Here is a 115,343-nt window from a genome sequence, read left to right on the forward strand (position 1 = left end):
TGAAATACCGGGGTGTGGGTGGCGTCTAGTTCATCGGCGCGGAATACTTTCCCGGGGCAAGCGATATAGACCGGGACTCCTCGCGAAAGCATCACTCGCGCTTGGACGGGCGAAGTGTGCGTGCGCAGCACCAGGTTGCCGTCCCCCGAAGTTTCTCCTCCCAAGGAACGTCCATCTATATAGAGGGTGTCCTGTTCTTGACGCGCGGGATGATCCGGGTCAATGTTGAGGGAATCAAAGTTGAACCATTCGTGCTCGACCTGCGGGCCTTCCGCGATTTCCCAACCCATAGACACAAAAAAGTCGGAAATATCTTCCATCAAGGTTTCCAGGGGATGGCGCGCTCCCTGCGGATACCGGCTTGCCACCTGGGTTACGTCTAGCGCCTCCGCCGCCAAAGTTTGGGCTTCTTGTTCCTTTTCGAGGGCGCAGCGCCGCTGGTCATAAGCGGCGTGCAACTGTTTCTTGGCGTCGCCCAGATTCTTTCCCGCCTGGGCTTTGTCTTTCTTTTCGAGGTTGCGGATTTCCCGGTTAGCCAGGATGATCGGGGCGTTATCCCCCAGGTGCGCTCCCCGCGCCCTCTTTAATTCGTCTAGTGAGCCCGCCGCAGAAAAATCCGCTTTCGCGGCCTCAACTGCCCGAGCTATCCCCTCTTGATCTAACGGAGAAATAGGTGTGGTCGCCTCAGACACAGGTTCACCTTTCTTAAATAATTCTTTCCCTTTTGTCTTACACTCTAGTTGCCGAGCAAATTCAGGGCTAATTTCCGCCCACTAAGCGAACCCCCTAGAGATTTCACGCCTTTGGGGACATTAAAAACCCAAGATTATCGGTATGAACGCCATTAATATGTAGAATGGAATCACACTTGTAATTGAGGAGGCATTTTGGCGACCCTGGCTGGAAAAACGAAAGTTGATCTCGTTGTGCCCTGCGTTGATATCGGCGCCATTAACTCTGCTTTGCTGCGCGACATGACGGTGCTGCTAGCCCAGGCCGGGGTTAGTGTAGTTTGCACCGTTCACCTCGAAGATCATCCGGAAAATCTGATTTCCACGATTAAGGAAACCGACGCGGCAGTTTTACCGCTCCTGCCTTTAGATCAGAACACTCTAAAGCAGCTAGAACAGTGTGGGGCTACGGTTCTTGACTCCTTAACGCAGGGCAAGGATCGGCAAAATCCAACCAATTTAATGACCTTCCAAATGGTGAAAATCCAGGTAGATGCCCTGGCATCCCGTAATCGGCGTAACTTGGCTTTCGTGCATTGGCGCGGAAAATATCCGGAAGAGGGCGCAACCGTTTACTACTTCTTTGCACAAATGGCTTGCCAGGCGGCGGGACTTTCTGCCCCCACCCAACTGGTGCTTCCTCAAGATCCCGAGAACATTCCTTCCTATCTTTTGGGGGCGCTGCAAAAGCATCCTGGTTTAGATGGGTTCTGCGCGATTGATGATATGACCGCCATGGCGGTTGTTCATGGCCTGCGCGAATGCGGCAAGATGGTTCCCCAGGACGCTTCGGTAGTTGGGGGCTTCGATTCGCCCTCGGGGCAGGTTTCCCGTCCACCCCTTTCGTCGGTGGTGGTAGACACCCCGGCTTTGGCCTATCAAGAGTTAATACATATCGCACAGCGCGAGGGCGGCGATCTAGATTTAGGCAAAGCCCCCAGCGGTCAGATTTTGCAATACGTGGCTCGCGAGTCTGTCTAGGGTTTTCACTGCCGTTATTTTTGTTTGCTACGGATGCAGTTTCACTAGCTTGGTCTGCATTTTCTGCGCGCCCTCTGCTATGCCTGCCTGCGCCCTCACCCGATATCCTCGTAACTGTGCGATAGAATCCTGGAAATCCGAAACATGTACCTGAACGCGTAGAATGGCGGTATGAATGAATATCCAGGACTTAGCCTTAAAGAACTTGCCGAACGTGCCCCGCTGGGAAATCAGGAAGCCGGAAATATCAGCCCCGAGCTTGCGGTACCTAAAAATATTGAACGCCCAGAATACCTTTTCCATGACGGCCCCGAAAAGGTAACTGCTTCCGATACCAAATCCGCCGAAACGGTCGAAAAGATTCGCGCTGCCGGACAGGTCGCTGCCGATGCCCTCGCCGCGGTAGGAAAAGCAATTAGACCCGGGATAACTACCGATGAACTCGATAAAATCGGTCACGAGTATATTGTTTCTCAAGGGGCATACCCTTCTTGCCTAAACTATATGGGTTTCCCGAAATCCCTGTGCACCTCGGTAAACGAAGTTATTTGTCACGAGATCCCGGACGATAAGCCGCTGCAGGAAGGCGATATTGTCAACGTGGATATCACCGCCTATAAAGACGGGGTACACGGGGATACCTGCGCCATGTTTAGCGTGGGTCAGGTCGATAAAGAATCTGAGCTGCTGATAGAACGCACCTATAACGCCATGATGCGTGGGATTAAAGCCGTGAAGCCGGGGCGGGAAATCAACATTATTGGCCGGGTAATCAGCGCCTACGCGAAGCGTTTCCGTTACGGAGTGGTACGCGATTTTACTGGGCACGGCGTGGGAGAGGCCTTCCATTCCGGTCTGATTGTCCCTCATTATGATTGCGCACCCTCCTATGACACCGTAATGGAGCCGGGAATGGTGTTCACTATCGAACCGATGCTCACTTTAGGTACAATCGAGTGGGAACAATGGAACAATGGCTGGACAGTAGTAACTAAGGATCGTTCCCGAACTGCCCAGTTTGAACACACCGTTGTGGTAACTGAATACGGCGCAGAAATACTGACTCTGCCTAGCAAGGAGTAACAAATGGCTATCGCATTTGGCATCGATATCGGCGGATCTGGAGTTAAAGGAGCGCCGGTCGATTTAGAGACCGGCGAGCTAACCCAGGAGCGTTTCCGGATAGAAACCCCCTACCCGGCAACCCCGCAAGCGGTATCAAAAACCTCGGCGGATGTCCTAGCCCATTTCGACCTTCCCGAGGACGTGCCAGTTGGGGTTTGTTTCCCGGCTCCCCTCCCGGGAGGGCTGGTTCCTTTCATCGCTAACCTGGATCAAGAATGGGTAGGTTGTGACGCAGCGGAAGTGTTCTCTAATGCGTTCGGGCGCCCAGTTACAGTTCTAAACGATGCTGATTCTGCCGGGGTGGCAGAGCAAGCATACGGCGTTTTCAAAGATCAACCTGGGGTTACTATTTTTACTACCTTAGGAACCGGGATTGGAACTGCTCTGTTTATTGACGGGGTGCTGGTGCCTAATACTGAACTCGGTCACATAGAAATTAATGGTCATGACGCAGAAACTCGAGCAGCTGCTTCGGTGCGTAAACGTGATGATTTGGGTTGGAAGAAATGGGCGAAGCGCCTGACCCGCTACTACCAGGAACTCGAGAAACTATTTAGTCCGGATTTGTTTGTAGTAGGTGGGGGCGTTTCTCGTAAACACGAGAAGTTCTTGCCGCTATTGGATATTAAAACTCCGATTGTTCCGGCGGAACTGCGTAACACCGCCGGGATTGTAGGGGCAGCGGTTAGCGCCAGTAAAGCCGCTAAGTAAAACCGTCGCACCTTAGGGCGCGCCGGCCTTACCAATTACTTTTAACTACTTGGGTAAGGCGGGCGCGTCCTCTCGCTTTTATTGGGAGTTGCTCTCACTGGGGGCGGGCCGCTCGCTAGGCTGCTCGCTGGGCTGCTGACTTCCGGTGGGTTGTTCGGCTGGTGGGGTTGGATTTTCCGCAGTAGGCCGGGTGGTGCCAGTAGTCTTCGTAGGCGCTGGCTCTCGGCTGGTAGTTTGAGTTTGTGAAGGCTCGCTGGAGGTTTGCTCTGGCGTCTGGGGCTGGCTACGGGTAGTTTCCGGAGTTGAAGAACTGGTAGTAGCCCTTTGGGAAGTGGTGGTTTCTTGCTCTGCCGGTGGTAAGACTTGTCGAGAGGAAATCATTAGCGCCACTACGACTACCGCTCCCGTTAGGAGCGCCACAATTGCAGTCACGATTCCCACTACTTTCAACAGGCGGCGTTTATCGGCGCGTTCTTCCTCGTATTCTTGCTCTTCACGTAGTTTTTCTGCGTCTACTTTAGGATCGTAGGCGGGAGGAACCCCTTGCGGATAAGAATCTACTTCCGGGGTGGCAGCAGCGGGATCAATCGGAGGCAGCTGGGTAGTAGCTGCTCCCGAATCCGGATAGGGATTCCCTGATCCGTCAAGTACCCGGGTACCCGCCGCATGGGCAGGAACATAACCGGTGCTACCTGGCGCGCTAACGTTTGCTGCCGGGATCCCTTCCGTTTGGGCATTTGCGGACAGGGCGGCGGCATCTCCAACTGCCGAGGGCGCGCCTGCCGGCGGATTCGGTACCGAGATTTTCCTTTGCGCGCCGCTGTCAACATCAGGCTGAGCTACCTGCCGAGTGATCCGTCGATTAGTTTGCCGTCCCCGAGGAACGTAGGCGTTTGCCATCGCTCCCCCCGGTAGGTACTCGGTAGGTTTATCGTCTGAGGCATCTTTGCTCATGGTGCTCCCACTTTCTGTCGTTACTTCCAGTCTAAGGGGCTACCACCTCTAAAATCACACCTGCAGCAAATTTCAAGACTTTTCCCCGGATTTTTAGGACGTTCTTCGTACCTAACCCAGGTAGGCTAGTAGCTAAGTAACCGTTTATCACTAACATCAAAGGAGCTACACGTGAGCGAAGAATATCGGATTGAACATGACACCATGGGGGAAGTTCGGGTACCTAAGGACGCCCTCTACGCAGCCCAAACTCAAAGGGCGGTAGAAAATTTCCCGATTTCAGGTCGCACTCTTTCCAGCCACCATATTGCTGCTTTAGGGCAAATCAAACGGGCCGCGGCAATCGCTAACGCCGAACTAGAGGTAATCGATACCGAAACCCGTGACGCCATTGTTAAAGGCGCAGAAGAGGTTATCGCTGGTAAACATGACGACCAGTTCCCGATCGATATTTTCCAAACCGGATCCGGTACCTCCTCGAATATGAACACCAACGAGGTCGTCGCTACCCTGGCAACCGGATTTAAGGGCAGCAAAGTTCACCCCAATGACCATGTGAACGCTTCCCAGTCTTCTAATGACGTGTTCCCCTCCTCCATTCATATCGCCGCTTATGAGGCCGTAGAGCACGCCCTCCTGCCGAAACTGGATCAGCTGGCTACCAGCCTAGAAAAGAAAGCTGACGAGTTTGCAAACATCGTCAAGGCGGGGCGCACCCACTTGATGGATGCCACCCCGATTATGCTGGGGCAAGAGTTCTCCGGTTATGCCGCGCAGGTTCGCAAGGGCATTGACCGGGTAAAGGACGCAGAGAAGAACCTGGCAGAGCTACCTTTAGGTGGTACTGCCGTCGGTACCGGGATTAACACTCCCGAAGGTTTCTCCGAGCGGGTGATTGCCCTGATCGCCGCGAATATGGATCTACCGTTCCGTCAGGCAGATAACCATTTCGAAGCCCAAGCCGCGCAGGATTCCTTGGTAGAAATGTCGGGGGCGCTGCGGGTAGTAGCAGTTTCCTTTGTGAAGATCGCCAACGATCTGCGTTGGGCTTCCTCGGGGCCGCGTTGCGGACTCGGCGAAATCACCCTGCCAGATTTGCAGCCCGGTTCTTCGATTATGCCTGGGAAAATTAACCCGGTATTACCAGAGGCCACCGTGCAGGTAGCGGCCCAAGTAATCGGTAACGATCAGACGATTGCTTTCGCGGGTGCACAAGGCAACTTTGACCTCTTGGTGATGCTGCCGGTAATGGCAGTCGACCTGCTAGAGTCGATTAACTGCCTGGGAGCAGTTGCCGGTTTGCTAGCGGAGCGTTGCGTGGATGGCATCGTGGCTAATCCGGAGCGCTGCCTAGAATTGGCAGAATCTTCGGCTTCGATTGTTACTCCGCTGAACCGCTACATCGGATATGAAAATGCCGCTAAAATCGCGAAGCACGCGGTGAAAGAGAAGATAACGGTCAAGGAATCTGCTCTGGATCTGGGATTTGTTGAGCGCGGGGAAATCAGTGAGGAAGATTTAGATAAAGCTCTAAATGTTGCCGATATGACTCACCCGAAAGCCAGCAAGTAATTAACTACTAACCAGGTCGCGCTTGCCAGTTGTTATCACTGGCAAGCGCGACTTTATATTTCGTAAGTAACTACCACCGGGGCATGGTCGGAAAACCGCTGGTCATAGGCCGCGGCGCGATCTACTTGCTGGCTGCGCGCCGCCTCCGCCAGTCGCGGAGTGGCTAAGTGATAGTCGATACGCCACCCGGCATCATTATCGAAGGCTTTTCCCCGCCACGACCACCAGGAATAAGGGCCTTGCACCTGACCAGCTAGGGTACGCACCACATCGACCCATCCCTGCTCGCGCCAACGATCCAAGAAAGCGATTTCTTCGTCTAAGACTCCGGCGCGTTTATTGTGGTTCGGTTTCCAGTTTTTTATATCGAGCTCGGTATGCACCACATTGAAATCTCCGGCTACCAGCACTAGGGGTTCGGTATTTTCCGAGGACGCGGCTGGGGACATAAGCTGCTCTAGACGTTCCTCGATTCGCTCTAAGTGCGCCATTTTATGGTCTTGTTTTTCAGATCCCACTTCCCCGGAATGAAAATAAGCAGAGATTACTCGCAACCGCGCGTCCTCACCACCCCCGGTTTCATTTTCTTTTACCAATAAGGCTTCTAACCAGCGACCGCCATCTTGGGGAACCTCGACCGGTACCGTGTCGGCTTTAGAATCTTCTAAGTGCCAGGGCGAGGATTTACGCACCGCGACCGCTACTCCCGCGCGCCCTTTGAGCTGCGAGGCATTTACTGCCACCTGCCATTCATCCCCAAAAAGTTCCTGCGTGATTTCTTCGCTAGCCCGTACTTCTTGCGCCAACACTACATCGGGATTTGCCTGTTCCAGCCAGGTATCCATTCCTTTTCGGAACGCTGCCCGGATCCCGTTTACATTAACTGTGGCTATCTTGAGCATATTTCTCCCTTACCTGGTGCCCGCTACTATCCTTGGTGAGCTGCAAGTTTGGTGATATCAATTTTTTTGCTGTCGATTTGGCTGCGAATCCCTGCCAATTCCGCGGTAAGACTATCAGAAAACCTAGGAGCATATTCACCCCAACCAGCGAGTTTAACTCCGGAATTCTTGAGAGTTCCCCGGTAATCGTTCCCGGCAATCGAACCGGTTTGCAATTGCTTAAGCAGCTTTTTTACACACCCGGAAGGATCAACCACTGTCGAAGTGAGCACGTCGCTCTGTAACTTTGGGGAGGCGGCGGCCAAATCCTGCCCGTTCCAGATGGCGGTGGCCTCTTTCGCCGCGAGTCCCTCTACCACTCCAGATTCACCCGGGGGTGCCATTACAAAAATAATGTCCACCTTTTTATCCGCTAGTTTGAGTAGCTGGTCGCGCAGCTGCACACTTGTCACCTGAACTGGCTCTCTAGAGTTTTGATCCCAAGCGGCAAGTTTTACTCCCGAACCTTTAAACTGGTTATAGTACTCCACCCCCAGACGAAAGCTATTTGCCCAGGAAGATGGGGTATAGATACCGGGAGAACCGCCTGCTTCTTTAGCGGTTTTATCTACCTCAAGGTCACTTACGGCTCCCACTAATCCACTTTTCGTGACGCCGGCAGCGGCATACCCAGCAAGGAAAGCTGGTTCCCGCAAATCAAAATCGATCCCACTGGCATTAGTTAATGCTTCCGTTTTCCCGACCGCTCCCATGACCGCAAAATTCATATCTGCGTTATCTCTAGCGATCTGCAACAGAGCCCACGCAAATCCGGGTTCTAAAGAAAGCACATTTTTGCATTTCTTTTCCTGGAGTTTTCCCGCGATTTCTTCCGCGGTTTTCACACTGAGATTAACGACCTTGGCTATCTGCTTATTCTCCGGCTTTGCCAGTGCCTCCTCCATTTCTTTCCCTAACGCCACGGCTCTTATATCTTGCGAATTCTGTTTTTCTACCACACAAAACGCTTTATTTACCTGAGTGTTTACCGGTGACGAGGTACTAGGAGTGGCCTGAGGCTTGGCAGTACAAGCACCCAGAGTTAGCACCAAAGTTGCCGCCCAGGTTATGGCAGTCGAAACTTTCCAGATCCGCATAGAGAATTCTCCATCTAGTTGGCGTGTCTCATCGCGGTTTCTACCACGTTGAGCAGCAGATTAGCCCGGGTCATGGGACCGATTCCTCCCGGGTTCGGCGAGAGCCAGCCCGCTACCTGGTCGACGCCTTCTGCCACGTCGCCCTCTAGCCGGGCTTTCCCGGTTTTAGGATTGATGGCGCCGCGGGAAACCCCCACATCCAGTACTGCTGCGCCCTCTTTAACCATCTCGGGTTTAATAATTCCCGCGGATCCCGCGCAGGCAACAATCACGTCCGCCTGGCGGGTATGGGCAGCTAAATCCCGGGTTCCGGTATGGCAGCAGGTGACGGTGGCATTAATGTCTTTGCGGGTCAGCATGAGTGGCAGGGAACGTCCCACTGTGGTCCCTCGTCCCACTACGCACACTTGCGCGCCCTCTAGTGGCACTTGGTATTGCTGCAGCAAATCGATACAGGCGCGCGGGGTACAAGGCAGCGGCGAGGTTACCGGCTCTTTGACTCGCAGCACTAAGCGTCCCAGGTTCATAGGGTGCAAGCCATCAGCATCTTTATCGGGATCAATCGCCTCTAGCACCTGGTTAACGTCGACTTGGCGAGGCAGCGGCAGCTGCACAATATAGCCGGTACAGGCCGGATTCTCGTTGAGCATTTTGATCTCGGCTAATACCTGGGCAGTCGAAACGGTATCTGGCAGTTCTACCCGAATTGACTCGATTCCTACCTCGGCACAGTCGCGGTGTTTACCTGCCACATAGGAAACCGATCCCGGGTCGCTACCCACCAAAATAGTGCCGAGCCCCGGCTTAATTCCCTGGTCATGCAGGCGTTCCACCTGCTGACGCATTTCTTCCTTCAACTGTCGAGCCCGCGCCGCCCCATCCAGCAGCACCGCGTCCCCGCTCCAACCTTTACGCATTTATTCTCCTTAGTTTGCGGAGCGGGCAGACCCTACCAGTCTGCCCGCTCCCCCATCGACTTTTATTGCGTTTTACGCTACCTGATTGAGTCCCACATACAACGGAAAACGTTTAATCAAAGCATTTACGCGCTCGCGATAGCTGGAAGTGTCGATCTTCCCTCGGCAAGCATCTACCAGCACTCCGGCGATAATCTCTGCTACCTCGGTGAATTCTTTGCGCCCGAAACCGCGAGTAGCGAGCGCCGGGGTGCCGATACGGAGTCCAGAACCTACCCGGGGAGGACGCGGATCGAATGGCACGGTGTTGCGGTTAATGGTAATTCCGGCTTCATGCAGCAGATCTTCTCCTTGCTGCCCATCTAGCTGGGAGTTACGCAGATCGACCATCACCAGGTGCACATCGGTTCCTCCAGTCAGTAAGGAAATCCCGCATTCGGCAACATCTGGTTGGGTTAGCCGTTTGGCCAGGATCTTCGCGCCCTCTAGGGTGCGTTTTTGCCGGTCTTTAAACTCATCGCTGCCGGCAATCTTCATGGCGACTGCTTTCGCTGCCACTACGTGCATCAACGGGCCGCCCTGTTGGCCGGGGAAAACCGCGGAATTAATTTTCTTTCCGAGTTCCTTATCGCGCGACAGAATCATCCCGGAACGCGGCCCGCCTAAAGTCTTATGGACGGTCGTAGAAACCACATCGGAATACGGCACCGGGTTCGGGTGTAATCCCGCAGCTACCAGTCCCGCAAAGTGCGCCATATCTGTCCACAGGTAGGCTCCGACCTCGTCCGCGATCTCCCGGAAGGCTTTGAAGTTTTCCTGGCGGGGGTAGGCCGACCAGCCCGCGATAATAACTTTGGGACGATACTTTAAGGCCGCATCGCGCACCTGATCCATATCCACCCAGTTGCTCTCTTTATCTACCTGGTAGGCGGTGGCGTTATAGAGTTGGCCGGAGAAATTGATTTTCATGCCATGGGTAAGGTGACCGCCGTGATCTAGCGCCAGCCCCATAATGGTGTCCCCTGGCTTAGCCAGTGCCGATAGTACTGCCGCGTTGGCTTGCGCACCCGAATGGGGCTGCACATTGGCAAACTCAGCGGAAAAAACTTCCTTAGCGCGATCCCGGGCCAAGTTCTCGGCTACATCGACCGCCTCGCAGCCACCGTAGTAACGTCGGCTTGGGTAGCCTTCCGCATATTTATTGGTGAGGACGGATCCTTGCGCCTGCAGCACGGCGCGTGGCACGAAGTTTTCGGAAGCGATCATTTCCAAAGTGCCGCGTTGCCGCTCTAGCTCTTGGTTTAGCACCGCTGCAATCTCGGGATCTACTTGTGAAATGGATTGAATAAGAAGCTTGTCTCCCATTGAGTTTTCCTTATTTTCGTAGCGCCAAATCAGCCCAGGCGAGCGACTGATTGACCACTTGTTCCCCGGTGGTATCCCACCTACGCCAGTCACGGTTACGCCCTAAGTCTACCGTGACCGAGGGGACTTTTACCTAAATATTTCCTGATATAAATATCTGATTCCACATGCTGACTACCTAAAATGTCTGTCACTGCCCTAACTTATACTCCCTATGTGCTCTGATATCGAGCATCAAAGGTAAAACTTAGGAGAAATCTAATGAGCGAAACTCAAAAACCGATTAGCGGTACCCCGCATCGTGATAAATCCGATGAGGGCTACCGCAAAGGGTTAAAGTCTCGCCACATGCGCATGATTGCGCTGGGCGGGGCCATCGGGTCCGGCCTGTTTTATGGCGCATCTGGACGTATCGCTGACGGGGGACCGTCAGTTGCTATTGTTTACGCAATCTGTGGGGGGATAGCTTATTTAATGCTTCGCGCCCTCGGAGAACTTAGCCTGTATCGCCCCTCTTCTGGAGGATTTATTTCTCATGCTCGCGAGTTTATGGGCGAGCGCGGCGCCTATTTCACCGGATGGTTTGCCTTTATTACTTATTCTTCTGCTTTGATGGCGGATATCACCGCAATCGCTAACTATATGCATTATTGGAAGCCCTTCCAGATTGTCCCGTTGTGGGCGTGGGCGTTTATCGCCTTGGCCTTAATGGTGATTGTCAATCTGGCCAGCGTAAAGTTTTTCGGCGAATTCGAGTTTTGGTTCGCGATGATTAAAGTCGCTGCGATCGTAATCTTCATGATTTTGGCGGTAGTGGCGATTGTTTTCGGGATTTCCTTAACGGTCAATGGCAACAGTTACACTCCCGGCGTGCACGCAATCACCGAGCATGGAGGACTATTCCCTAAGGGTGCATTCACTATGGTGACCCTTTCTTTAGGGATTTTGTTCGCCTACGGGGGCTCTGAATATTTGGGGGCTGCCGCTGGTGAGGCCGAGGATCCCCAAAAGGAAATGCCACGGGCAGTTAACTCGATGATGTGGCGTATTTTGTTGTTCTACGTAGGGTGTATTGTCCTGTTTACTTTGCTGTTGCCCTATAACGTATATAACCGTAACGAGTCGCCGTTTGTGACTTTCTTTAGCGGTCTGGGTATTCCTGCTGCTGGTCACATCATGAACCTGGTGGTATTGCTGGCTGCCGCTAGCGCTATTAACGCAGAGCTTTACACTTGTGGACGGGGTCTGCGTTCCCTGGCGGTGTCCGGGTCTGCTCCTCGTTTCTTGTCCGGTATGAACCGGAACGCGGTTCCCCATGCGGCTATTATCGCTGCTGGCACTATCGGTTTAGTAGGCGTGATGGTGAATCTGTTCTACCCCAATGAAGCCTTTGACGTGATTGCCAATATGGCGGGGATTGGAATTTGTGCCATGTGGGGATCGATCATGATTTCAAATATTTTGTTTGTGCGTCACTGCCGTAAGAATGGTATTGAACGCCCCAAGTTCCATGTGCCTCTCGCTCCCTACTCTAACTACCTGGTATTAGCAGTTTTGGGAGCAATGATTGTGCTTATGTGGTTCGAGGGCGGGCTGGGGCCAACCGCGATTATCGCTTTCGCGTGCGTAACCGTAGCCCTGGCTCTGGCTTGGCTGATAGTGCGTAACCACGTTGACCACGACATGTTTACTGCTAGTTAAGCAGCAGCGTGAATAGCGCAAGATACCCCTAAAACTATGCGTGAGGGAGAGTTTTATCCGAGCAGGCTAGGCGGGCGCAAAATTTGGAAAACGTTTCTACGTTTTCCAAATTTTTGGGCAGGAGGAAAAACTCTCCCTCGCGCAGTTAGCGTGCACGTAAATCATTGCCCACGCTATTAACGCGTAATTAGCACAGAGAGATTCCTGAACGGGGCGTGGGGGAAAGTTTTATCCGAGTAGGCGCGGTGGGCATAAGAAATCGGAGAGAGACTGGGTCTCTCTCCGATTTCTTGGGCAGGAGGAAAAACTTTCCCCCGCGTCCTCCTAAAACCTGTACATTTACGGATTCGCGCGTTTAGCGGGCGCGGGCTTTCCAGCCTTTGACCCCGCGTTGGTGCAGGGATTTATCTACGAAACATTCCGGATTTAAGGGCTCTCCGGCCTCCATTTCGGCTATTAGGAAGGCTACTACTGCCTCGTAAGAATTGGTGCGGTCAAAAATGATGCGTTGCCGCTGATAGCCGACACCGATTTTCACCATTTCCATGATTGACCAGAGTTCTTCTGCGCAATCTAAATCTTCGGCGGCAGGCGTCAGTTCCTCTAACCACGCGGGTAGGGAATCTGTTAACAGTTCTTCTTCCCCGTGTGCGTCCTCGATCAAGATGGCATCCATCCCGTAGCGGGCTGCGCGCCACCGGTTCTCCCGCACGAACCAATCCGGTAAAACAGGCAACTCTTTACCGGCATCAAGCTGACGGGAAGCCGTTTCTACCAGGGATTGGGTGAGTGCGGCTGCGGCGGCGACCTCTTTAATAGTGGAGGAGGCATCGGCTACCCGCGCTTCAATGGTGCCAAACTTGGGCGAGGGGCGAATATCCCAACGCACCTCATCAAAGGAATCAATCACCCCGGTTTTGAGCATCCCCGCGGTGAAATCTTCCAGTTGCTCCCAGGTTTCAAACTGATAGGGCTTGCCCGCGGTGGGTAGCTGCTGGAATACCATTGCCCGATTGTCGCAATATCCAGTGTCGACTCCCGCCCAATAGGGCGAGGACGCAAATAGCGCCTGCATATGGCCAAGTTTACTGGTCAAATAGTTTTGGATCGGTAAGACTTTGTCACGGTCTTCTACCCCCACATGCACGTGGGTGCCAAAAAGTAGCATCTGGCGTCCCCAATACTGGGTGCGATTGACCAGTTCTTCATAACGTTTAGAATCGGTGACCTGTTGATAGCTGGGGTTAGCGAAGGGGTGGGATCCGGCAGCTGCTAGCTCTACTCGCAGCGCCGAAGTAACCGGACGCACCAGATTGATACCCTCTTTCAGATCCATGATGCAGTCACGAACGCTGTGACGAGGACGGGATATTACTTCTACCGTATTCAGCAGCATCTCCCTATGCACCAGGGGGTTTTGGGGGTGGAGCCGCTCCACTTCCTCCATCACCGCACTAGCACATTGTCGCAGGTCGAAAGAGTCTTTATCAATTAGTTGTAGTTCCCATTCGATCCCAATGGTGGATCGTTCAGAACGAGAAAAATTGATGGTCATAGCAGGCCTCCTAACGGCGGTAATGCTCAGTAAATGCGGACAACAACCGGTGCGAGCTGGTCACATCTTGACTCATGCAGCGGGCAATGACTGCTTCGCGTTCGGCGGCCGCATAGTAGGCGTCCCCATATTGGTCGATGCGGATCTGCATTCCCGCAGTAGTGATTTCCGGATGAAACTGGGTGCCATACAGATTATTTTGTAATCGAAGTAGCTGGTAGTGGCAGTGTTTCCCGCTGCCCAGCGAAGTTGCTCCCTCTGGTAGTTCCGCCAGGGAATCCCCATGCCCGGTGTAACCGCGGATTACCGGATCTAGCTGCCCGGTTACCGGGTCTTGCTGTCCCTTCGCGGTTAAAGTAACTTCCACCGCCTGCAGGTCTTCCCCGGTGCGGTCAGTCAAAGTGGCGCCAGCCGCTTGCCCCAACATTTGCAGCCCGTAGCACAGCCCCAAGGTGGGAAAATCCTGGTCTAGTAGGTAATGCATGAGTGGCATTAGCTGGTTATATAGCTGCCCTTGCATGGGAGCTTCGGAGCCATTTGGCTTCTGCGCCCGAAAGGGAGATCCGGAAATAATAACTGCGCTATACCGGTTCTTAAGGTCAAGGTCGCGCACCAGGTCAAGGTCAGTTTCTTCTGGCAGCAGGTAAGAATGTAGTTCCTGGCCAATCTTTAGTCCGGTGACCTCGGCAATGGTTTGCAGCTCATCACGCGCTATTTTTCCGGCGGGACGGCACTGAATAAATAAAAACGGCAGCCTTTCTCGCATGACTCATAGCTTACGGGTTAGCGCGCCATCCGTCATGCCAGACTCTTCAGGTTACGTAACAGTTCCGGAATATCATCGCGCACGGTCTCATAGACAACCGAGAGATCAACATTGCCATATTCATGCACGATACGGTTACGAAGACCTTTCATAGCGCGCCAGGGGATGGATGGATGCTGCTGCTTAAAAACTGCGGAAAGTTTGTTCGAATTTTCAGAGACCTGGATTAACCGAAATAGGGTCGAGTCCACAAGTAACTCATTATGCTCAAACTCTGTTTGCGAGTAACCTTCGGTGTGCGCGATGACGAACTCTAGGTCGAGAATAATCCTGTTTAGGTAGTACTGGTTTGTTTTGGAGTTATCCATAGATTCTAATGCCGTCTCTTAGTATTTCGTTCACCAACTCAGGATTATCTTTCAGCTGCTCAAGTTTTAACAGATCCACTTTTTTATTGAGCGCTTCCCGCAAGGATTCTGCCAAATCATAAAATTTAATGCCGGAAATATCTGTGGATATCAACAAATCCACATCACTTTCCGGTTTAGCTTTCCGCTTGGCATAGGACCCAAAGAGATAGCAGTACTCCACATCATAGGAGGCGAATACTTTTCGACAGATCTCCTCGATTTTTGCGATGGTGAGGAGCCCGTGTCCTTCATCGATGTATCCGTATCGCTCCAGTTTTTCCATCATGTACTGGTACTTTAAAGATTTTCTCTTCTTTTCTTCGTTCTCGTAATTTTGGTACGTGCGAATCGGAATATCTAAGTAGGAGGCGCATTCGACCTGAGTTAGTTTCTTTTGTTTGCGGAGTTCCTTCAGGGTCACGCTCATCACCTCGCTTGGACTATCTCGCCAAAATTGAAACTACGCAACTATTTTACGCAGTTCTTGCGTGTTTTATCAATAGTTAATACGCAATTCTTACGTATTTTTCTTGCGTGTTTACCGGGAAGCTCGGTGTATACCTATCTACCGCAGTAATTCAGAAGTCAGCTTAAGGCGCCTTTTGCCCAGGTGGGGGCGGGGGCGGTAACGGTTATTAGGTTAGCGGGATTTTCTGGGTCGGGAAACTGCAGTTCTTGGGCATGTAGGCACAGCTGCGGCTTAACATTTTCTGGCGCTTTCGCGGGCAAAACTTCCGGATAGAGGGGGTCGCCCACGAGGGGATACCCGAAATGAGCCAAGGTGGCGCGCAGCTGATGAGTGAAGCCAGTTTCCGGCTCTAACTGCCACAGCAGTTCTTTTTCTGGTGCGTTTCCCGGGTTGCCCGGGCTTGCGTTTTCCTCTCCCTCCGGCTTTTCTATCTCTTCGGGGAGGGGGATTTTTCCGAGGACGAGGCCGTGGGTTCGGCTTTGGCAGCTGGCCACTTTTGAACCTATCGGGGGCGTCCCTATCGACACTGCCAGCGAGCCAGTTTCTTTAAACATAGGGAGCTGGAAATCGAAACTCTCTCCCACCTGGGGAGACGACCCTTCTGTCCTGCCACCGCCGCGGCTGCGCGCCAGGTAGATTTTCTTTACTTGTCGGCGGTCAAATAGTTGCTGATAACGCGCCCGATACTTCGAACCTAGAGTCAGCAATAAGCATCCGGTAGTCAGGCGATCTAGACGGTGCGCAGCGGTTATTTCATCATTTCCAAATTGACGGCGGGCAGCCACCACTACCGAGCGGGTAATCCAGGAACCGCGGGGAATAGTTGCGAGACTAGCGGGTTTATTTACTACGATTGCGCCCTCGCCCTCCCAAAGCACCTGCAACTTCGGTAAGGCAACGCCCTCATCGGGAGCTACTCGATGCAAGTAGTAGCGTTGCCCCGTCAATAGTTTGGCGTCCGGGGATAAAGCGACCCCCAGGGACGAAACCACATCCCCCGCCGCGAATGCTGTAGCGACAAAATCGGCAATCTCGGCGGCCGACAACGAGAGTTTGCGTTCCAGCTGAGTTTGCAACTGCCTTTCTAAAGTATCTTCGCCGATAGAGGTAAATGCCACCGGATCGATTCCGCCCCGTGCCGGTGGACGCGTCCCCGCCCTCCGCTTGTTACGTCTTCCCACCACACCCCGCCTATTCGCCGTCTTGACCGCAGCCGCTACTGCCTTTTCCACCCTAACGCATCCGACTGCAAGTAAATCCTTATGCGGAGGCTAGCTGACTGCTTGTTCTGTTAGCTTTTCTGCCAGGTAAGTGTTTATTACTGCATTCCTAGAAATCGCGAGGTCAGTCGCTTGCTTATCCAGCCTCTGAATCATCCACTCCGGCATGGTGAGAGTCACCCTCTTCTGCTCAATCGAACGCAGCGGGGCATTTACTTGCGGATTTTCTAGGTCAAAATATTCGAGGACGTCCTCACCGTCGTCGAATTTTTTATCGATCTGCTCGGCGGTCAAGGTATCAAATGCTTTTCTCATAAATATCTATCTCCCTCTGCCGGGCGCGCCGCACCGAAATTATCCGCGTGCGCCCTGCTCTCTGAGTAGTAATAGCGCTATAGTATTTACCTTCTATTATTCCGATAGTTATTTGTCTCGATTCGTCATTACCAGCATTATTCGAGTTAAAAGTTACCGTTTTACCTTCTGTCCAAAGCTTCTGGCTTTGAGCAAAACTAATGCCATGCTTAAACAGATTAGCCTCGCTCTTGCGCGGGTCATACTCAAATTCCACCTCAAATACTCCTACTTTCAACATCTATTATACATCAAATCGATGTTCGAAATCCAGGTTTCTGGGTTATTACTTGAATTGTGTGTATGAATTCGTTATTTTTTGGGGTTTGATCAGGGGTTATGATGGTTTGAATATGCTTTGAGAGCATATTGTGTGAAGAGTGCTTGTAATCGACCAGTTTGTGGTGTATGCGGACAAAAGCTTGTAAAGAACGGTAAGACTAGCTCCAGGCGAACCCGGTGGCGTTGTCTGGTCTGCGGGACTTCGACAGTTAAATCACGTCCTGATATTAGCGCTAGAGCCCAAGCGGACTTGTTTATCAAATGACTATTAAAAGGCTATTCGGTTAACCAATTGGGCTTGTCAAGAAGCCTAATCCCAACAAGGATTACAAGCCACCTGACTCTGATAAGAAGGCCATGGAAGATGCCTTCAGCAAGTGCTTGAGCATCAAGTAGTCTACACCAAGTAATTATTAACGATTCTTCATCGTTATATGCGTGTGGGGTTGGTTCGGACCCGAACCAACCCCACACGCATATTTATGTATATCGAAGGCTGAACGCCGTTTTGGGAAGAGGTGTTACTATATAGCGTAAATTAGACAGATTAGTCTGTCAGAAGCCTTCTTGGATTATCCACCAACAAGGCGTGAGTTTGTTCTTTGGCGATGCCTTCTTGATGAAGAAGATCGACAAACACAGCAGGAACAAAGGCGAAGCCATTTCCACCATTTTGTGTCCACATTTGCTTAAGGAAGAGATCGTGGCTCAACACAATCTGGTTTCCATAACCGGCTTTAATGAGGTTTGCAACAGCAGTTACTGTTTCATTAACCGAAGGCGATACTCCTTCCTTCGGGAAGGTGATATCCAGGCCGATCATGTCGAATTCTAGCCAGACTCCCCTATCAAGCATCCTGTGCTGATACTCCACATCAGATCCAGATGGATCCGAATGAGCGAGGGAAACCTTGTGTGGGTTAACTCCATATTGTCCTAGAACGATATCGAGCACTTCGTCACCGCGGCGTTGCCATCCGGGCATATGAATATTTAATACAACCGATGGGTTGTTGGTTTGCGCCAGAGCGCCCGCTTGCAAAGACTTGTGCTCCGCTTGGGTGAAGCTTGGAGAAATGCCGATCTCACCAATCATTCCGGCACGGATTCCGGTATCTCGAACACCGTCGTTAATATCAGAATCAATGCGCGAAGCGATTTCTTCTACCGAGTGATCAACAATCTGTGGGCCTTCAAACTTTTCGAGATAGGGCCCGGTGGACATCACGATGTTCAGTCCAGTTTTTTGTGCGACGGTGAGAAGCCGTTCCGGATTTCTTCCGATCGATTCAGTTCCCGTTGCGTCAACAACCGTTTTCCCGCCAAGTTCTGCGAATTGTTGTACTTCAACAATCACATCTTCGGTGGGTTTATCTGCCATGTTATCTGCGCAGCAGTACGGATCCTGGCGCAGCCCCCACATGAGATGCGGTGACACTTTTTTACCGACAAGGCGTGAGGAAAAATCGTAGAACGGTTCATCCACCACGGACGAAAGATCATTGAACAGGTGCTCATGAGGTAAGGTCATACCCATGTCAGAAGCTGGTATAATACCTGTTACTGTCTGTAAATATCCGCTTTTGAGCTCAGAATTAGGCACTTTCGGTCCCCTTCCCGATCTTTCTTGACGGGATCATGGCAATTGCTGAAGCCACAAGTGCAACAATGGTACCCACGATCGTCATGGTGTAAACGGTGTGACCGAGCTGCGGGAAGGAAAGATCGATAGCAACGGAGCCGATCAGCTGGCCTGCGGTTGAGGCAAGAGCAAGAAGAAGCAATCCGAGCTTGCGAACGAGCAGAGCCATTAACGCGATGGAAAGCAAACCGAGCGGACCACCGAGGAACATCCACCACTTAGTAGGCAAAGCAAAGGTTGCATGCCCCAGGCCGAGGCGGACGAGGAAACCGATGGTTAGTGCCGAGAAACCGATAATGAAGTTCCAGGTAATGGACACGAGCATTGAATCTGCGATGTGCCCAATTTGCGAGTTACCAGCTGGCTGCCAACCTGCGAGCAAACCACCAGTGAATGGAAGGATTGCAAGAACGATCACGTGAGGTGCGGTGAAGACGGGGTATACCACCAAAATTGTGGAGACGATTGCCAAGATAGCACCGAGAACACGTGGGATATTAAGAGCTTGCTTGAATTCAACACCGATTCCCAGACGATCACAGACAATACCCGAGATCACCATGCCGCAGATAAGTGAGGTTTGGAAAGTAGCAACACCTAGAGATCCAACAGAAATACCTTCAGAAAGAACAATCACCGCCCCGCAGCATCCTGCGAAGAAGTAGGGCCAGGGAAGAGTTTTGTTCTTTAGTTGGGAAGGAAGGCGGAAGAGAGCGGTGCGCAGCTTCTTCTGAGGAAGAACGATGGCGAACATGACAACCAGTCCCGAGAAGAAGGAAATACATGCTGCTAAATGGCCATCTCCAATAACGCTTCCGAGCTGCCCGTTCACTGTTGATTGAACGGGGCCGAGCATTCCGGCAAGAACTGTGAGGATAACGAAAAGGCCTACAACGGTTGTTGTTGCAGCTGATGGCTTAGTGGAAGGTTCCTTAGCGATGTTTGGCTCTGCAACTGGTGCTGATTGACCGTGCGCAGAAGTACGCATTGTGTTGTCTAGCGAGTTATTCATTTACGCCACTTCCTTTGCCAACCAACGAACAATGTTGTCAAAGAGAGTCTGGTATCCGGCCCAGCCCATGAATTCTTGTGGTGCCCAGTGTGGGGAAATATCTGACGCGAAGGCAACGGAACGACCGCGGCCGTACTCTCCAACTACAAGGAGAGGATCGCCATTTACTTCCGCCAACACTTGTGTATCAGCATCAGCTACGAGCTTCTGGTATCCCAGGAGATGGGGCCAATTTTCATCGAGATCCTTGGTAATAGGATGTACAACCTGAGTGAGCTTGCCTTCTACACCTTGTGGTGCTTCAACTCGATCATCCCAGCGTGAAATACGCACTGGTAAAACATCTTCAATTGGTGTTCCAGCGTAGTTAGCCATCGCTTGGAAACCTTGGAAACTTAAGTATCCGCCGGCCATCATGAGTGCACCGCCCGCGCGGACCCAATCACGGAGAACCATTAAACGATTAGGCATGCGCTTACCTTCTTCAAAAACTTCAGGCGGGAGAAGAAGGGTGTTTACCCCGACGTCAGAAAGAATGACGACGTCGTATTCATCTAATTCTTCAGCAGTAAACGGGAAATCTACCGCTACATCATGTGACCGCATATGCGTCACTTCGTGTCCAGCGTTGCGCAACGCTTCGAGAAGCTCTTTGCACCCGATATGGACTTGCGTATGTGGGAAATGATCAAAGCCTTTGTGGTCAACGACGTCGCTAACCCAGGATTCCCCAGCTAACAGTACTTTTGACATAGACACTCCTTTGTCTCTGTAGTGCGCAACATTGCGCAACGATTACGTTTATTACTGTAATATACTCAGCATTAAGACGCAAGCAGGAAAAGGAGGAGTCACTTGCAGTCGTCCCTCACAGAAGTTGCCCGCGTAGCTGGTGTTTCAGCTTCTACAGTTTCGCGTTATGTGCGTGGACAATTAAGGGTCACTCCTGAAACGGAAGATAAAATTCTTCACGCCATGGATAAAGTTGGTTGGGAACGCCCATGTGATTCATATACGTCTATCACTTCGGTTTCACTGATAATTCCCGAGCTCACGAATCCTTTTTTACATTGCTTGCGGATCAAGTCGTTCGTACCGGTCGCGAACGTGGAATCGATGTGTTCCTGCATGTCAGTAATGGTGTCGCGTCCCGTGAAGTCGAGCTGATTCGCAATTTAAACGAGGATCAGCATGTTCACGGGATTCTTTTTGTAGGATCGAATTCACTTGATGGATTGATGGATCCCCGGTTGATTACTAAGCCGTTCATCATGGTGGATGAAGAAGTGTTCGATTCTGCACATAATGATTTGTGTTTAATTAGTTGCGATAACAGGAACGGTGCCTACCAGGCAATTAATCACCTTGTTTCTTCCGGACATTCCCGTATCGCTTTTGTAGGTGGACGAACTGAACTCCCCACTGCTCGCGCCCGAGAAACGGGATTCCGAGAAGCGATGGCATTTCATGGGTGCACGGTTGATGACCGTTTAGTTTTCCACGGACCTTTCAGCGAAGCCTTCGGTGCGTCAATTTTGCCAAGCATTATTCAAGCTGATCCACTCCCCACCGCTGTCTTCACGACGTCCGATATTGCCGCCATTGGGATACTCAGTACCGCTGAAAGATTCTCTCTACGAATCCCTGAAGATTTATCTATTGTGAGTTGCGACGATATTAATCTCTGCGATTGGTTACGCCCCCGATTAACATCAATTCACCAGCCCATCGGAAGCATGGCGAAGGGTGCTTTCGACACACTGTTCGCAATTAGTGCAGGTAAGCGCGCAAAAAGCCAGTGGTACCCCATGAAGCTAATTATTCGTTCCTCTGTAAGGGCAATTGAAGAGAATTAAACCTAGAAATTCTTCGGTGTATCCCTACATAGCCCCCGATTTCCCCAGTGCCTGGGATTGCCGGAGTTGATTAAAAACGCGGTATGAAGGCTGAGCTGAGGGATCATCTAGGTTACGACAAGCATGATCGGGTCGGGTATGGTAGCGGTAATTCGCGTAATGGCACCACGGCTAAAACGGTTCATACCGAGGTTGGTCCGGTTAAGATTGATCAGCCAAGGGATCGGGCTGGCAGCTTCAAATCGTGTCTGTTGCCGCCGGGTCAGCAGCGCTTGGCGGGTCTTGATGACATCATTATCTCTTTGTATGCCGGTGGCATAACGATCAGGGAAATTGGTCATCACCTGGAGGCCACTTTCGGAACCCAGATTTCTCACGAGACGATCTCGAATATCACCGATGCTGTCCAAGACGAGGTAGCTGCTTGGCAAACCCGCCCGCTAGAGGCGTTTGGGTATTAACCCCAGTTTTACATACCGCTGCGTCGAAAAATGCCCCAAGCGCAAGCGCTTGGGGCACACACCCAACAACCAAACCCCACCTGAAACACCTTGCGGCAAACGAAAAACCGCTACGCAGTTTTACATACCGCGATTGCAAAACCCAACCTTGCGGTATTTGTAAAACCGCTACGCAGTTTTACATACCGCTGCGTCGAAAAATGCCCACAAGCGCAAGCGCTTGGGGCATTTTTCTCCTTGCGGTAGCGGTGGGATTTGAACCCACGGTGGGTTGCCCCACACAGCATTTCGAGTGCTGCACCTTCGGCCGCTCGGACACGCTACCTAATACTGAGTTAACAGACCTTCAAAAGTTTAGCGGATTTGTCCGCCAGAACTAAACTTTGGGTGCGAAATGTGATCACTCCCGCGGCTAGTCCCATCCAGTTGCCTCCTCAGCAAAACATTCACCGCCGCGTAACCTCGCCAAACAGCGGCAACAGCACGCTGCCTCGTAACCGCGCTCGACGACTATACGCGCTACTATTGATCTACAATTCCATACAACCTATCCCCGGCATCGCCCAGACCTGGGCGAATATAAGCCTGCGGGGTAAGCCCCTCATCCAGAGCCGCCACCACCACGGTAACGTCTGCCCGCTGACCGATATGCTCTTCTACGTGCTTAACCCCTTCCGGAGCCGCCACCAGGCAGATGCAGGTAACATCCCGCGCGCCTCGCTCCAGAGCGTAATCTATGGCCGCTACCAAGGTGCCGCCGGTAGCCAGCATGGGATCAACCAGGAACACTTGCCGATCAGTTAAATCCTGAGGCAGACGATTCGCATAGGTTTCGATCGCCAAAGTTTCTTCGTCCCGCTTCATCCCCAGGAAACCGACCTCTGCCGTGGGTAGCAAGGCAGTCATGCCAGACAGCATCCCTAATCCGGCACGCAGAATCGGAATCACGATCGGGCGAGGCGTCGAGATCACCTCGCCTTCCATGGGTTGAATCGGGGTTTCGATCTGCTTGGGAGTTACCCGCACGTGCCGAGTTGCCTCATAGGCGAGCAGGGTAACTAGTTCATCAACCAGTTGCCGAAACACCGAAGAAGGGGTGTCTTTATCTCTAAGAATGGTCAGTTTATGTTTCACCAGCGGATGGTCAATGACTTTAAATTCCATACTTTAAAACTAGCTTGTTTTCCCTTCGCCTGCCCACTCTTTACCACTCCTTCCCTAAAAATTATTCTTCCCGTTTTACCTCCACACAGCGCGCCCCTGCTCTACGCTAAGAATTACCGCCGAACCAGGAGATACCGATGAATCAAAGCGAACATGGGATTAGTGAAGCCGACGAAATCAAGGTACAGAAAATCCCTAATAAAGTTTACGAGGCCGAGCTCTACCGCTTACAGGGAGAACTCGGAAAGCTACAAACCTGGGTGAAAGCTACCGGAGCCCGGATCGTAGTTATTTTTGAAGGGCGCGATGCGGCCGGTAAAGGCGGCACTATTAAACGGATGACCGAATATCTCTCCCCGCGGGTGGCTCGGATCGTGGCGCTACCTAAACCGACGGAGCGCCAAGAAACTCAATGGTATTTCCAGCGCTATATCGAGCATCTGCCCGCAGCCGGCGAAATCGTCCTCTTCGATCGTTCTTGGTATAACCGGGCGGGGGTGGAAAAAGTGATGGGATTTGCCCGCCCTGACCAGGTGCAACTGTTCATGCGCCAATGCCCCATCTTCGAACAAATGCTAGTCGAAGACGGGATATACCTGCGTAAATATTGGTTCAGCGTGTCAGATAAAGTACAGTACAAGCGTTTCAAATCTCGACTCGGTGATCCTTTACGCCAGTGGAAACTCTCCCCCATGGATTTAGAATCCATCACTCGCTGGGAAGATTACTCGCGCGCTAAGGACGACATGATGGTACATACAGATACTTCGGTGGCGCCTTGGCATCACGTGCTTTCTGATTCCAAAAAACAGGCGCGCTTGAATATGATCCACCATTTCCTCAGCTCTATCCCTTACACGGAGATTCAAAGCGATGCAGAGCCGATAAAGCTTCCTCCGCGCCCTAACTCCAGTGGATACGTGCGCCCCTCGGTGGCGGTTTCGAAGTATGTTCCAGATTTTGCGGGCGAAGTTGCCAAACAGCACAAGAAAAAGAAGCTTGCGGGTACTGAGGAAGATTTAAAGCAGTACCGCGATAACGAGAATTGATTTCCAACCACTGGGCGTTTGGGTCACCTCTGTCCTCCCCGGGCGAGTCGATACCGATATGCAACACGTTTTACAAGAGGACGCTGGCTATTATGACCCGGAAGATCATATGACGGTGGAATCTATCGCCAGAGCGGTTCGTTTCGCTATCGATTCTCCAGAAAACGCGATGGTGGAAATGGTATCGATTCGCCCGGTGCGGCAGGTGCGGCGCTAAATAAGCACTACCCGAGAGGGACGCCCTCGCTATGCGCGCTGCGCGGCGATCAGGTTTTCTGCCCCCAGACGGATGCCTTCTAGCTGGTCGTAGGCGGCATCCTCGTGTTCGATGTTGATGTTCATTTCCGGATCAATCTTGGCGATCGCGGCTAGGAACTCGCTCCACCAAGGCACGTCGTGACCTTCACCGATGGCGACGAAACGCCAGGCGGGATCGGAGGGCCAAGACGAGCAGTAGTGATCCATCCCTACGGGGGTGCGCGCGGATTCGTCCTCGGGAACCGGCCCGAAGGAGGGGTCGAGTACCCCGCGAGTGGCTACTCCCGGTTCAATCTTGGTGTCTTTCGCGTGCACGTGCACGATCTTGTCGCCGAGTAGTTCGATCGACTTCATAATGTCCATCCCCTGCCACATCAGGTGGGAAGGATCCATGTTTACCCCAATGTTCTTGAAGCCACCGACCCGTTCGTCGAACTCTAGGAACTGGGTGGGGGTGAACACGGTGTTGGTGGGGTGCAGTTCCCAAGCCAGTTTCACGCCTGCATCTTGGGCGCGCTTATCCATTTCTTTCCAGAATTTCTCTAGCACTCCGTACTGGTATTCCAGGACTTCTAGCTGTTCACCATTCCAGGGGTTAACCACCCAGGCGGGATATTTGGCGTCCGGGTCGGTGCCGGGCAGCCCGGACATACATACAATTTCCTCCACCCCGAGTTTTCCGGCCAGTTCGATGGCGCGTTTGAGGTCATAGGTGTGGCGCGGCCCCACATCGGGCAGCGGGTCGGCGACATTCCCGGAGGTGTTCAGCCCGGCAAGGCGCATTCCTTTTTCTTCGAAAATCCCCAGGTAGTCTTCGCGAGCGGTTTTCGAACCAATCAGCAAATCAACCGGGCAGTGCGGGGAAGGAATGAAGCCCCCCACGTTTACTTCCGCGCCGGTTAGCCCGACGGATTTCAAATGATCGAGTGCCTCGGGCAGGGTGAAGTTGTGTAGACAAGCGGTGTAAGCACCTAGATTCATAGCCATTATTTTTCTCCTTTATAGATATTGAGGTTATTTGATTTCCATTTCGGCGCCACCGTTGGCTGCGCATTTAGCAATAGTGTCGAGGATTCGCATGGAGCGGTATCCATAGTTAAAGTCCGGGGTGGGAGGTAATCCGTCTTTAACCCCGGCCACCTGCTCTAAGAAGGCGTGAGCCTGGTAAACGAACTGCTGGATTTGGGTAACACCCACTCCCCCGAAGTCCATGGAGGATCCACCTTTGAAGTAGGGGAAGTCGGGGTTAACGAGGACGCGGCGCGGGCCGCCTAGTCCGGCAGGAGCGGTTTGGTCATCAACCATGATTTCCCCGGCGCGCGCCATATCGAAGGAAACCATTCCTTTGGTGCCATTAACGGTGATTTGCATGGAGTTCGGGGATCCGAACGCTACCCGGGAAACCGAGAAAGTCCCAATAATGCCATTTTCAAATTTCAGGGTACAGGTAGCGACATCATCATTTTCTACGATTTCAGTGGCCTCTGCCTGCGAGGATGCGCCGCGGCCTCCTGCTACTCCTTCTAGAGCCGGGGGGCGCTTCTTAATCACGGTGGAAAGCTGGGCGCCCGCAACTGACTTTAGAGGGCCACAAATAAACTCGGCAGTGTCAACCAGGTGGCTGCCCACATCACCTAAAGCGCCGGAACCCATCGGGCCTTTATAGCGCCAGGCGATCGGGGTGTTGGGGTCGCAGCCATAGTCGCACCAGTAACGCGCGTCAAAATGGGTGATTTCTCCCAGCTTCCCGCTTTGTACCATTTCTGCGATTTTTGCTAGACCGGGGTTACGGCGGTAGCAGTAACCCAGACCGGTAACTACTTTATCGGTTGCCCCAAACTCGGCCATAGCTTTGGCGTCCTCTAGGTTATCGGTCAGAGGCTTTTCGCATAGGACGTGTTTGCCGGCTTTGACTAGCGCCTCGGCCATTTCGCGGTGCAGCTTGTTGCCCACCACAATGGAAACAATGTCGATATCGGGATCATCGACAATGTCTTTCCAGTTGTCGGTGGCTTTTTCATAACCGTAATCGCGAGCAGCCGCCTGAGCAAAAGGCAGATAGGCGTCAGCGATAGTGGCTAGGCGCAGCCGAGGCAGCTCTGATGCGAATACGGTATTCGCCTGGCGCCAACCATCCGCATGGGTACGTCCAGCCATACCTGCGCCGATCACCGCTACTGACAGGGTTTCTTTAGTCATTTTTTCTCCTCTTTGAGTTTTGCTAGAGCCTTGATTTCTGGCGCTAGCGTCCCCGCAAACCAGTGTTAACACGCGTTAACTACTGTCCATAGTAAAGGACTTTTTTCTACAAATCAAGAGCTATTTTCCAATATTTTCTAAAATCTTTTTTACTCCCGCTCCCCTTGATTCTGAGAGGAATGATTCCTAACTATGTCCCCAAGTCAACCCAATTTTTCACACGCGTTACTTATATACTTAAGACATGAGTTTTCGCCCCACGCAAGCAGATGTCGCCCGCAAGGCCGGAGTTTCGCGCGGGTTAGTTTCCCTGGCGTTATCTAATTCCCCGCGGGTTAATGCGGAAACTAAAGCCAACATTCTGCGCGTTGCCTCTGATATGGGATACGTGCGCAATCAAAACGCTGCATTCTTATCGACCTCCGGAACCGATCTCCTCGGGGTAATCCTGCCCGACCTGCAAAATCCTTTTTTCGAAGAGGTAGAGGATGCGCTGCGGCTTTCAGCAGAAGAAAACAAACTTTTATCTTTGGTTTCTACTGCACGTCAGGATCCGGAAAAAGAATGGAACCTGATAAACCGCTACCGGGAGATGCAGACTATCGGGGTCATCCTGATCTCCCCTGCCTCCTCCCAAGAGCGCCTGGCGCACCTGTCTGAAACCTTCCCCCTAGCGGTGCTGGGGTTAAAGTACGTGGCAGGAAAAATAGACTCTATCCATATGGACGAGGAAGCAGCAGCCCGGCTAGCGATCACTCACCTAGCCGAGTGTGGATACGACCGTATCTTTTCTTTATCCAGTCCGGAAAGCGTTGATCAGGCGGTAGTGACCCGCCGCAAAGTGCAGCGAGAGGCCTTTGAGAGCCTCCGCAAAAAGAAACAGAATTTCCCGGGATTCCAAGCTTTGGTACCAGATATGGAACCGGGGGAACAGATCCGGCAATGCCTAGAAGGATCGGTGGCAAAGCGGCCTGCGTTTATTGCCCACAACAACCTGATTGCTATCGAAGCTTGTACCGCGCTGCGCGCCCTAGGGATGGAACCGGGTAAAGACTGTGGGTTAATCACCTATGACGACACCTACTTGGGACAGTTAGAAGAGTTTTCGATTACTTCGATCGACCAACATGCGGATCAGTTGGGTGAACAAGCCGTTGCCGCCTTGGCTAAGCGCTACGCTGCCCCAGGGGAGCCCGGACAAGAAATCGCGATTCGTCCCTCGCTGCTGCAACGCGCCACCACCTGCAAAAAGCCGCGCTAAGCGATTCTGAAGTCAAGAGTCCGAGTTCCGTCCTCTCCGATTACAAAAAGAAACGTACCCTGATGAGGACATCGCGCTCAGCCCCGCTCTCGCGAGAAGCTATCTCTCGCTACCTGACCGTGAAAGTGCTGTGCCTATCCCCCGCTCCCGCGATAAACTCGCGTGCACCCTCGTAAATTTGGAAATAAAGCCAGATAATAAAAACCCTGGCCTGCCAGCGAACTAACGAATAGTTGCCGACAGGCCAGGGCGGTAGCTGGGTATATCGCTATTACTTGGAGTACTTAGCCTCCAGGTTCTGTTCCACCTCTTCCAAGGTGTAAATCTTGGTTTCCGGAACGAACTTAACGTAGAAGCACAACGCAATCACGTTGATGATTCCGAAGACCAAGTAGGTACCGGAACCACCCAGGTTTTCGATCATCCAGGGGAAAGTTCCCGCAACGATGGCGTTGAAAATCCATAGCGCGCAGACCGAGATTCCCTGCGAGACCCCGCGGATCTTCGCCGGGAAGATTTCGGACAGCAGCACCCAGTGAATGGTTCCCGACTGTTTGATGAACAGGAATACCGACACCAAAATCAGTACCATCCACGGCAAGAAGTTGGGAATATCGCTGGCCACGTTGCCGTGGGCATCCATATGGGGCTCAATACCCCAGTAGAACACTCCGGCCAGTACCAATAGAGAAATCGCGACCCCGGTTTCTTGGTAGATACCTACGGTACGGCGGTAGAGTTTTGCAATTAGCAAGAAGCCTACTGCGGATCCAACTGCGGAGAAAGTACCGGTAACCACGTTGAGCATAATGCCTTGACCAGTATCAAAGCCGGCGGCGGTTAAAATCTTGGGCATGTACCACATAGCGGTGTTAATCCCAGTGGTCTGGTCGAAGATCCCCAGGAACACTCCGATGATTAGTACTTTACGTGTCCAGGGAGTGCTCCAAATCCGGGAGAAACTCCACTGTTCTTCTTCCTCTTCTTTACGGTGCAGTTCGATCATTTCGTTGGTTTCGAACTCTACTTCTTCATCGGTGTCACGCACGCGTTTCAAAGCACCAATGGCTTCATAGTAACGCTGGTTAGCTGCATACCAACGCGGAGATTCCGGCATTACCCGCATACCTAGCCATAGGCAGATGGCGGGAATAGTAGCGATTACCAACATCCAACGCCAGGCGTTACCGTTACCACCAGAGAGCACCATAGTCTCGCGGACGGTATCCGAGAGGCCAGACAGGCAGTCCCAAGTGTAGGTGCCACCGGCCTGCACGGCCTTACCGGCATCCGGGGATCCCTTAGGGCAAACAGCGCCTGCGCTAATGGCTTTTACGGTTGCTTCGGGTGCGTTATGCGCCTGCGAGAGGGCGGCGTTACAAATATAGGCAACTAGCTGCCCAAACACGATCATGAACTGATCTACTGCTACCAGCGGACCGCGGATTCGTTTCGGCGCAGTTTCCGCTAGATAGAGCGGAACCGAGGAGGACGCTCCGCCTACTGCCCAACCGAGAATGAAGCGGAAGGGATAAATCACCCATACGTTGGGGCTGAAGGTACAACCCAGGGTCCCAACCAGGAAGATGACTGCCAAAATCATGATGTTGGTACGTCGTCCTAGCCGGTCGGTGAGCCAGCCGCCAATCAAGGCGCCGAAGGCTGCCCCGATGGCGAGCATGGCGTTGACCCAACCCTCGTGCAGGGCATCTAGCCCCAGCCCTCCGGCCACATTGTCCATATACATATAGGGCAAAGCTCCGGCGATTACTCCGGTGTCATACCCAAATAGCAGCGACCCGAAAGTCGCGGTAGCAGCCAAAATTATGGTGCCGCGATGTGGCCCCGACATGGGGGTCTTGGCTACCATCTCTTTAACTTTTTCGGGAGAGGGCGGGGTTGCCATCTTCTCCTTATAAGCATCATTGCTCATATTGTGTTTTCTCCTTTAAGAGCGATCCAGGTTATTTGTAGAACTCGGGCTGTTCGATTAATTCCACGGAAACCAGTTTGGACTCACGTGATTCTAAGGATTCCAGGGCGGCATCCACTACGCAGGTGGCAGCGTATCCGTCCCAAGAGCTGGAACCGGTGTGGCGATCCTCGCTGGCGGCATTAATCCACTGCTGCACCTCGCGGTTGAAGGCATCGTGGAAACGGTCGATATGGGACTGACAGATGGCGTTGGCGCGTTCTTGAGCCGAGCGCACATACACTTTTTCTTGATCCCCCAGGTACGCGGTACCTTGTTCCATTACCGCTTCGCACTGAATGTCGTAGCCGTAGCCAATGTTGACGTTTACTTCGTCATCGATGCGAATCCCAGATTCGGTGTACATGACCACTACGATCGGGTCGGTCAGGTGCTCAAACTTGTAGCTGGTGGAGCGGGGAATATCTACCCGCACGTTCACGATTTCTTCACCGGTTAGCCAGCGGCAAGTATCGATCTCGTGAATGGCGGTGTCATCAATCGCCATGGAAGACAGGTAGTTTTCCGGAACCGTGGGGTTCCGGTGACGGCAGTGCACCATGGTGGTTTCGCCCAGCTCTTTGGAGTCCATCTTGGCTTTCAAAATGCCATAAGACTGGTCAAAGCGACGCATAAACCCGACGGTCACTAGTTTCTTTCCAGCCTTTTGTTCGGCCTCCATAATTTCGCGGCAGTCTTCTGCCGTGGTTGCCAACGGCTTTTCACACAGCACGTATTTTCCGGCCTCAATCGCCCGAATTACATCGGGCTTGTGCACCCGACCGAAAGTGGCGATCAAGACGGCATCTACGTTCGGATCCGCGATTAGCTCTTCGCCGGAGCCATAGGCTTTACCGCCAACTTTTTCCGCTACTTCTTTCGCGGCATCCAGGTTCAGATCGGCGACCGCTACAATCTTGCCGCCGGTCAGTTCGTTTTCGATCCGTTCTACGTGGGCACGTCCCATGCCCCCCGCACCGATCAAGCCAATATTTAATGTCATGTTTCTCCCCTATGAGTGATTTGCCTGGATGCCTCAGTGCGCCCAAGCGCGACCAGATAGCCGCTGAATGGAGATGCCGGCGGGAACGGAATAATCGCTCCGCTCCCGCGGCATCAGGTAAGTGGTGGATAGTTACTTCAGACCCAGCCCGCAGCTGGCCAGGTATTCCCGCATGTTAATGGCGTTCTGCTTCGGGAATGAGGGCTCGCACGGGTAGCAGTCCTGCTCACAAATGCAGTAGATTTCGCGATCTAGTTCCGCGAGCGCATCCACGAACTCATGCATTTCCGGCAGTCCTTTCGGAGGACATACCGATGCGCCCTTAGCCACGGCCTCGCCGAAGGGCCAGTCCTTTTCGTGCGCCTCTTTAGTGATGGCTTCATCGAAAGCCTTGATATGTACGTAGGTGATCCGCTCCGGGTATTTCTTGATCAGTTCTACCGGGTCGCCACCGCCGTAAACCACGTGGCCGGAATCGAGGCAGAGGTTTACGTACTTGGGGTCAGTGGCGTCAAAGATACGCGCGATTTCCTCGGGGGTTTCGATATGGGAATCGCCGTGAGGATGCAGCACCATCTTCAAGCCGTATTCATCCAACAGCATTTGCCCGAGGGCGTTGGCGTGCTCTACATAAAGCTTCCAGGCATCATCGGATAGGACGCGGTCATCTGTCCATTCCCAGGTCTTGTCATCGCGGTATAGCGGAGGGAGGTGCACGATGTATTCGGCGCCGACTGCCGCGTGAGTTTCGGCGATGGCACGGAAGGTCTTCAAAGTTTCTGGCCAGGCTTCGGCCTTGTGGAGAATCCCCCAGCCAGTGCCGGCAACTACCTTCATTCCGAAGTCATCGCACCATTTTTGTAGTTCTTTGGGATCGGTGGGGAAATAACCGAACGGCCCGGTTTCGATGATTTCGAAGCCGGCTTCTGCCATTTCTTCCCAGGCTTGCCGGGGATCCATCTGCTTTTCGTCCTCGGGGAACCATACCCCCCACTGGTCGGGGCAGACCCCGATGGACAATTTGGAATATTTGGGATCGTTGGTATTTATTGCTTTACTCTGCGCCATCGCAGTGTCCTTTCCTCTGCCTTACCAGCTGCTCCGCCGGCGTATTTGACTGCAGGATCGCCGATAGTGCTACCGGTTACCCGCGATCTAGTCATTTACCAAAAACCTTAACGAATCGGTTCGGTATTGCTACCGTAGCCGACAAAATCGTTTCGGTCAAGAGGGTTGGTAAAATTGTTACAACAATTATTTGAGCAGGTGAACTAACATTAGGGCAGATTTGTAAGCTTGCGTAGATAGCTAGGGATAGATTGGGGGGTGCGGTTAGTGGCTCGCCGGTTTAGCGATGCTAAACGCAGGAGGGCGAGGCTATATAAAAGCGGGCGGGCGGAGTCAATATTTTTATGAGTTCCTGCCCGAGCGGTAGACCAGCTTTACCCATTTGGCTTTATTCACTGGCGTTAGCTGTCTTAGCTTGCCTGCTGAGGTTCGTTATAATCGCCGCTGACGCGGGTATCGGCTTCAGTGGGCTTACCAGTTCCAGCGGGGGAAACTCGTTTCTCGTCCTCACCGAGGACGGTATGGGTGATTGCTACTTCCCGGGCGAGTTTTGTAAGGCGACGCTCCGCGGCATTACGCTGTTTCGCCTGCATCAACATATTGTAAAGAACCACTATCACCAGCCCGTAGAGCAAAAGATCCGCGCCGCGCCCGACCCCCACAAAACGCGCAATCGTAGTGGTAATCCCGGGGAAAATCACCACTACTACCGCGGCGATCGCAAAAGCTAATATCCCCAGGCGGCGCCAGGCGGTCTGTTTTGCCCCCAGGTTGGCTTTGAACATATAGAGGGACAGAATTAACACCAAAACAATCAGCAGGATTTTTATTAGCATCATTCACCCCTATTTGATTAGCAATTCGGTGAGGATATTTATGGAGTTAAGCAGGGATTGCCCCTTGGCTTTGGAATAATCGGTATAGCGGATATGTACGCTATGTTCTGCCCAGGGAAGTCCGGTTTTGGCTAGTTGCGCCACAATTTCAGAAGCATGCGCCATCCGGTTCTGCAGCAAGTTTACCTGCTCAAAGGCATCCCGGCGCAGCACTCGCAAACCGTTATGAGCATCAGTCAGTTTCATGCCGGTACGGCGGGCGGTTACCCGCGCGGCAGTTTTTAGTACCACGCGCTTCATCCAACCCACCTGGGTTTCAGAAGATAAAAATCGCGACCCGAAAACTATCGCCAAGTTTTCTTTTTCGGCTTGCTCCACCATCGCCAGGCCGTCCTCTACCCGGTGTTGCCCGTCGGCGTCAAAGGTCAGCAGGTATTTTGCCGGGGTGAATCCCCGCACGTATTCGATCCCGGTTTGTAGTCCCGCACCTTGTCCCAGATTCACGGGGTGACGGATAACGGTAGCACCGGCAGCCTTCGCAACCGCGGCTGATTTATCCCGGGAACCATCATCTATGCAGACCACATAGGGAAAGGTGGGGAGCAGATCTTTAACTACTTGCCCAATCACCTGGTCTTCGTTATATACGGGAATGATGACCCAGGTGTCATCTCTAGTCGCCATAGTCTGCTATTACCTTTTCCGTGCCAATTGGTTTCTTTTCCTAGAATAACAAGCAATCAGCACTTTTCTTATAGGCGCCGGGTACTCTCGCACTTATAATGGTGATGAAACAGGGAAGCTGACTGAAGATCATCAGACTTGAAGGGCTATCCCACACCAGACCCAGGAGGTTACTTAACTAATGACTGCAGAGTTTATTCCCGCCGCAAAACCCATTATTGGCGATATAGAACGCGCCGCAGTAGATGCGGTTCTAAATTCCGGCATGGTCGCGCAAGGCCCGCGGGTAGCAGAATTTGAAGAAAAGTTCACTGCTCAAATGGCTAGCGGCGATGGTCAGCAGTCAGTAATGGTTAACTCGGGTACTTCCGCTTTGCATGTGGGACAGCTGGCTGCCGGGATTAAACCTGGTGACGAGGTAATCGTACCCTCCTTTACTTTCGCAGCCACCGGAAACTCGGTAGCGATTATCGGCGCTACCCCAGTTTTTGCTGATATTGAGGACGACTTTTTCTGCCTGGATCCGGAATCGATTGAAGCCTCCATTACCCCCAAGACCCGCGCTATCTTGCCGGTTCACCTTTACGGACACCCGGCAAATATGACCGCCATCATGGATATTGCCAAGCGGCACGACCTCCTAGTATTCGAGGACGCTTGCCAAGCGCATGGCGCTACTTGGAACGGACAGCAGGTAGGCACCTTCGGGGCTTTCGGTGCTTTCAGCTTCTACCCCACCAAAAACATGACCGCCGGAGAGGGCGGAGCAATCACCACCGGGGACGCCGAACTCGCCCGCGAAGCCCGGATGATTCGTAACCAGGGCATGGAAAAGCGCTACGCGAACGAACTGGTGGGTCTGAACAACCGGATGACCGATATTAACGCCGCTATCGGCCTGGCGCAGCTGTCTCAGGTTTCCGATTGGATGGAAAAGCGTCGCGCCAACGCGAAGTTCTTAAACGAGAATCTGCAGGGAGTCAAGGTTCCCCCAGTAGCCCCAGAGGCTGAGCACGTCTATCACCAGTACACTATTCGGGTTAGCGAAGACCGCGACGGTTTTGCGGCTGCTCTTAAAGATGAATATCAGGTTGGTTCCGGCGTTTACTACCCGATTCCTAACCACCGCCTGCCGTCTCTCGCTCCCTACGCCAAGGGTTTGGAACTGCCGCACACCGAAAAGGCTGCGAAAGAATGTCTATCGCTTCCGGTTCACCCCTCCCTCTCGCAAGGCGATCTGGAGCGGATTGTGGAAGCGGTAAACAAACTAGCCAAGGCGGGTGCATAAAGCATGGCGAACCTGCGTTACGGAATTATCGGTATCGGCTCGATGGGTCGGCACCACGTACGTAATATCCGCGAGCTGCCCGGCGTTGACCTGGTAGCGATGGCCGACCCGGCTGGCGATAAGTTCGGGGTTTCCAAAGGGATGGAAGTCCTCCCCGATATAGACGCCCTGATTGCGCAAGATTTGGATGCTTGCGTAGTGGCAGTCCCAACCGTTTTCCACGAGGAAACTGCGTTGAAACTAGCCGAGGCTGGGGTACATACCCTGGTAGAAAAGCCGCTTTCGACCGACGCGGAATCCGGGGAACGGATCGTGAAAGCATTCGCGGAAGCCTCTTTAGTTGGAGCCGTGGGGTACGTGGAACGCTGCAACCCCGCCCTCCTGGAAATGAAGAAACGGATCTCTGCCGGACAATTGGGTGAGGTTTACCAGATTTCTACCCGCCGCCAGTCTCCGTTCCCGGCACGGATTTCGGACGTGGGGGTAGTCAAAGATTTAGCTACCCACGATGTTGATTTAACTGCTTGGGTAGCCGGATCAAACTATGCGTCAGTTTCGGCGGTGACTGCTTACCGATCAGGCCGTGAAAATGAGGACATGGTCAATGTGGTCGGCAAACTGGAAAACGGGGTGCTGGTAAACAACCTGGTGAACTGGCTGTGCCCCTTCAAAGATCGCAAGACCATTGTGATTGGAGAAAAGGGTGCCCTGGTGGCCGACACCATGATGGGTGACCTCACCTTCTACCGCAATGGATCCATCCCGGTGGAGTGGACCCAAGTTGCCAACTTCCGGGGAGTTTCCGAGGGCGAAGTTACCCGCTACGAGATCCCCAAGCGCGAACCGCTGCGAGTAGAACACGAGCACTTCCGGGACGCCATTCTAGGCAAAGGCAACGAGCACGTCTCCATGTCGGAAGCCCTGCAAGCCCTGAAGGTAGTGGAAGAAATCCTGGAATCTGCGAAGTAACACCGACTATTCCACTCGTAACTTTTACTACATGCAAGTCTCTAACAATTGGCGATTATGACCAATCAGTAGGGTGGGAAAGATTTCTTCGGACTCCACTAGCTTGGGTCTGACCGCCGAATCTCGCTCGATGTTTTTGTCATCTTGTACACTGACCATATGGCGGTTAGTTCCTTCAGTTTTCAGAATTTGTTTTCTATCCGTAAGACTAAGCTAGAGGTGTCCACCCCGGTCACCTTGTTGATTGGCCCTAATGGTTCGGGAAAGTCAAACGTTCTTCGCGGCATAGAGTTGCTATCACGCCTGGCAGATGGCACCTTTAGGGATGCTGTCATGCGCAGTGGAGGTTTTAGTGACCATCTTTTCAAAGGAACGGAGCTTTCTGATTTCGCGGAAGAACACCAGGGAAAGGGATTTGATCCTGAGTGCTTCGCCGTGAGTCTCATTGACAGACGCGATTCAGACCTGCTTAACCTATACGATGTGCAGTTTCTCCGCGGTGTGGGCAACAGCCCGCTGGTCAGAGAACGGCTGTTATTTTGGGACACCGATAAGTATGAGCAGCCTTATTATGACGACTTTAACGATAACTGCGGATGGAGACCGGTAGTGAAAGAATCGGTGTTGTCAGAGCGTTTACCTAACAGTGCTGATACCGGGATTCAAAGGCATATTCGTGAAATCCTCGCTGGGTGTCGCGTTTTTCACTTTGAGGATTCCTCCTCTCGCTCTCCGGTGTTCGCAAGCTGTGACATAGCAGATAATCTTCGTCTCCATTACGATGGCAACAACTTGGCTGCGGTACTTCTCCGGATGCAAGAAACAGATAAGGAAAGGTACCAAGGTATCCTCCGTTCCGTACGTTCAGTAGCTCCCTTCTTTGATGACTTCGTTGTCACCCCAGAATATGAAGGCTCGAACAGGACGCTTTTGCGTTGGAAACAAAGAGGAATAGACAATATTTTCTCTGCTGAAAGATTAAGCTCTGGTACTTTGAGATTCATTTGCTTAGCCGTTTTATTGCAACAAACCAACGCACCCCAAACTATCGTCTTAGATGAACCTGAACTGGGGTTACATCCTTTCGCTATTTATCAACTAGGGGAAATGCTCCATGAAGTCACTAGCGAGGAGAAAAGAATAATCGTCACCACCCAGTCAGTTACTCTGGCAGATCAGTTTGCCTTGGAAGAAATTGCTCTGGTAACTAGAGAAAATGGGGGCACTGTTATCTGCCGCCCTGACCCTAAAGAATACACTGCATGGTTAGAAGATTACTCCGTGGGGCAAATGTGGGAAAGCAATGTTCTGAACGTCGCGCCACGAAGCGAGGTGTTGTTTTCGTGAAAAGTGAAAATAGCCCCAGTAGCTATAACGCCAGCACACCCATCCAGATTGCGATTGTGGCGGAAGGACCTACGGAGCAACAGTTTATTCTTAATCATCTGACTCCCTATTTACATGATATGAGTGATGGAAGAATAAATGTCCGAGCTATAAAGGTCAAGACCGGGCGAGCCGCAAATGGAAAAATGTGTTCCGGCGGAGGATCGTGGTATTCCAAATCAGGGCAGGGGTATCACCAACTAATACAGGGGCTACTGCGCCAACCGCAGTTGAGCCTGGTATCCACGATGATTGACTATTATGGTTTCCCCCAAGATTTTATTAAGAGGGCGGGATTGAAGAACCCAGAACTTCGGGAAATAGAAAGCCAGATGCGAAATCTGCACAAAAAGGAAGCTCAATCCGGAAAGTGGCTTCCCTTTGTTGTTAAACACGAGTTTGAGACTTTAGTTATTGCTGCAGCTTTGCATGGATCCTCCGACGTTTTTAGTAATTCTGACGTTCACGAAATGCACCGTTGGGCAAAGAAAGCGCGTGGGGTTGAGGAGATCAATAACTCACCACATACTGCCCCGTCCAAACGAATTATAAAGTTAAAGGCAGGCAGCACAGTTAAATACCACAAGATAGCGGATTCGGCCGAGATATTCGAGAAAGCAAAGTTAGAGGACGTTATGAGCGAGTGTCCGCACTTTAAGACCTGGGTTCAGTCACTACTGTCCACCGCTGATTAGGAAACCTGTTGTCACCCAATACCTTTTCTATTACCAATGGCTAGGATCGCGAAGGAGGGTTAGTTGCACAGATTATTAGAAGCAATCCTCGGTTCCCTGCGGCGCAGCAAGTTTATTGGCCAGGTGCTGACCCTAGTTACTGGCACTGCCTTAGCTCAGGCAGTGGGAATCGCGCTGTCTATTCCTCTGGCTCGTCTTTACACCCCTGATGATTTTGGACATTTCGCGATATTTACCGCAATCACTAGCTTTGCGGCGACAATTGCTGCCTTACGGTATGACCTGGCTATCGTACTACCTAAATCAGATGAAGTAGCTAAGCAAATCCGACGTCTGGCGCGCAGATGTATTTTGATCATCTCCATTCTTACCTCACTGCTGTGCATCGCCGGCTCGGGCTGGATTGGCCAAACCTACAACTCCCAACCGTTAACGATTTGCCTATTTTTTGCCGGAATTTCTATATACGAAAACGCGGAATTGGCCAACGTTCAGTTTTGGCTAACCCGCAAAACAAACTACAAATTAATCGCCAAAAATCGGGTAATCCAAACCACAGGGGTGGCTGTATTACAGCTAGCGTTCTTTTTCCTTTTCCCTTCGGTGGTTGGACTATTCCTTGGGACAATAACTGGCCAGGCGCTTGCTCTCTTCATCCTGCTCTGGAAAACCCGCAAAGAACTACGCTTCGATCCATCAGAAGATGTACCCTCTATGCGCAGTCTAGCGATTCGCTATCGAAAAATGCCTTTGCTAAACGGTCCCAACGTGATGGTTGATGCTCTACGTAATAATGGAATGAATCTGATAGTTGGACTATCTGGTGCCGGACTATTAGGCCAGTTCAGCAAGGCGCAGACAATCCTACAAGTCCCGATGGGTTTTATTACTGCCTCGGTGACGCAGGTGTTTTACCAGCGAATGTCGGTAGTGAAACCCGGAGAAATGCTGCCGCTGGTAAAAAATGTAACTAAGAAACTTACTATTGTCGCCATTCCAATTTTTACCCTAGTTTTCGTACTGGCTCCCTGGCTCTTTGTTTTCCTCTTCGGCCCGCAATGGGATCAGGCAGGCTACTACGCCCGCGCCCTCACGCCCTGGATTCTAGTCACCGTTCTGACATCCCCTATTTCTAATATCTTCATCGTGACCGAGACTCAAGCGAGGATGCTTTTATTCGCAATTGCATACTGTGTGGTCCCTCTAGCAATTTTATTCTTCTCCCCGCTTTCGATGCTAAAAACCGTATCTATCATGAGCTTAACTATGGCCGCGATGTTGCTCTTTATGCTGGCGATGGCGTTTAATGTAGCCAAAAATTTTGACCGCAGATTACTGACAACCAAACCCACCACCTAAGCTAGATTCTTTCCTGGGGAAGTTAAACATAGAATGACCCCATGAAGGTTTTATCTGTAGTTGGCGCTCGCCCCCAGTTCGTTAAACTTGCCCCCATCGCAAAAGCGATGGAAAAACAGGGAGTGGAACACATCATTGTCCACACCGGGCAACATTATGACCCGATGCTGTCGGACGTGTTCTTCCGTGACCTGGGTATCCCCTCTCCCGATGAGCATTTGGGGATAGGCAGCGGAAACCACGGCGAGCAAACCGGAAAAATGTTGATCGCAATCGAACCAGTCTTACAGAAATATCAACCGGATTGGGTTTTAGTTTATGGGGACACTAACTCGACCTTGGCCGCCGCAGTGGCAGCGGTGAAACTGCATCTGCCGCTCGCCCATTTAGAGGCGGGGCTGCGTTCTTTTAATCGCCGGATGCCCGAAGAACACAACCGGGTATTAACCGATCACGCCGCTGACCTGTTACTGGCTCCCACTGCTGTCGCAGCCGAGCATTTACGTAACGAAGGTTTAGCGGAGCGCACCGTAGTCGTCGGAGACGTAATGACGGATGTGGTATTACAGGTTAAGGAACAGGTTAAGGATAAGTCCTCCCCGATTATGGAAGAGTTTGGTTTTTCTGAGGGCGCATATCGGCTGGCCACCATTCACCGCCCTGATAACACCGATGATAAAGCCCGCCTTGAACAGATCCTCAATTCCTTAGCTGACCTAGATTTACCGACAGTTATATTGGCGCACCCGCGGCTGGTGGCAAAGTGTAAAGAACACGGTATTGAACTGGGACGCAGGAACCTACTTGCACATCGGCCTCTCGCCTATCCGGAGCTGGTAGCCTCTGCCCTGCATTCGGCGGGAGTAGTAACAGATTCCGGGGGGCTGCAAAAAGAAGCGTTCTTACTGGGTACCATGTGTACCACTGTGCGTCCTGAAACTGAGTGGGTAGAGACCGTAGAACTTGGGTGGAACCAGCTAGTAGAACCAGGAGACGCCCTAGTAAAAGCTGCCCAGCGCACTCAGGCAAAAGCCACCGATAAGACCCCTTACGGAGACGGAAAAGCAGCCAAGGCAGTGGTAAAAACCCTGCTTAGTTGGGAAGGGTGAGGTTCACATGCGCGTTTTGTGGGTTCCTTCCTGGTATCCAACCGCAGATAATCCAGCGAATGGAAGTTTCTTCTCAGAGCAAGTTGATATGCTTCGCCGAGTTGGCGTAGACGTTAAGGTAGCTGTCACTAGTAGTGCCAACACCTTGAAGCTGGACAATTTCCGCGCATTGCGCCCCAAGCCAATGCCTGACGGCTGTTTTCTGAGTGTTCCAGTGATTCCCAGATCCATCATTCCAGGTGATTCTGATATCGCTCGGCTCTCCGCTTACCAAATAGCAAATTTTTTTTCTGACCAAGACTGGATACCAGATGTTATCCATGCCCATTCGGTTTTCCCGGCGATCCTAATAGCACGACAACTAGCACGAGTTTGGAAGGTACCCTTCGGGATAACTGAGCATCGACCTTCGACGCTTACCATTAATCCCCAAGGTTTTCGCTATAGAGCCATTAAGCAAGCGGTAACTAGAGCAGCTTTTCGCCTTACGGTTTCTGGCGATATGGCGAGCGCACTCACTAGCTTTTACCATTCGAAACCGTTTATCCCCTGTCGGCTACCAGCTGCAAGTAGCTTTTTCGATCAAGACCTTTACAGGGGAACTTCCGAAAAATTCACTTTTGGTCACGTCTCTTCGCTGGATAGTAATAAGTGTCCTGCCAACATTATTAAAGCCTTTTCTCAACTTGAAAACACCAAGGCGTGTGAGCTGAAAATGGCAGGGGGAACCCTGGATGAAATCAGTGACCTACAGGCATTAGCCAAGAGTTTAGACATCTCTACACAAGTAACATTTTTGGGACAAATACCTAGGAGTGACATGTCAGAATTGATGTCTAAGCTTGACTGTTTTATTTTGGCTTCAACCCGGGAAGCTGGAGGAACGGTTCTTTCGGAGGCACAAGCGTGCGGGACCCCCTGTATCTCTACGAGAACTCCGGCAGGAAACTTTGCTATTAACAGTTCTAATGGTTCGCTTGTCCGCATTGGGGATATCGCTAGCCTCAAAAACGCTATGCAACGTCATTTAGACCTTGGAAAACCCAGTTTAAAGCTGCGAGCGGCAATCAGGGAGCAGGCGCGCGATACCTGCTCACCACAGGCTTTCTGCATAAGACACATTAACTGCTACCGAGAATGCATAGCGAGATAACGACGAAGTCACTCTTCCAGGTACTTATTCAGCAACTACTGGACGAGACGTAATGAATTGATAGCCGCTATGGGGTTTACAATTATTATAATGTTCGGGAAGAGAAAACGAAAACTTGCTTATCCCTCGGGAACCACCCGCTGTCCAGGTACCCACTCGTTGGCGATGAAGAGTTCACTGTATATGCCCAGCGTCCGGTAGCCCCGCAATAATTTTATCTCAAATTCGCGTTGTGTTAACTTACCTGCCAGAGCTTCAAAAGCCATTGGGTGGTGCCGCTCAGTGCGAATACGCGCCAGGTTAGTCAGCAGATTTAACAAGCCGACCGCACTAAGAACTGATTTAATCTTCCGCTTCCGTTCCGGTTCAATCTTTCCAGCTCGAGGCATGAAGTAATCTATATCAGAACCGAATGTACGCTCGAACTTACGGTTAATAAAATCGATATAGTACCTGCGATCTGCCGTATGGAGTGCTCGCGGACCTGCCAGCCATGTTTCCCAGGAATCGGCTGTGAGCATGGGCAAAGCCCAGTCATACCCGAAGTACTCATATCCCCTCATTGAGTTATTTATGTAGCGTGCCTGGCGGGAAATTAAATTAAGCTCCACCAAAGCCTGGGAATTACGAGCTGAGTTTCTTGGTTCCCACTTTTCCTCCAAGAACTGTCGGATTTTAGTCTGGAGGGATGAGGGAAGTTCAGTAACCTTGGTCTTTCCACGCTGATTGAAGTGATGTGTGGTTATTAAATCCGCAACTTCCCGAATGGACAATCGTCCGGAGAAAATAAGTTCGTCGTCATGCTCATTTCCAACGATAGTGTGTCCGGGAAGAATCACAGCATCTTTATCAACCTTCGAATCTGTCTTAAGTTCGTGCAGAGCGTACCAATCTTGAATATGTGGAAGTGCCTCACCACTCCAGGTTGCCCGCAGAAAGTCTCCCGTCTGCGGCTGTAGCCATAGCTTATGCACCTTGGTTCGGTTGAGCTCAATACCACGCCATTGGTATCCCGCACTTTTGGCTACCTGCTTAGAGATTCGCACTTCCGGCGACCCGGGCACACCGTAGGTAAAAGTAAAAACGTTACTTGCCCCCACCTCTTTGAGTGCTAGCAGTATCAGACGCGAATCGGCACCTCCCGAAAGAGGTACTACTAACTGGCGCCCCGAAGCAGCCAGAGGTTCAAATTGTTGGAGTACTACTTCATAAAAATATTGCATATAGTCCAATGGTTCTGCATCGGACTCCTCATATTCCGTGGGCATTCGGTATGAATCTACAACCTCGCCGCTTTGCAAATTAGTTACCGTTCCAGCGGTAACGCTCGACGCTCCAGCTATTAAGGATTGCGAGCCAAGCAGATAACCACTCTCCAGAAACTCTCTGGCAGAAATGGTATCTAGACGCGGTGAATCTATCTCACCCATCAAAGGTGTTGGAGTGGAAGAGACCAGAAGATCTCCATTTAGTGTGTAAAGTATCGGGAAACTCCGCAGATTGTCTGTGATACCGAATATTCCATCAGAGTTCTCTACTACTGCGGCCCAATGCCCACGCTGTGCCAAAGCCCAATCTACGAGTGAACCAGCGGAGTCCTCTGGGCGCTGACCCAAGTTGGCTCGCCAATAAACTCGCCCTATCCGTAGGTCGTAAATCTCCCATAGATCGCTATCAACAATCTTCATCATTTCTCCGCTAAGTCCCGGCATTGTTTAGGGTTATAATAGTGCAGTCATAACTCGTGGTCGAATCCATTGAGTTACCTTAATTCGAAGAACGGAGTACCTCCAGATGCGTGTTGTGATGGTAACCTCCTGGTTCCCAACTGAAAAAAATCCTTCCTCCGGTACGTTCGTGGTTAAAGATTGCCAGGCTTTAGCTGCTGGAGGTGCGGATATTAATGTAGTACATCTCGTTTCCCCGCAGCTAGATGATGGAAGTAGACATCTTAGGGTACACGGTCTGAAAACAGTACGTATCCCGATGGCAACATACAACCCATTTTCCATAGTCCGTGCACGCCTTAGACTCCAGCGATACATAGAAGCGGCAGATATAGTACACACCCAAGCAATTTCAGCCATTGAGCCCTTTGCTTTTCGCGCACCAGGAAAGCCCTGGGTACATACCGAACACTGGTCGGGACTTTCTAACCCACAAAGTCTTCCTCCAAGCTGGCAGAAAATTCAGCCTGCCTTAAAGCAGCTGGAGCGGTTTCCCGACGTGGTGGTTGCAGTAAACGAGTACCTTGCAAAACCGATTCGACAAGTACGCGGAGCAAAACCTGTAGAGGTTATTCCATGCCAAGTACCTATGCCTACCTACCTGGTACCTCGTCGTACGAAGCGTGACTCGTTACGGATCATCTCCACAGGTGGATTAATACCACGAAAGCGACCACTCGTAGCCGTTGAGACCGTTGCAGAGTTAAACGCTAGGGGGCGCAAGGCAGAGCTACTGTGGCTCGGTGATGGACCACTGCGAGCTGACGTTGAGCAGCTAGCTAGTGCCCAAGGAGTAAGGCTAACTCTCCCCGGTCATGTTGCAGCCTCTGAAGTACAAGAAAGACTGGGACAATCGGATATTTTCATTGGTCCTACAGAAGCTGAAAACTTCTTTGTCTCTGCAGCGGAAGCTATCTTAAACGGCAGACCAGTGGTCGTGAGCGACATGGGCGGTCACCCCGAATACGTGAATCCCGCCATCGGGGAGATAGTATCCGGCACTGACCCTAAAGACTGGGCCGATGCTGTGCAACGTGTGGAAGCAAAAACTGCCGCTATAACTTCCGAAGAAATTGTTGCTACCATAGGGAATCGCTTTTCACCCTCTAGTGTCGCGGACGCATATTTTGATCTCTACTGCAATATACGGGGATAAGAAATGCCCGCAATGGTCTTCCACACCGCCTACCGATTAAACCCTGATTCCGTCTCGGCCTCCGCAATTAGACCAATACAGATGAAAGCTGCTTTCACACAGGCAGGTTTCGAAGTTTTTGACCTCACTGGCACTGCGAGAGAACGTAGCATTAAGTTTAGAGAGCTAAAATTACAGGTAAAGACGGGAAAGAAATTCGATTTCATGTACTCGGAGTCCGCTACCATCCCACCGATGCTTGGTGACCCTAATCATTTTCCACACCCTTTTTTAGATGCGCAGATATTCGCCTGGTTCAAGCGCAACGGTATTCCTCAATCGGTTTTCTACCGGGATATCTATTGGCGTTTTGATGAATATGTAGAGCGAGTTGGCAAGCCGCTCGCGGCAGTTATGCGACTGATATACCGGATGGAATTGTCTCTTTACCGCAGGTATATGACTAGAATTTACGTTCCCTCGCTGCAGATGGCAGCAGAAATTCCACAACTTGTTGACACACGGGTTGGCGAGCTACCACCTGGCGGAAATACCATCGATGCACAGGCTGAAAATTATCCAATACGGCTTCTGTATGTGGGTGGTATCGGAGCCCATTATCAACTTCACGAACTCGTGGCAGCAGCAAAGGTAAACCCTGATTTTTTTCTAACAATCTGCACTGCGAATAATCGTTGGAATGAAGTTGCAAACGAGTACGATATATCTGGCTGTAGCAACATTCGCGTGGTACACCGCAGTAGCGATGAGCTACTAGATTTGTATCGTAATGCCAATATAGCTGCGATAGTTGTCAATCCTACTCACTATTGGCGGTTTGCTGTGCCGGTGAAGTTATTTGAATACGTTAACTACGGAAAACCAATTATTGTAAGCTCCGGTACTTTGGCCAGCCAGATAGTAGCCGACAACGAATGGGGTTGGGTTATTAACAATGACCGTGCAGATATTGAGCGAACGCTTCGTTACCTCGCAGATTATCCGCGACAGATTACCCAAGCCACTGAACGAGTATTGGCAAAGCGTTCGGAGCATACTTGGGAGGCACGCGCCAAAAAAGTGGCTGCAGACCTCTCAAACTTCTCGCCTGAGAGTTCTACTGCGGATCTTACCTAGAATCAGCTGTTCTTTAACCTTGCAAGGCGATAGTAGCCGCACTTCGCATATTAATAAACTACTGCGGTGAAGCATACTAAATTCTCGGAAACGGATTCGTAAAAGTAGTGCGTCCATTTTTACTATTTAGAGGTACAATTTATCAAAACTTGTGTTACTGCTTGACTACTCTTCACTAATGACTTATTTTCTAGCACCCACCCACGCTGCTTCTCAGCGTTGAAGATTACAGAGGGCGCAGCAGCAATTTTTTTGAATGCCCCTGCCAGACTGAAGGGAGAGTAATCAGCGCAAATTCCGAGGCTGTGAGCCTCAATATCTTCACGTGCCGGTCCCGGTCCCGCATAAATCACCGGAGTTCCACACGCTAAGGTAGAGAGCACTTTCGTGGGGTAAGCATGGTCATATCCAGCTCCGGCTTTTATGGATACAAGCCCAGCGTCCGCGCTCGCTATCCAGCGTGCAGTTTCATCTGGAGGAAGCGTTTCCAGGACGTGTACCCGGCCTTTTAGTTCCGGTTTTGCTGCCTGTTCCTGAAGTAGACCCCAGTCACTGCCTTTACCAAGGAACACCAGATGGTGAGGAATTTTGTCGATGACCTGAGCCAGAGCAGAGATAAAGATGCTGGCGCCTTGCCATTCGGAAGCGGTGCCGGTGTAAATAAAATACGGCGCGTCCCCTAAACCAATAACTTCTCTCTCAGCGCTTGATAACGGCTTTACTGCGTTGGTAAAGGTATCAGTATCTATTCCATTCGGAATCAGATGCACCGACTTTGCACCCATTACCCGCGCAGTCTCAGCAATCTCTTCATTAACCGCGATTACTGCTGCAGCACCCCGAACCGCAAATGCTTCTAATGCTTTTACCGCTTTTACAACGATATTAGGGGCAAAGGATGCGCTGGCCGCTCCCCACAGATCTGGCAGGTAATAAACATAGGGAACCCCAAGGAGCTTGTTGGCAATCCGCATGAAAAACCCGGTAGTAGGCGGAGGTTCCACTAAGGTTACGACAGCGCGAGACGAAAATAAGACTCGAAAAAATGCGGGAATATCGAAACTAAGGTACTGCAGGTACCCGCGTACGTAACCTTCTTTATCACGCAGCACCGGGAAACGCCGTACCCGGTCTTGATCAGAGACCGGCACTCCCGGAGGCGCTGTGGTGGTCACCACCTCAACTTCTATGCCTTTTTCCCGTAACGCCTTGGCTACCCCCGCTAAGCGGAAAGAGGCAGCAGCAGCCTCCGGCAAATAAATCCGAGAAACTATCCTAATGAAACCGCGACGCTCACCCACCACAACCTCCCTGTAAAAATTTTCTGCAAGTCATAGAGTCCATAATTTCCTGTATATACTAAGTCTTTCCAAAATAACATGGCGAAATACTTGGGTTTTTCTATAGTAATATCATTATTCGAGCCCCGAGATTCGGTAATATCATTTCCGAAACCTATGAAAAAGTTTAGGTAATACATTATAAGAGGAGGTGTCCTGGCGCTCACGACTTAGGCCAAGGACAGCGATGACTAATACTTCTTCCAACCGTTTAATCTGGGCTGATGCCCTCAAGGTATTTGCGTGTTTGTTTGTTGCCTGTCTACACAGTAGCGCATTGGCACTCACCGCTTTTTCAGCAGCTCCTCCCCTAGTAGGAACCGCCAACTGGTGGATGCTAGTAATCCTCAACTCAATCTCTAGGTTTGCTGTACCCGTTTTCTTGATGGTAACTGGAGTTTTTCTCCTTTCCCCAAAAAGAAAAATTGCTGGGCAAAAACTGTTTTCCTATATTCGCCGGATCTCCTTTGTACTCATTGTTACCTCCCTAGCCTGGGCAACAATTGAACTCAGCTGTGGACTACCAAATCAAGAACAAACTTTTCATTCATTTCTGCGCATTACGCTCGAAACTCCTTATCATATGTGGTATTTGTGGGCGCTTCTTGGCATATATGTAATAACACCCGTCTTGAGGCAGATAGTAAAAGACAAAGCCGCCTTGATGACCTCGCTAATTGTAGGAGGCGTAATTGTTTTTGGCCACGGACTTGCGAACCAATTGGGTAACGAGGGCGCGCAGTTACTGAATCATAAAGCTATATCTTTATTAGAGCTAATTGATTCAAAGGTTTCCATCAGTCTTGCTGTAACCTTTCCTTGTATCTATGTATTGCTAGGATACTGGTTGGCTAACACTGACCTTCGACACCGTTCCCGCAGACTCCTTTATGGCTGTTGTATATTTAGTTTCTTCGTGGCTGGATGGTTAATTTGGCGAACCGATACCATCAATGGTGCACATATTGCAGACGTAACGAACACTAACACTAACATCTTCATCGCAATCTGTTCGGCGACAGTATTCGTCTGTTTTAAGGGAATACGGAAATTCAGCTCACCAGTGATGCTAGTGACTCGCCTGGTAAGCCCCTATCTCTTATGGACCTACGCGATTCACGCAGTTGTGCTGGAAATGCTCCGTTTACTAACCCCCTTAGATGCCTTCTATCTATATACAGGGGTAGCCGGCGCTATCGCTGTTGGAATACTTGTATTCGTTGTTAGCGTGCTTTTGGCAAGAGCTATTGAACTGTCAAAATCCATTCTGCGTAAACCTTTAAGCAAATCGAAATAAAATTAACATTTTGCCTGCTTTAGATGGTTACTAATGAAAAATCAGCCTCTTAGATTTCCTCTAGCTCATTATTAGAAACTTCACGAAAACGCTTACCGGACTGGGGGCACTCATAGACACCCTCTTCGCCCGCAACTGGCTGCAGCTTTACTCCTGCTGGCCCTACCCAGCCAATGCGGCGCGCCGGAACCCCGGCTACTAAGGCATATTCGGGAACATCTTTGGCGACTACTGAACCTGCCGCCACCAGTGCCCAGGCGCCGATGGTTACTGGTGCTACGCAAACTGAGCGGGCACCAATCGCCGCTCCCCGCTTAATAGTGACCCCCACCTGTTCCCAGTCAGAAGCAGACTTAATTGAGCCGTCCTCGTTAATCGCACGCGGGAAGTGATCATTGGTCAGCACCACTGCCGGCCCAATAAACACTCCGTCCTCTATCGATGCCGGTTCATAAACCAGGGCATAGTTTTGCACTTTGCAGTTATCACCCATCTGCACGCCCTCGCCGATATAGGCGCCGCGCCCAATGATGCAATTTCTCCCCAGCTGCGCATTTTCGCGCACCTGCGCCAAATGCCAGACGCTGGAGCCCTCCCCAATCCGGGCTTCGGGAGAAACATCTGCACTATCAACTATGCGGGTCATATAGTTACCTTTCAGTGGCTTTTTATAGGTAGTTTATCTACAAAAGTAAGCGAGCATAAAACTTCCTATCCATAGAGAACTGGCCAGGTGGGCATACACCAACTGACTTGATCCAACAGTTTATCTAGCTGCTCCGACTTCTTAACATATTCTGGGTTCTGTTCGGGAGTTTTACCTTCTTCAAGCTGCCGTTGTGCTACCGACCCATCGGTATATTCGGGAATTTCTCCCGTAATTAGCTGCGGTTCCAGGTCTACAATCTCGCGCATATTTTTTATTGCCTTGTTAGCAGATTCATCTTTCCTTGCGGCTTTTTCAAACTCTGCGTAGTGCTTCGGAAGAATCGTTAGAAACTTCGCCCACTCAGGTGTTGCGTTTTCAGTTCCAGAACCAGGATTATTTTGCTGAGCTCGTATCTGTGCTGCGCGCCCTGTGAATGCTTTACCCTCCGGGGTTTGCTGCAATAGATCACTCAAAATTTTATCCATGGCAGCGCATCCCTGCGAGCCGGCTCGTATCTCCGGCAAGTTAGCGTTAGGCCCCACAGACGCTTTAATCTGCGGGCCACTCGGCTGAGGAAGGGATTCTTGCCCGGACCGAGACCAAAAAAACCAGACCGTTGCTACTACTACCAACGCTATGACAGTAACTACCCCAACGACGATACCAAGCTTCTTGCTGCGCATAGTTTATGAACGCACCTCCTAACAAAACACTAGCTAGTAGCTACAGTTATTCCCGTTAGCTCGCCAACGGCCGTACAACGTAGGGAGCGATACTACCCCAGTTATAGAGAGCTCGTTGCCGGGCATGACCATAGTTAGATTCAATGATTTGGTTTGACCCTAGGTAGATAGCTACGTGGTAAATACCGCCGCGTCCTTGCCAAAAGATTAAATCTCCTGGTTGCCTGGCACCAAACCCGACTTTTTGCAAGCGTGGATGTGCATACAGCTGTTTGGAACTGCGATAGGTAGGCGCTGCATGGGCAATAACGTTGATGGGTTGTGGGTCAAGTCCTGCCCGGTAAATCGCTTGGAGAGCCAAACCGGAACAGTCATAACCATCTACATAACCACCAGCACCTCCCCAAGTATAAGGACTTCCAACTTGTTTCCTGGCAAAGGTAAGCATCGCGTTAAGCCGTTGGTTACGGTTAGCGCTTAAAGGCACTGGCGTCATACGGAAATTATCCATAGTCCAAGAGCGAGAAGTCATCCTTACCCAAGTCCGATAATCGACAATTCCGTTAGCGCCTAACTTGTACCGTCGCTGAAAACGTTTGACCGCATTTTCCGTACGTTTATCAAAAGTCATGCTGGAATTCAAAGGCGGTGTCCCTACTAGGCGACCGCGAACTTCCCGTACCTTGGTGCCATTCCAGCCAAGGCGAGGCACCACCGTTGATCCCGCTGGGCGAATTGCGCTAACGGGTTGCAAATAACGGGCCGGGGGACGCCATCCAGGTTGGGGAGATGAACTGTGGCGGTGTACCGTATAGTAATGGAGTTTTCCCTTACTATCGACTGCCGTGATCCCCCCACCTTGCGACATATCAATAGGTAGAATCTGGGACATTCCATTCCAGCCGTGACCTACCTGAGCAGCTGCAAAATCAGTCCCAGCCGAGTTGGCGCGATAAAGATACAGATAGCCTGAAGAATCAGTCGCCAAGAAATCTGATTTTCCGTTACTATCAGCGTCCCCAACGCCCATCACTCTGGTAAAACGGCTCCAACCGTATCCTAGCTTGACCGAGCCTGCAAAATTCCCTCTATTATTGGCAAAAGGATAAATATGCATACGTCCAGCAGTATCCACCGCTAGAACTCCAGCTTTGTTACCTATGGTGCGAGGCATAAAGGTCAAAGAACGCATACCAGACCAGCCGTTACCAACTTTAACCCCGGGTTTAAAATACATAGCCCCTTTACGAGCCTCGTAGTAGTAAAGATCGCCATTGGTTTTTCTACCCAATAAATCTGTTTTGCCGTCTTGGTTTATGTCACCTGCCACCACATAATCAAAAGTTCCCCACCCTTGACCAATATTAGCAGTGGCACTCACTCCCCCACCAGGAGTTCCTGAGTAGAGTCGAATGATAATATCATTGTTACGCGGAATGAAATATAAAAGATCAGCGTGTCCACTACCTAGGTAATTATTCAGCATTAGAACTCCGTTAGCGCCCCAACCCTGACCTATCTGTTTCTTGTAATAAATGCTGATTCCCGAATAACGAGAATTGGTCAACGGTTCGTTATTACTTGGAGGCAGAGAACCCGGTAAAACCGATGATCCGGTGTATGGAACTTGAACCGAGCTTTCCTCCGCCTGGGGAGTAGGGGCCTCCGCCTGGGGGCTAGAGGTTTCAGAGTCGGAATCCTGAATCTCCAGACCATCGTTACCACTTCTGTCGGCAAAATCGTTAGAGCTTTGGGATGGACCCGGCGTGTTTACACCGTCCGTACTAGCACTTTCTGTAGATGAAGGAGACTGCGGAGCTGGTGGAGTTGTTACTTCCGCAGCATAGGCGGGCACCGTTGCCAAAACTAAACTGGCGGCTGCGGTAAAACAGGTCAGCCCTCTTATCATTCTGCTTTTACCAGTCATAACTGAGACCTCACTCCACGATCTGTATGGGGACAATATGCAGTATATACAGTTTAGATTAAAATTTTTACATCATTAAAAGAAACAGGGACTACGTGAGCAGCGAAAACCTGGATAAGTTATTTTCTCTCAGCAGGGAATGTGAACTGTTTGCCCATTCCCGCGTAAAATAGACTCACAGTTTGTTGAGTTGTTGAAGACCTCAAAGGAGTTTTCATGCGCGTAGCAGTTGTGGCAATGGGAAAAATCGGCTTGCCCCTGGCAGTACAGTTTGCCTCTAGCGGACAGGACGTGATTGGGGTCGATGTTAACGAGAAGACCGTTGACCTGATTAACCAGGCTAAAGAGCCTTTCCCGGGAGAAGCTCACCTGCAAGAAAAACTCTCTGAGCTGGTACCCGCGGGAAAACTGCGCGCTACTACCAACTACGCAGACGCTATCCCCGATGCAGATGCCATCGTTTTGGTAGTTCCCCTGTTTGTCAACGACGAAACCTGGCAGCCAGATTTTGGTTGGATGGATCAAGCCACCCGTTCCATGGCGGAGCATCTAACCCCTGGAACTTTAATTTCCTATGAAACCACGCTGCCGGTGGGCACTACCCGAAACCGTTGGAAGCCGCTGATCGAAGAGATCTCTGGTTTGAAAGAGGGCGAAGACTTCCACCTGGTGTTCTCTCCCGAACGGGTACTAACTGGGCGGGTATTCCAGGATTTGCGCCGCTATCCTAAGCTGGTCGGCGGACTATCCGAAGCGGGCACCCAGGCGGCAATCAATTTTTATGAAAGCGTGTTGCAATTTGATGAGCGCCCCGATCTGCCTCGCGAAAACGGGGTTTGGGACATGGGCAATGCCGAGGCTGCGGAGATGGCGAAACTGGCAGAAACTACCTATCGTGACGTTAATATCGGGCTAGCTAACCAGTTCGCCGTCTACGCGGACAAAGTTGGTATTGACGTACAAAAAGTAATCGATGCCTGCAACTCGCAACCATATTCTCACATTCACCGCCCCGGGATTGCGGTTGGCGGACACTGTATTCCGGTTTACCCGCGCCTGTATCTATCTACCGATCCTGATGCCTCCGTGGTTCGGACCGCGCGTACCTATAACGCTGGGATGCCCGAATACGTAGTTTCCCGTGTTGAGGAAGTGCTAGGGGATCTCAAGGGCGTAAAGGTGGTGGTACTGGGTGCTTCCTACCGGGGTGCTGTTAAAGAAACCGCGTTCTCGGGAGTGTTCGCTACCGTTGACTCCTTGCGCAAGCGGGGGGCGAAGGTACTGGTTCATGACCCCATGTTTAGCGACGAGGAACTAGCGGGCTTCGGTTGGGATGCCTACCACCTAGGAGAAGAAGTTACCGCCGCCATCGTGCAGGCTGACCATGCCGAATACAAAACCATCAGCGCCAAGGATCTACCCGGCATCAAGTTGCTATTTGATGGTCGCCGGGTAACCGATCCCCAGCTGTGGAAGGGTACCCCCCGCATGGTTATTGGGGATCAGGCTTCCCGCTAAAACTTAGCTCCGAACTCCATGGATATTCTTACTCCAGCTACACCTGAGCAGTTTTTCTACAACTGGTGGCTATTTCCGCTCCCACTTTTGGTTGCCTTGGCAACAGTGTTCTTGCCAGGACTTGCCGTTGGTGCCCAGATTGGTTTGCGGAGGAAGTGGCTCTGGGCTTGGGCGCCCGCAGCTTCAGTTACCATTGCTGCTGTAACTGCGATTGTTGCAGGAAAAATCGGGATCACCTGGGGATTCTTACCACTGCTAGTGATGACCCTGCTTGTGCTACTGGTCTGTTGGATGGGAAAGTTTGTTCGTGGAAAATTTCGTGGCACTCCGCGTGTTTTTCCAAAAGACACTTCCCTGCAAACGCCTCCAACCCCCAGTAAGGATTGGCAGATTCCCGCGACTTTTCTAGCGGTCTTTATTCTTGCCACTATCTGGTTCGCCACTGTCATAAAACTACCGGGTGCTTTCGCTCAAAGCTGGGATAACGCCTTTCATCTAAACCTGGCGATGATGTTCACCCAAAACGGTAACGCTTCTACCTTAGCGGCGAACATCGTAGGAAAAGACCCCACAGGTTACTACCCGGCGGCCTGGCATGGATTAGTGGCCTTGATAGCCAGTGCCTGCAGTCGATCAGTGGTAGTGGCGACCAACGCATTGACCATTGTCGTTGCTTTCTTAGCTTGGCCGCTAAGTATTTATACATTTACTTCGGAGGTCACCAGAAATAAGGTAGCCACTACTCTATCGATTCCGCTATCACTGGCTTTCCCGCAGTTTCCCCTGGGGTTCATCGGATATGGCACTCTGTACCCAAACTTGTTGGGATACACTTTTATTCCTCTTTGTGCCGCGCTACTAATTAACTGTTTACGAAAATGGCCTCACCAGATTATCTATAAGCTATGTTTAACAGTAGTCGCCGTTACAGCAGCGTCTATTAGCCATCCAAATTCGATTTTTGTAATCGCAATATTCTTTGTAGTCATTACCTGGTGGTTTACGCTTCGCGCAATACTGAAAATATTAACTAGCGCGAAAAAAAATAAAGTAATACAAACCCTATTCGTATTGGGCTGGTCCCTACTTTGGTTTGGAATATACGTTTCCTGGGATCGGTTCTGCTATCGTATAGCTTTTATTCACGCAATGCGGGGACCGGAAGCATATAACTTCAACCCAGTATCAGAAACCTATAGGAAAGCTATCAAAGATCTACTTTTATTAACTGGCGGCACCGGTTTCAACAACTCTTTCCAGTACTCATTACTGCTCTTAGTGCCTTTAACAATCTTACTTTGGGTGGGTTTCTTTAGAATTTCTCGTTTTCCCAGACAATGGTTACTGTGCTTTACTTGGGTACCTCTAGCGTTCTACTACCTAGTAGTTTCCGGTATGCAAAACATTAGTTTAAGACGCTACTTTGTGGGGGTCTGGTACAACGATGCTCCGCGAGTATTTGCGCCTATCGTATTTGTCGCAGTTCCTCTCGCTGCAATCGGAGCCGCTTGGATTTGGAGTTTAATCCTCAGGTTTGTTCCTAAAATCCGTTCCGCCAGAAAGAAAGCAATGGTACTTCCTCTTTACGTGGCGTGCCTAGCTCTTTTTACTATTTGGGGACCGCTACCTCTAAAATCTACAAGCCCCTGGGTATTCTCGGCTTTTGCGATTCCAGAACCTAACGTAGATGGAGAGCAGCTAATCGACACCGACGAGCTGGAACTGTTATTCTCACTGCCGGACTATGTACCAAAGAATGATGCCGTGCTGGCAAATCCCTGGGAAGGTGGAACATTCGCCTGGGCTATTGGAGAACGAAAAACAGTATTTCCCAAGATATCTGCAGGCATATATCCCCCCGATCTTGGCGTATTAGCAAAGAATTTAGATCCTCAGAGTGACCCTCAAGTTTGTAACAAAACCAAAATGCAAAATTCGTATTATTTGCTTGAACTAAGAAACCAGTATCTTTGGGGAGGCAGTGGCTGGGGAGCCGAAAAACAATATCCGGCCCTTGACGTTATCGATTCGGTTAATTCAAAACTCGTGAAACAAGTTGGACAGGCCAAATTACTGCGTTACCAGGGCTGCCAGTAGGAACGGCAGTGAGCTACCAAATCGATACTTGGCCGGTTCACTGTCGCCTAAATTGTTTCATTTGTTGTTAGCTTTTCCCTGGAAAAGACTATTTTTTATGTGGGATTTAACCGACGTTAGAATCCGTATAATTGCTGGATTTTGCATTACAGATTCTATCTCTTGGAGCCTACCGCTGATAATATTGAGCTCTTCGTGTATATCACGTTGTTCTTCTTGTATAGTGTGCTGCTTTACCTGCATATTAGCTAAGATTTGAATAACGCGATCCAACCTAGTTGCTAACTCCTCGGTTCCCTTGCCTATTAAGAGGGGTAACCCGGTACCCTGTTGACCAATGTATTTACGTAGTGCGTTGTCACGAACTTCGGCATCATTCTGTTGATGGCATTGGTCTAGCAAGAATACAGAGTTACCTGTATCAGGTGATCCATCGGTGGGGCGCTGGTGCCAGAATGCAAGTGGTTTTCCATCGATAAAGCCGAAATTACCAGCACACGCAAGTTGGAGGTTTAGGTACCAATCCTCCACCACATCAAGATTTACCTCGGGATCACTAAGGTCATTGACAGCGCTGCGCCTATACAATGTCGCGATTGGTACGGTGGTGTTCGCCCGCAAAAGGTTGGTAACCGAAATAACAGATTGCTCGGGATGGTAAATCCACCTTGATATCTCGACTATTTTACTTTTTTCTACGCTCTCTACCACTACTTCTAGCCTGGTAGCGACGGCTGTACTATCGGGATTGTCCTCTAAGTAACTGACCGTCTTACTCAAAAACTCTTCATCCCAGGTGTCATCATCATCGTGAACCACAAAGAACGGGCTATCGGTAGCATCGAAGCCCTGCTGCCAAGCACGACCTCTGCCAACGGAAGTGGTATTACTGAAAACTTCCGGTCGCGACGGCAGATTTTGTCCTTGCTGCTCCACAATCTTGTCGACTTGCTCAGCTGAGCCTCCATCGTTAACAATCACCACAGAAAAATCACGAAACTTCTGTTTAGCGATATCTCGTAAAGCTCTTTCAAGGAAAAATGGCCGATCCTTCGTCCGAAGAATTATCGATACCCGAGGAGGGGTTACGCCTTCAGCATTACATTCCACCATATACACTATTCTAGCCTTGTACACCCGAATATAGCTTTGTCCCGGTCTGTCAAAAGCTATTTCTTCAATAAACGAGTACTATGGATGTGCCCCGCGGGAAGGAAAATAATCATGTCGGAACCTCTAGTTAGCATAATCACTCGGACAAAAGATCGAGCGGTTCTTTTACGCCGCGCATTATCTGACTGTGTAAAACAAACCTACGACAATTTTGAGCTAATAATCGTAAATGACGGTGGTGCTTCCAGTCCTGTCGATGCCCTCCTTGAAGAATTCTCATCCAAGCTAGCGGGACGTGCCCGGGTTATTCACAATCAAGTTTCCCAAGGAATGGAACGGGCGTCCAACCAAGGCATAGAAGCTTCAAGCGGAAAATACATTTGTATTCACGACGATGACGACACCTGGGCTCCCAGTTTTTTGCAAACTTGCGTCGGTTACCTAGAAGCGAATCCTGATCAAGGGGGAGTTGCGGTCAGAACGCAGATAGTCCTAGAACAATTAGAGGGAAACAAGGTTACCGAAATAGGACGCGAAATAGCCTGGCCTGAAATCCACCAGTTCTCACTCTCTAAGTTAATGATCTCGAACATCGCGGTTCCAATAAGTTGTATGTATCCACGAGCGGTCATTGGCAATCTCGGTGGGTTCCGCGATGACTTACCAGTAGTTGGGGACTGGGAATTTCATCTGCGCTTGGCTCTCAAATATCAAGTTGGTTTCATTGACGGAAAGCCCTTGGCTTTCTGGCATCAACGCCGCGCGGCTAAAGGTGTAATGGGTAATTCGGTTTTCGCTGGTGCTGATAAGCACCAATACTTCGATCTACAGGTTCGAGACGAATATTTAAAGGATTATGCAGAGCACAACGGCATCGGAGCCTTACTGTGGCAGGCAGCGATGTTCAACCAGATCAGAGGCGGTTCAGAAACAGCTTTCGGGTGGACAAAACGTAAAGTACACGATTTCCTCGCGGAACGGCGGCTAGGGAAGAGTAAAAAGTAGCAAGCTATTTTCTTTCTGCCCTTGGGTATCTGATACGGGGGCGTTGCGCAAATCCCGAAAGGGCTGCCCGGACAAGTTTAAGTTTAAGTTTTAAGGGTGCCGGAGATTTTCGTAACTGAGAAACCATTCCTTGGAATAGATCCGCCAGAATCCGCAGTTTTCTTAACGACATGGCTGCAGATACTTGGTTGCGGGCTCCGCGAGAGAACTTCCAGAAATTATCTTCGGTAACTTCCCCCCAGTAAACCCCGGCATTATTAGGCATCCAATGGTCGCAGATTGAGTCCGGTACAAAGATTCCTTCCCGCCACTTAGCTAAACGATAGGTATATTCTGCATCGTCAAACCAGATGAAATATTCTGGATAAGGCAGGCCACATTGTTTTACTGCTTCGCGGGAAACTAGACAAGATACAAACGAGCAGCAATCTAGGTTGAGCCAGTTCTCCTCTCTTGCCAGAGGCATAACCCCATCCCAAGACACGGTAGGCAAGTTCATGTAACAGGCATTACCATCTTTCCACACCACCATAGAGGCTGCATAGGAAGGTAACTCCCCTCTGCTCTCGCCAGCTTTTTCTAGCCCCTGCACCAGTTTTTCGAGGGTGTCTTCACGCGGGATCGTGTCATCGTCCATAATCCAAAAGGCATCGTAACCCTCGGAATAAGCAACATCCATTCCATAGAAAAATCCGCCAGCTCCCCCAGTGTTTTTAGCTAGGCGATGCACTGCAGTAGGGAGTTTCATTTGCCTATTCTTAAGTATCTCTGGGGTTGAATCTGTTGAAGCATTATCAATAACAAAGAGTTTTTCCGGAAGATATGACTGTTTCTCTATAGCCGCTAAAGAACGCTGCAATAAATCAGACCGGTTAAAGGTAACCACTACCGCTGCAACTCGCATACTTTTCCTTCCTTCTGAAACAGTGTAAATACTGGTTCCACCGTGTAAATCTTATAGCATTACCCGGATCATCAGGATTTAGCTCCCTGAGCTACACAAAATCATTAAGCCTGAAGTATAGGCGCCGCCGCTCCGATGGTAAAGATTTCCTTTCTTCCCTCTATCTCCTTTTCCAGACCAGTTAATAAGCTGTAGCTCCCTAACTCAGAAGTTCTATCGCGGGGTCACACATTGATATTCTTAGATTGACAGGAAAAAATTTTTAAATTACACCTGTTAAAATTCTGGTTTCCAGGTTACTTAGGGTATTGAATATTATCCGTAAGAACCGCTTACGCTGTTTATTTTATCGGCAAATATTTTCTTGGGTGGCTACGATATAGTGCGGGCGCCGTTTAACTTCCGTATAGATACGGCCTACATATTCACCGACGATCCCGATGGAGGCCAGCTGCACTCCCCCAAAAGCGATGATTGCAGCGATAGTGGTGATATAGCCGGGCGCGCTCACCCCATTAATCAGCCAGCTTACAAACAGGTAGATAAAGTACAGCACTCCCAGGGTAAACACCCCGCCACCTAGCCAAATCACCGCTCTTAAAGGACGAGAATTAAAGGACAGCACCGAATCAATCGCATAGTTGAAAAGCTTGCGGGTACTCCAGGAGGATTCCCCACCCTCACGCTGCACATTCCGGTAAGTTATTTCTGCAGTAGGGAACCCAATCCAGGAAAATAGGCCTTTCGAGAAGCGTTGAACCTCCGGCATAGATAAAATCGCCCGCACGGCGCGCCGTGAAAGCACACGAAAATCTCCCGCACCATCCGCTAACTGTACATCCATCATGGAGTTAACAAACCGATAGTAAAGCCGAGAAAGCCCAGTGCGTACCGCCGGATCCCCCGTTCGATCCCGGCGGGCAATAACTTGATCCGCGTCCTCCTCGTCCATTTTCTTTAGCATTTCCGGGATCAACGAAGGTGGATGCTGAAGATCTCCATCCATAATCACTACCCGCTGTCCGCTGGATTATTCCAAGCCAGCCAACATGGCGGCCTCTTTGCCGAAGTTGCGGGAGAAACCGATAACTTTAACTCGTCGATCCCGCTTTGCTAAATCCTTTGCGACCTGCAAAGTCTTGTCGGGTGATCCATCATCAACCAGCACTAACTCCCAATCAATATCATGATTCAAAGCCGACTCAACCGCAGCGCGCAAGTTGATCAGATTCGCTTCTTCCCGATAACACGGCACCACCAGGCTGAGATCGGGGCAAATGCGCTTATTACTACTCACGTGCCTATCCTATAGGGAACCCCTCCATATTGGGATTCACGACCGTGATCCCACATCAACCTATTACCCAGCAATGTTTCTGCACCTGAGTCCCGAAACTAGTATCATGTCAATTGACAGTACAATTGCTTTTGGAGGAGATAATGTACCAGGTTAAGGGCACTGAACTTTCCGTTTTTGAACTGGCTTTAGGTGCGAACACTTTCGGTTGGACCAGCAATCAGGCTGATTCCTTTGCGGTAATAGATGCGTACCGGGAAGCAGGCGGGAACTTCATTGATACTGCCGATGTTTATTCTGCCTGGGGCGAAGGGCTAAAAGGCGGAGAATCCGAGACCGTAATTGGCGAATGGCTGCGCGAACGCAAAGCACGTGACCAGGTTGTTATCGCTACTAAGGTTAGCCAACACCCCGATTTTCCCGGTCTGTCCCCCGAAAATATTCAGGCTGCCTGCGAGGCTTCCCTCAAACGGCTACAGACCGACTACATCGACCTGTATTACGCACATTTCGATGACAATAAGACCCCTATCGCCGAGATGGCAAAAGCCTTCGATGCGCTAGTAAAAGCGGGCAAGATCCGGTACGTGGCCATGTCAAACTTTTCCCCTGACCGGATGCGCGAATGGTTCCAGGTTGCTAAAGAGGAGAACCTGTCAGCACCAGTCGCGATCCAAAATCAATACAACCTAGTCTACCGTAAAGAGTTTGAAGAAAACTACCAGCCTATTTGCAGCGAGTTCGGGGTTGCCGAGTTCACTTACTTCTCGCTGGCTTCCGGCTTCCTCACTGGAAAATACCGTAAAGCAGAAGACCTGGCCGGCAAAGACCGCAGCGATTTCCTATCGGAATACAATCGCCCTGAATCTTTTGCACTGGTAGATACCCTGGTGAAGGTGGCTGAGGAACTCGGTTCTACCCCCACTGCAGTCTCGCTCGCCTGGCTGCGCGCCAAGGGCGTGGCTGCCCCGATTGCGTCCGCACGTAATCCGGAGCAGCTAAAGGATCTGGTGGCTTCCGTCAGCCTGAACCTACCAGCAACAGCGATTGCGACCCTAGACGAAAAATCACGACCTTTCGCCTAAATACATAGAAAGTAAAAAATTAAACTACCGGCTTGGGTGAGGATGCACCTCACCCAAGCCGGTTTTTATATGACAGTAGATTGCATATATTTATCGTGCTGCAATAGCATCCTTAGCAGGTTCACCTAGCGAAAGATCACCGATATGAGTTCTCCTGCCAATGCTGTAAATGACAAGACCCGGCGCTTCCGCCCCGAAATTCAAGGATTGCGCGCCCTCTGCGCCTTGCAAATCATAGTGTTCCATGCCTGGCAGGTAGGCTCCCCCATCGGGGTGGATGTATTCATCATGGTCTCTGCTTTCCTCTTAGCAGATTCCTTTATCCGCGGATCCGATGCTGGTAAGAGCTATTCCGTATGCAAACGCTGGATTCAAACATTCCGCCGCCTGTTTCCTCCCTTGGTGGTCACCATCCTCTTAGCGATCGCGTTAACCATCAAGTATCTGCCGAAGACCAGGTGGATGGAGATCATCAACCAGTCCTGGCCATCCTTGTTTTACTACCAAAACTGGTATTTGCAGTCAGAGTTAGTCGACTATTTTGCTGCCGACCATTCCCTGTCCTCTCCGCTAATGCATATGTGGTGCATCGCAGTCCAAGGACAAATTTTCTTAATCTTCCCGGTAGTCTTCGCGGTAACCGCCCTGCTCTGCCGCAAATTAAAAATCTCCGTCCGCAAAGGGATTTTCACTGTTTTTTCTCTCTTAGCCCTGACTTCATTTGCCTGGTTACTAGTAAAGTTTTTCGACGGTACCGCTTCACAATACTATTTCGACACTCGCATTCGATTTTGGGAGTTCGCGATCGGAGTTTTAGCGGCTCTCGCTATGAACAGGGTTAAGTCCGGATCCAAATGGCATGACGCCCTGGGGTGGTTTTCCATCGCAATCATCGTGGTTTTCGGTCTGCTCTCCGTGGGCACCTACCCCGGTCCCATCTGCATCCTGCCCATAGTCGCAGCATGCCTAGTAATGCTATTTGTTCGCAGTGATTCGAACTCCAGCTCGGCACGGCTGTTGTCTTGCCGTCCTCTGGTATATATCGGGGACAATTCCTACGCCCTTTACCTGGTACACTGGCCAATCTTCGCGGTTTATATGGGTGCGCGTCAGCAGGCTAACCTTTCTCTTTTCGAGGGCGGATTCTTATTCCTAGTTTCCTTAGGGCTAGCAGTCCTTCTAACCGAGCTGGTTGATAACCCGGTACGTTCCCTGAAACTATTCAATAAGACCTGGCTGCATAAAGTCAGCGTTATTGTCTTGGCTTTGGCGGTTGGTGCCGGTGGCATTGCTACCGCCTCTTGGCAGATAAACAAGCGAATCTCTCCCGCCAAGCACGTCACAGTTTCTAGTCACCCCGGCGCGCGAATCCTCCTACAGAAAAATCCCCCCACCAGTTTTAAAGAAGATCCCTTGCCCGCTCCTGGAGAGCTAGGTAAACAGTGGGCAAGTCTGCCGTACCAATGTGACGGAAGCTTTGCCGGGGCACCAGATTTTGGAGAAGCCGCCGGTCATAACAATTCTTGTCGTCAGCTTCACCAGGAAGGTACTGATGGTGCTAATGTCCTGGTATTTGGTGATTCCCATGCCGAGCAATACTTGCCCGCCATCCAGAAAACGGCAGAGAAACGCAACTGGAATTTAGCTGCGTTGCTCATGGGAGGCTGCAAGATCTCGCGTGACTTCAACGGCCATGACGATACCTGCAAAAAATGGGTACAAGCCGGATTGGATTGGGCGTTAAATAAGGCAAAACCAGATGCGGTAATTATGGTCTCCACGCTTACGCAACCCGGTAGTCCCGATCAGGTATTACCCGGTCATCCGGATGTGATTTCCGAGTTCTTGGCGAAGGGAGTAAAGGTAATCGGGATGCGCGACACCCCCAATTTTTCTCAAAATATCTATGAGTGCGCTGTGTCAGTCCCTAATCCCCAATCCTGTGGCGTCCCCTATGGACAGGTATATTCGAAGACTCTTAACGGTCTACCTGTAGAAAACCCTGGTTTCCATTTCGTGGATTTATCGCCCCAGATATGTCCCAACGATGCGTGCAGCCCCCTGGTCGGTAATCTTTACGTCTATATGGATCACGACCACCTAACTAAGTATTACTCCCAGGCCTTAGAAGACTTCTTCGCTCAGCAGACCAAAGGGATCCTGGAACCCTAGCGTTGCGAAAACCACATCTTTAAGCCAGACTGAACTCGATAATCCCCGATAGGGGCTAATACACCCACCCATAAAAAAACTCCCGGGGCGGGGATTTATTTCCCCGCCCCGGAACTTTTTCGGGCGTTAGCCCGACTCATTCACTATTAGATTTGTTAGAGACTATTGGCTACTGCTTCCAGTAGTGACGCTGATCCACCAGCGCTTCCTCGTATTCTTTACGAGCCTGCTGGGTGGATTCAATGCGAGAAACTTCCGGCACCGCCACGTCCCAGTAAGAACAGTTCGGCGGGTTCGGACCAAACAGGTTGGTCTCGATATGAATCATCACTGCCTGTTCAGATTTCTCCGCCTGGCGATAGGCATCCCGGAACTCTTCGATAGTGTGCACCTTCAGCACTTTAATTCCCCAAGATTCCGCGTTCTTGGCGATATCTACCGGCAGTAGCTCCCCGTCCTCGTTATGGGGATTGCCATCACCCATCCGGTAGCGAGTTCCGAAACGCTGAGAGCCGTGAGACTCCGAAAGCGAACCAATCGACGAGAACCCGTAGTTTTGCAACAAAACATAGATAACCTTGATGTTTTCCTGCACCACCGTCGCCAGTTCCATCGGTAGCATCTGGTAGGTGCCGTCACCGACAATCGCCACCACTTCCGAATCCGGCAACGCCATCTTGACTCCCATAGCCGCGGGAATCTCGTATCCCATGCAGCTAAAGGCATACTCTACGTGGTATTGCACCGGAGTCTTCGCTTGCCACAGGCACTGCAAATCACCCGGCATCGACCCGGCGGCGTTAATCACCACATCGTTGTCGCCCATCATGTCGTTAAGCGCGCCAAACACCTCGGTTTGCGCCGGCAACTCTTGATCATGGGCACCGTAGCATTCCGCGGTCTTTTCAAACCAGTCTTCGCGCTCGCTGGCAATCTCGCGGCTGTAATCTTCGGATACCCGGTAATCTCCGAGTGCTTCTTTCAAAGCAGCCAGCGCCAACTTGGCGTCAGCCACCACCATTTCACCCGCATGTTTCGCCGCATCGAAGGCTTTCACGTTGATGTTTACAAAGCGCACATCCGGGTTCTTGAACTGGGTGTGGGAAGCAGTAGTGAAATCCGAGTAGCGAGTACCCACCCCGATCACCACATCCGCTTTATCCGCCAAATGGTTCGCGCTATTAGCGCCGGTAGAGCCGACGCCCCCGACGGCGCATTCATGGTCATAGTTGATGGCGCCCTTACCCGCCTGGGTATCGGATACCGGAATCCCGGTGGCGCTCGCCAAATCGCGTAGCTCCTGGGAGGCTTCCGCATAGATCGTGCCGCCGCCGGAAACAATCAACGGACGCTTCGCCGACTTAATAATCGCTGCCGCCCGCGCCATCTCGGTTTCAGACACTGCGGGACGGCGCACATGCCAAACCCGCTTTTCAAACATTTCTACCGGCCAATCGAAGGCTTCGGCCTGTACGTCTTGCGGCATTGCCAGCACTACTGCTCCGGTTTCGGCCGGGTCAGTCAGTACCCGCATGGCGTTCATCAAGGACGGCATTAGCTGTTCGGGACGGTTGATCCGGTCAAAGAAACGCGAGACACAGCGGAACGCATCATTAACGGTTACGTCCAAAGAACGCGGATCCTCCAACTGCTGGAGCACCGGATCCGGGTAGCGGGTAGCGAACTGGTCAGAAGGCAGCAGCAATACCGGCACCCGGTTAGTGGTTGCCAGCGCGGCGCCAGTCACCATATTCAAAGCGCCCGGACCAATCGAAGTGGTAACCGCGAGAGTCTGCAAGCGGTTCTTGGCTTTAGCGAAAGCCGCGGCCGCGTGGACCGCACCCTGTTCGTTACGCGGCATGTAGTATTCCATTACTCCCCCATCAGGGGTGGAATCTAGTTCGTTTTGCAGCAGCGCCTGACCGATACCACACACGTTTCCGTGTCCGAAAATCCCGAACGTGCCCGGGATCAGACGGTATTCTTTGCCGTCGCGCTCGGAATACTGGTTGATTAAGAAGCGGATTGTCGCCTGCGCGGTCGTTAGGCGAACGGTCTCAATTTTTGCCATCCTTAGTCCTCCTTGATGGTGGCGTTGGTCATGGGCAGACGGGGATCGGCTTCGCCGCCACCCCAATCTTCAGTGAGCCAGACATAGTCGGGATCAATAGTTACCAGCCAGGTGGCGTCCTCAGCCGGGCCGGCCATTACATTCAAATAGTACAGGTGGTATCCGGGTGCGGCCACGGACGGGCCGTGCCAACCGTGCGGCATTACTACTACATCCCCGCTGTGTACCTCGGCGCACACATCAATCGTGTGTCCTTTAGAGGGGTAGATCCGCTGCAAAGCCATTCCGGTAGTGCCATTTGCGGCTGGTTTTACCTGGTAGTAGTAGATTTCTTCCAAAATCCGTTCAGTTTCGGAATGTTCATCATGTTTATGGGGAGGATAGGACGACCAGTTACCACCGGGAGTAATCACTTCGGTGACCAGCACGTGGTCAACCTCTACCGGGTTCCCCATCGTGTAGTTGTGAACTTCCCGGGTGCAATCGCCCTTACCGCGAATCATGGAGATAACTTCGTCTTTGGGGCAGTAGCGCAGCGGCTTTTCGTTCTTGGCTACCGAGCTAGGAAGCGCAAACCGCCCGCCTTTTTCACTGCTCACCGTAAAAGTGGTGTTAATCGGTACGTACAGGTAATCGGTGATTTCGCTCCAGATATCTTTGCGGCCTTTTATTTCGAAAGTTTCGCTGCCAACCGTAACCGTGCAGCCGCCCTCGAGAGGTAAAACCAGCAGTTCCGAATTACCGGAGGTGACCTCTTGGCTGGCTCCCGCCGGCAGATTCAGAACCTTCAGTCCCGAGAACTCCCAACCGGCTTTTTCCGGGGTTAAATCCAATTCGTACTGGCCATTTTTTAGCTGACCGTCGCGGAATAAGTAATTGTCGTTATCACTCATAGCAAACCTACCGTCTCGTCTACGGCCTGCGCGACATCGCCGCTGGCCGGGAATAATAGTGAACGACCGATGACCAACCCGAGTACATTGGGCAGTCGCAAAGCGTTGCCCCATGACTCCATAGCGGCATCGGGATCCTTAGATACTTCTCCCCCTAGGATCAAAGAGGGAAGTGTAGTGGCTTCCATGACGCGTTCCATCTCGGCAACGCAGGGAAGTTTCAACCAGGTATAGGCACTGGTTCGTCCCAGCCCGGCCGCAATCGCCATCGACTTGATAACAGCTTCCGGGGTGAGGACGTTGCTGACGTTTTCAGCCGGACCTTCCGAAATAAACGGCTCAACCATCGCCATGAGTTTGCGCTCTGCCAGTTCATCGATGGCGCGGGCAGTAGCCTGCAAAGTAGAGACGGTGCCGGCATCTGCATAGTTGATCCGGGTTAGCATTTTTCCCCCGGCCAAGCCCGCATCCTCTACCCCCTGGGCGTCATAGCAGTTGAAACGGTCATCCATTCCAAAAGTAGCCCCCGCTAGCCCGGCGCGGTTCATGGATCCGAAGACTACTTTATTGTCGAGGGCGCCCAGCAGCGCCAAGTCCTCGATCATATCGGCGGTTCCTAAGAAACCGTTTACTCCCGGTCGCGAGAGCGCCTCACAGCAGCGTGCCAGTAGCTCTTCCCGGTCGGCCATGGCGGAGGGATCATCTCCGGCTGCCAGCGCCCCGCGCGCCGAGTGATCGCAAGCAATGACCATCAGTTTTTCAGGTTTACCGTCTTTTCCTTGCAGCGCTTCTTTCAGGCTGGGACGAGGACGATTTTCCAGAGTTTTTGCTATCCGTTCCGGCTCAAAGGCGCGGATTTCCGCCAGTTTTGAGATTAACTGTCCCATCGTCCTACCTCTTAGTAACAATCGGAGCGGACTGAGGGTTCTTAGAAATCATGTCTAAGATTTCCGGTTCAGACGGCATCGCCGTGGAGCATTCCAGACGGGAACTCACAATTGCCCCGGCGGTGGAGGCCGCCGAAATAATCTGCGGTAGATCCCAGCCCGAGAGCAATCCGTGACAAAGCGATCCTCCAAATGAATCACCCGCGCCCAGGCCGTTGGTGACTTTTACCGGAGTTACCGGAACTTCAATCCGCTCTTCCCGGGTCTTGCATAAGGTTCCCAGGGGGCCTTGCTTAACGACTGCGATTTCTACTCCCCGCTCTAGGAGGGCGTCGGCGGCGCGATCCGGCTCGGTTTCTCCCACCGCGATGCGGCATTCTTCTTTATTGCCCACTGCGACTGAAACTTTCTCTAGCATTCGCTCCACTTCGCGGTGAGAGGTTTCTTCATCGCTCCAGAAAGTAGAGCGGTAATCTAGGTCAGCGATTGTCCATTTATCCTTGTCTCCTAAATCCCGCAGGTCTAGGGCGTGATGATGAGCGCTACGCGAGGGTTCTTCCGAGAGGCCGGTAACGGAAATCCAGAAAATCCGGGCGTCTTTCACGGCGTCCTCGGGAATATCTGCTTCCGTTAACTCCAGGTCAGGGGTAGAAGGCTCCCGGTAGAAATAGAGGGGGAAATCGTCGGGCGGGAAAATCTCGCAAAACGTTACCGGGGTGGCAAAGTTGGGATTATCCACCACATAGGTGTCATACACCCCCAAAGAGCGCATCTCCGAACGCACGAACTTACCGAAAGGATCTTTGCCCACTCCGGTGATAATCGCGGACGAGTGACGCAGCTTCGCGGCTGCTACCGCTACGTTCATGGGACTGCCACCCAAGAATTTTCCGAACTGTTCCACCTTTTCGAGCCCTACTCCGGTCTGCAGCGGATAAATGTCTATCCCAGAGCGCCCAATGGTAAGCACATCTACGGCCGGCATCTTAAAACTGTTCATAACAGCGATCCCCTTTTTACATCGTTGTCGACTACATCGTCAGCGCCACGCGCGATGGTTGCCACAAAGCTGTGACGTTTTGTAATGACATTCTAGCAAAGTTCTATAGCGAGAGGAAGCCTGAAATTCAAATTTCGAGTTCTAGAACCACCGAGCGGGTGACAAAAATCAATTACACACCCTTAACCAAAGATGCCTTCAACGTTAATTTTAGGTGTATTCTACATTAATGTAATAGCTATATAACAATGAGCGCTATTGTAGCCTGAAAGCGCCCTAGGAAGGAGTCCCCATGGCAACGCTCAAAACCTATGTAACCGATATTGAGCTCGACCATTCCTCTCCCATTCCCCTGTACCACCAGATTTCTGAACCCATTAAGGAGTTAATCCTAGACGGCACTATCCCGCCGGGAGCAAAACTTGAAGATGAGTTATCGATGGCCTCCCGCCTGGGAGTATCGCGCCCCACTGCCCGGCGCGCCCTGCAATCGCTAGTTGATTTACGCTTGGTGGTACGCAAACGCGCGGTAGGCACTATTGTTGCCCCTAAAGAAATACACCGTCAGGTTAAACTGTCTTCCCTCTATGACGACTTAAAAGACTCCGGACAAAAGCCCACCACCAAGATTATTTCCTATGAAGAGGTCGAGGCCAGCCAAGAGATTGCAGAGGATCTACGCCTTGAAGAAGGACAAACAGTTATCAAAGTTGTGCGCTTGCGCCTTGCCAACGGCGAGCCACTAGCGATTATGACCAACTACCTTCCCTCGGAAGTTGCCCCCACCGAACAGGAGCTACGTTCGGGAGGACTTTATGACGCTATGCGCAGCCACGGGCACGAAGTGGTCAGTGCTTCGCAAACCATTTCCGCCCGTAAAGCCAGCAGCGAGGAAGCAGAAATCCTACAAGAATCACGGGGAGCTGCAATTTTGAGTATGCGACGCATTGCTTACAACCAATCCGGGGTTCCCATTGAAATCGGGGATCACGTTTATCGCGCCTCTAGATACCGCTTCACCGTCAGCCTTTAGTGACGAAGCTCACTCCCTCTTTGCTCTATTGTCCTGTCAAAGTCTTGACGCTATAGTCTTTTCCCCTTAACCTGGAAGGGAACCGGCGCCGAAGGCGGTGTCCGTTAAAGAACGAAGGAGACTCAATGACCGAGATTAAGATGACCCCCGGTCCCCTGCAAGATGCAGCCAAGAATTCAAAGACCGCGCTGTGGAACGATTCTTCCGATTTGGAAGAACTACGTCAGTCGATCTCTTGGGGCGGAGTAGGTGCGACCTGTAACCCAACCATTGCTTACACTACTATTTCCAAGCACCTAGACATCTGGGCTCCTCGCATCAAAAAGATTGCCGAGAGCATGCCCACCGCCACCGAATCCGAAATCGGTTGGCAGGCTGTAAAAGATATGTCCATTGAGGCCGCTAAGCTGCTAGAACCAGCCTTCGAAGCCTCCAATGGCCGTAACGGTCGCCTCTCGGTGCAGACCGATCCAGCGAACTACCGCAACGCCAAGGCACTAGCCGACCAGGCAGTAGAGTTCTCCGAAATGGCTCCCAACATTGTGGTAAAAGTACCTGCCACCAAGACTGGGATTGAAGCTATCGAGGACGCCACCTACCGGGGCGTATCCATGAACGTAACCGTTTCCTTCTCCGTTCCCCAGGCAGTTGCCTCCGGGGAAGCCATTGAGCGCGGTCTGAAACGGCGCGAAGCTGAAGGCAAAGACATTTCCACTATGGGTCCGGTCGTAACCTTGATGGTTGGCCGTCTCGATGACTGGCTGAAGATTTGCGCCAACCGCGACAAACTGGTTCTAAACCCCGGACACCTGGAATGGGGCGGAATCGCTGCCGTAAAGAAAGCGGTCGCAGAGTTCGAAAAACGGGGCTTGCGTTCCCGCATGCTAGTTGCGGCCTTCCGTAACACCATGCAGTACACCGAGCTAGTCGGTGGCGACATCGTTATTTCTCCGCCTTTTGCTTGGTCCAAGCGGATCCAAGAGTCCGACTACCAGTACGAGCCCCGCTTCGAAGAACCGGTAGCAGAAGAAATCATGGAAACCTTGATGAAGGTGGAAGATTTCCGCCGCGCCTACGAAGTAGATGGCATGAGCGTCGAAGAGTTCGACACCTTCGGCCCCACGGTGCGTACCCTACGCGGGTTCCTCAAGTCCAATACTGACCTGCAGGAACTGGTACGCGACGTGATTTTGCCGGCGCCGAAAGAAAAGTAGTTCCGCGTGGCGAAATAACAACTAAATAGCTTTAAAGTCGGGGGCGAGATTTTCTCTCCCCCGACTTTTTTCACCACTGCAACGCTTGCTCCCGCAGCGGCAAGAGCAGACAAAAGGCGGGGTCGGAATTCTCCGACCCCGCCAATTGCTTTACGGCTAGTTAGCTGGCGAGTTATCTCGTCCAGCCAGCGCTAATAGCTAGCGCTCGACCTTAGCCAAAATGTCGCGCGCGGAAAGAATCAAGTATTCTTCCCCGCCGTACTTGACCTCGGTACCGCCATACTTGGAGTAAATCACGCTGTCGCCCTCGGCAACATCCATCGGAACCCGGTTACCCTGGTCATCAACGCGACCTGGTCCCACCGCGATTACTTTACCTTCCTGCGGCTTTTCTTTAGCAGCGTCGGGGATAACCAGACCCGAAGCGGTCTTTTGTTCCGCTTCTGCCTGCTGAATCACGACGCGATCTTCTAACGGCTTAATGGAGACTGACACTGCAGACCTCCCTTTCTTTTTCCAAAAACTTTTCGGTTTTAGTACCGGAACTTTGACGTCGCGGGTTGCCAGATTTCCGGTGCCAGTCTGGAGTCTTGTAACTCCAAATGCACTATTTAGCTTAAGTGTATTCTGGCACTCAATCAAGCTGAGTGCCAGATTTAGCTTACGCCCTGGGCGAATCCAGTTCTTGCCCCCTTTAGTATTGCAAAACACCAGGACACAAGCTCGGTTAGACTAAAAATGTCAGAGGGGAGAAAACTATGGTTACTGCCAAGCCGCTACTAAGTTATCCGCAGCTGCGGCAGCTAATCGCGCATTTTCCCCCTAGTGATGATCCGATGGTGGCGGCGCTTACCACCAAAACCGGTTGGCAGCTTTTACAAGAAAACCCCGCGCCAAGCCCCTCCGAAGCTGCAACTATCGCTAAGCACCTGCGTCAACACCACCCGGCGAATCTAGTGTCGTCCCTGCAAACCCAATGGAAACTGCGCGAAAAAGCCCAAGAAAAAATGGGGAACGCGGAGGCCAGGAACTGTCTCTTTACCCGCGACGGACTCGAACAGGCTACCCGAAAAAATGTGGCCACGCAGCGAGCTAAACGTTATGCAGCCGTCGGCGTCACCAACCTGATAGATCTCGGGTGCGGGATTGGCGCCGACTCGCGGGAACTGGCACGCATCTGCCCAGATTTTCGCGCAGTCGACCAGAGCCCGGCGGCTGCCACCTGTGCGGCGATCAACCTTGCTGACCAGCCAGGAGCCCAAGTTCTATGCACAAGCGCCGAACATGTTGTCGCCCAGAAAAAACTGCCCGCCCTGTTTGTAGATCCGGCACGCCGCGCCGCTACCGGACGCGTCCTCTCCCCTGCCGCCTGGTCACCTCCCTTAGAGACAGTGTTGGAATGGGGAAAGCGCGCGCCCTATCTAGCAGTAAAAATAGCGCCCGGCATTGATCTCGCTAACCTGCCAGCTGGCTACCACGCCCAATGGGTGAGCGTAGAGGGCAACCTGGTAGAGTGCGCCCTCTATTCGCCCGGGCTGGCCCCGGAAGGAGCCGGACGCTCAGCACTAATCATTTCCCGCGGCGGGGTAACCCAATACCGCTGCGCTAGTGCCCGCAATCCGGGAGAAAGTCATGTACAGGTTCGAGCGGCAGCAAACTTGGGAAACTATCTTTTCGATCCAGATCCTGCCATTATTCGCGCCGGAATCTTGCCTGACATTTGCCAACGTTTAGAGGCCGCGCCAGTATCTAGCAAAATCGCTTACCTTACCGGAAACGCTCTTCCTGCCAGCAAAGACACCCCGGCGCTGCGCTGCTATCAAATAGTGGAAAACCTGCCTTTAAAAACCAAGCAGGTTAGCTCTTACTTACGCTCCCGCCAGGCTACCCGCTTGGATGTCCTGAAGCGAGGAGTCGCCCTCGATATTGCTACCTGGCGCAAAAAAGTAATGCCCAAAAAGCAGCGGGACTGGACTCCGCTCACCATCACCGTAGCGCTAACCCGGGTAGGCGGAGCGCACCGATGCCTCGTGCTAGAGGACGCGGGGATAACCCTAGGACGATAGCCCCGCGCTTCCTGCCGACTGCCGTTCAGACCCCGAAAGGCTATCGGCGGGGCTCCACATCATCAGGCGGCTCGACCGTCACGGACGGTTCATCCGGATCTGACTTTTTCGCCTGCGAACGCTCGTGTAGACGTTGCTGTGCTTGCTTGGCGTATACGCGTCCCTTTTCTACCGCCTGTTCCATATAGGGACGCGCCTTCTCCATGGTTTCTTCCGCATATTCGCGGCTTTTCTCTGCCGCCTGCTCCACGTAGGGGCGAGACTTTTCTACCGCCTGTTCTACATAGGGACGCGCTTTCTCTAGGGTTTCTTCCGCGTATTCACGTCCCTGTTCTACTAAAGGTTTAATCCGGTCGGCGGCTTTTTCAGCAGCTTTTTCAAATTCTGGGCGCATCTGGTCAAATGATTTCGCCATATTTTCTTTCACCTTTCGATAGATGCTTTCCGTTTCTACCCTTTTTTCTTGGGTATCATTGCTTGCGGTCTGAGACTTTTCCGTATCGTTGAGGCTCGGAGCCATATAAATCTGGGTGAGCGCCATCTGAGAGTCAGGGCCAAAATCTGTCGGCGAGGCCGGCATTCCCACTTTCACCAGCGCCTCACCAAGGGCGGCAATCTGAGCGCCATTGTCGGTACAGAACCGAATCGGAGGAATCCGCACGGTAATCCCCGCCGATTCGGCGCGCTGGGCGAGGAGTTCACGCAAACGCGAGTTAGCGGAAAAACCGCCCCCCACCACGATTTCGCGGCAATCAAAATCCTGAGCCGCCTGTACCGCTTTCTTGGTCAGGGAATCGTTCACCGCCTCGGAGAATCCGGCGCAAATGTTTTCCCGGTTAATAGTTTCCCCGGTAGCCTCTAGCCCCTCAATATAGCGGGCAACCGCAGTTTTTAGACCCGAGAAAGAAAAGTCATAGCGGTGGCGCTCTTTGTCTTTACCGGCTGCTAGTCCCCGTGGGAAACGGATAGCTTTCTTATCCCCCGCCTGCGCCAAGCGGTCTACATGCGGACCTCCTGGATAGGGCGTATTCAGCAATCGCCCTACTTTATCGAAGGCTTCCCCGGCGGCGTCATCCAAGGTACCACCAAGTTCGGTAATATCGCTGGCGAGGTCGCGCACCAGCACCAGGTTCGAGTGTCCCCCCGAGCAGATAAGCCCGATAAAGGGTGGATGGAACTCCCCTTCTACCAGCGCGTCCACCGCCAGGTGTCCGATTACGTGGTTCACTCCGTACAGCGGTTTATCTAAGGCGAGTGCCAGGGCTTTAGCCGCCGAAATACCTACGGTCAGCGACCCCACTAGTCCAGGGCCTGCCGCGCAAGCAATCGCATCTACTTCACTTAACGCTACCCCGGCCTGTTCGCAGGCAGCCTGTAAGGTGGGCAGGAAGGATTCCAGGTGCGCCCGGGACGCAATTTCGGGGATGATTCCGCCGTAACGAGCATGTTCATCCATCGAGGTGGCAGTACAATCTGCCAATAGTTTTCCCCCGCGCACCAGCGCCACGCCGGTTTCGTCACAGGTAGACTCGATTCCCAGGATCAGCGGTTCACTCATAGTCCCCATTTTACCCACACCCTGGATTTGCGACCTAACGATATCTCCTCTAGCTGGAATAACTATCTTGGAATATGATCCGGGCAATGCTTCGGCTGGCAATAGGACTTTACCTAAAAACGGGACATTGGGTCTAAAAAACAGGACATTGAATGGGCAGGACTGCGCCAATCTCAGCTAAAATGACACTAGCAGCAGGAGGTGTGATGACGGATAGCGGCGAGCTCGGGGAACCCAAAGAGGATCCATTTGCCCAGTATGTACGCCAGGGATCCCCGTCTCAACGCTCTCTGACTGCTGCTTGGCAGGCAGGTATTGGTTTACAAGCTGTCGATGGTTTAGCGCCCTCACCATATCTAATAACTACCGCTAAGAGCTCCATCGAAGGCGAAATCACTTTAGATGAAGCTCAACACCTGGTTAATTCCTACTATCAGCAAAACCCTCAGCGAGGCGTAAACCGAGTGGAGGAGGCCGATAAGGTAGCTACCCGGGTTGCGCAAGTATTATCTGAGGACGGATTCGTATTCTCGGCTGCGCAGTATCTGGCGATACACCGCCGGCTTTTTGCAGGAATCTATGCCCAGGCCGGAAAAGTTCGTACCTACAATATCTCCAAGAAAGAGTGGGTGCTGGACGGAGATACCGTCACCTATGGCAATGCTGCCGATTTAATGGCAACCCTGGAATACGATTTAGCTTTAGAGCGCGCTTTTAGTTACCGGGGGCTGAGTACCACCGGAATTATTGAACACCTAGCTTCCTTTGTGGCTAGATTGTGGCAGATTCACCCCTTTGATGAGGGAAATACCCGCACGACCGCCGTATTTTTCATCAAGTACCTCCGCACCTTGGGTTTCACTGTCGACAACACCCCTTTTTCGAAAGACGCCTGGTATTTTCGAAACGCGATGGTGCGCGCGAACTACGAAAACCTGACTGCCGGGATTCACGAAACTAACGAATACCTAGTTAAGTTCCTAAGGAACTTGCTGCTGGGAGAAGAAAATCAGTTAAAGAATCGGTACCTGCATGTCAGCGGTTTAGTTAGTACTGCAGAGAATCAGGCTTTTGAGTCTAACGGGCAGGAAGTTTCCCTGGAAACTCAGGACATTACTTCCGCTGGCGATGGGACTTTATCGAAAAAACAGGATATTGGGGCTAAAAACCAGGACATTGAATGGGCAGGATTGAGCCAGATCTCGGCTCGGCACGCCCAAAAACTCTACGATTTCTTCGGGAACGAGGGCGTTTTCTCGCGTTCTCAGGTGACGGAGATACTGGGGATAACCCCCTCCCCGGCCTCTGAACTTTTGCGGAAACTCCTGGCCGCCTCCCTAATCAGCAAAGTTAAAGGCAAAGGGAAAGGCAGGTACCACTTCCCTCCCCCTCAGCCCGAGGGCGGGGCTAACTAACTTTCTTCTCCCACTGAAGTAGCGCGGGTTTCCAGGTCATTTTCCCTAATCGCATCTTAACTGCTGGACTAAGTAAAGCTTCAGCGAGCTTTACTGCTCCCCTAACCGTTTTCAGAGACTCGGGTAGACCAGTTTGTAACCACATTTTTTCGTACTGCTTTTCTTGTGGCTGTCCCCACTCTTCTGGAATCTGGAAACTTTCAGGCAAGGTGATATGACGTACGGATGCTTCTCGCTTAATTACCGCTTGAAGTTTACTTCCGTCGATTGCGCACGTCCTCGCATATACCGCAATATCAACCAAATCCTTTACGCGCGAAGAAGGCTTTCCCTCATGTCTTTCCAGGAGTGCACACAACTTGTCAGCCAGCGCATTTTCGACTGGATAAACCCGATAGTCACGCGTTTCCAAACCATCAACTTGAAGTCTACCTGCAGGAGAAACTATCTCTGGCTCTTCAAAATCTACGTCATCCACAACTAAATCAATAGCAATGGTCTGCATACGTTTGGCTCCTAGGATGGGAGTAAAGCGCACAGAAATACCGCTCCGGTATTCTTCATTAACTTTAAATGGTCTCGCCTCAGCAAACTCGAAGGTAATAAAGTCACCCAGGTCAGTTTCAACCAGTTTGATTAGCTCGCTGAGCGCACTATCAATATCACTTTGTAACGACAGCAGATCAATGTCACGAGTGGCTCTAGCCTCAGGAGTTCTCGCCAACAGCGCCTGCCCACCTTTTAATATGAAGGTGCTGTTTTCCGATGCAAATACGCGACAAAGAAGTCGATGAAAATAGAAAGATGTTACCGCACGACCGGTTTCAGCTGATGACTTCGCAGCCGCTGCTTTAACTGCCATTTCAAGGGCTGCAGGGTTGGCATATTTAGCCATCTTTCGCCCTTTCGCTAAGTCCTGCTTCGGAGAGCAAATCTTTATAGATTCGACTCGCCTTTTCTTCCTTATATTGCCCTTTTAATAGGTACTCAAGCATACCAAAGTTAAAATTTCGATTGGCATACCAGGCATCATGTAAAGCGTTTCCGATCAAAGAAAAATCTTCATTGTCAAGCATTAGGTCGAAAATAGTGCGTTCGGGGCGAGTAACCGGAATGCCCTTTACGAACGCGACCTGGCTGCGGGAAACATTTCGTCTACCGAAGTTTACCGCGCGATTTCTGGTGTTAAATCTTTTCGGCGAATACAACCGATACGTAGACAAATGAAAATCACCGACTTCTAGCAATGACGCCGCGGTAGAGCCTCCCACTACCACACCATCCCAGGTCGATGTTTTCATGCGCTCATAGGTGAATTTTGCGGGATTAGTCAGTTTCCATACTGCTATTAGCTCATCCACATAAGTTGCCCCCGCTCCCACCATGCGATAGGCGCCGCGCATAATTCTTTCAAGCCGTCCCGCCTTCACCGCGTCATGTAGCGCGTCCCGGGGTATCCCGGTACGCTCGGCTTGCGCAGTGGTAAATACCCCCTCAGATTCTGATAGCTGCGCAATAGATGCGACCCGATCCAAAGTTTTCATGTTGCAATTGTAGGTTATTTCCCGACAATTGCAACACTTAATCGTTATTTCTTGGAATTATTTACTAGGGCGAGGCTGGGGTTTAGCGTTTATCGGTAAATAACGGGCTAAGTAACCTTGCGGTAAGAGGACGGTCATCATTCGGGAAAGCGCGGACGGCGGGCTCGGAGAAAATCTCCGAGCCCGCCTTGAAGTTTTAGCGAACCGCTAATTCTTTTCAGTGCCACAGCTGTTAGCTGCCATGAAAGCTCCGAAAAGAACTACTTGGTATCGCTTTAGCTTTGCCGACGCCTGGCGGTCAAAGTACCCATACCGGTGATGGTTAACGCCAATGCCAGCAGGGACAATCCCAGGATGGGAGCACCGGTCTTTGGTAGACCAGAACCAGGCACCACATCTTGCGGCTCCAGAGCAGCCGACCGGATAGTCACCGTGGTTTCAACCTGGGTGCTACCTGGCTTCTTGGCTCCATCCGGTGCAGTGTAGTCAATCGAAATAGTGACTTTCTGACCAGTTACTATCTCGGTTGGAGTACCACTAATCACACAAGCGGAGCGTTTCTCGTCCCACTTAATGTTCAAACCTTTAGGCAGTCCCTCGGCTTTGCAACTAGTAATTGTGGCTTTACCAGGATTATCTACCGGAACCACCAGCGGGGTTAGCGGTTTATCTTTCTGCCCCTCGATATTGGGAATGACCGGGACGCTGGGCGCTAGAGCGCAACCGTTCTTATCGACTGCGGCGCCTTTCGGGGTGTTGGCGCATTTGTCTTGTTTGTCAGCTACTCCATCCCCATCAGCGTCTTTTGCAGGATCGGTAATAGTAACGGTGGTTTCGCCACTTGCCTTCCCGCCAGGATGCTGATCGGTCTTATCTTGCGGAGTGTAATCGACAGTAATTGTAACTTTCCCGTCGGTTACCTCTTCCGTGGGGGTACCACTGATTACGCAGGCTTGTTTGCCCTCGTTCCATTCGATAGTTAGACCGGCAGGTAATCCGGTGGCCTGGCAAGCGGTGACCTTGGTTTTACCGGGGTTCTTTACCGGTACATCAACCGGGTCGATGGCTTTGCCTTTTTCACCGGTAATCTTAGGAGCGTCCGGCAAGCTGGGAGCCACTGAGCATCCATTCTCGTCCACCTGGGCATCTTGCGGGGTTCCAGCGCACTTGTCTTTATCGTCGGTAACACCGTCACCATCATCATCACCTGGTAGGGCAATCTTAAACTTGGCGGTCACCTTATCGGTAGTGCCATCCTTATAGGTAACTTCCACCGGGATCTCGGTGTTTCCTTGAGCTGGTTTATCCCAGGTGATAACCCCGGTCTTAGCATCAATGGACACTCCCGCAGGTGCGTCCTTACCCAAAGCAAACTTGGTTCCCTGTGGAGCCGCAGCTTTTTCGTTCTTATCTTTGGTAGTTACTTCATCAAAGAGCGGAGCCGCAGAAACCGCGGGCTTACCTACCTGACCATTAACATCAGCATAGGACGGATCCCAACGGTCAGCTAAGGTACAACCAAATTCGTCTACCTTATCTTTATCGGCAGCCGGAGTACCAGGACACGAATCGTCCCCAGCCTGCGGGTTCGCCGGATCAACCGGATCTGACTTCCCGTCACCGTCCTTATCGGTGCGAACCTTAACGGTTACGGTAGCGTTATCTACCGAGTTATCCGCATAGTTCACCTTTACCGGAACAGTAATCTCCTCACCATTCTTAGCAGTATCAGGAATATTCAACGTAACCTGCCCGGTCTTAGCATCAACGCTTGCCCCCTCAGGAGCATTATTACCGAGGACGTACCGCGCGGTATCGGGGACGTTCTTATCTCCCGTTTGCGAGGCTTTAACGCTATCACCTGGTTTCCCAGTCACCACCGGGTAGGCCGGGTTATAGCGATCAGCCTCAGACAGGTTGTCTTTAATAGTCACGCTGGTCTTACCCTGAATATCGCCACCAGGGTGATCAGCGGACTTATCTATCGGTTCAAAGCTAACCGTGACATTCACATCCCTACCGGGATCAACGATCTCGGTTGGGGTTCCACTGATTACGCAGGCTGTACCCTCTTGATTAAGGGCGATTGTTAAACCTGCAGGAAGTCCCTCGGCTTTACAAGCAGTCAGCTTGCTCTTTCCGGGGTTATCTACCGGGACAGTAACCGAGGTAATCGGGGTGTCCTTTTCACCTACGATCGGGGCAATCTTACCTACCGTTGGCGGTAGCGAGCAGCCATCGTTGTCTATCTTTGCGTCTTTAGGAGTGCCAGGACACTTGTCCTCGCCAGCAACCGGGTTGGCCGGATCTTTCGGATCAGCAACCCCGTCACCATCATCATCCTTAGCCACATAGACACTGCCGCTCTTCTTAACCGTGCCAGCATCTTTTGCCCCATCAGGATGCTTAAAGGCAACAGTTAGATCCACTTGCTTATCAATACTCTTCGTAGGAGTACCACTAATAACGCAAGCAGATGAGGCCGCATCAAACTTAACAGTCAAACCAACAGCCGTCAGCTCCTCAGCAGAACAAGACAAATCACTAGCCTTACCATCATTAGTAACCTTCACACTCACAGGAGAAATAGCCTTACCAACCATCCCCGTAACCTTGAAATCACCAACAACAGGAACTACCGCACAACCATTAGCATCTGGCTTCGCGCCTGCAGGAGTACCAGCGCACTTATCAGCAGCGTCCGGGACACCATCACCATCAGAGTCCTTACTAGGATCAGTAATAGTAGCAGTCGTATTTACCGGGATACTGCCAGCAGGATTGCTAGTGTTATCACCGTCTTGCGGATCATAATTCACATTAACAGTAACCGCTTTGTCCCTAACTTCCTCACTAGGAGTACCACTAACAACACAAGCCTTCTTCTCCGCAGAGTACTTAACACTCAAACCAGCTGGCAAAGAATCAGAACTACAAGTAACAGCAGCCATACCCGGATTATCAACCGGAACCACCACTACCTCACTAATCTCCTTATCCTTCTGCCCAGTAATAGCAACCGGATCACCAGCCGTCGGCTTCACCGCACAACCATTAGCATCAACCTGAGCACCCGCAGGAGTACCAGCACACTTATCCTTCGAATCAGGAACAGTATCATTATCGCCATCGGCTTCAGCGCTAATAGTTGCTTTAGCAGTGCCAGTAATATCTCCGCCCTTATGCTGGTCAGTCTTATCAACCGGCTCATAACTGACTTTAACAGTTACCTCTTTATCCTTGGCTTCCTCACTAGGAGTACCAGTAATCACGCAACCGTCTTTTTGCTCATTCAAAGCAATAGTCAACCCAGCCGGCAAACCATCAGCCTTACAAGCAGTCAGCTTAGCTTTACCAGGATTATCAACCGGAACATTCACCGGAGTGATTTCCTTACCAACCTGACCAGTAATACCTGGAACCTTACCCACAGTGGGTGCAAGCGAACAGCCGTCGTTGCCTACCTTTGCCCCTTTAGGGGTTCCGGCGCACTTGTCTTTATCGTCGGAAACACCATCACCATCACCATCCACATTCGGGTCTTGGACGGTGACCGGAGCCAGAATTACCCGCTCGTAGGCATCTTTCCCTTGTCCGTAAGTCATCTTGACCGGAATTAGGTAGCTGCCTGGGGTCACGCTACCATTCGTCGGACTCAGAGAAATGGTGCCATCGGAGTTAACCTTTGCCCAGGGCTGAGCACCAACTGCCACTTTGGCTTGATCAACTCCCTCAAGCAGGGAGGCAGGAACGTCGCTGGCAGCAGCAGCGGCATAAGTCGTATCTGCAGGAGGTGTAGTGCTGTTCTCCTTGTTAATAGGTGCCGCTACCGTGGCTGTGTCATCCAAATCTATGGTCGTTGTTTTATATTCAGGGGTAATCTTGGCAGCGAAGCTATCTTTTGCCATCGCCCGGTCGCGTACTGGCTGGTCGAAACCACCAGGGTAGATCGACGCTGTATAAATCTCATCCTTGGCAAGATCAGCCGGAACAGTGAAGTCACAGGACTCCACAACGCCGAGGTTAGATGCCTTGGTTGTACAAGTCTTTACCTCATTACCGTCACCATCAGTCCAAACAATGTCATAGGTGTTACTTGGAACGAAACCAGTAGCCTTGGTAGGAGCGGTATCGCCCGGTTTCGCCGGATTTGTGGTCTGGTCATAGGTTTCAATATGGAAGTCACGTCCCTCTATCCGGAGAGCGAAATTCACGTTTTCGACGTTTGAAATCGAACCAGTTGACGCGTTAGGAAACCAGTTGGTGCCGCTTTGGTACATATTGTCACGGAAGTTGTTGAGAGCACCACCAACACCGTCCGGGAGTACCGGTGCCACATACATATATTCAGTGTTTACGTGGCGACTGCGTAGGTTGCTCGCTGCCCAAGAAGCCTTTGTACCCTCGGGAACCAACTCTCCCCAGGAACCGGCATTCATAATTCCTTTGGCATTGTAGCTATTTCCCCACAGACCCTGGAACTGCAGATGATATTTGCCGTTTGCATCTGTAGTGTCATATACGGTTTCAGCGATCGCGGATTTACCAGTTTCAGCCTCATAGGCTTTCATAATCTCACGTTGCGCTACCTTGAACTCGTCACGCTTATAGTTCTTATGGTCTTTTTTCCACTGGTCGAAGCGGCGGGCTACTTCATCTTGAACATAAGTGCCAACTACCTTAACCCCGGGAACTTTCACTTCACCATAGCTAGCCCTAAAAGTTGGAACGGCTTCGGCATTCCCTAACGATTCCCGCTCTTCATACCAGACCAAACCGATAACGTCGCCACCGCCCCCTTCGCGACTACTCTGCTTCCAGGTGTTTTCAGCCGGGAACATCTGATCAAACTGAGGGCGCTCTTGGAAAGCGATATTGTAGTTTTCGGCAAGATTAAACCCAATAACTCCGTTCCAAGTACCGCGATAGCGATCCCCCTGACCGCCAAAGATTGAATCGCCTTCGACAAAGGCAAGTGTGTACTTGCTGGGATTGGGATTATCTACCCAAATCCGCAGGGTCTGACCCGCCGTAGCCTCCCATTTGTGAACCGTACCAAAAGAATCTGTCCAATCTGGCAGCTGGATAACGTAGGTGCCGTCAGGGCGAGCCTGGGTATAGTAGACCGGCGACAAGGCACCTTTTTGCCTTCGATTGTTGTAATCAGTCCATTGTGCGTAAACTTTCGCTCCGCCAAGACCTAAGTCGCCATCGGAAGCACCCTGTTTATCAGCTGGCTCCATGTATGAGCGACTACCGGCGCGATCGAGGAAGACCCTCCCGCTCACAGCGTGTTTTTCCCCCAGCTTTTCCCCGGGGGAATAAACCGGGTCATCCGCCTTCGCAGTGCTGGCCGTAAACGCCGGCAAACATATGATTACCAGCGCCACAGCCGCTAAAATTGCACCAAATGTTTTCTGAAACCTCAGAGGGCAGCATCAGACCTCACAGCAAACAGCAAGATAAGCGTCAGCCCAGAAGATGTGAAGGGTATAGATTTGCGCTCCTGCGCAAAGCCAACCGAACAGAAGATTGCTATAACCTACGCCCCAGCGGCAGCGCACATAGGGAAGGCGGGCTCGGAGAAAATCTCCGAGCCCGCCTTGGCCATGCAAAAGAACGGCTATTTAACTGTTAGCTGCAGATTTAAACTCCAGACAAAACAGCTTTGCCGAGCTGCCGGTTTAGTACCGCGATAAAGTCCAGCGGAACCTGCTTGGGGCATACCGCCGCACATTCACCAAAGTTGGTGCATCCACCGAATCCTTCAGCACCCATCCGGTTAAGCATCTGGGTAACCCGCCGGAGATTCTCCGGTTTACCCTGTGGCAAAAGACCCAGGTGGGTCACTTTCGCAGCGGTAAATAGCATCGCTGAACCATTCGGGCAGGCAGCCACGCACGCTCCACAACCGATACAGGCCGCGGCCTCGAAAGCCCGATCCGCATCCTTTTTGGGAACCGGAGTGGAATGTGCATCCGGAGCGGCGCCGGTATTAACCGAAATATATCCGCCCGCCTGAATAATACGATCCAAAGCGTTCCGGTTAACCACCAGGTCCTTAATGATCGGGAATGCTTTTGAGCGCCAAGGCTCAACGGTAATAGTGTCCCCATCCTTGAAGGAACGCATATGCAGCTGACAGGTGGTGGCGTTATCTTTCGGATCCGGGGAATGGTTTCCATGCGGAACTCCGTTAATCACCAGGCCGCACATACCGCAGATTCCCTCGCGGCAGTCCGAGTCAAACGCGACCGGCTCTTCTCCGCGGGCAAATAGATCCTCGTTGAGGATGTCCAGCATTTCCAGGAAAGAGGAATCCTCGCTAACTCCGTGGAGCTGATATTCGTGGATAGCTCCCTCGGCGTCTGGGCCAGCCTGACGCCAGATTCGCAAAGTGATGTTCACTTGTAGCTCCTTGTCTTGACCTCGATATTGTTGTAAATCAGATCCTCCTTGTGCAGGACAGGGGGCTGATTCTCACCTTTCCATTCCCAAGCGGCTACATACATGAAGTTTTCATCGTCACGCATAGCCTCTCCTTCCGGAGTTTGGTGTTCTTCCCGGAAGTGACCGCCACAGGATTCTTCACGATGCAACGCATCGATACACATCAGCTCACCCAGCTCTAGGAAGTCAGCCAAGCGACCGGCGCGTTCGAGTGACTGGTTCATCTCGCCACTCTTCTTGCCCGGGATTCGCACATTGGTCCAGAACTCGTTACGCAGGTTCCGAATCAAGCCGATAGCTTTCTGCAGCCCCTCACGGGTACGGGACATCCCGCAGTACTCCCACATAATGTGGCCAAGTTCCTTGTGGATCGAGTCCACCGAGCGAGTGCCCTCAATCGCCATCAAGCGGTCAATACGCTCTTGCGCCTGGGCTTTGGCAGCTAGCACATCCGGATGATCTTGCGGCAGATCTTCCCAATCCAAGGTATGAGCCAGGTAGTCATTTACCGTGTTCGGCAACACGAAATAACCGTCAGATAGTCCCTGCATCAAAGCAGAAGCACCCAAGCGGTTAGCGCCGTGATCAGAGAAGTTAGCTTCCCCGCCCACGTACAGACCCGGGATAGTGGTCTCTAGGTCATAGTCGACCCAAACCCCGCCCATGGTGTAGTGCACTGCCGGGTAAATCCGCATCGGAACCTCATAAGGATCATCATCGGTAATCCGCTTATACATATCGAACAGGTTGCCGTACTTGGCAGATACGGCTTCCTTGCCCATACGTTCAATCGCATCTGCGAAATCCAAGTAAACGCCGCGAGCAACGCCGTCAATCTCCGGTCCTACCCCGCGACCCTCATCGCACATATTCTTGGCTTGTCGTGAAGCAATATCACGGGGAACCAAGTTACCGAAAGAGGGATAGATACGCTCTAAGTAGTAGTCGCGATCTTCTTCCGGGATTTCCCGCGGGTCTTTCTTGCAATCCTCTTTCTTCTTGGGAACCCAAATACGTCCATCGTTACGCAAGGATTCACTCATCAAAGTGAGTTTAGATTGCTGATCACCATGCTGCGGAATACAGGTCGGGTGGATCTGGGTGTAGCAAGGGTTAGCAAAATAGGCACCCTTACGGTGAGCACGCCAAGCAGCAGTACCGTTACACCCCATAGCGTTGGTGGACAAGAAGAAAACATTCCCATAACCACCGGTCGCCAAAATAACAATCGAGGCAGTGAAAGTTTCCAGTTCACCAGTTTCCATATCACGAGCCACAATCCCGCGCGCCCGACCGTCCGAAACGATAAGTTCTACCATTTCGTGACGGGAGTGAGATACCACGGTTCCCGCGTTGACCTGACGCTGCAGCGCCTGATAGGCGCCGATCAGCAGCTGCTGACCCGTCTGACCCCGCGCATAGAAAGTACGGGAAACTTGCACCCCACCGAAAGAGCGGTTATCTAGCAGGCCGCCATATTCGCGGGCAAAAGGCACGCCCTGCGCTACACACTGGTCAATAATATTGGCAGATACTTCCGCGAGCCGGTAAACGTTAGTTTCCCGAGCGCGGTAGTCTCCGCCCTTCACTGTGTCATAGAACAGGCGATAGTCAGAGTCGTTGTCGTTGCGATAATTCTTCGCCGCGTTGATCCCGCCCTGAGCCGCAATCGAGTGCGCGCGACGAGCAGAATCCTGGTAGAAGAAAGCATCGACGTGGTAGCCCATTTCGCCTAGCGAAGCAGCAGCGGCGCCCCCTGCCAGGCCGGTGCCTACCACGATCACTTTGATTTTACGACGGTTAGCCGGGTTAACCAGCGCCGCATTGAACTGGCGCTGCTTCCAGCATTTTTCAATCGGCACCTCGAGCGGTGCCTTCTGGTCAGCAATCGGTTCGCCAACGGTGTACAGACCGTCGACTAGGTTTTGTTGTTCAGTCATCTTACGCATCCTTCCCTAACTAACACGCCACCGGAGCGGGGTTGGTGATTACCAGATACAGCGGTGGGATGGCGAACATGGCGAACAGCAATAGCCCCACGATCCCGGAAATATAAACGGTCGCTTTATGCGTGTTTTCCCGGATCCAACCCATAGTTTGCAGGGCGGACCATACGCCGTGCCCCACGTGCAGAGCTACAATCGCTACCGCACCCAGGTAAATGATCAGCGTCCACCAGTTAGCTGGCGAGAACGTGGTTACCATCATGTTCCACGGTGCTACCGGAATCATTTCCCCGTCTACCTTGCAGGTGGCAGAGCTGTATGCATCAGCTGCGCCAATCTGTACCCACTTCGTGGTGAAGTGGAAGATATGGAAGAAGATAAACAGCACTAACAATACGGATCCGACACGTACGGTTCGGGTCGCGTAGTTGTTAACCACGTTCTGTTTGACTACGTACTTCTGAGAGCCTCGTCCCTTGCTGGCGCGATGCCAGAGGTAGAAGGCACAGATCATATGGATAACAACGCAAGCAAGTAGCAGTACGCGCAGAATCCAAAGCAAGCCTTCATAAGGCAGGATAGGGGCACCGAAGACCCGTAGATGGTGAGCATAGCCGTTGTAGGCATCAGGCCCCGCCAGGATCTTCAGGTTGCCGTAGGAATGCATTAACACAAACAGTACAAAAAATATGCCGGTAACAGCCATGCACTGTTTCGCGAAGACCAGGGTGTTCCAGCTTCGCCTCTTCTGAATTTCTTTTGTATTGGCCACGATTCACAGGCTAACCCACCGGTTTTCTAAGACTTAGGAATTTGGGGCTAGATAGAGAAAAAGCCGCGAAAAAACCAAATAAGAACTAGCACCCTATTCCGGGTTTACCTGCAAAGATCGGGGAATAAACGACGGGGTGAGGAAGGAAAAACCAAGTGGGGATTTCCAGCAAGAAAAAAATAGAAGCAGGGAATTCTTAAACAATTGAGAAAGCTTGAAGTTGTTAAATACATTTCCCTGGTGCTTAAGGGGAGGTTATTTCTACGCCGATCGGCCCGGGAGACGGACTCGCCAAACGTTTGCGCATCACTATGGCGTCTTCGCGGGGATGGGAATAATATCCGCGGCGCACACTCAAGGCCGCAAAACCGGCACGTTCATAAAGTGCGATCGCAGCCTGGTTAGAGCGACGCACTTCCAAAAACATTTCAGTTGCTCCCCGTTTGCGGGCAGCGCTGAGAGCAGATTTTAAGAGGGCGGCTCCCAGTCCGCGGCGACGCTTTCCGGGCAACACTGCCAGGGAATGTAACTCAGATTCGGGAACTAACACTTCCAGGAGAGCTGCCCCCACCAACAGAGAATCCTCCCAAATCCCCATGGCTAGCCCGTAACGAGCCGATAACATTTGCCGCAGTTGCGTGTCAGTAAAAGCCTCTCCCCCAAAACAGGCTTTCTCCAGGGCGAGCAGCGCGGGCACGTCCTCGAGACTTAAAGAAACGCAGCTACTCACAAAACCCCTATTTTCCCTTATTTGGAGGCTGCACGTCCGGGCGGCGCAAATACAGGGGAGATACCGTATCGAGTAACTCATCAGCTAACTTCCCAGCCAAGCGTACCTGCGCGATCCGGCCGAGGACTGCCGCCTCTACCTCGGTAGGGAGCCCGGGATTTAACGCCAAGTCTTGGGGATAAAGCCTCGCGCCTGTTCCTGCCACAATCAGCTCGGGAGTCGCCGCTCGGTTAGCGAAAGTAGCGGGTCTGCCCACTTCCGGGCCCCACAGACAGCAAACATCATCCGGGCCGTCCGCGCGATACTGGGCGCAATAAACCTCTTTACGGCGCGCATCGCTAGCCACAAAGACTTCCTGCGTGGGCGGAACCAGATCTAATACTGCGCGTGCCAGGGCATCTAGGGAACTAATCCCAATCACCGGAACTCCCAGCGCATAACCAATCGTGCGGGCAGTAACCAACCCGGAACGCAATCCGGTAAAGGGAGCCGGGCCACGTCCTACTGCCACCGCCTCAATACCGGCTTTCGCGAGGGCGCACCCGCAAGCTTCCTCAACTACCTCACTAACCAGCTCTGTAAGATGTTCCGCGTGGGATCGGGAATCCTGGCTAGAGCGACTAGCTAACACCGGGGTCTTGGCTTCACTATCCCACAGGGCAACCGAAGCTCCCAGCGAAGTATCAATACATAGAATCCGCATATTATTACCTACTTTTCTTGTCCGTCCTCAAACGCGGAAAAAATCTGTTCCCAGTCCGTTCCTTCCCAGCGCTTCCCCAGTGAGCGGATAGTGATTGTCCGTTTCCCATCATCCATTTCCGCCAGATCTACTACCCCATCACTGCTGGTGGCGACCCCTCCATGCTCCCGGTGAATCTCGATCTCCAGGCGATCAGCCGACAGCTGTTCGGTTTTGCCTTCTCCCCATTCGATGACGGTAATAGCTTCCTCGAGAGTGGAGTCCAAATCGAGGGTTTCTAGATCGGTTAAATCTTTGATCCGATAGGCGTCGGCATGAATCAGGTCAGGTCCTCCCGCCAGGGAGGGGTGTACCCGGGCGACGATAAAAGTGGGGGAAGATACCCGCCCTTTCACCTGCAGTCCAGAACCGATCCCTTGGGTAAAAGTGGTTTTCCCCGCCCCCAGCCCTCCGGAGAGCATCACTAAATCACCGCGCCGAAGCTGCTTGGCTAATAGCTCTCCGGCGGCGCGCGTCTGATCGGAAGAGTTAACGGTGATAGTAAAGGACATGTTTCCTCCTAGATATAGACTCGCGGCACCCGAGGATTAAGGCCAGTAACAATCGTATAGTTTATGGTTTCGGCGGCCTTTGCCCAATCATCGGCGGTAGGTTCCCCTTGGGAGCCATCTCCCCACACCCGCACCGTTGCCCCGGGCGCCAGTGGCGCTTTCCCCTCGTCGCCGCTACCTAAATCCACCATGAATTGATCCATACAAATCCGGCCTACCTGCGGATATTTGTGCCCATTGGCGGCGACCCAGATTTTTCCGGAGGCATGACGGTCAATCCCGTCCGCATATCCCAGCGGCACAATCCCGATATAGGTATCGCGGGGCGCCACCCAGGTACCACCATAGGAAACCGGGTGACCTGCGGGAAGTTTCTTGACGCTGATCAAATCGGCCTCTAAACGCATAATCGGGGTGAGCTGCAGGCTGGCAGTAGTGGCGCGCGCCGGATTCGGGGTGAGGCCGTACATGGCGATCCCATAGCGCGCCAGGTCAAAATGTGCCTGCGGATGCCACAGCAGTCCCGAGGAAGCCGAGAGGTGGCGTACCAGCCCTGTAAATCCGCGCTGTTCAGCTGCTTCGCATGCCTGCCGGAAGTTGGCAAGCTGGCGTGCAGTCGCTGCTTCTCCCGCTCCGGCTTCATCTCCGCGCGCTAAATGCGACCAGATCCCGCTAACTGCTACGGTGCCTTCTTCACTGGCAAGCTCCGCCGCCGAAAGTAAAGGAGCGAGCTTTTCAGGCAGTGCCCCCTCGCGTCCCATCCCGGTATCCACCGCCAGGTGAATGCGGGCTTTCTTACCCGCAGCCCGGACGGCACTGGCAATAGCCAATAATGTTTGAGGATTAGATACTGCAATATCTAAATCGGCTTTAATCGCGGCTTCCAAATCCGCATCGGGACTAAAAATCCAAGTAAAAATGCGGGCTTGCGGAAAATCTTTCAGTGCCTTGCGCAATTGCATTGCTTCCGCGAGCTGCGCCACCCCAAACCATTTCACCCCGAACTCGAGAGCGGCGCGAGCAATCTGCGCGCCTCCATGCCCGTAAGCATTGGCTTTTACAATCGCCATTGCCTGGACATTCGGGTCACATTTGCGCAGCTGTTGCAGATTTTTTTCCAGTGCCGACAGGTCAATAATCGCGCGCGCCGGAAAATCAGTATCCATGACCATGACTATACCGCTCTAGGCTTGGCTCAAAGCATAGGCGATAGCCCGGGGAACCTGGCGGGCAATATCGGTAGCCACTATCGGTGCCCCCAAAGACGCCCCGCCGGACGGATCGTCACCGGTAAACGGAAGTCCCGCCGCTTTGCGGGCTGCCATGGCATGTACCCAGGCAGCCGAGGCAACCGCGGCTGACATTTGGGAAGGAGTCAGGCGGCGCCCCGATTGCTCTGCGCGGGCTTGATGTTGGGCTAACACTGCCGCGGTGATGCCCGCAAGTACATCACCTGAACCGGCAGTGCCCGTCCAAAAAGGCGCCCCGGCCTGGCTAAACATAGTTTCTTCGGGGCTGGCAATCACAGTTACTGCCCCTTTAAGCAATACTGTTGCCCTGGTTTTATCCGCTAAGAACTGCGCCCAGGCAGCCGGAGAGGCCTCCACCTCGGCGCGAGTAACCCCGCCACGCCCTCCTCCGGCTCCTAGGGTAGAAAGTAGACGCGCCGCCTCCCCCGCGTGCGGGGTAAGCACCGCACGGTGACTAAGCTGCCCCCCGGGAACTTGCGCCACAATTTGGGGATAAAAATCAATAGCGCCCGCGTCCAGCACCAGAGGAATTCCGCTGGTAGCAGCCTGTACCGCTTGGTTAATCGCTTCGCGTACCCGGGCAGAATCTTTAGGGTCAATACCTGGCCCTACCAGCAGGCATTGATGCTTGCCGGCACCGGAAACTGCCTGCGGGAAACGAGACAATATTGCGAAGGCCGCATCCTCGGGCCCCACATAGCGCACCATGCCGGCACCGGCTCTGCCCGCGCCCTCTACACACATCACCCCGGTTAGGGGGAAGGCGGAAGAACCGGCAACTACCTGTACTACCCCGCGAGTATATTTATGGTCTTCGGCGCCAGGCACCGGCCACAAAGCTCCCACGTCACTTGCCTCCAGGCGGGCTAGCCGCGCCTCTTTCATTTGCAAACCCAGATCTACCAGCCGGACTTGCCCGAATTGATAGGCGGCCGGAGGCAGCAGGCAGGAGGATTTGCGTCCTCCCATAGTTACGGTCACGTCAGCTGCCAGGAAAGGACCGGGCAGGCGTCCGTCATCGGTGAAAATCCCGGAGGGAATATCGATCGCCACCCGCAGCACTTTTAAACGCCGAGTTTCATATAAGCGATTCAATTCCTGCGCTACCTGCGCTAAGGGTTCGCGTAGTTTACCGTTTACCCCGGTTCCTACCAGGCCATCAATCCATACCTGGGCGGCGCGGGCGCGGCGGGAAGTAAGGCGCGCAATCTGGCGGCTACTGCCCGCTAAATCCACCCGCTCGATAGTTACCTCCGCTTTTTCTGCCGCTGCCAGCGCTTTTTCATGCGGCTTGTCTGTCAGCAGTAACGCAAGGCAGGAGTAACCCAGATTTGCCAAATAAGATAGGGCGTATAGACAGTCGCCACCGTTGTCGCCACCACCAACTAAACCCAGAATCCGGGTCTCCTCAACTTTGGCACCGCGGGCAAGTAGAAATTCGACAGTAGTGTCACTGACTTCGCCAGCCGCCTTTTTCATTAACGAACCCTGCGGATGGGCAGCTACCACTTGGGCTTCAGCTTCCCTAACTGTCTGTTTCTCGAATGCCTCAATCATGCCGCCAGATTTCCTCCTGCTGACTATTCCACTGTCACCGATTTGGCTAGGTTGCGCGGTTGATCTACGTCGTAGCCCTTGCTCTTGGCTACTTCACAGGCAAATACTTGCAGCGGAATCACCGTTAGCAAAGGCAGATAGAGGGTGGGAGTACTGGGAACCCGGAAAATATGGTCAGCGTATTTGTCGACTTTATCGTCGCCCTCTTCCGCTACTACCAAGATTATCGCGCCGCGAGCGCGTACTTCCTGCAGATTCGAAAGCACTTTTTGGTGCAGCTCGGGACGGCGCGGGGTAGGCACTACCACAAACACGAACTGTCCCGACTCAATTAGGGCGATAGGGCCGTGTTTGAGCTCTCCGGCGGCGAAACCTTCCGCATGTACATAAGCGATTTCTTTAAGTTTTAGCGCCCCCTCCATAGCTACCGGATAGCCCACATGCCGACCTAAGAAAATCGTGGATTTAAGCTCGCTGCCATAGCGTTTAGCGACCTCTACTACCGGTTCTATTTGATTGAGCAAAGTTTGCATCTTGTGGGGCACTGCTGCCAGTTTTTCCAGGTAATCCGCGATTTCATCAATATATTTATTGCCGCGTACCTGCGCTAAATACAGCCCCAGCAGGTAGCAGGCAGTGATTTGAGCAGTGAATGCTTTCGTGGAAGCCACCGCAATTTCTGGGCCGGCATGGGTTAGCAGCACCGCATCGGATTCACGCGGAATCGTAGAACCGGGAGTGTTCACGATAGCCAGCACTTTCGCTCCCTGTTCGCGCGCGTGCCGCACCGCCATAATGGTGTCCATGGTTTCCCCGGACTGGCTGATCGCCACCACTAAGGTGCGCTGATCAACAACCGGATCGCGGTAACGGAACTCGCTGGCCAGCTCGACCTCTACCGGAATCCGGCACCAATGCTCAATCGCATAGCGGGCAACCTGTCCAGCATAGGCGGAAGTGCCGCAAGCAATAATCACCATTTTGTTTACTTGCCGCAACACGTCTTGACTAATGCGCAGCTCATCCAGCGTCAGGTAACCTTGCGCATCGGTTCGATCCTGCAAAGTGGCAGTAACTGCCTGAGGTTGTTCATGGATTTCTTTTTCCATGAAAGTCCCCCACCCGCCCTTAGAAGTGCGGTCTACTGAAAAATCCACGGTGAATTGCTTGGGAGTAACCGCTTTGCCGGCACTGTCGGCTACCCGCACCTGTTTGGCGGTCACCATCACCAGTTCGTCTTGCCCAATTTCTAGGCAGTCTTTGGTGTGATCGGCGAAAGCTAAAACGTCCGAACCGAGGTAGTTGCAGTCTTCGCCTACCCCGATAACCAGTGGCGAGGAGCGCCGTGCGGCAACCACCATGCCGGGGGCATCCCGGTGAATCGCCAAAATCGTAAAAGTCCCTTTCAGCTGCGCCATAGTCTTTAGTAGCGCCCTTGATAGCCGCGCCGCCGCCAAGTGCGCCCCGCCAGCGACCTCCGCGGAAACTTGGGCTTTATCCAGCACCGGAGCAGGTACCTCAGCTGCGCCCTCCCCGAGAGACGTCCCCGCGCCCTCGTCAACTAAATAGGATGCTGCCAGCAGATTCGCGATTACTTCCGTATCGGTTTCAGAAACGAAACTGAAACCCTGATTTTCGAGGACGCGGCGCAAGTTATCGGCGTTTTCGATAATTCCGTTATGTACTACCGCGAGTTGCCCGTCGGAAGAAGCATGGGGATGAGCATTAATATCTGTCGGTCCGCCGTGAGTAGCCCAACGAGTGTGCCCAATCCCCGCGAAAGCCTCCGGCAGGGGATTTTCCTGCAAATCTGCCCGCAAATTCGCGAGCTTCCCGCTCTTTTTACGAATCTCGATACCACCGGGGGTAGCTAGTCCAATCCCCGCGGAGTCATATCCGCGATACTCCAGGCGGGACAGACCCCCCATAATCACTTCTTCTGCATCTTTAGTGGGCTCTCGCCCTACCATTCCTAAGATTCCACACATGAGATAGATTTTTTCACGAGTTGTTCCTCATTGCTATCTCGCGCGCCTAAGCAGTGTAAATACGAATTATCGCCGACAGTTGGTTGCTTGACAAAACCATCGCGGCTTGGTGGGGTAGGCTGAGAAAGTCAGATTCTGCTAGTTGAAAGACAGGTAAAATGGGCAGACTTTTTGGAACCGACGGAGTGCGCGGCCTAGCAAATAGAGATTTAACCCCAGAATTGGCTTTGGAACTGGGACGAGCCGCTGCAAAACAGGTACGCAAAGATGCGCCGAAGGGCAAAAAATTGCGAGCAATCGTCGCCCGGGACACTCGCATGTCCGGTGATTTTCTTGACCACGCGATCTCGGCGGGTCTAGCTTCCGAGGGCGTGGACGTTAACCGCATCGGAGTCGTAACCACTCCTTGCGTCGCCTACCTGACCGCGAAAGCTGACGTCGACTTGGGAGTCATGATTTCTGCCTCTCACAACCCGATGCCAGATAACGGGATTAAATTTTTTGCCCGCGGCGGCTATAAACTCCCTGACGCAATTGAGGATCAGATCGAACAGCTGCTGGGTGAGGAAACTGACCGTCCCACCGGCGACCAGGTCGGGGAGATTGAAGCAGAGCGAGAAAGCGCCGAAAAGCTTTATATTAAACACTTGGTGCGGGCAGTGGGGGATCTTTCTGGCCTGCGTGTAGCCGTGGATTGCGCCAATGGTGCGGCTTCCCATCTAGGTCCCGAAGCACTACAAGAGGCCGGAATCGACACCGTAGTAATCAACGCCTCCCCTGATGGACGCAATATTAACGACAATTGCGGTTCTACCCACCCCGAACAGTTACAGAGCCAAGTGGTAGCTGCCGGATGTGACTTCGGGGTGGCTTTCGATGGTGACGCCGACCGCTGCCTGGCAGTTGACTCCCAAGGAAACCTGGTCGATGGCGACAAAATCATGGGAATGTTAGCCGCCTACTTCAAGGAAAAAGGCGAGCTAACCGGAAACACCCTAGTGATCACGATTATGTCGAATCTGGGGCTGATTTTGGCGATGAAAGAAAAAGGCATCAACACCGTACAGACCGCTGTTGGTGACCGTTACGTCCTCGAAAAAATGCGCGAGCAAGGATTCGTCCTGGGCGGGGAACAATCTGGTCACGTGATTAACGGTAACCACGCCACCACTGGGGATGGGATTCTGACCGCGCTATGCATCGCCCGGGCAGTTAAAGACGCTGGTCAACCTTTAGAGAAGATTTGCGAGTTCGTAAAACGCCTACCGCAGACCCTGATTAACGTACCGAACGTGGACAAGACCCGCACCGATGATGCCGGGTTGCGGGCAGAAATCGCTAAAGCCGAGGAAGAACTGGGCGATACCGGGCGGGTAGTGCTCCGTGCCTCGGGAACCGAACCGTTGGTGCGGGTAATGGTAGAGGCCGCTACCCAAGAACAAGCCGATGCGGTTTGTGAGCACCTAGCTGGGGTGGTAAAAGAGCGCCTGTCTTTGTAAGTTTTATGTTCTGCGTCTCGCCAGGGCTTTTCCTGGGGGCACTGGCGGGAGGCAGGAAACACCGAATCGACGCAAGTTTTGAGCGGATCCAACCTAGCGGAGCCTAATAGTTATGCCAGCAAAATCCATTTATGAACAATTTGATCGGGACGCTTGGCGCGCCCTCGCCGCTAAAACCCCGATGCCGCTGACCGAGGCCGATTTGCGTTCCCTGGCAGCGTTGGGTGACCCGATTGATTTAGAGGAGGCAGACGCAGTATATCGCCCCCTGTCAGCGCTGCTGCGTTACCGGGTTTTACATTCTCGCGCCCTGGGACGCGATCAGCAAGAATTCTTCGGGCGGCCCCGGAAGCGAAAAATCCCTTTCATTATTGGGGTTGCTGGTTCCGTGGCTGTCGGGAAATCCACCACTTCCCGGATTCTGCAAAACCTGCTTAGCCGCTGGCCGGAAACCTCGCGGGTCGCTTTAGTAACGACCGATGGATTTTTGTATCCGAACGCAGAGCTAGAGCGGCGCGGGCTGGTCGCGCGCAAAGGATTCCCCGAGTCCTATAACCGCCGCGCCCTCCTGAATTTTGTTACCCAGGTAAAAGCCGGGGAACCAGAAGTAAAAGCGCCGGTATATTCGCACGTAACCTATGATGTGGTGCCGGATAAATACGTGACTGTTGCCAGCCCCGATATTTTGATCCTAGAAGGGATCAACGTGCTGCAGCCCGCTTGGTTTTACCGGGGACATCAAGATCTGCCTAACCTGGAGAAAAAGCTGGATCAAGATGATGGACGCAGCGGGCTCTACGATCAGAAGTCCCTGGCAGTCAGTGATTTTTTTGATTTTTCGATTTATGTTGATGCCCGCACCCGGGATATTGAACGGTGGTTTGTGGAGCGTTTCTTGTCGTTAAAGGAATCGGCCTTCTCTGATCCCAGTTCATATTTCCAGGTTTATGCCGGCATTTCCGATTCGGTGGCGCGCCAGATCGCCCTCGATATTTGGACCTCTATAAACCTGCCCAACTTGGAGCAACAGATTCGTCCTACCCGAGGGCGAGCGACGTTGATCTTGCGTAAAGACGCCCAGCACCGCCTAGAAAACGTCTACCTCCGCAAGATCTAATTAGCTGCCGTACTCTTTACTTAAGAGTTCATCTACTTGGTCTGCGCAATATAGTTTTGCCCGGTACGGGCGGAATGAATCGCCTGTACCGGGCAAAATATATAAGCGTGAAAGCTTAGCGCTTGGAGTATTGCGAAGCCTTACGTGCCTTCTTGAGGCCGGGCTTCTTACGCTCAACAGCGCGCGAATCGCGGGTTAAGAATCCTGCCTTCTTTAGGGCAGGACGGTTCGCTTCCCGATCGATTTCATTTAGTGCGCGGGCAATGCCGAGGCGCACCGCTCCGGCTTGACCGGAGGTGCCGCCCCCAGAGACTCGAGCAATAACGTCAAAACGTCCCTCGAGATCTAGCAGGGTAAACGGAGCCCGCACTAGCTGCTGGTGCAGCTTGTTCGGGAAATAGTTCTCCAAAGTCCGGCCGTTAATCTTCCATTCGCCGCTGCCCGGCACCAACCGGACACGCGCAACTGCGCTTTTACGGCGTCCCAGCCCAATGCCGGGAGCGGTCACGGACTGTCCGGAGCCGGTCGGCTCCGACTGGGTTTCCGTGGTGTAAGAGCTGGGGGCATTCTCCTCCAACAGCTCTTCGTTTTCGGTGGTATCAGCCACAATTCTCCTCAGGGTTTTGGCTCAGGGCTACTGGGCGATTTTCTTAATTTCGTAAGGTTCTGGCTGCTGCGCCGCGTGGTTGTGTTCTGCACCCGCGAATACATGCAGCTTCTTCATTTGGGCACGCCCCAACCGAGTGTGGGGAACCATGCCGCGCACCGCTCTTTCTACCGCAACTTCCGGTTTCTTAGCTAGCAAGTCACCGTAGGTTACAGATTTCAAGCCACCCGGATATCCGGAGTGACGGTAGGCGCGTTTCTGCTGACGTTTATTGCCGGTAAGTCCGACCTTGGCGGCATTCACGATAATTACGTGATCGCCCATATCCTCGTTAGGAGTGTAGGTCGGCTTATGCTTGCCACGCAGCAGCTTGGCGGCTACGGCCGCCAGTCGTCCGAGAACGACGTCTTCAGCATCGATGACATACCATTTCTTGTCCTGGGTGTCACCGGCTTTCGGATTATAAGTTCGCACGGGCTTAAGCCTTCGTTTCTTCTTTGGGGGCGAGAACTGCGAGGGCGCGGCAACAGAATGGCAGGAACTGCCTATAAATGTTGCGGACGCCGCCGTAGTGTCTTCACCCGACTTCGTATTTCTTTCCGTCTAGCGTCCTGTTTTTGCCAAAACCCCAGGTCAAATGCCTGCGCTTGGATTGTTCCAGGACACACAACATTTAGTATTTTACGGAACCAAGACTACCTGGTCAAAGTAATATCCTGTTGAACTGCCCACAGATTCCGTGTTAAGCACCCCTTATAGCCAGCTAGAAATTCTGAGAAATCCCATATTAAAACTGCCAACAGCTAGTTCATGTGGCCAAGAGATACGATGTTTAGCTTCTAGAGCCAAAATCTATCGGAATCAGCAGCTGGGAAATAATCAGAGTTCAGTGCATGTACCTTAATTCGATCCCAGACACCATCTAGGGCGTATCGAATTCCCCCAAGAGCTACAGCCCGCCTCCCTAACGTGGACACCACAATCGAGGGCGCAAATGGACACAGTTTTCTGATAGTCTGCTCCATTTGCGGCAAAAACAGATCCGCATATTCACAAAATTGCCCCCCTAGCACCACACACTCAGGGTCAATAACCGCAATCATACTGGCAGTTCCCAGCCCTAATATCGCACCGAATTTCGCTGCGCCGGCAATCGCTAGTTTATTGCCTTCCCGAGCCTGTCTAAACATGGTTTCTCGATCGGGAGGCTGGTTAGGAGTGTAAATACTTTTTGCGAAACTTTCCGCTTCTAGCTCCCGCCACCTTAGTTGCGGAATTTCTCCAATTAAACCTGCGGCTCCCCGACTCCCCGCCCGCACCCTTCCGTCAAGGACACTTGCCGCACCAGTGCGAATTCCAGCTAGGATAAACACTACGTCGTTACGTTTGGCAGCCGCACCAACCCAGGATTCCCCACGAGCCCCTAGGGCACAGTCCCCAACAGTAGTGACTTTAACTCCAAGTTCCTCAGAAAGTACCTGATCAAGTTGCAGCCCCTGCCAGCCCGGCATTCCTTTGCCGCCAAAATAGGCAACTTTTCCCTGGTACTGAACGCCCGGGCTTCCGGTCACACAAACCCAGGTTTTACCACACTTGGTATCTTCCAAAGTTTTTTTACTAACAGTTAATGCAGCTGCTATACGCGTTTTGGTAGGGGTGTTCTCAGCTAAATCTTCTGTATTTTCAGCAAGAATATGCCCACTTAAATCTGCTGTGAGCGCACTGACGTGATGAGCTCCAATATCTAAGGAAAGGACATGCCCCGCTTGAGAAGAGAGTTTATAGTAGGTAGCCGGTCTACCCATTGCGATTACCCCTTCAGGGGCGGGCATATCTTCTACCCATCCCAGTTTAACCAGGTCAGAAACAATTGATTCAGCCGCTGGGCGAGTTACTCCAATTTGTTTTGCAACATTGGCAACGGTATCTGAGCAGCCTGTCAGGTAACGTAATGCAGCCTCCATATTGGTACGCCGCTGAATTCTTCGTTGAGCATTCACAATGGTAAACCCCCATTTACTGAAAATGCTTGACTTACTAAAGAAACTAACGTAATAATTGCTGTGACGCAAGTCTTACTAGCTGAGGAGTCGCGGATGACTGCTACCGGATTAATAAATAGCAAGGACGCTGCAGAGACCAGTACGTCTGAAACAAAAGAGACTAATACCCTGAACTTTTCAGGTAGAAAGCCTAGCAAGTTAAAGCTGGCAGAGAAGCGCGCCGGATACCTTTTCATAGCCCCTGCCGTAATCGGATTCCTAGTTTTTTATCTAGTTCCCATGATAAGAGGTCTAGCCATAAGTTTTACAGATTGGGATTTAATTTCTCCTGCAAAGTTCGTAGGATTTGCGAACTATCAAAAGTTACTGGGCGACCATCACTTTGCTCATGCACTGGTAGTCACTGTCATCTACGTCCTCGTCAATATCACTACCCAAACCATAGCTGGTTTAGGAATAGCGGTACTAATGCAACGTATCAGCAAATCCAGCTTGGTTCGTTCGCTCTTACTGGTTCCCTGGCTAGTACCAAACGTTACTATTGCGGTAATCACCTTGTTTTTACTAGACCCCAATGTAGGTCTCGTAAACCATCTATTGACTTTGGTTCACAGCGAACCCATCGCTTTTTATGGCAATCCTGATATCGCTATCTTTACGGTTGCACTCGTTAACTCCTGGCGAAACATGGGATATACAGCGCTACTGATTTTCGCGGGAATGCAAATAGTTCCAAACATGATTTACGACGCCGCGAAAATAGATGGAGCTAGCACCACTAGAAGCTTCTTCTCGATAACTTTGCCACTGATACGCCCCATCCTCGTGATGGTGATAGTGGTTTCTATGATTGGCTCATTCCAGATTTTTGACACTGTAGCCGTAGCAACTAAGGGCGGACCTTTGGATTCCACTCGGGTTATCTACTTTTACATCTACGAGAAAGCCTTTCAACAAGGCCAAATGGGATATGCCGCCGCAATGGCCGTCATCTTACTAATCATCATTTTAGTTATGACTCTCGTTCAATTGCGTTTAACGAAAGCTAGCGAATCGGACTTGGGATAACTTGAGGGGAAAACAATGGAAAACAGAAATATATTGCGCAAGCTGAGCACGGAAAAGGTACTCGGATGGACGACCTTAATACTTATATTGATAGTCACCTTACTCCCCTTCGTATGGGCAATCCGCACAGCCCTAACTCCAAACTCCCAAATTTTCAACGGCGACTATTCTTTGATCCCGACCGATGCCAGCTGGATAAATTTCAAGCGGGTACTCGGGTTTGCGACCACTGAAGAAGACTTAGCCGCGGGAGGATCGGGAGCAAAGATATATTTTTGGCTCTACCTGCGTAACTCTTTGATATTCACCGCCATCCTGGTGCTCGGCCAGGTCGTAACCTCCACAATGGCCGCATACGCGTTCGCCCGTTTACATTTCCCCGGAAGAGATAAAATCTTCGCAATCCTACTCACAGGAATGATGATCCCCCCGATTTTTATCGTGCTACCGAACTTTGTATTAATAAAAAATCTGGGACTTCTAAACACTTTCACCGGCCTCTTGGCACCCTATGTTCTAGTTTCACCTTTCGCCATTTTCTTTTTGCGACAATTCTTTCTATCGATTCCTCGCGAGGTAGAAGAAGCTGCCCTTCTGGATGGGGCGAACCGATGGACGATATTTAGCAAGGTAGTAGTCCCTATCTGCAAATCACCCATCACTACAATTGCAATTATTCAGGCAGTTTTTGCGTGGAACGAATACTTATGGCCACAACTGGTCGGTAAAGAACACGCCGTTCGACTACTCAATGTCGCTCTGGCTACCTTTCAACAAGCTTCCCCCTCTACTAAACCAGACTGGGCGGGTCTCATGGCAGCTGCAACCTTGCAGACAATCCCTATGTTGATCTTACTTCTAGTAGTCGGGAAGAAACTAGTTAATTCAATCGGTCTTACTTCGGCGAAGTAGAGCCGTCCCTAAGGAGAATGAAATGAAAAAAACAATCGCATTGACCTGCGGTGTAGCTATATTTGCCGCAGCAGGTCTAGCGGGGTGCGCCCCACAAGAAACAAAGGGAAACGACACAGATAATAGTAAGGTCACCTACAGTTTGTGGGATCCCAACCAATAACCAGCTTACGAGGCTTGTGCTGCCGAGTTTAAAAAGAAAAGTGGGATTAGCGTCGACATTCAGCAAACCGGGTGGGACGATTACTGGAAGAATTTGACTGTCCAATTATCTTCAGGAGAGGCGCCGGACGTCATTACCAATCACGTAGCTCAATACCCTGAACTAGCAGCTAAAGGGGTCTTGACCGATCTTAAACCATATATCCAAAAAGATAAGATTGACATGAGCCAATACACTGGCGATTTGGCATCCCTGTGGAATTACGAAGATAAAACTTTTGGGATTCCACAAGACTGGGACACTATAGCTCTCGTCTATAACGTAAAGGACGTTAAAGACGCCGGAATTGATGAAGCTAGTTTGCAGAAATTAGATTGGAATCCCCAAGATGGCGGTAGTTTTGGCAAAGCTATAGCTCACTTGACTATAGATAAGAACGGAAAACGCGGGGACGAGGCCGGGTTTGACAAGAACAATGTTGAAACTTACGGCTGGGGACTGGAAACTAATTCTGGAGTAGTTGGTCAAGGCCCGTGGTCGTGGTTCGCCCTTTCTAATGGTTTCAACTACTTGGATAAAAATCCGTTTGGTCGCCATTACAACTTAGATTCTCCCAAACTGATTGAAGCCATGAAATGGTGGCAGCGACAGATTCAGGCCGGATATGTTACCCCAGTTGAAAAGGCAGGCGACCTTGGCCTAGAACCTATGATGGAACAAAATAAAGCAGCTATAGTACCTGACGGCTCCTGGAGAATTAATACTTGGTCTCAATCAAAGACGCAAAAGTTCAAGTTCGCTCCTCTTCCCAAAGGACCTATGGGACAAAAAACCATAATCAATGGACTCGCTCCCTCTATAACCAAGAACGCCAAAGATAAAGACAAAGCGTGGCAGTGGGTCAAATTCCTAACATCTACGGAGTGCCAGAGCATCGTTGCGAAGAAAGCAATAGTGTTCCCCTCAATAACCAGTCAATCAGAGGCAGCAGCTAAAGCTCATGAAGTCAACGGAGTCGACGTCAGTGCTTTCTTGAATATCACCAAAGACCCCAAGAATCTGGTCTACTATCCGATCACTTTTAAGGCCGAAGAAATTAACTCTGAAGCTAACAAGGTTTTTGAAGGAATTGAACGCGGAAGCGAAGACCCCGCTAAAGCGCTTCCAGAGTTAAACAAGAAAATAAACGAGCTCCTGGCAGAAAAGTAATATACAACGCCCCCACCACGAGGAACGGGATCATGAAGATAAAATACCAGCACGGAAAGTTTATTTTTCCGGAAGAGATTTCTAGATTAGCTGTAAATATCTCTTGCAGACAAGTTGATGATGAGAGTACTCAACATCCTCCTACCGGCAGAGGTGCCTCAGTAACCTGCTCTGAAATTCAGGTATCCTATTCTGACCTCAAAAATGTTGAATTTTATCGACATGGCTGGAATTCTTGGTCCCCGACCTCGTGGTGGTCGGTTGATAAACCTCCTTACCGGGTTTGGAACAATCCCCCGCGTTCTCTAACAGCCGAGGACGCGTATTCCGATGATCCCAAAGTTCATCAGTCGTATCTATTAACTGCAATCAAGGTAGATCCGGAAAAGGATCTCATCATGCTTATCGGATCCTTAGGAGGGGAATCTGGATATTTTGAGATTGGAGAACATCTATTAACCGCAAGAAAGTTACCAGATAAAACCGGTTATTCTGCGCATCCTGCCCCATCAAAATGCGATAAAGATAGCTACGCCTCGTGGTGGGTTGGGATTGGTACAGAACTGAGTGTTTTTCAGGCCTATGCCGCTGCCCTTAGAAAATCTCTAGGTAGTAAAGACAAACGACTCAACCGTTACCCAGGGACTATTTGGTCGTCTTGGTATTCCTGGTTTGAAGAGATCAGCGAAGAAACTATTGAAGCCGAAATCATTCCAGCTGGACGCAGCGGATATCAGGTACTTGAAATAGATGACGGGTGGGAGAAAGGGATAGGAGATTGGCAACCTAACGCAAAATTTCCCTCCGGCTTAGAGGCTTTGGCAAATAAGATAAAAAATAACGCCATGACCCCCGGAATCTGGGTTTCACCTTTTATTGCGGCAGGCAATAGCACAATTGTACAAGAGCACCCAGAATACTTCATTCACAATTTTTCCGGAAATTTGGAACCTGCTGGCTACAACTGGGGAGATTACTACTACGGATTAGACTGCACCCACCCGGGAGCAAAATCTTGGCTCAAAGAAATCCTTACAACTATTTATGGGTGGGGATTCAGGTATTTCAAACTGGATTTTCTCAACGCCGCCGCAATAGTCGGTCGGCGTTATCGAACAGTTTCAAGGGAATGCGCCTATCAAGAAGGACTGAAAACAATACGTGAAGCACTCCCAGATGCGTACCTAATGGCCTCAGGCGCACTGATCGGACCGTCTTTAGGACTAGTCGACGGAATGCGGGTTGGACCTGATACCGCTCCTTATTGGGATAACACTGAACGCAAACGTGACCCCTCCGGTCCTGCTGTCCGCAATGCGGCTTTAAACTCGCTGTCTCGCTATTGGTTGAAACCCCTGGTAGCGCTAGATCCGGATGTGGCTTTTACCCGTTCGCGTGGTTCACTACTAAGCCCCGAAGTTAATGAGCTTACGCAGAATCTAGCAAGAGTATGCGGTAGTTTTAGCTGTTCTGATCCATACACTTGGCTAACTGATTACGAAAAGAAGCAGGTAAGAGAAATTTGCACGGAATTTGGGATGCCGCCCTCAGTCAAACAGATATCTCGCTTCAAATTCCGTAGCGGTAATGAAGTGGTTGATTTTGCCCCCTGGCTCTACCCAACAGAGCGAATTTCCGATCGTATTTTAGCGAAATAAGGGCAGCTGCCTTTAGCTTGGTACCTTCCGGCTTGGGGTAACTTACGAGGGCGAGTTTTCGGGCAGGGTGCGCACTACTTTAGCCTTTTGGGCTTGCAAGGCGTACTGGTCGGCAGGTGGGTAAGCCACCTCCCAAAGGGTTAGACCCCGCCCATCGGCAAGTGGAACCCGCTGGTCACGTACTCCGGCAGCCAGCAGCTCCCCTATCCAGTTAGGTTCGTATTTACCCCGCCCAATCTCGATTAAGGCCCCCATCATGAACCTGACTTGGGAGTGACAAAACGCGTCCGCCCGGATCATAGCCTGCACGATTCCATCGTGGGGACGAGAAATATTAAAGGAATGAAGCGTGCGGACTGTAGTGGCACCTTCGCGAGGTTTCGCAAAAGGTAGAAAATCATGCTCGCCACATAATGCCTGCGCTGCCACCTGCATCTTCTCCTCCTCCAGGGGCGAGGACGTGCGGGCGATATCCAAGCGGCAAGGATCTTGGGCACGGGGATCATCACAAATCAGATAGCGGTAGGTGCGAGAAAGCGCCGAAAAACGGGCATCGAAATCCTTAGGTACCACCCTGACCTGCTTTATTGCCAAAGCACCGTTCAAACCGCGTCCCGCGAGGCCTTCTAGACGAGCCCGGAGCCGTTCCCCGCGCAGTTCGTCGCTCTCCTCGCGCCCTCTGGATAGGGAAAGCCAAAACTCTTTCGGCACATCCAGGTGGGCTACCTGTCCGCGGGCATGCACCCCCGCATCGGTACGCCCGGCGACGGTAAGGAGTATCGGCTGGCGGGTAATCAGACTCAGCGCTTCTTCCAGGCGTCCTTGGACGGTTAGGAGATCCGGTTGCCGCGCCCACCCGTGAAAAGGCGCGCCGCGATAGGCCAGGTCTAAGCGTAAACGAATCGAACCGTCCATTAGGTGGTCAGCCCCCAAGCCCGCACCCCGCCGCGAATACCGGCATCATTAGGTACGATCACCACTTCTTCTCCTAAAGTTTTACGCACCGATTCCACAATATGGGAAGAGTTTCCCCCACCGAGGTAAAGCCGATCCCACATAATTGCATCGCGTAGCACCCCGACAACGCGGCGAACCCGGCGTGACCAGTGAGCATCCCCCATGCGCAGACGTTCCGGCTCCCCTACATAGTCATCAAAGAGGAGACCCCAGCGGGCAACCATATGGGAAAGTTCCATATGGGGAGCCAACCGTCCCCCATCCCAAATCGAATTTCCTAGCCCAGTTCCCAAGGTAATAATCATCTCCATACCGGTACCAGAGATTACCCCGGCTCCTGCCACTTCCGCATCGTTTAACACCAGCGAAGGCAGCGAAGTTTCTTCTTCCAACGCACCTGCCAGGTCAAAGTTTTCCCACGCCTGTACCATTTCCGGTAATACTCGGGTGCGCGGGCCGGACCGGCATACATAATGCGGGGTGGAAATGACTATTCCATGGCGAATCATGCCCGGCATCCCCACGGTGATCCGATCGGTTACTGCTTTAAAGTCCGCGCGGAAATCCTCTACAATCTCGATTAATTTTTCCGGAGGCAACGGGTAAGGGGTGGGAACTCGCAAAGAGGGCGCCACCATGGTGCCGCGTTTATCTAGCACCGAGGCTTTAATCCCGCCTCCGCCGCAATCAACAGACAAGGTCAGCGGGGTTCTCATCTCTTTTCCCATGTTCTTAGCTTACCCGTAGATTCAGCCTGGCCGGTCTGGCCGACCGCTAATAACAAATACCTGCTGTAAAATTCTGGTACTAAAAAAGCGGGCAGTTGGCATAGGTAATGCCAACTGCCCGCATCAAGTTATCACAACTTACCACGTCAGCTAGTGACGGATAAGTGCAAAGAACTATTCTTCAGAATCTGCCGCTTCGTCCGCGTCTTCAGCTTTTTCAGCTTCCGCGTTCTCTTCGCTGGCGTCCGAAGTTTCGACTGCCTCTTCCGAAGCGGTTTCTTCGGCCTTTTCAGCCTCTTTGGATTCTTCCGGCTGTTCAGGCTTATCAGCTTCGTCCTTGGTCGGCTGCACTTTGGCTTTCGACTCTACCTTTTCGGTGACCAAAGAAATCTCGGCCATAGGCGCATTATCGCCCCGACGAGCAGGCAGTTTTACAATCCGGGTGTACCCGCCCTGACGGTTGGGATCCAAATCCGGAACTACTTCATCAAACAGGGTATATACCGCATCGAATCCGCGGGTGTACTTATCTACCTGGGTGCTCAGTTTGCGGGCAACCATACGGCGATTGTGGATATCACCCTTCTTCGCCTTGGTGATCAGCTTTTCAATGTAGGGCTGTAGGCGGCGAGCCTTCGCTTCAGTAGTGCGGATCGAACGGTGTTCGATCAGCGATTTCGCCAGATTCGCCAAGATTTTACGCTCATGTGCCGGGCCGGCTCCTAGCCGCGGACCTTTAGATGGCTTAGGCATGTTTCTTCCTTTACTTTCCTAAAAAACTTTATTGTTTCAGCGCCGAGAAAACCCGACTTAGTCGTCAGAGAACTGCAACGAACTGGAGTTGGTCAGATCATCTAGATTGACCGAGGAGGGCAGCGGAGAATCCTTCAGCGCCATCCCCATTTCCGCCAGCTTCGCTTTAATCTCTTCGATTGACTTAGCGCCGAAATTCCGGATATCCAAAAGATCGGCCTCGGAGCGAGCAACCAGTTGCCCCACCGTGTTGATTCCTTCCCGCGTCAAAGCGTTGTAGGAACGAGACTGTAGATTCAGGTCATCAATAGACAGGGCCAGATCTTGAGCCAGCGCCTGATCCGTTTGCGGAGCGCCAATCTCAATTCCCTCAGCCTCAATATTGAGTTCCTGACACAAACCGAACAGCTCTACCAAGGTTTTGCCCGCCGAAGCCAGCGCATCCCGGGGAGCTAGTCCCGGCTTGGTTTCCACATCCACAATCAAACGGTCAAAGTCCGTGCGCTGCTCTACACGAGTAGCCTCTACCTTGTAGCGGACTTTAACTACCGGAGAATAGATGGAGTCGATGGGAATCCGAGAAATCTCGTGCCCATCAGACTTGTTCTGATCAGCAGAAACGTAGCCGCGACCGCGTTCTACCGTCAGCTCAATTTCTAGCTTTCCAGAATCGTTCAAAGTGGCCAGATACAAATCCGGGTTGTGGATCTCTACGCCTGCCGGAGGGGTAATGTCCCCAGCGGTAACCTGCCCAGCACCTGCTTTACGCAGATACATAACTACCGGTTCGTCATTCTCCGAAGAAAGCACAATCTGTTTAATGTTCAGAATGATCTCGGAGACGTCCTCCATTACTCCCGGAATAGTGCGGAACTCATGCGGCACCCCCTCGATACGGATCGAGGTGACTGCGGCTCCCGGAATGGAGGAAAGTAGGGTACGCCGCAAACTGTTACCTAGAGTGTGTCCAAATCCGGGTTCTAGGGGTTCAAGAGTGAAGCGGGAACGCTGATCGTTAACCGCTTGTTCTGATAGCACGGGTCGCTGTGAAATAAGCAACGTGTTGTCCTTTCTGTCGCCCAGCCCGCCATATGACTGGAACGGACGTCCTGACCAAAGGTCAGCCTTAGAGACAAGACTGCGAAATCTCCCAAATGACGGCCTGGAGACTCACAGAAGTGTTTTACTATCTTCTTTTTTCTACTTCAGTTAGGACGCGCGTTATACGCGACGGCGCTTGGGAGGACGGCAGCCATTGTGGGCATGCGGGGTAACGTCCTGAATGGAACCGACCTCGAGGCCGGTAGCTTGCAGGGAACGAATAGCGGTCTCGCGACCCGACCCCGGTCCTTTCACGAACACGTCAACTTTCTTCATACCGTGTTCTTGAGCCCGCCGAGCAGCAGCTTCAGCAGCCATCTGCGCAGCGAAAGGAGTGGATTTACGGGATCCTTTAAAGCCCATCTGGCCAGCAGACGACCAGGAAATAACGGCTCCGGACGGATCGGTAATCGAAACGATAGTGTTATTGAATGTGGACTTAATGAACGCTTTTCCCTGAACAACGTTCTTACGCGCAGCCCGACGCGGCTTACGGCTCTTAATAGAACTAGCAGCCATATCTTCCTTCTTTTCTCAGATCCAGCAGGTGGTGCCTGCGCTTACTTATACAGCCTTCTTCTTACCGGCAACCGTGCGCTTAGGTCCCTTGCGGGTACGCGCATTGGTCTTGGTCCGTTGACCGTGCACCGGCAAGTGGAAACGGTGACGCAGACCCTGGTAGGAACCGATCTCAATCTTGCGGCGAATATCGGCTTGGACCTCACGACGAAGGTCACCTTCTACTTTGTAGTTCGATTCAATGAAGTCGCGAACTTTAATCAGATCTTCTTCAGAAATATCTTTTACGCGTACATCCGGGCTAACCCCGGTTTCTTGCAGCGTTTTTTGAGCGCGAGTGCGCCCTACGCCGTAAATGTAAGTAAGTGCCACTTCCAGCCGCTTCTCGCGGGGAAGATCAACACCGGCAATACGTGCTGCCATTAATTTTCTCTCCACATTGTTTCCGGAGGCCGTCGCGCCACCTTCCGTTTTCCCGGCCCAGGCCTCCGGACCTGGGGTCACCTTCCGTATCTGAAAGGTGCTGGTAGCACGCTTATTATTGTTCTCGGCTAGCCTTGACGCTGTTTATGCCGAGGGTTTTCGCAAATCACCATGACAACGCCGTGGCGACGAATCACCTTGCATTTTTCACAGATCTTCTTAACGCTGGGTTGAACCTTCATAACTTCCCTCTAGCTGCGACGAATTTCTTCGCTGTCCGCTACTTTACTTGTATCGATAAACGATTCGGCCGCGCGATAAATCGTAGGGACTGAGCTCTACTACCACACGATCCTCTGGCAAGATCCGGATATAATGCTGACGCATTTTGCCCGAGATGTGCGCTAACACCTTATGACCGTTTTCCAGTTCCACTCGAAAATATGCATTCGGGAGTGCCTCTGCTACGGTACCTTCGACCTCTACAACGCCTTCTTTTTTAGCCATCTATCCTTCACTAACCTTGTTCACATAGGATGACTAGCGGGTATACTATTCCCCTCTAGTCACAAACCCAATAGTCAACTTTACGTTAGTTGCGGGACTAACCTAAAGCTGATACAGGGTTAGATCGGTCACGCCTTTACCTTTTCTACTGTTATCAGCGTGTCGCAGGTTGCAAATCCTGTCCTTAATAACTAAGTTCCGCGCCCTCTCTAAACGCCCCTTGTCTGCTCCCTACTATTTCAGTCTTTGCTGTTTTCGGATAGCCGCAGCTACCTGGTTAAAGCGTTCGCGATCTAGCCGAGCCCCTTCCCGGCGTACTTCCCGGCGAGGAATCAGCAGCAACCGATCCAAACGGGCTTCAGATTCCCTCCCCTTAGAATCCCAAGCACCAGCGCCGATATCCATCCAGTAACGTCCCCAACGCGCCTCTTGCTCGGCATCTTTATCATGATCTTTACTGGTCAACTGGGATCCAATAACTGCATCTGCTAACGCCGCCATGACTAGCACCGGGCGATCTTTACCGCGCCCATCCTCTTCCTCATAGGGAACCCAACACCAAATCACTTCACCGGGGTCGGCGGCTCCATTCCCGGTATCCGGGTCATAGACGAAGGGAGGAATTTTATCGCCTTTGTTCAGGTAACGTGCCCGCCCAGCCGGACGCACATATTTTTGCTGCTGGCGCCGCCGATTGGGGTGGGAAGTAGCTTGTTCGAGCTGACTGCCCCCGAGCAGCGATATCATCCGGGTTAGTTTGCGGAAGGGAATACGCATGGGCTCGCCTCCTTTTCAAAACCGACTGTATCAGGAACCCAGGGGGTAGCGCGCAGTAAAAGGTATCCCCAAAAGCGGGGCAAAAGGATTTTCGAGGGCGAGCGTGGCGGAGATATTTCCGGTAACGATCTATAGTTTGACCGGTTTTATTCCGAAGGGTGCCAAAGCTGCCTCGCCAAAATCCGGCTGGTTGAGGACGCAGATCCCGTCCGGTAACACTGCCACTTGCGCTTCCCAATGACAGGCGAGGGAGTGATCTACGGTTTTCACCGTCCATTCATCGGCCAAAGTGGTAACCCGATTAGATCCGCGCGTCAAAATCGGCTCCACGCACAGCACCATTCCCGGTTTAATCGCCGCTGACCTGCCGGCCGCCCGGAAGTTAAAAACATCTGGCGCCTGGTGCATGGCAGTGCCGATTCCATGACCGGTGAACTCTTCTACGATTCCCGCCGTCCAGCCAAAGCGTTCCTTGAAAGTGTCCACCGCGTCCTCGATCGCGGCGCCAATATCATTCACGCGGGCTCGCTTGCCAGCTATAGCGGCCACGCCTGCCCAGGTACTGTAGCGAGTTATCTCTAAGAGTTGTTCTTTTTCTGAGGACGTGGGGTAGGCGTGTGCGGAAATCGAAGGATCCGGCTTGGGCGCTGGTTCTTCTCCGATAATCACCGAGAACGCCGAGTCTCCGTGCCACTGTTTCCCGTCTCGCTCCAGATAGCAGCCACAATCGAAACTAACTAAGTCTCCGACCTCAAAGGGAACGTCACCGGGAATCCCATGAACTACGGTATCGTTGACCGAGATGCAGATGGTGGCAGGGTAATCAAAATATCCCAGGAAGTTGGAATGAGCGCCTCCATCGGCGATTACCTGCGCCGATATTTCATCTATTTGCCGGGGCGTGACCCCGGCTCGCGCATTCTCCCAGACGGCCTCATGAATCTGATTAACGATGAGGGCGGCCTGGCGCATATAACCCAATTGGGTCCGGTTCTTTAGTTCGATGCCTCGCCCAAATAGCATGGCTACCTATCTTCTTCCCGATGCGGTTAACTGATTACTGCAGCTGGGCCGCAATATTTTCCCAAACCTGTTCGATAGAGCCGTTACCGTCAATATTAATTAGCAGGCCGGCCTCGCGATAGTAGCGCACTAGCGGCTCGGTCTGGTCGTGGTAAACCTGCAGGCGGCGACGAATCACCGGTTCGGTATCATCGGAGCGGTGCTCAATCTCGGCGCGCTTTAGTAGCCTGCCCACCACGTCCTCTAAATCAACATCCAGGTTGATAACCGCATCCAGCTGGGTTCCCATATCTTTGAGCACCTGATCCAGGAAATGTGCCTGCTCCAGGTTGCGGGGGTAGCCGTCAGCCAAGAAACCGCCGCGGTAACGATCAGTTTTGAGTTCCGCTTCTACCAGGGCGCTAATCACCGAATCTGGAACTAGCTCTCCCCGGTTGATTAGTTCTTTCGCTTTATTACCGAGCTCGGTGCCTGCTTGCATTTGCGCGCGCAGCATCGCGCCGGTTGAAAAAGTCGGAATATCCAGCAGATCGCAGATCTGGTGCGCCTGGGTGCCCTTTCCAGCACCAGGGGCGCCCAGAATCACCAGGCGTTTTTTCATTTCAGGAATCCTTCATAGTGGTGTTGCTGAAGCTGAGCGTCAATCTGCTGTACGGTTTGCAGACCTACACCCACCATAATCAGCAGGGTAGTCCCTCCGAATGGCATCTGCGTAACCTTAAGCGGAATCAACGCCACGATCGGCACCATGGCTACCACTACTAGGTAGATCGCGCCCGCACTGGTGATCCGACTAATCACGTAGTGCAGATAGTCGGCGGTGGGAGCCCCAGCCCGAATACCGGGGATAAATCCGCCGTACTTCTTCATATTGTCGGCGATTTCCTCCGGGTTGAAGGTGATTTGAGTGTAGAAGAAAGCGAAGCCTAACACTAGCAGCGCGTAGCAAATCAGATACAGCAGGGAGTCATGTTGGAAGTTATCGTTTATCCATTTGACCCAGCCGGCGGTAGGTTTACCGAAGCGGGAAATCATTTGCGGCATGGCTAGTAGCGAGGCTGCAAAAATCACCGGGATAACCCCGGACATATTGATTTTCATGGGGATATAGGTGGTAGAGCCACCCACCATGCGCCTGCCTACCATCCGTTTGGCGTACTGTACCGGGATACGCCGTTGGGCTTGTTCCACGAATACGATCGCCAGGGTGATCAATGCAACCAAAGCAATGATTACCAGGACTTTCCAGACTCCGCCGGAAGCCCCGATCGATTGCAGATGGGCGGGCATGTTCGCCACGATCCCGGTGAAGATCAGCAGGGACATGCCGTTACCGATACCGTTTTCGGTGATTAGCTCGGCCAGCCACATGATTAGGCCGGTGCCAGCGGTCATGGTGACCATCATGATCAAGTAGTTGAGCGCTGACTGGTCGGGGATAATCGGTTTACTGGGGGCGCAGCCTTGCAGCAGTTGCCCTGAACGCGCCATATAAATAATGGTCACTGACTGCAATACCCCGAGCCCGATGGTCAGGTAGCGGGTGTATTGGGTCATTTTAGCTTTTCCGGCTTGCCCTTCGCGGTGCAGGTCTTCGAAACGAGGAATCACTACCCGCATCAGCTGGATAATAATCGAGGCCGTAATGTAAGGCATGATCCCCATGGCGAACACTGACAGGGACAGCAGGGCTCCCCCGGAGAACAGGTTCACCAAGTCGAGCAGACCATTCTGTTCATTATTCTTTAGGCAGGCCTGTAGGTTCGGATAGTTAACCCCCGGTGAGGGGATATGGGATCCGACCCGATATAGCGCCATAATCGCCAAGGTGAACAGGAGCTTTTTCCTGAGATCGGGCGTTTTGAACGCCTGTACGAATACGCTTAGCAAGCTGCCTCCAGCAATCTCTGTTGTTTACGGCAAAAAAGATAATTCTTTAACCCTTAAAAGCCTACACAATTTAGCTTCGCAATAGCACATGCAGATACTTTTTGGGGTAATGTTCACGCGGGTTCAGCGATTTTTGTCTTCTCCCCTGGTTCCGAGGACGTGCCTCCGCTCGTCAAGGTGAAGCGCCCTACGCACCTGTGCACCAGACGCGGCTTACCTTTGGGGCGCGCGGCAGCTTAAGTGCGCCTTGGGGTTCGCGCGCAAAGAGCCCGGCCTACAGGCAGCGGCCGGATCCGCTGTGGAAGCTGATGTGTACGTGATCGAAGTGGTTAGCGGTAATCGAACCGCGATTTTCCATACCTTTCCAGCTGCGCCCGGGCATCCAGATTTTTTGTTTCCAGATCACGTATTTAATGTTTAGATCTCCGCTATTGGCGATTGCCCAATTGGCGATGGAATCTCCTAGTCCACTGGATACCGGCACCATTACGTCCAAAGCTAGGCCTTTACCGTGATCGCGCGGATCTCCGGGACGCAAGCCGCCAATATTAGTTACCCCGAAACGCTGAGTAATCATAGTGCGTACCTGACGCGGCCAGGGCTGCACCCCGCTATCCCCGCTGGGAGGGGCACAATTGGGAGTTTCGGCGGTCGGAAGCGGAGAAGCATCTTCGCTCTTCGCGGAGGTCGAGGAGGTAGCAGCGGGGGAAGCACCTGCAGAGAAGGCGCTTACCTTAGTGGTAGTTACTTTTACCTGTTCATCAACTGATACTGCCTGGTTGTAAAGATTTTCCTGCAGCATATTATTAGCTAACTGGGAAACGTTAACTGTAGGTGCGTTTGCTGCTACTGAGGGATGTACAGAATCTGCAGCTACTAAACCAAATGCTGCCATAACCACGATTGGTGCCATCAACCAGGTTTTTCTCACGATATCTCCTGAGCTTTGGGGACGGATGTCACCGGAAAGACATCCACATATAACGTTTTTGTAACAAATCCATTATGAGTATAGCGGCTTGCCGACATTTAATGTCAAACCTGGTGACCTAATCCACTTAAAACTAGAGTTACCTGCAAGATTGTGGTGGCTATAAATGTAAAAGTCTCGGGCGGGGAGATTTCCTCCCCGCCCGAGACTTTCTAGCTATCTAGATTTTTCAGCTGCAGCCAGGCTGCTGGGTGCAAACTAGTCTTGCTCCCGCTTGCTCAGCGAACCGCCGGCAGCTTCAATCTTTTCTTTAGCAGCAGCAGACCAAGCGTCTACGATCAGTTCCAGTTTCACCGAGATTTCCCCAGTACCTAGAACTTTCACCAAAGAGTTCTTGCGAACTGCTCCCTTGGAAACTAGATCATCAACCGTGACCGTTCCCCCTTCGGGGAACAGTTCTTGCAGGCGATCCAGGTTCACTACCTGATAGACAGTAGCGAAGGGGTTCTTGAATCCGCGCAGCTTCGGCAGACGCATATGCAAAGGCATCTGGCCACCCTCGAAACGAGGATGAACATTCTTGCGAGCGCCGGTACCTTTAGTACCGCGACCGGAGGTCTTACCTTGCGATCCTTCACCACGACCCACGCGTTTACGGCGCTTATTGGAGCCGGGAGCCGGACGCAGATCATGCAAGCGGATTACGTCCTCTTTAGCAGTGTCTTCTGCTTCGGTTACCTTAGTATCTTCAGCCATTAACCAATCTCCTCTACCTGCACCAGGTGGGAAACCTTGCGGATCTGCCCGCGAATAGCCGGGTTATCCTGGTGTTCCACACTCTGGTGAATCTTGCGCAGACCCAGCGACTGCATAACGCGGCGCTGATTCTGGTTGGTATTAACCAGGCCTTTAACCTGGGTGATCTTGAGCTTACTCATCAGGCATTCACCTCTTCAGCGACACCAGCGGCGGCTTTCTCCGCTTCGTCTTTCTTCGCTTTCTCGGCTTTTTCTGCCCGTGCCTCGGCTTGAGCCCGCAGCATTGCTTCCGGAACTACCCGCTCAACGGGCAGTCCGCGGCGCGCCGCGACCTCTTCCGGACGCTGCAGCATCTTCAGAGCAGCTATCGTGGCCTGCACGATATTCAAAGCGTTGGCGCTACCCAAAGATTTGGTTAGCACGTCATGAATACCTGCACATTCCATAACTGCACGCACCGGGCCACCGGCGATTACCCCGGTACCGGGAGAAGCCGGACGCAAAAGTACCACACCGGCAGCTTCTTCACCCTGCACCAAGTGGGTGATAGTCCGCCCAATCATCGGTACCTGGAAGAAGTTCTTCTTCGCGTCCTCGACGCCCTTGGAAATAGCCTGGGGAACCTCTTTAGCCTTGCCGTATCCGACACCGACCATACCTTCGCCGTCACCAACTACTACTAGCGCGGTGAAAGCGAAACGACGTCCGCCCTTAACTACTTTAGAAACACGGTTAATGGTAACTACGCGCTCTAAATACTGGTTCTTTTCCTGCTCACGACGATTGTCGCGGCGGCCCTTACGCCCCCGGTCTTCGCGGCCTTTGCCACGGGATTCCCGGGAATCGGCGTTTTTATTTTCTTCAGCCATTATTTTCCCTCTCCTCTACAGCTTGAGACCGCCATCGCGGGCACCTTCAGCCACCGCGGCGACGCGACCATGATATTTGTTGCCGCCGCGATCAAACACGACAGCCGTGATGCCTGCCTCTTGGGCACGCTTCGCGATACGTTCACCTACCAGGCGAGCCGCATCAACTTTCTTCATCTTCTCGCCTCGCTGCTCCGCTTCCAAGGTGGAAGCTGAAACCAAGGTGTGCCCCAAGTCGTCATTGACAACCTGGGCAACCATGTGGCGGTTAGACCGAGTAACCACCAGACGAGGGCGCTGCGCCGTACCATATACGCGTTTACGAACCCGAATATGGCGGCGTTTGCGAGCGACGAATTTGCCTTTACCTTTAGGGGTATACGACATTTACTTACCCGCCTTTCCGGCCTTGCGACGAATGAATTCGCCCTTGTAACGAATACCTTTGCCCTTATAGGGTTCCGGAGGACGAATCTTGCGGATCTTCGCGGCGGTTTCGCCCACTAGCTCCTTGCTAATGCCAGAGATAGTGAAGGATAGCGCGCTATTAACCTTGAATTCGATACCTTCGGGAGCTTTGAACGGTACCGGGTGCGAGAAGCCGAGCTGCAGCTCAATATCGCTGCCGCGGGTCAACACGCGGTAACCGGTGCCCACGATTTCCATTTCTTTGGAGTAACCGTTGGTTACGCCCTCGATCATATTGGAAATCAGCGAGCGGGTGAGGCCGTGCAAAGAGCGAGCTTCCCGGGATTCTACTTCCCGCTCCACTAGGATTTTGCCGTCCTCTTCCCGAATCTTCAGCGGCCCGGTAAAAGTGCGTTCCAGCTGACCCTTGGGGCCTTTAACTGAAACGTTCAGACCGTCGATCTTTACTTCTACTCCGGAGGGTAGGGAGATCGGGTTCTTGCCAATACGTGACATCCTTATTCCCCCTTACCAGATGTAGGCTAGGACTTCCCCGCCTACACCCTTGTCTTGTGCCTGACGGTCAGTCATCAGACCGGAGGAGGTGGACAAAATCGCCACCCCGAGGCCTCCCATGACCTTGGGCAATTGAGTGGATTTTACGTATTTACGCAGACCCGGTTTGGAAACCCGCTTGCAACCGGTGATTGCCCGTTCGCGCTTGCTTCCATATTTTAGGGTCAAAGTGAGGGTCTTGCCCACGCGGGCATCACTGACTTCACTTTTGGCAATATAGCCTTCGGTTTCGAGAATCTTCGCGATTCCCGCCTTCATTTTCGATGAAGGCATAGACACTTTGTCCAGATGCGCCGCATTGGCGTTACGCAGACGTGTCAGCATGTCTGCGATGGGATCTGTCATAGTCATTTTGGGGTTCTAACCCTTCCTCGCTGCGGTTTCTGTTTCAGACCTGCAACGTAGTAGTTTTACCAACTGCTCTTAGTGACGCCCGGAAGTTCGCCCCGCAGAGCGAGCTCACGTAGGCAGACACGGCAAAGTCCGAACTTGCGATATACCGAATGAGGACGGCCACACCGGTTGCACCGGGTGTAGGCACGCACCTTGAACTTCGGCTTACGCTTCGCTTTATTCTTAAGCGCCGTTTTCGCCATTA

Annotated in this window: 109 protein-coding genes, 1 tRNA gene, 3 pseudogenes and 1 riboswitch (2 of these 114 running past the window's edge); of the genes and pseudogenes, 37 read left to right on the forward strand and 76 right to left on the reverse strand. The window is 51.9% G+C overall.

Going from position 1 to position 115,343, the window contains the following annotated elements:
* On the reverse strand, positions 1–692 hold the 5' portion of the coding sequence (gene pheS / locus ACZ5BI_RS07960; RefSeq protein ID WP_464896112.1) for a phenylalanine--tRNA ligase subunit alpha. It extends 394 nt beyond the left edge of the window; only the first 692 of its 1,086 coding nucleotides appear in the window; it begins with the start codon at positions 690–692; its stop codon lies beyond the left edge, outside the window.
* A 195-nt stretch (positions 693–887) separates the two neighbouring features.
* Here pheS and ACZ5BI_RS07965 point away from each other — a divergent pair, with 195 nt between their 5' ends.
* From ACZ5BI_RS07965 to ppgK, 3 genes are all read left to right on the forward strand, one after another.
* Positions 888–1,712 carry a substrate-binding domain-containing protein gene (locus ACZ5BI_RS07965; RefSeq protein ID WP_464896113.1) on the forward strand — a complete coding sequence of 275 codons (825 nt, stop codon included), beginning with the start codon at positions 888–890 and terminating at the stop codon, positions 1,710–1,712.
* Between the two features lie 171 nt (positions 1,713–1,883).
* A complete protein-coding gene (gene map, locus ACZ5BI_RS07970) occupies positions 1,884–2,795 on the forward strand; it encodes a type I methionyl aminopeptidase (protein WP_464896114.1) in 912 nt (303 codons plus the stop codon).
* A 3-nt stretch (positions 2,796–2,798) separates the two neighbouring features.
* A complete protein-coding gene (ppgK, locus tag ACZ5BI_RS07975) occupies positions 2,799–3,548 on the forward strand; it encodes a polyphosphate--glucose phosphotransferase (protein ID WP_024058148.1) in 750 nt (249 codons plus the stop codon).
* A 78-nt stretch (positions 3,549–3,626) separates the two neighbouring features.
* On the opposite strand, the gene ACZ5BI_RS07980 is transcribed toward ppgK, so the two are convergent.
* Positions 3,627–4,502, reverse strand: coding sequence for a hypothetical protein (locus ACZ5BI_RS07980; RefSeq protein ID WP_464896115.1), 876 nt, complete (start codon positions 4,500–4,502; stop codon positions 3,627–3,629).
* A 171-nt stretch (positions 4,503–4,673) separates the two neighbouring features.
* Here ACZ5BI_RS07980 and ACZ5BI_RS07985 point away from each other — a divergent pair, with 171 nt between their 5' ends.
* The gene (locus ACZ5BI_RS07985) at positions 4,674–6,074 is read left to right on the forward strand and encodes a class II fumarate hydratase (protein WP_464896116.1); all 1,401 of its coding nucleotides are present in this window, start codon (positions 4,674–4,676) and stop codon (positions 6,072–6,074) included.
* A gap of 53 nt (positions 6,075–6,127) precedes the next feature.
* On the opposite strand, the gene ACZ5BI_RS07990 is transcribed toward ACZ5BI_RS07985, so the two are convergent.
* From ACZ5BI_RS07990 to glyA, 4 genes are all read right to left on the reverse strand, one after another.
* Entirely contained in the window at positions 6,128–6,976 is an 849-nt protein-coding gene (locus ACZ5BI_RS07990) for an exodeoxyribonuclease III (RefSeq protein WP_464896117.1), read from the reverse strand.
* A 26-nt stretch (positions 6,977–7,002) separates the two neighbouring features.
* Positions 7,003–8,112, reverse strand: a complete 1,110-nt coding sequence (locus tag ACZ5BI_RS07995) for a BMP family lipoprotein (protein ID WP_464896118.1) — start codon at positions 8,110–8,112, stop codon at positions 7,003–7,005.
* Positions 8,113–8,126: 14 nt separating this feature from the next.
* Positions 8,127–9,029, reverse strand: a complete 903-nt coding sequence (locus tag ACZ5BI_RS08000; RefSeq protein ID WP_464896119.1) for a bifunctional methylenetetrahydrofolate dehydrogenase/methenyltetrahydrofolate cyclohydrolase — start codon at positions 9,027–9,029, stop codon at positions 8,127–8,129.
* Positions 9,030–9,101: 72 nt separating this feature from the next.
* On the reverse strand, positions 9,102–10,394 hold the full coding sequence (gene glyA, locus ACZ5BI_RS08005) for a serine hydroxymethyltransferase (protein WP_464896120.1): 1,293 nt from the start codon (positions 10,392–10,394) through the stop codon (positions 9,102–9,104).
* Between the two features lie 25 nt (positions 10,395–10,419).
* Positions 10,420–10,497, reverse strand: a riboswitch (ZMP/ZTP riboswitch).
* Between the two features lie 158 nt (positions 10,498–10,655).
* Between glyA and ACZ5BI_RS08010 the strand changes: the two genes are divergently transcribed.
* On the forward strand, positions 10,656–12,095 hold the full coding sequence (locus ACZ5BI_RS08010) for an amino acid permease (protein ID WP_464896121.1): 1,440 nt from the start codon (positions 10,656–10,658) through the stop codon (positions 12,093–12,095).
* Positions 12,096–12,450: 355 nt separating this feature from the next.
* On the opposite strand, the gene ACZ5BI_RS08015 is transcribed toward ACZ5BI_RS08010, so the two are convergent.
* The 7 genes from ACZ5BI_RS08015 to ACZ5BI_RS08045 all read right to left on the reverse strand — a co-directional run bounded on the left by ACZ5BI_RS08015 (position 12,451) and on the right by ACZ5BI_RS08045 (position 17,086).
* Positions 12,451–13,650 (reverse strand): glutamate--cysteine ligase, encoded by a 1,200-nt coding sequence (locus tag ACZ5BI_RS08015; protein ID WP_464896122.1) that lies wholly within the window; start codon positions 13,648–13,650, stop codon positions 12,451–12,453.
* Positions 13,651–13,660: 10 nt separating this feature from the next.
* Positions 13,661–14,416 carry a glutamine amidotransferase-related protein gene (locus tag ACZ5BI_RS08020; RefSeq protein ID WP_316086275.1) on the reverse strand — a complete coding sequence of 252 codons (756 nt, stop codon included), beginning with the start codon at positions 14,414–14,416 and terminating at the stop codon, positions 13,661–13,663.
* A gap of 32 nt (positions 14,417–14,448) precedes the next feature.
* A complete protein-coding gene (locus tag ACZ5BI_RS08025; RefSeq protein WP_285372504.1) occupies positions 14,449–14,784 on the reverse strand; it encodes a HepT-like ribonuclease domain-containing protein in 336 nt (111 codons plus the stop codon).
* Positions 14,777–15,247, reverse strand: coding sequence for a nucleotidyltransferase domain-containing protein (locus ACZ5BI_RS08030; protein WP_285372505.1), 471 nt, complete (start codon positions 15,245–15,247; stop codon positions 14,777–14,779). Before ACZ5BI_RS08030 ends, ACZ5BI_RS08025 begins: the two co-directional genes overlap by 8 nt.
* A 164-nt stretch (positions 15,248–15,411) precedes the next feature.
* Complete coding sequence (locus ACZ5BI_RS08035) at positions 15,412–16,527, reverse strand: pseudouridine synthase (protein ID WP_464896123.1); 1,116 nt, start codon at positions 16,525–16,527, stop codon at positions 15,412–15,414.
* 39 nt (positions 16,528–16,566) lie between these two features.
* Positions 16,567–16,830 (reverse strand): type II toxin-antitoxin system BrnA family antitoxin, encoded by a 264-nt coding sequence (brnA, locus tag ACZ5BI_RS08040; protein WP_278606377.1) that lies wholly within the window; start codon positions 16,828–16,830, stop codon positions 16,567–16,569.
* Complete coding sequence (locus tag ACZ5BI_RS08045) at positions 16,814–17,086, reverse strand: BrnT family toxin (protein ID WP_278606376.1); 273 nt, start codon at positions 17,084–17,086, stop codon at positions 16,814–16,816. Before ACZ5BI_RS08045 ends, brnA begins: the two co-directional genes overlap by 17 nt.
* A gap of 156 nt (positions 17,087–17,242) precedes the next feature.
* Here ACZ5BI_RS08045 and ACZ5BI_RS08050 point away from each other — a divergent pair, with 156 nt between their 5' ends.
* Complete coding sequence (locus ACZ5BI_RS08050) at positions 17,243–17,416, forward strand: IS1/IS1595 family N-terminal zinc-binding domain-containing protein (protein WP_415926225.1); 174 nt, start codon at positions 17,243–17,245, stop codon at positions 17,414–17,416.
* A gap of 282 nt (positions 17,417–17,698) precedes the next feature.
* Here ACZ5BI_RS08050 and ACZ5BI_RS08055 read toward each other — a convergent pair whose 3' ends face one another.
* From ACZ5BI_RS08055 to ACZ5BI_RS08065, 3 genes are read right to left on the reverse strand one after another with little or no spacing between them, the layout of a single operon-like run.
* The gene (locus tag ACZ5BI_RS08055; protein WP_464896124.1) at positions 17,699–18,754 is read right to left on the reverse strand and encodes a phosphotriesterase family protein; all 1,056 of its coding nucleotides are present in this window, start codon (positions 18,752–18,754) and stop codon (positions 17,699–17,701) included.
* Positions 18,747–19,805, reverse strand: a complete 1,059-nt coding sequence (locus ACZ5BI_RS08060; protein WP_278620346.1) for a DMT family transporter — start codon at positions 19,803–19,805, stop codon at positions 18,747–18,749. Before ACZ5BI_RS08060 ends, ACZ5BI_RS08055 begins: the two co-directional genes overlap by 8 nt.
* Positions 19,806–20,558 carry a glutamine amidotransferase gene (locus ACZ5BI_RS08065; protein ID WP_278620348.1) on the reverse strand — a complete coding sequence of 251 codons (753 nt, stop codon included), beginning with the start codon at positions 20,556–20,558 and terminating at the stop codon, positions 19,806–19,808.
* A gap of 102 nt (positions 20,559–20,660) precedes the next feature.
* Here ACZ5BI_RS08065 and ACZ5BI_RS08070 point away from each other — a divergent pair, with 102 nt between their 5' ends.
* The 3 genes and pseudogenes from ACZ5BI_RS08070 to ACZ5BI_RS08080 all read left to right on the forward strand — a co-directional run.
* Positions 20,661–20,972: a LacI family DNA-binding transcriptional regulator gene (locus ACZ5BI_RS08070; protein ID WP_464896125.1), complete on the forward strand. Its 312-nt coding sequence runs from the start codon at positions 20,661–20,663 to the stop codon at positions 20,970–20,972.
* Positions 20,876–21,661 carry a LacI family DNA-binding transcriptional regulator gene (locus ACZ5BI_RS08075; protein ID WP_464896126.1) on the forward strand — a complete coding sequence of 262 codons (786 nt, stop codon included), beginning with the start codon at positions 20,876–20,878 and terminating at the stop codon, positions 21,659–21,661. Before ACZ5BI_RS08070 ends, ACZ5BI_RS08075 begins: the two co-directional genes overlap by 97 nt.
* A 74-nt stretch (positions 21,662–21,735) precedes the next feature.
* Positions 21,736–22,110 (forward strand): annotated as a pseudogene (locus tag ACZ5BI_RS08080) (transposase); the annotation flags it as partial.
* Positions 22,111–22,362: 252 nt separating this feature from the next.
* Here the strand turns inward: ACZ5BI_RS08080 and ACZ5BI_RS08085 are convergent.
* Both ACZ5BI_RS08085 and upp read right to left on the reverse strand, forming a co-directional pair.
* Positions 22,363–22,447 (reverse strand) — tRNA-Ser (locus ACZ5BI_RS08085).
* Between the two features lie 197 nt (positions 22,448–22,644).
* Positions 22,645–23,286 (reverse strand): uracil phosphoribosyltransferase, encoded by a 642-nt coding sequence (gene upp / locus ACZ5BI_RS08090; RefSeq protein WP_024059674.1) that lies wholly within the window; start codon positions 23,284–23,286, stop codon positions 22,645–22,647.
* 137 nt (positions 23,287–23,423) lie between these two features.
* On the opposite strand from upp, the gene ppk2 reads away from it, so the two are divergent.
* Both ppk2 and ACZ5BI_RS08100 read left to right on the forward strand, forming a co-directional pair.
* On the forward strand, positions 23,424–24,335 hold the full coding sequence (gene ppk2 / locus ACZ5BI_RS08095; RefSeq protein ID WP_464896127.1) for a polyphosphate kinase 2: 912 nt from the start codon (positions 23,424–23,426) through the stop codon (positions 24,333–24,335).
* Positions 24,336–24,393: 58 nt separating this feature from the next.
* Positions 24,394–24,552 carry a hypothetical protein gene (locus ACZ5BI_RS08100; RefSeq protein ID WP_278606285.1) on the forward strand — a complete coding sequence of 53 codons (159 nt, stop codon included), beginning with the start codon at positions 24,394–24,396 and terminating at the stop codon, positions 24,550–24,552.
* Between the two features lie 29 nt (positions 24,553–24,581).
* On the opposite strand, the gene ACZ5BI_RS08105 is transcribed toward ACZ5BI_RS08100, so the two are convergent.
* Both ACZ5BI_RS08105 and ACZ5BI_RS08110 read right to left on the reverse strand, forming a co-directional pair.
* Positions 24,582–25,580: a sugar phosphate isomerase/epimerase family protein gene (locus ACZ5BI_RS08105; protein ID WP_464896128.1), complete on the reverse strand. Its 999-nt coding sequence runs from the start codon at positions 25,578–25,580 to the stop codon at positions 24,582–24,584.
* Between the two features lie 27 nt (positions 25,581–25,607).
* On the reverse strand, positions 25,608–26,792 hold the full coding sequence (locus tag ACZ5BI_RS08110; protein ID WP_464896129.1) for a Gfo/Idh/MocA family protein: 1,185 nt from the start codon (positions 26,790–26,792) through the stop codon (positions 25,608–25,610).
* A 244-nt stretch (positions 26,793–27,036) separates the two neighbouring features.
* On the opposite strand from ACZ5BI_RS08110, the gene ACZ5BI_RS08115 reads away from it, so the two are divergent.
* Positions 27,037–28,053 (forward strand): LacI family DNA-binding transcriptional regulator, encoded by a 1,017-nt coding sequence (locus ACZ5BI_RS08115; RefSeq protein ID WP_464896130.1) that lies wholly within the window; start codon positions 27,037–27,039, stop codon positions 28,051–28,053.
* Between the two features lie 271 nt (positions 28,054–28,324).
* Here ACZ5BI_RS08115 and ACZ5BI_RS08120 read toward each other — a convergent pair whose 3' ends face one another.
* The 5 genes from ACZ5BI_RS08120 to ACZ5BI_RS08140 all read right to left on the reverse strand — a co-directional run bounded on the left by ACZ5BI_RS08120 (position 28,325) and on the right by ACZ5BI_RS08140 (position 33,616).
* On the reverse strand, positions 28,325–29,986 hold the full coding sequence (locus ACZ5BI_RS08120) for an MFS transporter (protein ID WP_464896131.1): 1,662 nt from the start codon (positions 29,984–29,986) through the stop codon (positions 28,325–28,327).
* A 31-nt stretch (positions 29,987–30,017) separates the two neighbouring features.
* Positions 30,018–31,028, reverse strand: a complete 1,011-nt coding sequence (locus ACZ5BI_RS08125) for a Gfo/Idh/MocA family protein (RefSeq protein WP_464896132.1) — start codon at positions 31,026–31,028, stop codon at positions 30,018–30,020.
* A gap of 132 nt (positions 31,029–31,160) precedes the next feature.
* On the reverse strand, positions 31,161–32,096 hold the full coding sequence (locus tag ACZ5BI_RS08130; RefSeq protein WP_464896133.1) for a sugar phosphate isomerase/epimerase family protein: 936 nt from the start codon (positions 32,094–32,096) through the stop codon (positions 31,161–31,163).
* A gap of 410 nt (positions 32,097–32,506) precedes the next feature.
* Positions 32,507–32,935 (reverse strand): DUF2304 family protein, encoded by a 429-nt coding sequence (locus ACZ5BI_RS08135; RefSeq protein WP_464896134.1) that lies wholly within the window; start codon positions 32,933–32,935, stop codon positions 32,507–32,509.
* Positions 32,936–32,941: 6 nt separating this feature from the next.
* A complete protein-coding gene (locus ACZ5BI_RS08140) occupies positions 32,942–33,616 on the reverse strand; it encodes a glycosyltransferase family 2 protein (RefSeq protein ID WP_464896135.1) in 675 nt (224 codons plus the stop codon).
* A 181-nt stretch (positions 33,617–33,797) separates the two neighbouring features.
* On the opposite strand from ACZ5BI_RS08140, the gene ACZ5BI_RS08145 reads away from it, so the two are divergent.
* Together ACZ5BI_RS08145 and ACZ5BI_RS08150 are read left to right on the forward strand one after the other, a co-directional pair.
* Entirely contained in the window at positions 33,798–34,904 is a 1,107-nt protein-coding gene (locus ACZ5BI_RS08145; protein ID WP_464896136.1) for a DegT/DnrJ/EryC1/StrS family aminotransferase, read from the forward strand.
* Between the two features lie 3 nt (positions 34,905–34,907).
* Positions 34,908–35,873: a Gfo/Idh/MocA family protein gene (locus ACZ5BI_RS08150; RefSeq protein WP_464896137.1), complete on the forward strand. Its 966-nt coding sequence runs from the start codon at positions 34,908–34,910 to the stop codon at positions 35,871–35,873.
* A gap of 27 nt (positions 35,874–35,900) precedes the next feature.
* On the opposite strand, the gene ACZ5BI_RS08155 is transcribed toward ACZ5BI_RS08150, so the two are convergent.
* Positions 35,901–36,032 (reverse strand): hypothetical protein, encoded by a 132-nt coding sequence (locus ACZ5BI_RS08155; RefSeq protein WP_316085811.1) that lies wholly within the window; start codon positions 36,030–36,032, stop codon positions 35,901–35,903.
* On the opposite strand from ACZ5BI_RS08155, the gene ACZ5BI_RS08160 reads away from it, so the two are divergent.
* From ACZ5BI_RS08160 to ACZ5BI_RS08180, 5 genes are all read left to right on the forward strand, one after another.
* Entirely contained in the window at positions 36,033–37,220 is a 1,188-nt protein-coding gene (locus ACZ5BI_RS08160; RefSeq protein ID WP_464896138.1) for an AAA family ATPase, read from the forward strand.
* Positions 37,217–37,954, forward strand: coding sequence for a DUF4276 family protein (locus ACZ5BI_RS08165; RefSeq protein ID WP_316085814.1), 738 nt, complete (start codon positions 37,217–37,219; stop codon positions 37,952–37,954). The genes ACZ5BI_RS08160 and ACZ5BI_RS08165 overlap by 4 nt, the downstream gene beginning before the upstream one ends.
* A gap of 63 nt (positions 37,955–38,017) precedes the next feature.
* Positions 38,018–39,313: an oligosaccharide flippase family protein gene (locus tag ACZ5BI_RS08170; RefSeq protein ID WP_464896139.1), complete on the forward strand. Its 1,296-nt coding sequence runs from the start codon at positions 38,018–38,020 to the stop codon at positions 39,311–39,313.
* Positions 39,314–39,354: 41 nt separating this feature from the next.
* Positions 39,355–40,422 (forward strand): non-hydrolyzing UDP-N-acetylglucosamine 2-epimerase, encoded by a 1,068-nt coding sequence (gene wecB, locus ACZ5BI_RS08175; RefSeq protein WP_464896140.1) that lies wholly within the window; start codon positions 39,355–39,357, stop codon positions 40,420–40,422.
* A gap of 88 nt (positions 40,423–40,510) precedes the next feature.
* Positions 40,511–41,575 (forward strand): glycosyltransferase, encoded by a 1,065-nt coding sequence (locus tag ACZ5BI_RS08180; protein WP_464896798.1) that lies wholly within the window; start codon positions 40,511–40,513, stop codon positions 41,573–41,575.
* Positions 41,576–41,694: 119 nt separating this feature from the next.
* Here ACZ5BI_RS08180 and ACZ5BI_RS08185 read toward each other — a convergent pair whose 3' ends face one another.
* Entirely contained in the window at positions 41,695–43,266 is a 1,572-nt protein-coding gene (locus tag ACZ5BI_RS08185) for an asparagine synthase-related protein (RefSeq protein WP_464896141.1), read from the reverse strand.
* A 103-nt stretch (positions 43,267–43,369) separates the two neighbouring features.
* On the opposite strand from ACZ5BI_RS08185, the gene ACZ5BI_RS08190 reads away from it, so the two are divergent.
* Both ACZ5BI_RS08190 and ACZ5BI_RS08195 read left to right on the forward strand, forming a co-directional pair.
* Positions 43,370–44,458 (forward strand): glycosyltransferase family 4 protein, encoded by a 1,089-nt coding sequence (locus ACZ5BI_RS08190; protein ID WP_464896142.1) that lies wholly within the window; start codon positions 43,370–43,372, stop codon positions 44,456–44,458.
* An 81-nt stretch (positions 44,459–44,539) separates the two neighbouring features.
* Positions 44,540–45,574 carry a glycosyltransferase gene (locus tag ACZ5BI_RS08195; protein WP_464896143.1) on the forward strand — a complete coding sequence of 345 codons (1,035 nt, stop codon included), beginning with the start codon at positions 44,540–44,542 and terminating at the stop codon, positions 45,572–45,574.
* Between the two features lie 122 nt (positions 45,575–45,696).
* On the opposite strand, the gene ACZ5BI_RS08200 is transcribed toward ACZ5BI_RS08195, so the two are convergent.
* Entirely contained in the window at positions 45,697–46,875 is a 1,179-nt protein-coding gene (locus ACZ5BI_RS08200; protein ID WP_464896144.1) for a glycosyltransferase family 4 protein, read from the reverse strand.
* A 226-nt stretch (positions 46,876–47,101) separates the two neighbouring features.
* Between ACZ5BI_RS08200 and ACZ5BI_RS08205 the strand changes: the two genes are divergently transcribed.
* Positions 47,102–48,211 carry an acyltransferase gene (locus tag ACZ5BI_RS08205; RefSeq protein ID WP_464896145.1) on the forward strand — a complete coding sequence of 370 codons (1,110 nt, stop codon included), beginning with the start codon at positions 47,102–47,104 and terminating at the stop codon, positions 48,209–48,211.
* A gap of 49 nt (positions 48,212–48,260) precedes the next feature.
* On the opposite strand, the gene ACZ5BI_RS08210 is transcribed toward ACZ5BI_RS08205, so the two are convergent.
* The 3 genes from ACZ5BI_RS08210 to ACZ5BI_RS08220 form a co-directional block, all read right to left on the reverse strand.
* Positions 48,261–48,857 carry an acyltransferase gene (locus tag ACZ5BI_RS08210; protein ID WP_464896146.1) on the reverse strand — a complete coding sequence of 199 codons (597 nt, stop codon included), beginning with the start codon at positions 48,855–48,857 and terminating at the stop codon, positions 48,261–48,263.
* Between the two features lie 65 nt (positions 48,858–48,922).
* The gene (locus ACZ5BI_RS08215; RefSeq protein WP_464896147.1) at positions 48,923–49,543 is read right to left on the reverse strand and encodes a hypothetical protein; all 621 of its coding nucleotides are present in this window, start codon (positions 49,541–49,543) and stop codon (positions 48,923–48,925) included.
* A 55-nt stretch (positions 49,544–49,598) separates the two neighbouring features.
* A complete protein-coding gene (locus ACZ5BI_RS08220; RefSeq protein ID WP_464896148.1) occupies positions 49,599–51,029 on the reverse strand; it encodes an NlpC/P60 family protein in 1,431 nt (476 codons plus the stop codon).
* A 657-nt stretch (positions 51,030–51,686) separates the two neighbouring features.
* Here ACZ5BI_RS08220 and ACZ5BI_RS08225 point away from each other — a divergent pair.
* Together ACZ5BI_RS08225 and ACZ5BI_RS08230 are read left to right on the forward strand one after the other, a co-directional pair.
* Positions 51,687–52,988 (forward strand): nucleotide sugar dehydrogenase, encoded by a 1,302-nt coding sequence (locus tag ACZ5BI_RS08225; protein ID WP_464896149.1) that lies wholly within the window; start codon positions 51,687–51,689, stop codon positions 52,986–52,988.
* 18 nt (positions 52,989–53,006) lie between these two features.
* Positions 53,007–55,085: a DUF6541 family protein gene (locus ACZ5BI_RS08230; protein WP_464896150.1), complete on the forward strand. Its 2,079-nt coding sequence runs from the start codon at positions 53,007–53,009 to the stop codon at positions 55,083–55,085.
* A 57-nt stretch (positions 55,086–55,142) separates the two neighbouring features.
* Here ACZ5BI_RS08230 and ACZ5BI_RS08235 read toward each other — a convergent pair whose 3' ends face one another.
* Positions 55,143–56,198, reverse strand: a complete 1,056-nt coding sequence (locus ACZ5BI_RS08235; protein ID WP_316690671.1) for a glycosyltransferase family 2 protein — start codon at positions 56,196–56,198, stop codon at positions 55,143–55,145.
* 111 nt (positions 56,199–56,309) lie between these two features.
* On the opposite strand from ACZ5BI_RS08235, the gene ACZ5BI_RS08240 reads away from it, so the two are divergent.
* Positions 56,310–57,203, forward strand: a complete 894-nt coding sequence (locus ACZ5BI_RS08240) for a glycosyltransferase family 2 protein (RefSeq protein ID WP_464896151.1) — start codon at positions 56,310–56,312, stop codon at positions 57,201–57,203.
* A 4-nt stretch (positions 57,204–57,207) separates the two neighbouring features.
* Here the strand turns inward: ACZ5BI_RS08240 and ACZ5BI_RS08245 are convergent, their stop codons facing one another.
* Together ACZ5BI_RS08245 and ACZ5BI_RS08250 are read right to left on the reverse strand one after the other, a co-directional pair.
* Positions 57,208–58,107, reverse strand: coding sequence for a glycosyltransferase family 2 protein (locus ACZ5BI_RS08245; RefSeq protein ID WP_464896152.1), 900 nt, complete (start codon positions 58,105–58,107; stop codon positions 57,208–57,210).
* 346 nt (positions 58,108–58,453) lie between these two features.
* Positions 58,454–59,404: pseudogene (locus ACZ5BI_RS08250) on the reverse strand (glycosyltransferase family 2 protein).
* 143 nt (positions 59,405–59,547) lie between these two features.
* Between ACZ5BI_RS08250 and ACZ5BI_RS08255 the strand changes: the two are divergent.
* A complete protein-coding gene (locus tag ACZ5BI_RS08255; RefSeq protein ID WP_464896153.1) occupies positions 59,548–60,489 on the forward strand; it encodes an aldo/keto reductase in 942 nt (313 codons plus the stop codon).
* 144 nt (positions 60,490–60,633) lie between these two features.
* Positions 60,634–62,661 (forward strand): acyltransferase family protein, encoded by a 2,028-nt coding sequence (locus ACZ5BI_RS08260; RefSeq protein WP_464896154.1) that lies wholly within the window; start codon positions 60,634–60,636, stop codon positions 62,659–62,661.
* Between the two features lie 169 nt (positions 62,662–62,830).
* On the opposite strand, the gene iolD is transcribed toward ACZ5BI_RS08260, so the two are convergent.
* From iolD to iolC, 4 genes are read right to left on the reverse strand one after another with little or no spacing between them, the layout of a single operon-like run.
* Positions 62,831–64,732 (reverse strand): 3D-(3,5/4)-trihydroxycyclohexane-1,2-dione acylhydrolase (decyclizing), encoded by a 1,902-nt coding sequence (gene iolD, locus ACZ5BI_RS08265; protein ID WP_464896155.1) that lies wholly within the window; start codon positions 64,730–64,732, stop codon positions 62,831–62,833.
* Between the two features lie 2 nt (positions 64,733–64,734).
* Positions 64,735–65,625 carry a 5-deoxy-glucuronate isomerase gene (gene iolB / locus ACZ5BI_RS08270; RefSeq protein WP_464896156.1) on the reverse strand — a complete coding sequence of 297 codons (891 nt, stop codon included), beginning with the start codon at positions 65,623–65,625 and terminating at the stop codon, positions 64,735–64,737.
* Positions 65,622–66,512: a Cgl0159 family (beta/alpha)8-fold protein gene (locus tag ACZ5BI_RS08275; protein ID WP_464896157.1), complete on the reverse strand. Its 891-nt coding sequence runs from the start codon at positions 66,510–66,512 to the stop codon at positions 65,622–65,624. The genes iolB and ACZ5BI_RS08275 overlap by 4 nt, the downstream gene beginning before the upstream one ends.
* Positions 66,513–66,516: 4 nt before the next feature.
* A complete protein-coding gene (gene iolC / locus ACZ5BI_RS08280; protein ID WP_464896158.1) occupies positions 66,517–67,512 on the reverse strand; it encodes a 5-dehydro-2-deoxygluconokinase in 996 nt (331 codons plus the stop codon).
* Positions 67,513–67,804: 292 nt separating this feature from the next.
* Here iolC and ACZ5BI_RS08285 point away from each other — a divergent pair, with 292 nt between their 5' ends.
* Both ACZ5BI_RS08285 and ACZ5BI_RS08290 read left to right on the forward strand, forming a co-directional pair.
* A complete protein-coding gene (locus ACZ5BI_RS08285; RefSeq protein ID WP_316087125.1) occupies positions 67,805–68,545 on the forward strand; it encodes a GntR family transcriptional regulator in 741 nt (246 codons plus the stop codon).
* 125 nt (positions 68,546–68,670) lie between these two features.
* Positions 68,671–69,759, forward strand: a complete 1,089-nt coding sequence (locus ACZ5BI_RS08290; RefSeq protein ID WP_464896159.1) for a transaldolase family protein — start codon at positions 68,671–68,673, stop codon at positions 69,757–69,759.
* 198 nt (positions 69,760–69,957) lie between these two features.
* Here the strand turns inward: ACZ5BI_RS08290 and groES are convergent, their stop codons facing one another.
* On the reverse strand, positions 69,958–70,254 hold the full coding sequence (gene groES / locus ACZ5BI_RS08295; RefSeq protein WP_022864743.1) for a co-chaperone GroES: 297 nt from the start codon (positions 70,252–70,254) through the stop codon (positions 69,958–69,960).
* Between the two features lie 263 nt (positions 70,255–70,517).
* Between groES and ACZ5BI_RS08300 the strand changes: the two genes are divergently transcribed.
* Entirely contained in the window at positions 70,518–71,825 is a 1,308-nt protein-coding gene (locus tag ACZ5BI_RS08300; RefSeq protein ID WP_316099086.1) for a class I SAM-dependent methyltransferase, read from the forward strand.
* A gap of 511 nt (positions 71,826–72,336) precedes the next feature.
* Here ACZ5BI_RS08300 and tsaD read toward each other — a convergent pair.
* Positions 72,337–73,383, reverse strand: a pseudogene (gene tsaD, locus ACZ5BI_RS08305) (tRNA (adenosine(37)-N6)-threonylcarbamoyltransferase complex transferase subunit TsaD); the annotation flags it as partial.
* A 206-nt stretch (positions 73,384–73,589) separates the two neighbouring features.
* On the opposite strand from tsaD, the gene ACZ5BI_RS08310 reads away from it, so the two are divergent.
* On the forward strand, positions 73,590–74,798 hold the full coding sequence (locus tag ACZ5BI_RS08310) for a Fic family protein (RefSeq protein ID WP_316086731.1): 1,209 nt from the start codon (positions 73,590–73,592) through the stop codon (positions 74,796–74,798).
* Here ACZ5BI_RS08310 and ACZ5BI_RS08315 read toward each other — a convergent pair.
* The 12 genes from ACZ5BI_RS08315 to glmS all read right to left on the reverse strand — a co-directional run bounded on the left by ACZ5BI_RS08315 (position 74,791) and on the right by glmS (position 92,289).
* Positions 74,791–75,693, reverse strand: a complete 903-nt coding sequence (locus tag ACZ5BI_RS08315; RefSeq protein WP_316086730.1) for a nucleotidyl transferase AbiEii/AbiGii toxin family protein — start codon at positions 75,691–75,693, stop codon at positions 74,791–74,793. The two genes, ACZ5BI_RS08310 and ACZ5BI_RS08315, sit on opposite strands and share 8 nt — an antisense overlap.
* Complete coding sequence (locus ACZ5BI_RS08320) at positions 75,686–76,342, reverse strand: type IV toxin-antitoxin system AbiEi family antitoxin domain-containing protein (protein WP_316098271.1); 657 nt, start codon at positions 76,340–76,342, stop codon at positions 75,686–75,688. Before ACZ5BI_RS08320 ends, ACZ5BI_RS08315 begins: the two co-directional genes overlap by 8 nt.
* A gap of 275 nt (positions 76,343–76,617) precedes the next feature.
* The gene (locus tag ACZ5BI_RS08325) at positions 76,618–81,732 is read right to left on the reverse strand and encodes a Rib/alpha-like domain-containing protein (RefSeq protein WP_464896160.1); all 5,115 of its coding nucleotides are present in this window, start codon (positions 81,730–81,732) and stop codon (positions 76,618–76,620) included.
* Between the two features lie 256 nt (positions 81,733–81,988).
* Complete coding sequence (locus ACZ5BI_RS08330) at positions 81,989–82,750, reverse strand: succinate dehydrogenase/fumarate reductase iron-sulfur subunit (protein WP_316086071.1); 762 nt, start codon at positions 82,748–82,750, stop codon at positions 81,989–81,991.
* Entirely contained in the window at positions 82,747–84,732 is a 1,986-nt protein-coding gene (locus ACZ5BI_RS08335) for a fumarate reductase/succinate dehydrogenase flavoprotein subunit (RefSeq protein WP_278611970.1), read from the reverse strand. Before ACZ5BI_RS08335 ends, ACZ5BI_RS08330 begins: the two co-directional genes overlap by 4 nt.
* 19 nt (positions 84,733–84,751) lie before the next feature.
* The gene (locus ACZ5BI_RS08340) at positions 84,752–85,510 is read right to left on the reverse strand and encodes a succinate dehydrogenase/fumarate reductase transmembrane subunit (protein WP_038110266.1); all 759 of its coding nucleotides are present in this window, start codon (positions 85,508–85,510) and stop codon (positions 84,752–84,754) included.
* A 244-nt stretch (positions 85,511–85,754) separates the two neighbouring features.
* On the reverse strand, positions 85,755–86,240 hold the full coding sequence (rimI, locus tag ACZ5BI_RS08345) for a ribosomal protein S18-alanine N-acetyltransferase (protein ID WP_464896161.1): 486 nt from the start codon (positions 86,238–86,240) through the stop codon (positions 85,755–85,757).
* 7 nt (positions 86,241–86,247) lie between these two features.
* Positions 86,248–86,943: a tRNA (adenosine(37)-N6)-threonylcarbamoyltransferase complex dimerization subunit type 1 TsaB gene (gene tsaB / locus ACZ5BI_RS08350; protein ID WP_464896162.1), complete on the reverse strand. Its 696-nt coding sequence runs from the start codon at positions 86,941–86,943 to the stop codon at positions 86,248–86,250.
* An 8-nt stretch (positions 86,944–86,951) separates the two neighbouring features.
* Positions 86,952–87,494: a tRNA (adenosine(37)-N6)-threonylcarbamoyltransferase complex ATPase subunit type 1 TsaE gene (gene tsaE / locus ACZ5BI_RS08355; protein WP_464896163.1), complete on the reverse strand. Its 543-nt coding sequence runs from the start codon at positions 87,492–87,494 to the stop codon at positions 86,952–86,954.
* A gap of 8 nt (positions 87,495–87,502) precedes the next feature.
* Positions 87,503–88,660, reverse strand: a complete 1,158-nt coding sequence (gene alr / locus ACZ5BI_RS08360) for an alanine racemase (protein ID WP_464896164.1) — start codon at positions 88,658–88,660, stop codon at positions 87,503–87,505.
* Between the two features lie 18 nt (positions 88,661–88,678).
* The gene (locus ACZ5BI_RS08365) at positions 88,679–90,301 is read right to left on the reverse strand and encodes a bifunctional ADP-dependent NAD(P)H-hydrate dehydratase/NAD(P)H-hydrate epimerase (RefSeq protein ID WP_464896165.1); all 1,623 of its coding nucleotides are present in this window, start codon (positions 90,299–90,301) and stop codon (positions 88,679–88,681) included.
* A 23-nt stretch (positions 90,302–90,324) separates the two neighbouring features.
* Positions 90,325–92,289, reverse strand: coding sequence for a glutamine--fructose-6-phosphate transaminase (isomerizing) (gene glmS, locus ACZ5BI_RS08370; RefSeq protein ID WP_464896166.1), 1,965 nt, complete (start codon positions 92,287–92,289; stop codon positions 90,325–90,327).
* 158 nt (positions 92,290–92,447) lie between these two features.
* On the opposite strand from glmS, the gene glmM reads away from it, so the two are divergent.
* The gene (gene glmM / locus ACZ5BI_RS08375; RefSeq protein ID WP_464896167.1) at positions 92,448–93,788 is read left to right on the forward strand and encodes a phosphoglucosamine mutase; all 1,341 of its coding nucleotides are present in this window, start codon (positions 92,448–92,450) and stop codon (positions 93,786–93,788) included.
* Positions 93,789–93,900: 112 nt separating this feature from the next.
* Positions 93,901–94,905 carry a type I pantothenate kinase gene (gene coaA / locus ACZ5BI_RS08380; RefSeq protein WP_288335878.1) on the forward strand — a complete coding sequence of 335 codons (1,005 nt, stop codon included), beginning with the start codon at positions 93,901–93,903 and terminating at the stop codon, positions 94,903–94,905.
* A 115-nt stretch (positions 94,906–95,020) separates the two neighbouring features.
* On the opposite strand, the gene rpsI is transcribed toward coaA, so the two are convergent.
* The 3 genes from rpsI to ACZ5BI_RS08395 form a co-directional block, all read right to left on the reverse strand.
* Positions 95,021–95,512 (reverse strand): 30S ribosomal protein S9, encoded by a 492-nt coding sequence (gene rpsI / locus ACZ5BI_RS08385; RefSeq protein WP_316098135.1) that lies wholly within the window; start codon positions 95,510–95,512, stop codon positions 95,021–95,023.
* 27 nt (positions 95,513–95,539) lie between these two features.
* Complete coding sequence (gene rplM / locus ACZ5BI_RS08390; protein ID WP_238128089.1) at positions 95,540–95,986, reverse strand: 50S ribosomal protein L13; 447 nt, start codon at positions 95,984–95,986, stop codon at positions 95,540–95,542.
* A 365-nt stretch (positions 95,987–96,351) separates the two neighbouring features.
* Complete coding sequence (locus ACZ5BI_RS08395) at positions 96,352–97,512, reverse strand: ROK family protein (RefSeq protein WP_464896168.1); 1,161 nt, start codon at positions 97,510–97,512, stop codon at positions 96,352–96,354.
* A gap of 63 nt (positions 97,513–97,575) precedes the next feature.
* Between ACZ5BI_RS08395 and ACZ5BI_RS08400 the strand changes: the two genes are divergently transcribed.
* The 4 genes from ACZ5BI_RS08400 (at position 97,576) to ACZ5BI_RS08415 (ending at position 102,525) form a co-directional block, all read left to right on the forward strand.
* Positions 97,576–98,583, forward strand: a complete 1,008-nt coding sequence (locus ACZ5BI_RS08400) for a carbohydrate ABC transporter permease (RefSeq protein WP_238128090.1) — start codon at positions 97,576–97,578, stop codon at positions 98,581–98,583.
* Positions 98,584–98,598: 15 nt separating this feature from the next.
* Positions 98,599–99,495 carry a carbohydrate ABC transporter permease gene (locus tag ACZ5BI_RS08405; RefSeq protein ID WP_024059735.1) on the forward strand — a complete coding sequence of 299 codons (897 nt, stop codon included), beginning with the start codon at positions 98,599–98,601 and terminating at the stop codon, positions 99,493–99,495.
* A gap of 220 nt (positions 99,496–99,715) precedes the next feature.
* Positions 99,716–100,867, forward strand: coding sequence for an ABC transporter substrate-binding protein (locus ACZ5BI_RS08410; RefSeq protein WP_464896799.1), 1,152 nt, complete (start codon positions 99,716–99,718; stop codon positions 100,865–100,867).
* Positions 100,868–100,899: 32 nt separating this feature from the next.
* The gene (locus tag ACZ5BI_RS08415; protein ID WP_316086152.1) at positions 100,900–102,525 is read left to right on the forward strand and encodes a glycoside hydrolase family 36 protein; all 1,626 of its coding nucleotides are present in this window, start codon (positions 100,900–100,902) and stop codon (positions 102,523–102,525) included.
* Positions 102,526–102,567: 42 nt separating this feature from the next.
* Here the strand turns inward: ACZ5BI_RS08415 and truA are convergent, their stop codons facing one another.
* The 21 genes from truA to rplE form a co-directional block, all read right to left on the reverse strand.
* Positions 102,568–103,458: a tRNA pseudouridine(38-40) synthase TruA gene (gene truA / locus ACZ5BI_RS08420; protein WP_464896169.1), complete on the reverse strand. Its 891-nt coding sequence runs from the start codon at positions 103,456–103,458 to the stop codon at positions 102,568–102,570.
* On the reverse strand, positions 103,440–104,198 hold the full coding sequence (locus ACZ5BI_RS08425) for an ROK family protein (RefSeq protein WP_464896170.1): 759 nt from the start codon (positions 104,196–104,198) through the stop codon (positions 103,440–103,442). The genes truA and ACZ5BI_RS08425 overlap by 19 nt, the downstream gene beginning before the upstream one ends.
* Positions 104,199–104,384: 186 nt before the next feature.
* On the reverse strand, positions 104,385–104,963 hold the full coding sequence (rplQ, locus tag ACZ5BI_RS08430) for a 50S ribosomal protein L17 (protein WP_024059740.1): 579 nt from the start codon (positions 104,961–104,963) through the stop codon (positions 104,385–104,387).
* A gap of 57 nt (positions 104,964–105,020) precedes the next feature.
* Positions 105,021–106,022 (reverse strand): DNA-directed RNA polymerase subunit alpha, encoded by a 1,002-nt coding sequence (locus ACZ5BI_RS08435; RefSeq protein ID WP_024059741.1) that lies wholly within the window; start codon positions 106,020–106,022, stop codon positions 105,021–105,023.
* A gap of 162 nt (positions 106,023–106,184) precedes the next feature.
* Positions 106,185–106,583: a 30S ribosomal protein S11 gene (gene rpsK / locus ACZ5BI_RS08440; RefSeq protein WP_024059742.1), complete on the reverse strand. Its 399-nt coding sequence runs from the start codon at positions 106,581–106,583 to the stop codon at positions 106,185–106,187.
* Positions 106,584–106,628: 45 nt separating this feature from the next.
* Positions 106,629–107,006 carry a 30S ribosomal protein S13 gene (gene rpsM, locus ACZ5BI_RS08445; RefSeq protein WP_024059743.1) on the reverse strand — a complete coding sequence of 126 codons (378 nt, stop codon included), beginning with the start codon at positions 107,004–107,006 and terminating at the stop codon, positions 106,629–106,631.
* Positions 107,007–107,134: 128 nt separating this feature from the next.
* Positions 107,135–107,248 (reverse strand): 50S ribosomal protein L36, encoded by a 114-nt coding sequence (gene rpmJ / locus ACZ5BI_RS08450; protein ID WP_024059744.1) that lies wholly within the window; start codon positions 107,246–107,248, stop codon positions 107,135–107,137.
* A gap of 43 nt (positions 107,249–107,291) precedes the next feature.
* On the reverse strand, positions 107,292–107,513 hold the full coding sequence (gene infA, locus ACZ5BI_RS08455) for a translation initiation factor IF-1 (RefSeq protein ID WP_022864716.1): 222 nt from the start codon (positions 107,511–107,513) through the stop codon (positions 107,292–107,294).
* A 234-nt stretch (positions 107,514–107,747) separates the two neighbouring features.
* Positions 107,748–108,290 (reverse strand): type II toxin-antitoxin system PemK/MazF family toxin, encoded by a 543-nt coding sequence (locus ACZ5BI_RS08460; RefSeq protein ID WP_316085876.1) that lies wholly within the window; start codon positions 108,288–108,290, stop codon positions 107,748–107,750.
* Positions 108,291–108,419: 129 nt separating this feature from the next.
* Positions 108,420–109,313 (reverse strand): type I methionyl aminopeptidase, encoded by an 894-nt coding sequence (map, locus tag ACZ5BI_RS08465; protein WP_316085874.1) that lies wholly within the window; start codon positions 109,311–109,313, stop codon positions 108,420–108,422.
* Positions 109,314–109,347: 34 nt separating this feature from the next.
* Positions 109,348–109,914 carry an adenylate kinase gene (locus tag ACZ5BI_RS08470; RefSeq protein WP_316085873.1) on the reverse strand — a complete coding sequence of 189 codons (567 nt, stop codon included), beginning with the start codon at positions 109,912–109,914 and terminating at the stop codon, positions 109,348–109,350.
* Complete coding sequence (gene secY / locus ACZ5BI_RS08475) at positions 109,911–111,203, reverse strand: preprotein translocase subunit SecY (RefSeq protein WP_316085872.1); 1,293 nt, start codon at positions 111,201–111,203, stop codon at positions 109,911–109,913. Before secY ends, ACZ5BI_RS08470 begins: the two co-directional genes overlap by 4 nt.
* A 274-nt stretch (positions 111,204–111,477) precedes the next feature.
* Positions 111,478–112,134 carry a hypothetical protein gene (locus ACZ5BI_RS08480; protein WP_464896171.1) on the reverse strand — a complete coding sequence of 219 codons (657 nt, stop codon included), beginning with the start codon at positions 112,132–112,134 and terminating at the stop codon, positions 111,478–111,480.
* A 258-nt stretch (positions 112,135–112,392) separates the two neighbouring features.
* Positions 112,393–112,890, reverse strand: coding sequence for a 50S ribosomal protein L15 (rplO, locus tag ACZ5BI_RS08485; protein ID WP_278606232.1), 498 nt, complete (start codon positions 112,888–112,890; stop codon positions 112,393–112,395).
* Positions 112,890–113,072 carry a 50S ribosomal protein L30 gene (rpmD, locus tag ACZ5BI_RS08490; RefSeq protein ID WP_022864709.1) on the reverse strand — a complete coding sequence of 61 codons (183 nt, stop codon included), beginning with the start codon at positions 113,070–113,072 and terminating at the stop codon, positions 112,890–112,892. Before rpmD ends, rplO begins: the two co-directional genes overlap by 1 nt.
* On the reverse strand, positions 113,072–113,761 hold the full coding sequence (gene rpsE / locus ACZ5BI_RS08495; protein ID WP_278609300.1) for a 30S ribosomal protein S5: 690 nt from the start codon (positions 113,759–113,761) through the stop codon (positions 113,072–113,074). Before rpsE ends, rpmD begins: the two co-directional genes overlap by 1 nt.
* 15 nt (positions 113,762–113,776) lie before the next feature.
* Positions 113,777–114,148: a 50S ribosomal protein L18 gene (gene rplR, locus ACZ5BI_RS08500; protein WP_024059751.1), complete on the reverse strand. Its 372-nt coding sequence runs from the start codon at positions 114,146–114,148 to the stop codon at positions 113,777–113,779.
* On the reverse strand, positions 114,149–114,685 hold the full coding sequence (gene rplF / locus ACZ5BI_RS08505) for a 50S ribosomal protein L6 (protein ID WP_278611999.1): 537 nt from the start codon (positions 114,683–114,685) through the stop codon (positions 114,149–114,151). It lies immediately after the preceding gene.
* Positions 114,686–114,697: 12 nt separating this feature from the next.
* Complete coding sequence (gene rpsH / locus ACZ5BI_RS08510) at positions 114,698–115,096, reverse strand: 30S ribosomal protein S8 (RefSeq protein WP_024059753.1); 399 nt, start codon at positions 115,094–115,096, stop codon at positions 114,698–114,700.
* Positions 115,097–115,155: 59 nt separating this feature from the next.
* Positions 115,156–115,341 (reverse strand): type Z 30S ribosomal protein S14, encoded by a 186-nt coding sequence (locus ACZ5BI_RS08515; RefSeq protein WP_022864704.1) that lies wholly within the window; start codon positions 115,339–115,341, stop codon positions 115,156–115,158.
* Positions 115,341–115,343: the 3' end of a 50S ribosomal protein L5 gene (gene rplE / locus ACZ5BI_RS08520; RefSeq protein ID WP_425304310.1), read on the reverse strand. 546 nt of this gene lie beyond the right edge of the window; only the last 3 of its 549 coding nucleotides appear in the window; the start codon falls outside the window, past its right edge; the stop codon is at positions 115,341–115,343. The genes ACZ5BI_RS08515 and rplE overlap by 1 nt, the downstream gene beginning before the upstream one ends.

The sequence above is a fragment of the Varibaculum sp. GTC20041 genome, assembly GCF_055387755.1.

Bases quoted from the DNA above. Each gene is read 5' to 3' on its own strand.
- ACZ5BI_RS08160 (WP_464896138.1), top strand. From the start codon at position 36,033: ATGGCGGTTAGTTCCTTCAGTTTTCAGAATTTGTTTTCTATCCGTAAG.
- glyA (WP_464896120.1), bottom strand. From the start codon at position 10,394: ATGGGAGACAAGCTTCTTATTCAATCCATTTCACAAGTAGATCCCGAG.
- ACZ5BI_RS08185 (WP_464896141.1), bottom strand. From the start codon at position 43,266: ATGATGAAGATTGTTGATAGCGATCTATGGGAGATTTACGACCTACGG.
- coaA (WP_288335878.1), top strand. From the start codon at position 93,901: ATGCCAGCAAAATCCATTTATGAACAATTTGATCGGGACGCTTGGCGC.
- ACZ5BI_RS08155 (WP_316085811.1), bottom strand. From the start codon at position 36,032: ATGGTCAGTGTACAAGATGACAAAAACATCGAGCGAGATTCGGCGGTC.
- ACZ5BI_RS08245 (WP_464896152.1), bottom strand. From the start codon at position 58,107: ATGCGAGTTGCAGCGGTAGTGGTTACCTTTAACCGGTCTGATTTATTG.
- iolB (WP_464896156.1), bottom strand. From the start codon at position 65,625: ATGAGTGATAACGACAATTACTTATTCCGCGACGGTCAGCTAAAAAAT.
- ACZ5BI_RS08150 (WP_464896137.1), top strand. From the start codon at position 34,908: ATGGCGAACCTGCGTTACGGAATTATCGGTATCGGCTCGATGGGTCGG.
- glmS (WP_464896166.1), bottom strand. From the start codon at position 92,289: ATGTGTGGAATCTTAGGAATGGTAGGGCGAGAGCCCACTAAAGATGCA.
- ACZ5BI_RS08215 (WP_464896147.1), bottom strand. From the start codon at position 49,543: ATGCGCAGCAAGAAGCTTGGTATCGTCGTTGGGGTAGTTACTGTCATA.
- rplO (WP_278606232.1), bottom strand. From the start codon at position 112,890: ATGGCTGAAGATACTAAGGTAACCGAAGCAGAAGACACTGCTAAAGAG.
- ACZ5BI_RS08020 (WP_316086275.1), bottom strand. From the start codon at position 14,416: ATGCGAGAAAGGCTGCCGTTTTTATTTATTCAGTGCCGTCCCGCCGGA.
- tsaE (WP_464896163.1), bottom strand. From the start codon at position 87,494: ATGTCCTTTACTATCACCGTTAACTCTTCCGATCAGACGCGCGCCGCC.
- ACZ5BI_RS07990 (WP_464896117.1), bottom strand. From the start codon at position 6,976: ATGCTCAAGATAGCCACAGTTAATGTAAACGGGATCCGGGCAGCGTTC.
- ACZ5BI_RS08260 (WP_464896154.1), top strand. From the start codon at position 60,634: ATGAGTTCTCCTGCCAATGCTGTAAATGACAAGACCCGGCGCTTCCGC.
- ACZ5BI_RS08275 (WP_464896157.1), bottom strand. From the start codon at position 66,512: ATGGGACAGTTAATCTCAAAACTGGCGGAAATCCGCGCCTTTGAGCCG.
- ACZ5BI_RS08190 (WP_464896142.1), top strand. From the start codon at position 43,370: ATGCGTGTTGTGATGGTAACCTCCTGGTTCCCAACTGAAAAAAATCCT.
- ACZ5BI_RS08240 (WP_464896151.1), top strand. From the start codon at position 56,310: ATGTCGGAACCTCTAGTTAGCATAATCACTCGGACAAAAGATCGAGCG.
- ACZ5BI_RS08110 (WP_464896129.1), bottom strand. From the start codon at position 26,792: ATGACTAAAGAAACCCTGTCAGTAGCGGTGATCGGCGCAGGTATGGCT.
- rpsH (WP_024059753.1), bottom strand. From the start codon at position 115,096: ATGACTATGACAGATCCCATCGCAGACATGCTGACACGTCTGCGTAAC.
- ACZ5BI_RS08065 (WP_278620348.1), bottom strand. From the start codon at position 20,558: ATGTCAAAAGTACTGTTAGCTGGGGAATCCTGGGTTAGCGACGTCGTT.
- ACZ5BI_RS08120 (WP_464896131.1), bottom strand. From the start codon at position 29,986: ATGAGCAATGATGCTTATAAGGAGAAGATGGCAACCCCGCCCTCTCCC.
- ACZ5BI_RS08235 (WP_316690671.1), bottom strand. From the start codon at position 56,198: ATGGTGGAATGTAATGCTGAAGGCGTAACCCCTCCTCGGGTATCGATA.
- tsaB (WP_464896162.1), bottom strand. From the start codon at position 86,943: ATGCGGATTCTATGTATTGATACTTCGCTGGGAGCTTCGGTTGCCCTG.
- ACZ5BI_RS08310 (WP_316086731.1), top strand. From the start codon at position 73,590: ATGACGGATAGCGGCGAGCTCGGGGAACCCAAAGAGGATCCATTTGCC.
- brnA (WP_278606377.1), bottom strand. From the start codon at position 16,830: ATGAGAAAAGCATTTGATACCTTGACCGCCGAGCAGATCGATAAAAAA.
- ACZ5BI_RS08255 (WP_464896153.1), top strand. From the start codon at position 59,548: ATGTACCAGGTTAAGGGCACTGAACTTTCCGTTTTTGAACTGGCTTTA.
- ACZ5BI_RS08060 (WP_278620346.1), bottom strand. From the start codon at position 19,805: ATGAATAACTCGCTAGACAACACAATGCGTACTTCTGCGCACGGTCAA.
- ACZ5BI_RS08290 (WP_464896159.1), top strand. From the start codon at position 68,671: ATGACCGAGATTAAGATGACCCCCGGTCCCCTGCAAGATGCAGCCAAG.
- ACZ5BI_RS08115 (WP_464896130.1), top strand. From the start codon at position 27,037: ATGAGTTTTCGCCCCACGCAAGCAGATGTCGCCCGCAAGGCCGGAGTT.
- ACZ5BI_RS08205 (WP_464896145.1), top strand. From the start codon at position 47,102: ATGACTAATACTTCTTCCAACCGTTTAATCTGGGCTGATGCCCTCAAG.
- rplQ (WP_024059740.1), bottom strand. From the start codon at position 104,963: ATGCCTAAGCCATCTAAAGGTCCGCGGCTAGGAGCCGGCCCGGCACAT.
- ACZ5BI_RS07980 (WP_464896115.1), bottom strand. From the start codon at position 4,502: ATGAGCAAAGATGCCTCAGACGATAAACCTACCGAGTACCTACCGGGG.
- upp (WP_024059674.1), bottom strand. From the start codon at position 23,286: ATGGAATTTAAAGTCATTGACCATCCGCTGGTGAAACATAAACTGACC.
- ACZ5BI_RS08315 (WP_316086730.1), bottom strand. From the start codon at position 75,693: ATGGCTAAATATGCCAACCCTGCAGCCCTTGAAATGGCAGTTAAAGCA.
- ACZ5BI_RS08415 (WP_316086152.1), top strand. From the start codon at position 100,900: ATGAAGATAAAATACCAGCACGGAAAGTTTATTTTTCCGGAAGAGATT.
- ACZ5BI_RS08180 (WP_464896798.1), top strand. From the start codon at position 40,511: ATGCTTCGCCGAGTTGGCGTAGACGTTAAGGTAGCTGTCACTAGTAGT.
- ppgK (WP_024058148.1), top strand. From the start codon at position 2,799: ATGGCTATCGCATTTGGCATCGATATCGGCGGATCTGGAGTTAAAGGA.
- map (WP_464896114.1), top strand. From the start codon at position 1,884: ATGAATGAATATCCAGGACTTAGCCTTAAAGAACTTGCCGAACGTGCC.
- ACZ5BI_RS08135 (WP_464896134.1), bottom strand. From the start codon at position 32,935: ATGATGCTAATAAAAATCCTGCTGATTGTTTTGGTGTTAATTCTGTCC.
- ACZ5BI_RS08225 (WP_464896149.1), top strand. From the start codon at position 51,687: ATGCGCGTAGCAGTTGTGGCAATGGGAAAAATCGGCTTGCCCCTGGCA.
- rplF (WP_278611999.1), bottom strand. From the start codon at position 114,685: ATGTCACGTATTGGCAAGAACCCGATCTCCCTACCCTCCGGAGTAGAA.
- iolD (WP_464896155.1), bottom strand. From the start codon at position 64,732: ATGGCAAAAATTGAGACCGTTCGCCTAACGACCGCGCAGGCGACAATC.
- alr (WP_464896164.1), bottom strand. From the start codon at position 88,660: ATGGATACTGATTTTCCGGCGCGCGCGATTATTGACCTGTCGGCACTG.
- ACZ5BI_RS08425 (WP_464896170.1), bottom strand. From the start codon at position 104,198: ATGAGAACCCCGCTGACCTTGTCTGTTGATTGCGGCGGAGGCGGGATT.
- ACZ5BI_RS08285 (WP_316087125.1), top strand. From the start codon at position 67,805: ATGGCAACGCTCAAAACCTATGTAACCGATATTGAGCTCGACCATTCC.
- wecB (WP_464896140.1), top strand. From the start codon at position 39,355: ATGAAGGTTTTATCTGTAGTTGGCGCTCGCCCCCAGTTCGTTAAACTT.
- map (WP_316085874.1), bottom strand. From the start codon at position 109,313: ATGCTATTTGGGCGAGGCATCGAACTAAAGAACCGGACCCAATTGGGT.
- rpsM (WP_024059743.1), bottom strand. From the start codon at position 107,006: ATGGCAGCACGTATTGCCGGTGTTGATCTTCCCCGCGAGAAGCGGCTG.
- rpsK (WP_024059742.1), bottom strand. From the start codon at position 106,583: ATGGCTGCTAGTTCTATTAAGAGCCGTAAGCCGCGTCGGGCTGCGCGT.
- ACZ5BI_RS08140 (WP_464896135.1), bottom strand. From the start codon at position 33,616: ATGGCGACTAGAGATGACACCTGGGTCATCATTCCCGTATATAACGAA.
- ACZ5BI_RS08335 (WP_278611970.1), bottom strand. From the start codon at position 84,732: ATGACTGAACAACAAAACCTAGTCGACGGTCTGTACACCGTTGGCGAA.
- ACZ5BI_RS08025 (WP_285372504.1), bottom strand. From the start codon at position 14,784: ATGGATAACTCCAAAACAAACCAGTACTACCTAAACAGGATTATTCTC.
- rplR (WP_024059751.1), bottom strand. From the start codon at position 114,148: ATGTCGTATACCCCTAAAGGTAAAGGCAAATTCGTCGCTCGCAAACGC.
- ACZ5BI_RS08000 (WP_464896119.1), bottom strand. From the start codon at position 9,029: ATGCGTAAAGGTTGGAGCGGGGACGCGGTGCTGCTGGATGGGGCGGCG.
- rpsE (WP_278609300.1), bottom strand. From the start codon at position 113,761: ATGGCTGAAGAAAATAAAAACGCCGATTCCCGGGAATCCCGTGGCAAA.
- ACZ5BI_RS08470 (WP_316085873.1), bottom strand. From the start codon at position 109,914: ATGAAAAAACGCCTGGTGATTCTGGGCGCCCCTGGTGCTGGAAAGGGC.
- ACZ5BI_RS08515 (WP_022864704.1), bottom strand. From the start codon at position 115,341: ATGGCGAAAACGGCGCTTAAGAATAAAGCGAAGCGTAAGCCGAAGTTC.
- ACZ5BI_RS08460 (WP_316085876.1), bottom strand. From the start codon at position 108,290: ATGCGTATTCCCTTCCGCAAACTAACCCGGATGATATCGCTGCTCGGG.
- ACZ5BI_RS08230 (WP_464896150.1), top strand. From the start codon at position 53,007: ATGGATATTCTTACTCCAGCTACACCTGAGCAGTTTTTCTACAACTGG.
- rpmD (WP_022864709.1), bottom strand. From the start codon at position 113,072: ATGAGTAAGCTCAAGATCACCCAGGTTAAAGGCCTGGTTAATACCAAC.
- ACZ5BI_RS08125 (WP_464896132.1), bottom strand. From the start codon at position 31,028: ATGACATTAAATATTGGCTTGATCGGTGCGGGGGGCATGGGACGTGCC.
- glmM (WP_464896167.1), top strand. From the start codon at position 92,448: ATGGGCAGACTTTTTGGAACCGACGGAGTGCGCGGCCTAGCAAATAGA.
- ACZ5BI_RS08010 (WP_464896121.1), top strand. From the start codon at position 10,656: ATGAGCGAAACTCAAAAACCGATTAGCGGTACCCCGCATCGTGATAAA.
- ppk2 (WP_464896127.1), top strand. From the start codon at position 23,424: ATGAATCAAAGCGAACATGGGATTAGTGAAGCCGACGAAATCAAGGTA.
- ACZ5BI_RS08130 (WP_464896133.1), bottom strand. From the start codon at position 32,096: ATGGCGCAGAGTAAAGCAATAAATACCAACGATCCCAAATATTCCAAA.
- ACZ5BI_RS08105 (WP_464896128.1), bottom strand. From the start codon at position 25,580: ATGGCTATGAATCTAGGTGCTTACACCGCTTGTCTACACAACTTCACC.
- iolC (WP_464896158.1), bottom strand. From the start codon at position 67,512: ATGAACAGTTTTAAGATGCCGGCCGTAGATGTGCTTACCATTGGGCGC.
- ACZ5BI_RS08195 (WP_464896143.1), top strand. From the start codon at position 44,540: ATGAAAGCTGCTTTCACACAGGCAGGTTTCGAAGTTTTTGACCTCACT.
- ACZ5BI_RS08220 (WP_464896148.1), bottom strand. From the start codon at position 51,029: ATGCTGAATAATTACCTAGGTAGTGGACACGCTGATCTTTTATATTTC.
- rpmJ (WP_024059744.1), bottom strand. From the start codon at position 107,248: ATGAAGGTTCAACCCAGCGTTAAGAAGATCTGTGAAAAATGCAAGGTG.
- infA (WP_022864716.1), bottom strand. From the start codon at position 107,513: ATGGCTAAAAAAGAAGGCGTTGTAGAGGTCGAAGGTACCGTAGCAGAG.
- ACZ5BI_RS08320 (WP_316098271.1), bottom strand. From the start codon at position 76,342: ATGAAAACTTTGGATCGGGTCGCATCTATTGCGCAGCTATCAGAATCT.
- ACZ5BI_RS08210 (WP_464896146.1), bottom strand. From the start codon at position 48,857: ATGACCCGCATAGTTGATAGTGCAGATGTTTCTCCCGAAGCCCGGATT.
- ACZ5BI_RS08300 (WP_316099086.1), top strand. From the start codon at position 70,518: ATGGTTACTGCCAAGCCGCTACTAAGTTATCCGCAGCTGCGGCAGCTA.
- ACZ5BI_RS08100 (WP_278606285.1), top strand. From the start codon at position 24,394: ATGCAACACGTTTTACAAGAGGACGCTGGCTATTATGACCCGGAAGAT.
- ACZ5BI_RS08365 (WP_464896165.1), bottom strand. From the start codon at position 90,301: ATGATTGAGGCATTCGAGAAACAGACAGTTAGGGAAGCTGAAGCCCAA.
- ACZ5BI_RS07995 (WP_464896118.1), bottom strand. From the start codon at position 8,112: ATGCGGATCTGGAAAGTTTCGACTGCCATAACCTGGGCGGCAACTTTG.
- ACZ5BI_RS08015 (WP_464896122.1), bottom strand. From the start codon at position 13,650: ATGACCATCAATTTTTCTCGTTCTGAACGATCCACCATTGGGATCGAA.
- ACZ5BI_RS08145 (WP_464896136.1), top strand. From the start codon at position 33,798: ATGACTGCAGAGTTTATTCCCGCCGCAAAACCCATTATTGGCGATATA.
- ACZ5BI_RS08405 (WP_024059735.1), top strand. From the start codon at position 98,599: ATGGAAAACAGAAATATATTGCGCAAGCTGAGCACGGAAAAGGTACTC.